Here is a 115,343-nt window from a genome sequence, read left to right as displayed (position 1 = left end):
GGCGTTGGTCTCCGTGTTGCGCTCGTAGCCGACGCAGAGCCGGGGGGCCAGCGCGAGAGTGTTGTTGCCGTCGTCCCACTGCTCGCGTTCCGCGGTGACCGGATCCAGTCCGGTGTCGATGACCCGGAGCAGGTCGAGGTCCATCGCGTCGGCGGCGGCCCGCAGGAACGGCGCCGGCCCGTCCACCCGGGGGTCCTCGCCGTCCCCGCCGGCGATCACCGTGTACGCGGACAGCGTGCTCGCGATGTTGGGGTACATCAGGACGGCGTCCACGTCGACCATCGTGCACACGGTGTCCAGGTGCATGGTGGCGCGCTTCTGGGCGATCGGCACCACCAGGATGGTGTGGGCCAGGCCGGCGGCGAAGACCTGCCGACCGAGGCGTTCCGCGCCGGCCGGGGTCGTCCGCTCGCCCACCCCGACCGCCAGCACCCCGGGCGCGAGCAGCAGCACGTCCCCGCCCTCCAGGTGCTCCAGGCTGGGGCGGTAGACGAACTCGGTGCCGGCGAACCGGGGGTGGTGGCGGTAGATGGCGTCGGTCAGTGTGGTCTCCCGGCGGCGGGCCGGCATGGCCAGGCTGGTGACACCGACCCGGTCGCCGATCCACAGCGACGAGTCGCGGGTGAAGAGCAGGTTGGGCAACGGGTCGATGACGAAGTCGTGTCGGTCCATCAGCGTGTAGACCAGCCCACCCGGTCGCTCGGAGCTGATCCGCAACTCCTCGTGGGCCAGCCCGGCGGTGAGCACGTCGGCGAGCGCGGCCGGGTCCAGGTAGGAGAGGTGGTCGGCGACACGGGCGCGCAGCGTGTCGCCGAGCCGCCGGGAGCGCAGCACCTGCTCGGTGAGTTCGGCCCGGGCGTCCGCGACGGCCAGCGTCTCGGCCAGCAGGGTGGCCAGGTAGAGCACCTCGACGCCGCGCTCGCGCAGGGCGGCGGCGAACGCGTCGTGCTCCTCCTGGGCGCGCCCCACCCAGGGGATCGCGTCGAACAGGAGCGAGTCGTTGTTGCGCGGGGTGAGCCGGGCCAGTTCGGGGCCGGGCCGGTGCAGCAGTACGGTGCCGAGCCGCCCGACTTCACTGTCGACGTAGTGGGTCACTCCCGCAGCGTAGGGCAGGGTTTAGCGGCATCCGAGAAAAGAACTGTGGATGAATATGGCATTCATCCACAGTCATTCCGGCGCTCCGGCTTGCAGAACACCGGTAGTGGCAACGTAGGGTAGTGAGGACATAACTTCGAGGGACCTTTTGCCGGAGGTCGCGATGACTGTCTTTCCCGCACGACGAGCCGTACCGTCCGCTCGGGCACTGCCGCCCGTCGCGGTGCCACACCCCCGCGTCGAGGCGCCGGGGGTTCTCGAACCGGTCCGTCCGACACCGCTCGAGTGGGCCCGCCGCCGTCGGGCCGAGCGGGGTGCACGCCGCCTGGAGGCGGCCGGGGCACGGGCGTTGGGCCAACTCGACCACCTCGGGCCTGCCTGGCACGTGATCGAGTGGCCGCGCACCGACGTGACGGACGTCCTCGACCGCGGTCAGGACGAACGAGCCGGGTTCCTCGCCATCGGGCCGAGTGGCCTGTTTGCCGTGACCATCGCCGACCACGGCCGAGCCAGGGTGCTCGTCGCCGGCGACGTGGTGCAGATCAACGGCAAGCGGCCTCCGTACGTGGCCGAGTCCCGCCGGGACGCCAAGCGGGCCAGCAAGGCGCTCTCCGAGGCGGTGGGGCTGCCCGTTCCGGTGACGCCGGTGCTGACCTTCGTCGGCTCGGGCGTGATCAGCGTCTACGGCCTTCCGAAGGACTGTCTGATGGCCACCCACCGGGAACTGGACCGGCTGCTCGTCGCCGGCGGCAGCCGGATCAGCCCGGCCACAGCCGAGAAGCTTTCCCGGGTCGCACAGCACCCGGGCACCTGGCTGAACGGCACGTACCGTCCAACCGCCGACTACCGGTGGTACGACGAGGGCCGAACGGCCGCTGACAAGCCGGCCCACCGCCGGTAACGTCACCGGCGACGCCACGCGGCTCCGGTCCCCCCGTTCACCTCACCGGTCTCCGCGCCGTCACCGGTCGCCTCGGTTCACGCTGCGCGCCCCGGTGACCCGGTGCGCTCGGTGATTCCGTCGGCGACCCGCTAGCGTGGACAGTCGATCGGTGCACATAGGAGGCGCGGTGGCCCACGTCGAACTTTCGCTCTCGGAAGCGTTCGTGCCGGCGGCGCGGGCCTCGACAGAGCCGGAGTCCGACAACGTCGGCCAATGGTCGTCGACAGTCTCCCGGGCGGACGAGCCGTGCCTGCTGATCGACGCCGACACCCGGGTGGTGGCGATCTCCACGGCCGGTTGCGAGCTGCTCTGTCTCGGTGAGCCGGCCGGGCTGATCGGGCGACCGTTGCTCGATGGCGGGCTGCGCCTGCTCGACTTCACCGCCAACCGGGGCGAGCTGACCGAAGCCGAGATCGACAAGATTCCGCCCCTGCTGGCGCTCTCCTCCGGCCGGCTCGCCCGTGGGCTACTCAGGGTGCAGGCCGCCTCGGCGAACAGCTCCGACGCGACAGTAGACGCGATCTCCACCCCGGTGCTCACCGACGGCACCGTGGCCGGCTCACTCACCTTCTTCTCCGAGGTCTGACCTGCGGCGCAGTGTGTCCCTCGCCGCACGCGGCGTTGCCCGGGCGGGTCCACACGAAGGCCGTAGGGTGCCCTCATGCTCGATATCGCCCTGCTGCCGGGGGAATACGCTGTGTGCCGGCTCGCCCCCGGCACCACCCTGCCGTACGCGCTGTCAAGCGGGCTGCGCGACGCGGACGTGGTGACGGTGAGCTGGACCTCCGACGGGATCTCCGTGATCTGCCCGACCGAGCGGGCGCCGGCACAGGCCGTGGTGGAGACGACCTGGCGTTGCCTACGGGTCACCGCCCCGGTGGCCCTGGCCGGCACCGGCAGCCTTGCCGCGCTGGTCGACCCGCTCGCCGAGGCACGGGTCAGCGCCGTCACCTTCTCCACGTTCGACACCGACTATCTGCTGGTGCCGACCGTCCGTTTGATCGAGGGCACGGCCGCGCTCCAGCGCGCCGGGCACCGCGTCACCGGCTGACCTTCACCCGACCCGCCGCTCGCCCTACGATGGGCTCGGCCACCCCGGCCGCGACGAATTCTCCGATGTCCCGAGGATCGGCCCGTGCCGTTCACCCCACCCCCGCCCGCGTCCCCCTCACCGCGGTCGACGATCCACCCCCCACCGGCGGCTGCTGGCCGGGCAGCCGATCGCGTTCCGGCGCGGAGCCTCGCCCGAGTCCTGCCGATGGCGCTCGCCGTCGCGGCGCTGGCCGGCTGCGGCGCCCCACCCGGGCTGGGGGAGCCGACCAGCGTGCCCACCCACACCGCAGCCCCGACACCGTCCGGACCGAGCACCGCACCGGCCACCCCGCCCACCACCGCGCCGTCTCCCGGTACGGTCACGCCCACCCCGGACGCCGGGTTGGTCGCGACGGCCTGCCGCAACGGGCCGACCGGCCAGCGGGTGCTGCAACTGTTGCGCGGCCGGGCCGGAGTGCTGCCGGCGAACGTCCGGGTCCAGGTCCGCACCGGGCCGCTCTGCGCCGCTGACTGGCAGTTCACGGTGCTGACGGTGACCGGGCACGAGGAACTCCAGGTGATCACCCGGGGCGAGCCCGGTTCCCCGGTGCTGGTCACCGCCGGCACGGACGTCTGCACCATCGAGGTACGCGCCACCAGCCCGGCCGGGATTCGCGCCCTCGCCTGTGACGCCGGCCCGGCCAACGGGCCGGGTGCGTAGGCTGATCGGCATGCCGGGAACACCGCCGACACGTTTCGTCTTCCTCGGGCCGGAGGGCACCTTCGCCGAGCAGGCCCTGCGTTCCATACCCGCCGCCGAGCGCGGCACCCGTACGCCCGCCCGCAGCGTCGGAGAGGCGCTGGACAGCGTCCGCGCCGGCGACGCCGACGCCGCGCTGGTGCCACTGGAGAACTCGATCGGCGGCGCGGTGGGCGTCACGCTGGACGAGATGGCCGAGGGCGAGCCGCTGGTGATCACCCGGGAGGTGATCCTGCCGGTGGAGTTCGTGCTCGCCGCGCGGCCCGACACCCCGCTGACCTCGATCCGCACCGTGGCGGCCCATCCACAGGCGTCCACCCAGTGCCGGGGCTGGTTGCGCAACCACCTGCCCGACGCCGTGGTGGTCGACGTGCTCTCCAACGGCGCGGCCGCCGCCGGCGCCGGCACGGGTGAGTACGACGCGGCGATCTGCGCACCGATCGGAGCCTCCCGGCACCGACTCACCACACTCGCCGACAAGATCGCCGACCACCCCGACGCGGTGACCCGGTTCGCGCTGGTGTCCCGCCCCGGGCCGCCACCGCCGCCGACCGGTGACGACCTCACCTCGCTCGCGGTCTACATCGCCCACGACCGGGTCGGCGCGCTGCTGTCCGTGCTGATGGAGTTGGCCGTCCGTGGGGTCAACCTGACCCGGATCGAATCCCGGCCGACCGGCGAGGCGTTGGGCCGCTACGTCTTCTTCCTGGACTGCACCGGCCACGTGGCCGACGTACGCCTGGGCGAGGCTTTGCAGGGGCTCCGCAGGGTCTGTGCCGACGTCCGCTTCCTGGGGTCCTACCCCCGGCACCGGTGGGCCGAGGCGGGCGAACGCCCGGTGCCCGCGCCAGCGGGGCTCTCCGACGTCGACTACGCCGACGCGGTGGCCTGGCTGACCCGCCTGCGTACCGGTGAGTTGACCTGACCGGCGCGGAGCGCCCCCAAGAGAACGGGAGCGCCCGCGCCGCTGCGGTCAGCCCGACAGGTCCGGTGCGGCCAGCGCCACTCCCGGTCAGCTCAGCAGACCGCCGAGCAGACCGCCCTCCTGCTGCTGCTGGCCACTGCCCATGATCGGCGGCTCCTCGGACGGCTGCACCACGACGAAGCCCTGACCGGCGAAGCTCATGGTGAACGACTCGCCGGTGCGACGCCCGAGCAGAGTGCCGAGGCCGAGCTGTTCGGCCCGGTGGTAGCCGGTCTGGAGGTTGGCCGACCAGCAGACCGCAGCCTGGGGGTCGACGTACGTCGGGGCGTCCACGTTCAGCACGACCGGGGTGCCCCTGGTGGTGATGGCGATCCGCCCGTAGCCGGTGAACACACAGTTGAAGAGGCCGGACGAGGACGCCATCCCGGCGCCGCCGACCATCCTGATGTCGTACTGGAGGGTGGAGTCGAAGGCGAGCACGCTGCTGCCGTTGATGGAGAGGGAGTCGCCCGGCTCCAGGTCGATGATGTGCACGTCCTTGGCCAGCTCGGCGAGGAAGACGTCACCCTGCCCGGTGACCTTCATCAGCGGGACGCCCTCGCCGGTGAGCTTCTGCTTGAGGAACTTGCCGAGCCCGCCGGAACCCAACGCCTGGAACTGCACATTGCCCTGGTAGGCGACCATCGACCCGACCCGGGCCATCGCCTCGCCGTTGAGCTCGATCTTCAACATCTTGGAGTTCTGCAACCGCATGCCGGGCTGCGCGGACTCCTTCTCCAGATTCTCCGCGGAGAACAGCTCGCTGCGCATGAAAGGGCCTCCTGAATAGGGTCGCGTTCGCTGCACCGACGGTAGGCGACCTCGGCAAGCACCGGCCATCGGACGGGCGGCGCGGCGCGGGCGGATCGAACAGCGGGGGCGGGCGTCGAGCGGCGGGGCTCAGCCCCAGCCGAGCGCGTGCAACCGCGCGTCGTCGATGCCGAAGTGGTGGGCGATCTCGTGCACCACTGTCACCGCCACCTCGTCGATGACGTCCTCGTCGTTGTCGCAGATCCGCAGGATCGGACGGCGGTAGATGAAGATCCGGTCGGGCAGCACGCCGGAGTAGTCCCAGCCGCGCTCGGTGAGCGCATGCCCCTCGTAGAGGCCGAGCAGGTCGACCTCTCCCGGTGGCGGGTCGTCCTCGACCAGGATCACCACGTTGTTCATCAGGCCGAGTAGTTCTTCGGGCACCTCGTCGAGGGCTTCGCCGACCAACTCCTCGAAGCGCTCACGGCTCATCTCCACCGGCACCTCGCCCATTGTGCCCGACGCGGGGGCACGCGGCCCGGTCCTGCCGGACGACAGTGGCCGTCATCCGCACATGCACGGAAGAAGCGACCACCCTGGATCGGGCGGAGGCTCCTTCCGTGGACGTACGGTGTGGGCCGGTTGGCTCAGGCAGCCAGGTGGGCGTTGAGGGTGATCTCGGCACCCGGCGAGAGCAGGCGAGAGATCGGGCAGTTGGCCTTGGCGGCCTCGGCGAGCTTCTGGAACTCCGCGTCGTCGATCCCCGGGACCTGGCCGACAGTCTCCAGGTCGATCCGGGTGACCGTCATGCCGGCGTCGGTCTTGTCCAGGTGCACCTTGGCGGTGGTCTCGACCGAGGTGGCCGTCGAGCCCGCGTCGGCAAGCGCCTTGGAGAACGCCATCGAGAAGCAGCCGGCGTGCGCGGCGGCGATCAGCTCCTCGGGGTTGGTGCCCTCACCCTCCTCGAAGCGCGACTTGAAGGAGTAGTTGCCGGACAGGCCGCCCTTACCGGTGCGGATGGTGCCCGCGCCCTCGGTGAGATTGCCCTGCCATTGTGCTGAAGCGGTACGGATAGGCATGGGGCAAACGCTAGCGGAAAGGCGACCGCCGAGCGACAGACCGGCGCGCTCGCCAGCCCTGCGATCCCTGTCACCACCAGCTTGCTGTGCCATGATGCGACCCAGGTCCGTGACAGGGCGGAAGGGTGGCCGATGTCCGAGGAGCTTCCGATCCCGCGGCAGGGCGACCGATCCGAGGCCCCGGCGGTGATCGAGTGGGGTGCCGACGAGCCGGCCCCGCGACGCCGCTTCGCCTGGTCCCTGGCCGACTTCACGCAGGATCCTCGTCTGCCCCTGCTGCTCGCCGGTCTGGGCGCGGTGGCCGCGATCGCCTCGCTCGTCGGTGAGTGGCTGGTGATGAACCTGCCGAACGGCGGGCCCGAGGGGAACACGACGATCAAGGTGCCCGCCGGGGTGTCCGAGGTCGGTGGCTTCGGGGTCGGCTACCTGGTCGGGCTTCTTACCCTCGTCTGCACCGTGGCGCTGACGTTGCGCGGCACGGCAGCCGTGCGGGCGAACGCCCGGCTGGCCGGTCTCACACTGGCCGGTGCCCTGCTGGCGCTGCTGGTGGCTGCCACGGCCAGCCTCGACAACCCCGGTCAGCGAAACTTCTTCTACTCGCCCCAGGACGGCTTCCAGGTCGAGTACGGCCGTGGGCTGGTGATGGCGTTCGTGGCCTGCGTGCTGTTCGCGGCCGCCCTGCGGCTGACCCCCGCCGCACCCCCCGGCGCGTTCGGGCCGCCGGACGACGACCGCCCCGCCGACCCGCCAGCACCGCGCCCCCGGCGCCGCCGCCGTGACCCCGACCCGATCGAGGACGGCCTCCCCGCCCCAGCCGACCTGACAGTCACCCCCGCCGCCCCCTTCGCCCGCCCCGACCCCCAGCCCTAACCCCCACCCCACCCCGCACCCCGCACCCCCCACCCCCCACCCCGCGCCGATCTTGCGTTTGCTGTCCCGGCATAGGGCCCATAAGCACGCGAGACGGCAACCGAAAGTGCAAGATCGCGCGGTGAGGTGGGGGCGGCGCTGCGGGACACCTCACGGGCGCTGGGGGTTGGCGTCCGATTCGCCTGGAAGCCATGGTTGGGGCCCGTTTCGCGAGGTACGGTTGCTGCCCGCCGTCACTCCGGGACTCGGTTTCGCTGATCCTGGCGGTGCGACGGCGGTGGGCGAAGGAGGAACAATGACCCGCCCGGGACTGCCCAAGTTGATCGCGACCGACCTCGACGGGACGCTGGTCCGCAGCGATGACACCGTCTCCGCGTACACCCATGGGGTGCTCGACCGGGTGCGCGCCGCCGGAATTCCGGTGGTCGGCGCAACCGGACGCGGCCCTCGGTTGACCGAGTTGACCCGCAACGACATCCGTGCCGCCGACTTCCTCGTGATGGCCGGCGGCGGACGGGTGGTCGACCAGAGCGACCCGAGCGGCCCGGTGGTGCTCCGCGACGAGCGGCTGCCCGCCGAGGTTCTGGCCCGGCTCCTCGCCGACCTGGAGACGGAGGTCGGCCCGCTGACCGTGATGGTCGAGGCGTCCGACGAGCACGACGCCCCGCTGTGGGGCGACTACCACGAGAGCTGGCCCTACCAGGACCGCTTCGAGGCGCGCACTCGCGACGAGTGCCTCGCCTGCGACGTGATCAAGGCGTTCGCCCGGACCGCCGACCATCACGTGGACGAGCTGCTGGCGGTGGCCCGCCGGATCGTCTCGCCGCAGGTCGCCACGCTCACCCAGGCCGGGCTCGGCTTCATCGAGATCTCCCCGCCCGGCGTGGACAAGGCGACCGGGCTGACCGTGGTGGCGCAGACGCTCGGGGTCGACCCGGCCGATGTGCTGGTCTTCGGTGACATGCCCAACGACCTGCCGATGTTCGAGTGGGCCGGTTGGTCCCGGGTGGCAGTGGCCAACGCACACCCCGCGCTGCGCGCCGCCGCCCATGAGGTGACCTTGCGCAACGACGACGACGGGGTGGCGGTGTATCTGGACCGGCTACTGTCCCGGTAATGGGAGACACACCCCGCCTCATCGCCACCGACATCGACGGCACGCTGATCCGCGACGACCACACCGTCAGCCCACGTACCGCCGACCTGCTCGCGCGGATCTCCGCGCGAGGCACGCCGGTCGTCCTGGTCACCGGCCGTCCGGTCCGCTGGCTCAAGATGGTGTACGACCAGCTCGCCCGACCGCTGCCGGCGGTCTGCGCGAACGGCGCCGTGGTCTACGACCCGTTCGAGGACGAGGTGGTGCGGGCTGACCCGCTCGCCCCGCACCACCTGGCCGAGGTGGCCCGGAGGCTACGGGCCGAAGTGCCCGGGATCAGCTTCGCCGTGGAGATCCTGGACAGCCGGGAAATGCGGCACGAGGCGCACTACCCGCTGCGGTGGGATGCCGACGCCAACGGCATTCGGCCGATCGAGACGCCGGAGGAGTTGCTCTCGGTGCCGGCGGTGAAGCTCCTCGCCCGAGCCGGCGAGCAGGACCCGGATGCCTTCGCCGAGCTGATCGCCACGGCGGTGGCGGGGTTGGCCGAGGCCACGCACTCGTCGTCCTCCGGGCTGGTGGAGATCTCGGCGGCCGGGGTGACCAAGGCGGCGGGACTGGCCTGGTACTGCGACCAGCTCGGGGTGGCCGCGGCGGACGTGCTGGCCTTCGGCGACATGCCCAACGACGTGCCGATGCTGACCTGGGCCGGGCGTGGTGTGGCGGTGGCCAACGCGCACCGCGCCGTCCTGGCGGTCGCCGACGACGTGACGACGGCGAACACCGAGGACGGCGTGGCGGCGTACCTGGAGAAGATCTTCGGGGTGGACTGAGGTCAGAGGTACTGACCGGTGTTGTGACCCTCGCCGCCGCCCGGCTGGCCGATGCCCGGCATCCCGGGGACTACCCCACCGGGGCCGCTGGGCAGCGCCTGCCGGCCGCCGCGCATCTGCTCCAGCTGCACCCGGGCGGCCATCTGCTGGGCCACCAGGGCCGCCTGGATGCCGTGGAACAGGCCCTCCAGCCAGCCGACGAGCTGGGCGTGCGCGATCCGCAGCTCGCCCTCGCTGGGGGCCTTGTCCTCGGCGAAGGGCAGCGAGATGCGCTCCAGCTCGTCGCGCAGCTCGGGGGCGAGGCCCTCCTTGAGCTCGACGATCGACCGCTCGTGGATCTCCCGCATCCGGTTGCGGCTGGCGTCGTCGAGAGGTGCGGCCTTCACCTCCTCCAGCAACTGCTTGATCATGCTGCCGATCCGCATCACCTTGGCCGGCTGTTCGACCAGGCGGGTCGGGTCCTCGCCCTGGCCCTCGTCGGTCTGCATCGTGCCGATCGGCCGGCCGTCCGGGCCAACCACCACCACGGTGCCGGAGTGGCCGGAGTCGTCGGGGCCGGGCTCGTCGTTCTGTCCAGCGGAGCGCGCTTCGGTCATGGGGTCCATCTTTACCCAGCGGGCGCGAACCATGCCGGCCGGGACCGACTACCGGGGCCGAACCACCCGGGCGGGGCGCGCTACCGTCGCGCCATGCCTGTCGACCCGCGCGCCGTGTTGACCCGGCCCGCACCCGAGCCCGACCGGACAGTGGCGTACGGGGACCACCCGGACCAGGTGGCCGATCTGCGCCTCCCGGCGGGAGCCGGGCCGGCCCGGCAGCTGGTCGTCGTCCTGCACGGCGGCTTCTGGCGGGCCGAGTACGACCGACGGCACACCGGCCCGTTGGCCGCGGCCCTGGCCGCTGACGGCTACCCGGTGGCGCAGCTGGAATACCGCCGTACCGGGCAGCCCGGGGGTGGCTGGCCGGGCACCCTGACCGACGTGCTGACCGGGGTGGCCGAGCTGCCGGTGCTGGCGGCCGAGGCGCTGCCCGGCCGGGTGAGCCTGGCCCCGCCGATCCTGGTCGGGCACTCCGCCGGCGGCCACCTGGCGCTGTACGTGGCGGCCACCGCTCCGGCAACGGTGGGCGGGGTGCTCGCCCTGGCCCCGGTGGCCGATCTGGGCGAGGCGTACCGGCGGGATCTGGACTCGGGCGCGGTCGCCGCGCTGCTCGGCGGCGGCCCGGCGCAGTTCCCGGACCGGTACGCGAGCGCGGATCCACGGATGTTGGTACCGATACGAACACGGACAGTAGTTGTCCATGGCTCGGACGATCGCCAGGTTCCGGTCGAGATGAGCCGGGATTTCGTCGCGGAGGCGCGTGTCACTGGTTCCGATATTTCCCTTGTTGAACTGCCTGGATGCGAGCATTTCGGGCTGATCGACCCGGAGGCCGTCGCCTGGCCTCAGGTCCTCGCCGTGTTGCGGTCCCTGCACGATGATCACTAGCCATTGACGCAGCGTCGCGGACCAGGTAGAACGCCGGTGGGGCGGTGTTCGGCCCTGTACGCATCCTTGGAAGGAACTCGGTGTCGCAGATGAATCGCAGGCGGGCGCTCCAACTGTTGGCCGCGCTCGGTACCACCGGGTTCGTCGCCGCGTGTGGCTCAGACGGTGACGCCGATCCGAGCGCCAACCGGGGCCCGATCAAGATCGGTTTGATCACGCCGCAGGCTGGTGGTTTCAAGAGCATCGGCGACGACATCACCAATGGCTTCCAGCTCTTCCTCGACCTGCACGACCAGCGGCTGGGCGGCCACCCCGTGGAGCTGCTGACCGCCGACGAGGGCGACACCGCGAAGACGGGCAAGGCTGCCGTCGAGGGCCTGCTCAAGCAGGGCGTGCTGGCACTCACCGGCGTGGTCAACTCGGCGGTGATGGTCGGCATCCGGGACACAGTGGAGCAGGCCCGGGTCCCGCTGATCGGCTCCAACGCCTCACCGAGCAGCCTGCAGAGCGTCTTCTACATCTGGCGGACCTCGTACGTGCTCGACGAGGCTGGCAAGGCGCTGGGCCGCTACCTGCGCGACCAACTGCCGGCGAACGGCCGCATCGCGATCATCATGCCGGAGAACGTCGGCAGCCCCGACGTGGTCCGCGGCTTCCGGCAGGAGTTCGGCGCGACCGACCCGCGGATCGGCGACCCGGTGACCTACACCAACGCCACCTCCAACCCCGGCAAGACGACGTACGCCTCCGACATCACCAAGGCGCTGGCCAAGAAGCCCACAGCGGTCTTCTGCTTCTTCGCCGGAGCGGCAGCTGTGGAGTTCATCAAGCAGCTGCGCGAGAGGTTCGCCGGGCCGATCTACGCACCCGGCTTCCTCACCGAGGGCACCGTGCTGGAGAACCTGAAGGACAACGCGCTGGGCATCCAGACCGCGCTGAACTACTCGGCCGACCTGAACAACACGTCGAACCGGGTCTTCGCCTCGGCGTACCGCAAGAAGTACCAGGTCACCCCCACCACGTACGCGATGGCGTCGTACGACGCGGCGCAGGTGCTCGACCAGGCCATCCAGCTGACCGGTGGGAAGCCCACGCCGCAGCAGGTCAACCTGGCCCTGGGCAAGATCGGCCAGATCGACAGCCCGCGCGGCATCTGGCAGTTCAACCAGCCGCGTACCCCGCAGCAGAAGTGGTACCTGCGCGAGGTGCAGCGCGACGGTCAGGTCATGTCGAACGTGCTGATCAACGAGCTGGCCACGCTGGGCTGAACGCCCACCCGGAGCACGATTCGGGGCCGGTCTCCCAGTGGGAGACCGGCCCCGAGACGTTCGCGGGTCAGTGCCGCAGCTCGGCGATGCAGCACTTCACGCTGCCGCCGCCCTTCTTCAGCTCGGCCAACTCGACCGGGACCGGGGTGTACCCGGCCGCCTTGAGCTTGCCGGCCAGCCGGGTGGCCTCGCTGTTGAGCACCACGTTCGCGCCGTCGCTGACCAGGTTGAGCCCGAAGGCCATCGCGTCCTCGTCGTCGGCGATCACCGCGTCCGGGAAGAGCTGGGTGAGCACCCGCTGGCTGGCCGCGGAGAACGCGCCCGGGAAGTAGACGACGTTCGCGTCGTCGATGGCCGCGAGCGCAACGTCCAGGTGGTAGAAACGGGGGTCGATCAGGCGCAGCGACACCACCGGACGACCCAGCGCCTCCTGCGCCTCCGCGTGGGCGGGAATCTCGGTACGGAAGCCGTGCCCGGCCAGGATGAGCCCGCCGTGCGCCTCCGGCACGTACGCGAAGTCGCCTTCACCCTCGTTTGTCTCGCTGGGTGCGATGAACCGCCAGCCCTGCGCCTCGTAGAAGGCGTGGTGGGCGGCGGCCTCGGCGGCCCGCTGTTCGTGCTTGAACCGGGCGCCGTAGACGCTGCCGTCCACCACGAAGCCGCCGTTGGCGGCGTAGACCATGTCGGGCAGGCCCTGCTCGGCGGTGAGCAGGTGCACGTCGTGGCCGAGGCCGACAAGCGTCTCGCGCAGCCGGTCCCACTGCTTGACGGCCAGGTCCCGGTCGACCGGGGTGGTCACGTCCATCCACGGGTTGATCGCGTACTCGACCGCGAAGTATTCCGGCGAGCACATGAGATATGTCCGCTTTCGCGGGAAACGCTGCTGGTTCACGGTCACCAAGAGTAGGTACCGTGGAACTTTGAAAACAGCCACAAGCTTTGCTTCCCAGAGGCGGAACGTTGCAGATAGACGCGGTAGACCAGCGGATCATTGCGTTACTCGTCGCGGACGCCCGTGCGTCGTACGCCGACATCGGTGCCCGGGTGTCACTCTCCGCCCCAGCGGTCAAACGTCGCGTCGACCGACTACGCGCCACCGGCGTGATCAGGGGATTCACGGCCGTCGTTGATCCGGCCGCCGTCGGCTGGACCACGGAGGCCTTCGTCGAGCTGTTCTGCGCCGGGCGGACCACCCCGGCGCAGATCGGCGTGGCCGCCCGCCGACACCCCGAGGTGGTCGGCGCGTACACCGTCTCCGGGGAGGCGGACGCACTCGTGCACCTGCGCGCCGCCGACATCGCCCACCTGGAGGCGGCACTGGAGCGGCTGCGTGCCGAGTCCTTCGTGACCTCCACCCGCAGCACCATCGTGCTCTCCCGGCTGGTCGAATCGCCCGGCGTCGGCCCGTCCGCCGGCGCCTCTTGACCTCAACCCAGGTTGAGGAGATGGACTGGCCCCGAGTGGGCGAGGCAGCCCATCGGGGCCGAGGGGGCTGTCATGCGGGCGATCTGGTTACGTGAGTTCGGCGGGCCCGAGGTGCTGGTGCCCGGCCCCGCGCCCGACCCGGTTCCCGGTCCCGGCCAGGTGCTGATCGACGTCGCGCACGCGAACATCACCTTCATCGAGACGCAACTGCGCGCCGGTCACCCCGGCCCGTTCCGCCTCACCCCACCGCTGATCCCCGGCAACGGCGTCGGCGGAGTGATCACGGCTGTCGGGTCGGACGTCGACCCGACGCTGGCCGGGCAACGGGTGGTCACCGCCACCGGAGGTTCCGGCGGTTACGCCGAACGCGCGGCAGTGGACGCCTCGGCGACGATCGCGGTACCGGCCGGGTTGGCTCTGGACGAGGCGGTGGCACTCCTGGCCGACGGGCGGACCGCCACCATGCTGATCGAGGCGGTCGGTGTCCGCCCGGGTGACCGGGTGCTGGTGGAGGCCGCGGCCGGCGGCGTCGGCAGCCTGTTGGTGCAGCTCGCGGTCCGGGCCGGGGCCCGGGTGATCGGCGCGGCCGGTGGGCGACGCAAGGTGGACCTGCTACCCGGCCTGGGCGCCGAGCTGGCCGTCGACTACCTGCTGCCGGAGTGGGCCGAGCAGGTCCGCGCTGCGGTGGGCGCTGTCGACGTGGTGTTCGACGGGGTCGGTGGTTCGGTGGCCCGGGCCGCCTTCGACCTGCTCCCCCCGGGCGGCCGGATGGTCAGCTTCGGGCTGGCGAGCGGCGAGTGGTCCCCGGTTTCGGCGGAGGCGGCCACGGCACGGCAGGTCATCCTGGTCCGCCCGGACGTGCCACCGGCCCGGCTGCGGGCGTACACCGAACAGGCCCTGGCGGACGCGGCGGCCGGCCAGCTACGACCGCTCATCGGCCAGCGTTTCCCACTGGAACGCGCCGCCGACGCGCACGCCGCCATCGAGGCGCGCGCGACGGTCGGCAAGACCCTGCTGGACGTGGCCTGATCGGGATCAGAGGTACATGCCGGTGCGGTGCTCCGACTCGTCGCGCCGGACCGGCTTGTCACCCTCACCGAAGAACCGCTTGCCGCCGAACTCGCCGTGCAGACGGTCGTCCAATTCGTCGGCGAGACCGGTCATCACCTGCACGGCCAGCATCAGATGGGTCGCCTGGAAGTTGCGGCCGAACACCGGGATGGACGCCCACACCGTGTCGTCGGCGCAGTAGAGGCGGCCGATCGGCATCCGGTTCGTCAGTTCGGAGAGCTTGACGTAGAGCCGCTCGGTCGGTTCCACCTCGGTGAGCACCGGGGAGAAGACGTCCACCAGGGGCGGATTGTCCCGCACCCGCACGAAGACCATCGCCGAGCCGGCGCGGATGGTGATGTCGCCGTCCGAGTCGATCTGCAACCGGTCGGTGTCCGACTTCAACATGGTGGAGACCACGGTGCGGACCCGGTCGGCCAGGTCGAGCACGTCGTCCCGCTCGACCTGCGCGGCGGCCGCCTCGGCCAGCGCCTCCTCCAGGTCCGCCTCGACGTCGGCGTCCGGACCGAACTCGCTACGGGCGGTGCCCAGCGCGTCCACGGCCAACGGCTCGCCCTCGGCGTCGTGCACCAGATAGACGAGGAACGCCGGGTGCGGAGCACCGTAGACGTCCCGCAGCGTGCGGGAGAGCAGCGTGGCGACCTGCGTCGACTCGGCCGTCGTGGCGTTCAGCCCGAAGGAACCGCCGGAGCCGGCGACCACCCCGGGCGGGGACCAACCGAGCGCGACCATGTCCGCCACCGCGCCCCGGTCCAGTCGGTAGCCCGCCGGCAGAGCGGCGTTGCCGACCGCGCGGGCGGACAACACCCGGTCCGCGTCCACGTCGACGCTTATCGAATAGACGGCGTCCCCGGTGCCGGAGGCGGTGGGGTCCAGGGTCACGTCGAGGTGCGCGCCGACGGGAAGTTCCCGCAGCCGTACGGCGAGCGCGCGGGCGAACTCCCGCCACGCCTCGGTCACCTTCGCCCGCAGGTCGGTGGTGCTGGGCTCGTCGAGCAGGATCGATTCCGCCGGCTCAGTCGAAGCACCGGGCAGCTCACCGTGCGGCGCCGAGGGGTGGTCAGCCGTCATGATCGCCTCCGTCCGTCACGATCACCCTACCCACGCCGCCTGTTGGCCGAATCAGCCCGGACCGGGATCGGACAGCGGCGGTCAGGAAGCCGTCGGGTCCGCGGGGTCGGCGCCCAGCTCGACCGGCCAGGCGCCCGCCAGCGCGCTGAGCCGGGCCGCGGCGTCCGCCGGGTCCGCGCCCCGGCCAACCGCCAACCCAAAGAGGTACGTGGTGACCGGCGCACCCGGACGCAACACCTGGTGGGCGACGTCCCGGGCCAGGTCCAGCACCGCCGGCACCGGCACCGCGGCCGGGTCCAGATCCAGCTCGGCGCACACCGCCGTGACCCAGTCGTCCATCACCGTCATCGCGCCCACTCCTCCGCCCGGCGTACGTCCTCGTCAGTGTCGCAGTCGAACCACGGCGGCGGGCCCTCGCCGGACCAGGCCACCTCCCGCACGACGAGACCGGCCAGCAACGCCCGGACCGGCGCTCCGGACAGGCTGCCGCCCCGCTCGACCGTCAACCGGTGCACCGCCGCCCGCAGCGCGGCGACCCGCCAGACACCGCAGAGCGACTGCCGCCGCCCGTCCCCGTCCACGAAGCACGCCCCGTCCGGCCCTCGCTCGCCGTCGAGGCCACTGCGGGCCGGTCGCGCCGGAGCGAGACCGCCACCCGGCGGTTCGGTGTCCGGGCTCTTCCGGTCGAGGTGCTTCAGCAGTTCACCGATCGCGGCGCGGGTGAGCAGCGGCAGGTCGGCGGCGAGCAGCGCGACCACACTGACGTCGGGATCCAGCAGCGCCAGGCCGGCCGCCGCCGCCGCGACCGGACCTCCGCCGGGCGGGTCCTCCCGGACGACCCGCACACCCGCCGGCACGGCGTCGGCCGCACCGACCAGCACCCGCGGCGTCGCGTCGCTGACGGCGGCCAGCACCCGGTCACGCATCGGCCGGCCACCAACCGGAAGCGCGGGCTTGTCGAGCCCGCCCATCCGTCGGGCGGCCCCACCCGCGAGCACCACGGCGGCGTACGTCCCCACCCGGCCACCGTAGCCGTGCCGGCGCTCGGTCGCGCGCGCTCAGGCCCGATCAAGACTCTCACCCCGGCCCCTCCGACCCTGCTGGTCCACCCCCTCGCCCCGGTGCCGCCCCTCGCCCCGGTGATCATGGAGTTATCGGTCGACACGCCGACGACACGCGCGGACAACTTCATGATCAACACGTGGAGGTGGGGGTGGGTATGGGGGTGGGGTGCCGGCGGGGGGTGGAGGATGGCGGGATGGGACGGGCAACTGATCGACGGGGCGTACTCCGGATCGACCTGGACGCGGCGACCGCCGGGCGCGGGTCGGTCCGCCGACCGGACACGCTGGCCGTGGAGGAGCCGCTGGAGATCCGGGTCGGCGCGGCCGGCCCCGGCCGACGCCAACCGCTCGCCGTCACCATGCGTACTCCCGGCGACGATCTGGACCTGGCCATCGGGTTCCTGCTGACGGAGGGGCTGATCCGGTCGACCGACGACGTGTTGACCGCGCAACTCTGCGCCGGCGCGGAGACGCCGAACACGTACAACGTGGTGGACGTGGTGCTCGCGCCCGGCGTACCGGAACCGACCACCGACCCGTCCCGGAACTTCTACACGACCAGCTCCTGCGGGGTCTGCGGCAAGGCCAGCATCGACGCGGTACGCACCCGGTCGCTCTTCCCGGTCGCGGCGGATCCGCTCAGCGTGCCGGCCACGCTGCTCGCCGAGCTGCCCGACCGGTTACGCGCCGCCCAGCGCGGCTTCGATCGGACCGGCGGGCTGCACGCGGCGGGGCTGTTCACCCCCGACGGTGAGCTGGTGGTGCTCCGGGAGGACGTGGGCCGGCACAACGCCGTGGACAAGGTGATCGGCTGGGCCGTGCGGGAACGCCGACTGCCGCTCGCCGGGCACCTGCTGCTGGTCTCCGGGCGGGCCAGCTTCGAACTGACCCAGAAGGCGTGGATGGCGGGGTTGCCGCTGCTGGCCGCGGTGTCCGCCCCGAGCACCCTCGCCGCCGAACTGGCCGACGAGGCGGGCATGACACTCGTCGGCTTCCTGCGCGGACGGACCATGAACGTCTACACCGGGCCGCACCGGATCACAGTGGAGCAGCCAGCCTGACCCGAGCGGCCCGTCAGCGACCGATCCGGTCGATCAGGTCGAACAGGGCCAGCCGTGCGGCGGCATCACGGGCGATCAGGAAACCGGCGATGCCGAGGATCCAGCCCAACGCGCTGCCCGCCTTCGTGACGATCCAGGTGTTCAGGCGGGCCAGCACCGGCTCGACCAGTCGCGGGCGGGCCACCCTGGCACCCAGCAACAACACCGCCGGCAGCACCATGACCAGGCAGTACCCGGTGAGCAGCGCCACCACGCTCGCCGCTCCCACCCCCGAGGTGGCCAACAGACCCACCGCACCGAGGTACGGAAGCATGGTCGCCACCTCGGCGAGCGCCGCGAGCAGCGCCAGCCCGACCAACCAGCGGGCGGAGGAATCTCCGGCGGTGGCCCGGTCCCGCCAGCGCAACACACCACCGGTACGGGGACGCCGCTTGCCGTCGTAGCGGAAGCTGAACGCCAGCATTCCCACGCCCAGGACGAGTTGTGCCCAGAGGACGCCCCGGTTGTCCAGGGCGCCGCCCAGCGCGTCGCCCAGCCTGCTGCCTCCCCAGACCAGCAGCAGCCCGACCCCGAGGTAGAACACCGCGATGGTGGCGAGGTAGCCCAGGATCCGCCGGACGTTGACCGGCCCGGGGGCGAGCAGCAACCAGACCGGAATGAAGAGGGTGCCGATGCTGGTGCTGTCGATCAACGCCAGCCCGGCCAGCGACAGCAGCAACTCGGGGGTCATGTCGTACCAACGCGGAGAACGGTCACGAGATCATTCTCCGGCGGCGGTGAGCCTGCCGCGTCGGCCGTGGACAGGAGCAACGCGTACATCCTTCGACGGAGGGCGTGCAGGCCCGCATCGCCGACGCCGTCGCGAACCGTCGAAGGCCGCCGAGGTCCTGGGCCGCGACGAGGGCGACCTCTGGCCCGACCTGTTCAAGCGGCGGGGTGTTTCGGTATCGGGGACACCCCGACTTCCAGGAAGCCGAGTCGATCCTCGATCTACCGAGAAGCCGCCGGCTATGCGGCTACGATCTCGACGGCACCGCGGGAGATCTTTACGTCGAACTCCATGCCGGTGCCCTTGGAGAGCTTGACGAGGGTCGCGATCGACGGCGGCTGGTCGCCCGACTCCAGTCGCGCGATGACTGACTGGGTCATCCCCACCTTGCGAGCGAGCGCGGCCTGGGTCAGCTGGTTCTCGGTGCGGTATCCCACGATACGGAGCGCGACCTCACGCGCGAATGCTGTCCGATTCCACTCTGCGCGGAACACCGGGTCCTGACGGCTGACATCGCCGATGACCTGCTGCGAGGTCTTGGGTTCGGAACGTTTCATCACTCCGCCTCCACGTCCTTGATCCTTCGCTCTGCGGCTGCGACGGCCCGGGCGAAGTTCCGCTGACTGACGCTGGCTTCTGGGCCGAGGCTCTCCAGCTTTTCGACGGCGTGTCCGATTGCCGCCTGCTCGATCGCGGGTATGGCTCGCAGTTCGGGCACGGCCTCTGGGTGGAAGAGGACTGACCAGAGCCGACTATAGCGAAATTGCGATACGGCTGCTGCGGAGTCTCCCGCATCTGGCTCGTCAGCGGCGGCCACGTCGGCTCCGTTTGCGGGGCCGGATGACACCAGGCATGCCGACCGACGGCCAGCCGTCCAACTCGGCAGGGGGCACGCCCCGCCGGAGCAGGTCGTCCAGCAGCAGGGCGAGCGAGTAGTCAGGGTGCAGGCTCAGCGTGCGTTCGAGCGCGACCGCCGCCAACGCGCCCTGTCCGGCGCGCCAGGCGGCGAACGCCAGCAGCGCACCCGGCGCGGCGGCCACCTCCGGCTCGGCTCGGCGCAGCACGTCGGTCCAGAGGGCGATGTCCCGGTCCCGGCCGTCGGTGCGTTCCCACGCGTGATCGCGGACCGGCAGGTGGGTCATCAGCAGGCTCAACCAGGCCGCCTCGTCGTCGTCGAGCCGCTCACCACGCCGCTGCCGGCGCTGGGCCTCGCGGACCGCCGCCACCCCGGCGGCGCGCAGTGCCCGCGCCCCGAGCAGGTCGCTCTCGGGTGCCTGCTCGATCAGCTCGGTCAGTCTCAGCTCGGCGCGGGCGGTGGCCGTACGGGCCGCCTCCCGGGCCGGGCCGTCCACCGGTGCCACCTGCGCCACCAGGGCGGCCCGGTCGGGGAGTGCGACCTGACCGGCGAAGATCGCCGAGGCGGTCACCCGGTTGACGGTCGGGTCGTAGCGGCGCCCCTCGGGCGGGCAGCAGTCGGGCTCGGTGCAGAGGTAGGACCACCAGCGGCCGTCGGTCACCCGCAGCGCGTCGAGCACGTGCAGCCCGAAGTCGTTCAACGCGTCGCGCACCGCGTCCACGGCCGGGGTGACCCGCTCCGGTTGCCCGTAACCCACAACCGTGGCGGCCTCGGCGCCCTGCCGGCGGATCACACCAGCCAGGTGCACGGCCAGCCCGCCCAGCTCGGTCGGCTCGGGCAGGTCCGCGCGGGCGGCGAAGACGATCTGTCGGCCGACCAGCGCCACGGCGACCACGCTGTCGGTGGGATGAAAGCCGAGCAGGTACGGCACAGCGGCGATCAGGTCGGCGGGTGAGCGGACGGCGAGCTGAGGGCGTTCGGTCGAGGTCATGTCGGAAGCCTGCGGCGGGCGTACCAGGCCCTGCCACCCCTGTGGACGACACGCGGCTTATCCACAGTTACTGAACGTGTTTTCCCTGCTCGCGCCACACCTGCGGGTGCGGAAAGAGCGCCGATGTCGTCGGGCGACACCTGGCTGTCGTAAGGAGCGGTTACCGTGCGCTGATGGACCTGGCGTACCTGCGCGCGCATCCGGCACACCTACCGACCTTCCGGACCCATCAGCGGCTCCGGGAGACGCCGGTCGCCGGTGGAAACATCTGCGCGGCCGCCCGGCTCACCCTCGACGACGGCCACTCCGTCTTCGCCAAGTCCTGGCCTGAAGACGCCGACCGACCGCCGCCGGAGGGCTTCTTCGCCGCCGAGGCCGCCGGCCTGCGCTGGCTGCGGGAGGCGGGCGCGGTCGGCGTACCCGAGGTGATCGTGGTGTTGCCGGAGCTGCTGGCGCTCGACTGGGTGGAGCCCGGCGAACCGACGCCGGAGGCCGCGGAGCGCTTCGGCCGGGAGTTGGCCGAGCTGCACCGGGCGGGCGCAACCGCCTTCGGTGCCACCTGGCCCGGGTTCATCGGCTCGCTCCCACAGGACAACACCCCCACCGGCGGGCGCTGGTCGACCTGGTTCGCCGAGCGACGCCTCGCCCCCTACCTGCGACGCTCGATCGACGGTGGCGCGCTGACCAGCGCCGATGCCGCTCTGGTCGAGCAGGTGATCGGCCGCCTCGACGGGCTCGGCGGCGACGAGCCGCCCGCGCGCATCCACGGCGACCTGTGGCCGGGCAACGTGCTGTGGGGGGCCGACGACCGGGCCTGGCTCGTCGACCCGGCAGCGCACGGTGGGCACCGGGAGACGGATCTCGCCCAGCTCGCCCTCTTCGGCGGCATCCCCCACCTGGATCGGGTGCTGGCTGCCTACCAGGAGAGTTGGCCGCTACCGGACGGCTGGCGTGAGCGCGTGCCGTTGCACCAGCTGCACCTCCTGCTAGTGCACACCGCACTCTTCGGCGTCAGCTTCCGAGATGTGGTCGTCCAGACCGCCCGTGGCGTCCTGAGCCGCGCCGAGCGCGCTACGGTCGACAGGTGAGCGTCGCCCCGGGGACCGACGCCGTCCTCGTCGACCGGTACGGCCGTGTCGCCCGGGACCTGCGGGTGTCCCTCACCGACAAGTGCAACCTGCGCTGCACCTACTGCATGCCGGCGGAAGGTCTCCCCTGGCTGGCCGGCCCCGAGTTGCTGACCGACGAGGAGATCGTCCGGCTGGTCCGGGTGGCTGTCGAGCTGCTCGGCGTGACCGAGGTGCGGTTCACCGGCGGTGAGCCGCTGATCCGACCCGGGCTGGTCGAGATCGTGACGGCGGTCGCCGCCCTCGAACCCCGCCCACGGGTCTCGCTGACCACCAACGGCATCGGCCTGGACCGGCTGGCCCCGGCGTTGCGGGCCGCCGGCCTGGACAGGGTGAACGTCTCACTGGACACCCTGGACCCGGACCGGTTCACCAAGCTCACCCGCCGCCCCCGTCTCGACGCGGTGCTGGCCGGGCTCGCCGGGGCGGCGGCCGCCGGGCTCAGCCCTGTGAAGATCAACTCGGTGTTGATGCGTGGTGTCAACGAGGACGAGGCGCCGGCGCTGCTCCGCTTCGCCCTCGACCACGACTACCAGCTACGGATCATCGAGCAGATGCCGTTGGACGCCCAGCACGGCTGGGCCCGCGACACCATGGTCACCGCCGAGGAGATCCTGGCGTCGTTGCGTACAGTCTTCGATCTGAGCCCCGACCCGGCCGAGCGCGGCGCGGCACCGGCGGAGACCTGGCTGGTCGACGGAGGCCCCGCCCGGGTCGGTGTGATCGCCAGCGTCACCCGCCCCTTCTGCGGGGACTGCGACCGCACCCGGTTGACTGCCGACGGTCAGGTCCGCGCCTGCCTCTTCGCCACGGAAGAGTCGGATCTGCGCGCCGCGCTGCGCACCGGCGCGGACGACGGCGAGTTGGCCCGGCGCTGGCGTGCCGCGATGTGGGGCAAGCGCGCCGGGCACGGCATCGACGACCCCACCTTCCTCCAGCCGACCCGCCCGATGTCCGCGATCGGAGGCTGAGCGTGGAGGGGCCACAGCTGACCATCCGCTACTTCGCCGGCGCCCGCGCCGCCGCCGGTCGCGCCGAGGAGGCCATCCCCGCCGGGCGGTCACTCGACGACCTCACGTCCGAGCTGACCCGGCGCCACGGCGACCGGCTCGCCGGGGTGCTGCGGGTGGCGAGTTTCCTCGTGAACGGCGTCACCTGTCATGATCGTCAGGCACCCCTACCGGCCGGGGCCACGATCGATGTCCTGCCCCCGTTCGCGGGCGGCTGAGGGAGGCGCACGCAATGATGGCGGTTCTGGGGTTCGTGGCTGTCCTGGCGCTGGTCACCGGTCTCATCCACCTCTACCTGTGGAAGCGGCTCGTTCGGGACACCACCACGCCGGGCCGTTGGCGACGGGTCGGTGGGATCGCCGCCCTGGTGCTGGCCCTGCTCGTGCCGGTCACCCTCGCCGGAACGCAGGCCGGGCTCTACTGGCTCGCCTGGCCGGGCTACCTGTGGCTCGCGCTGATGTTCTACCTGCTGGTCGTACTGGTCGTGCTGGAAGTCCCGATGCTGGTCGCCCGGCTGGTGCTGCGTCGCCGGGTGGTCGCCGCGGAGCCCACCACCGCCGCGCCCGAGCCGGTGCTGGTCGGTGCCGCCGGCCCGACCGAGCCGCCGGCCGCCGGCGCCGTAGCGGCACCGGACCACGACCCGTCCCGTCGGTTGCTGCTGGCCCGTGGGGCGGCCATCTTCGCCGGCCTCACCGCCACCGGCGTCACCGGGTACGGCATCCGCACGGCGCTGGGCCCACCTCACCTCGACCGGGTGCGGATTCCGCTGGCCAAACTCCCCCGCAGCATGGACGGTCTGCGCATCGCCACCGTCTCCGACATCCACCTCGGCCCGCTGCGCGGGCGGGCACACACCGAGCGGATCGTCGCCGCGATCAACCGGCTCGACGCGGACATCGTCGCGATCGTCGGTGACCTGGTCGACGGCTCCGTGGCCGAACTCGGCTCGGCCGCCGCGCCGCTGCGCGACCTTCGCTCCCGCTACGGCAGCTTCTTCGTCACCGGCAACCACGAGTACTACTCCGGCGTGGAGGAGTGGGTCCAGGAGGTCGACCGGCTCGGTCTGCGGGTGCTGCAGAACCGGCGGCAGGAGATCCAGGCCCGGGGCGGTGTGCTCGACCTGGCCGGCGTGAACGACCTCACCGGGGCGGGCACCGGCCTCGCCGCCGGGCCGGATTTCGCCGCCGCCCTCGGTGACCGCGACCCGAGTCGACCCGTGGTCCTGCTCGCGCACCAGCCGTTGGCGGCCAAGGAGGCAGCCCGCTACGGCGTCGACCTGCAACTGTCCGGGCACACCCACGGTGGGCAGATGGTGCCGTTCAACCTGGCCGTCAGGCTGGAGCAGCCGGTGGTCAGCGGGCTCGGCGAGGTCGACGGCACCAAGGTCTACGTGACCAACGGCGCCGGTTTCTGGGGGCCTCCGGTCCGGGTCGGGGCGGAGCCGCAGATCAGTCTGGTCGAGCTGCGCTCGGCATAGCGGAGGTCACGTACGCGCGTGGCGGCGGGTGGCCGGCGCGACGGGCGTGACAGGATGCGGCGTGCCCCCGTTCAGCGCCGTACCCCCCGGTGGCCTACCGCCATTCGTCGCGGACCTGCACATCCACTCGAAGTACTCGCGCGCGTGCAGCCGTGACCTCACCCTGCCGAACCTCGCGTGGTGGGCCCGGCGTAAGGGCATCGGCCTGCTCGGCACCGGCGACTTCACCCACCCCGCCTGGTACGACCACCTGCGGGAGACGCTGCGCCCGGCCGAACCGGGGCTCTACCGGCTCGACCCGGAGGCGGAACGGGACCTCGCCCGACGGCTGCCACCCCGACTCGCGCCGAACGCGGAGGCGGACCCGGTCCGTTTCATGCTGAGCGTGGAGATCTCCACCATCTACAAGCGGGACGACCGGACCCGCAAGGTGCATCACCTGATCTACCTGCCGGATCTGGACGCGGTGGCCCGGTTCAACACCGCGCTGGGCCGGATCGGCAACCTCGGCTCCGACGGCCGGCCGATCCTCGGACTGGACTCCCGCGACCTGCTGGAGATCACCCTGGAGGCCAGCCCGGACGGATATCTGGTGCCGGCACACATCTGGACTCCCTGGTTCTCCGCGCTGGGTTCGAAGTCCGGCTTCGACGCGATCGCGGACTGCTACGCCGACCTGGCCGAGCACATCTTCGCCGTGGAGACCGGGCTCTCCTCCGACCCCGCCATGAACTGGCGGGTCGGCAGCCTGGACGGTTACCAACTGGTGTCCAACTCGGACGCGCACTCGCCGCCGGCTCTGGGCCGGGAGGCGACAGTGCTGACCGCCGAACGGGACTACTTCGCCGTTCGGGAGGCGCTGCGTACGGGTGACGGCCTGGCCGGCACCATCGAGTTCTTCCCGGAGGAGGGCAAGTACCACGCGGACGGGCACCGGCTGTGTGGGGTCAACTGGTCTCCGGAGCGCACCCGGGCCGCCGGCGGGCGCTGCCCCGAGTGCGGCAAGCCACTCACCGTGGGCGTCCTCAGCCGGATCGAGGAGCTGGCCGACCGCCCGGACGGGCACCGGCCGGCGCACGCCCGGGACGTCACCCACCTGGTGCCGCTGGCCGAGATCCTCGGCGAGATCAACAAGGTGGGCGCCCGGTCGAAGAAGGTCGAGGGGCGGCTCAACGAGCTGCTGGCCGCACTCGGCCCCGAGCTGGAGATCCTGACCGCGACGCCGCTGACCGAGATCGCGCAGGCCGGTGGTGAGCTGCTCGCGGAGGGCATCGGACGGCTGCGGCGCGGCGACGTCCGCCGGGTGCCCGGTTACGACGGCGAGTACGGCGTGATCACGCTCTTCGACAGGGCCGAGTTGGGCGCGCAGGAGACGCTGTTCGACGTACCGGTGCCGGCGCAGCGGCGACCCGCGGAGCCGGCTCCCCGGGTTCCGGCCAAGCGCCCGGCGGCGGCCAAGGCGGAGCCGAAGCGGAAGCCGGTCCCGGCGCCCGCGCGGCCGATCGCGTCGCCGCCGTCTCCGCACGAGCCGTTCGAGCCGATGCTCTCCGGCATGGAGGAGGTCGGCACCGGCCTGCTGGACCGACTGGACGCCATGCAGCGGGTGGCCGCCTCCGCACCCGGCGGTCCGCTGCTCATCGTGGCCGGTCCGGGCACCGGCAAGACCAGGACGCTCACCCACCGGATCGCGTACCTCTGCGCGGAGCTGAACGTCTTCCCCGAGCACTGCCTCGCGATCACGTTCACCCGCCGGGCCGCCGAGGAGCTGCGGCACCGGCTCGACGGCCTGCTCGGCCCGGTCGCCGAGGACGTCACGGTGGGTACGTTCCACGCTCTGGGTTTGACCATCCTGCGGGAGAACGCCGGCGCGGCGGGTCTCCCGGCCGACTTCCGGATCGCCGACGACGCCGAGCGGGCGGCGGCCCGCACCGAGGCCGGCGACGACAGTGCCGCGTACGTGTCGCTGCTGCGCAAGCAGGACCTGGTCGACCTGGACGAACTGGTGACCCTGCCGGTGGAGCTGCTGCGGGCCGACCGGAAGTTGGTCGAACGGTACCGGGACCGCTGGCGGTGGATCTTCGTCGACGAGTACCAGGACGTCGACGAGGTGCAGTACGAGCTGCTGCGGCTGCTCAGCCCCGCCGACGGCAACCTCTGTGCCATCGGCGACCCGGACCAGGCCATCTACTCGTTCCGGGGTGCCGACGTCGGCTACTTCCTGCGCTTCTCCGAGGACTTCACCGACGCCCGACTGGTCCGGCTCAACCGCAACTACCGGTCGTCGGCCCCGATCCTGGCCGCCGCCGTGCAGGCCATCGCGCCGTCCTCGCTGGTCCGGGGCCGGCGACTGGACCCGGCCCGGCTCGACCCGGAGGCCCCGCTGGTAGGGCGCTACCCGGCGGCGTCAGTGGCCGAGGAGGCCGACTTCGTGGTGCGTACCGTCGACGACCTGGTCGGCGGGTTGTCGCACCGTTCACTGGACTCGGGCCGCATCGACGGCCGGTCCACCTCGCTGTCGTTCTCCGACATCGCCGTGCTGTACCGCACCGACGCGCAGGCCGCCCCGATCGTGGATGCCCTGACCAGGGCGAACATCCCCGTGCAGAAGCGTTCCCACGACCGGCTGCGGGATCGGCCCGGGGTGGCGGCCATCGCCCGCGAGCTACGGCACGCCGACGGTCTGGCCGGCTCGCTTGCCGCCCGGGTGCGGCTGGCCGGTCAGGTGGTCGCGGAACGGTTCGCCGTGCCCACCCTGGACGGCGCCAGCAGCGCGGTCCGTCCCGAGGACGTCCGCTCGGCAGTGGACCTGCTGACCCCGCTGGCCCGACGCTGCGGTGACGACCTGGAGGCCTTCCTGTCGCAGTTGGCCACCGGCGCGGAGGTGGACGCGCTCGACCCGCGCGCCGAGGCGGTCACGCTGCTCACCCTGCACGCCGCGAAGGGCCTGGAGTTCCCGGTGGTCTTCCTGGTCGGTGTCGAGGACGGGCTGTTGCCGTTGCGCTGGCCGGGCTCGACGCCCGACGAGGACGCCGTCGCCGAGGAGCGCCGGCTCTTCTTCGTCGGCCTGACCCGGGCTCAGGACCGGCTGTACGTCAGTCACGCCGCCCGCCGCACCCGGCACGGCGCCGAGCGCGACTGCGCCCCGTCACCGTTCCTCAACACCATCGACCCCGGCCTCTTCGAACGCTTCGGCGAAGCCGAACCCCGCCGCCCCAAGGACCGCCAACTCCGCCTGATCTAACCGCCGGTCCCCTCATGCTCCGTCGATCTTGCACTTTCGGTCGCCGCTGTGCGAGGGATGCACCTTATGTCGGCGCAGAAACGGCAAGATCGACGAAGTTGGGGGCGGGGGCGCGTCAGGTGAGGAGGGGGGCGAGCCAGGCGCCCACCAGCAGGGCCGGGCCGAGGGGCAGCAGGGTGTTCCGGTGCACCTTTCGGGCGGCGAGCAGGCCGAGCACCAGACCGCCGTGCAGCACGTGCGGCAGGAGCAACCCGGTCAGCAGGGCTTCCCACCCCAACCAGCCGAGCGGCAGGCCGAGGACGGCGGCGAGTTTCACGTCCCCGAAACCCAGCCGTGAGCCGGGCAGCAGGGCCAGCAGCACGTGCGCCGCGCCCGCGACCGTCGCGCCTCCCAGCGCGCCGAGCAGCCGGCCGGGAGTGCCGGCCAGCAGCGCCGCGGTGGTCAGCCCTCCGAGGGCCAGCAGCCCGGCGACGAGGACCAACGGGTCGGGCAGCCGCAGACAGGCCAGGTCGACCCGCGCCAGCACCAGACCGACCGCCGCGACCGCGAGGATGACCGGCAGCGCCGGGTCGTCACCCACGGCGACGGCAAGGCCGACAAAGACGCTGGCCGCCACCATCGGGTCGACCCAGGGCCGCCGGACCGGACGCGGCGGTGGAAACGCCAATGGCCGCGGGTCCGCGGTGGCGAAGCGCCGCGACACCAGGGGTACGACGAGGCCGACCAGCGCGCCGAGCAGCGCGATCGACACCAGCGCGGCGGCCGACATGGGCCGGACGTTACTGGCGGTCGCGCACCGGCGTGTCCCCCGATCGTGAGCCCGTGCCCGCCCGACGCGGCCGTTCGGTGGTCACCACCAGGGCGACCCCGCCGACGATGACAGCACCGCCGAGCAGCACCTGCGGGGTGATCGGCTCGGCCACCAGCAGCGCGCCGAGCGCCACCGCGACCGCCGGGTTCACGTAGGCGTACGTCGACACCAGCGAGATCGGCGCGTTGTGCAGCAGCCAGACGTACGCGGTGAAGGCCACCAGCGAGCCGGCCACCATGAGGTAACCCAGCGCCAACCAGGACCGGGTGCTCACCGCCGCCGGGTGGAAGTCGGCCAGTTCGCCCCGACCGGCGGCGACTGCCACCAGCACCAGCGCGCCGGCCATCATCTCGTACACCGTGGCCACGAACGGGTCGGCGGGCATCCGGATCCGTCCGGACAGGAACGACCCGACCGACCAGGAGGTGGCCGCCGCCACCACTGTCAACGCCCCGACCAGCGGTACCGCTGCCGAACCACCGCCCGGCAGCACCAGCAGGATGAGGCCGACGAAGCCCACTGTGACCCCGGCGAACGTCCAGATCGGCGGCCGATCCCCGGTGGCCGAGCGCAACAGAACCACCAGCAACGGCACCGTGGCCACCAGCAGCGCGGCGATCCCGGACGGCACCGCCACTCCCGGCGGCCCCGATTCGGCGAGCACCACCAGGCCGTTGCCGGCGGCGAGCAGAAGCACCCCGACCAGCGCGGCCGAGCCGAGTTGCCGTCGGTCCACCCGCAGCGCGCCGGGGCCTCGACGCAGTCGCAGCACCACCGCCAGGACCAGGCCGGCCACGGCGAACCGGAGCGCGGCCGACAGCAGCGGAGGCATCGTCTCCACGGTGATCCGGATGGCCAGATAGGTCGACCCCCAGAGCACGTAGACCACGATCAACGCTGTCCAGATCACTGTCGGCGTGCTGCTGGCACGACGGCCGGCGAGGGCCGTGGCGCTCGGTGGAGGTGAGCTCATCAGTGGACCACGCTACGGTGACCCCGGAGCCCGCGTCGCGCTTTGGTGGCCGGCCTCTCACCACTCGTGCAGGAGGGCGGCATGACGAACTACGGACAACCGGGGAGCGGCCACCCAGGGCCGTGGCGTGGGCAAAGACCCGACGAGACGCCCGGTCGACCGGCGCAACAGCCCTACCCGCCCGCAGCGGAGCCCTACCCGCCCGCCGGCCCGTCGTACCCGCCCGCACCGCAGGGACGACCTGGGCCGTACGGGGGCCCACCCAACCCGCCCTACGGTGCGGCGCCCGGCGCGCCCTACGGCGGCGGGACCGATACGCCCTACGGCCACGAGCCCCGCACGCCCTACGGCGGCTCGTACCAGCCGGCCCCGCCGACCCCGACGTACGGCGGGCAGCCGTACCGGCCCGACGACCCGTACGGCGAGGATCCGGCGCCGAGCCGGCGCGGGCGGGGGCCGCTGATCGCGGTACTGGCCGTCGTACTGCTGGTGGTCGCCGTCGCCGGGGCGTTCTGGTTCCGCCGTGGGCAGAGCGACCCGGCGCCGGCAGCCGCGCCGAGCAACTCGGCCGTCGCCGGTGAGCCCAGCGCGGACGCGGTCGAGCCCGCCCCGAGCGCCGCCGCCCCGGAGTCGTCGGCCGATCCCCGCTTCGCGAAGGTCGGTCAGTGCGTCCGCAACGACGGCACCGCCGGCGGCAAGCCGAAGCTGCTGATCAGCGGCTGCACCGCCAAGTCGTACGAGGTGCTGAGCCGGATCGACGGCCCGACCAGCGGCGAGCGGGACGCCGAGGCCAAGTGCGGCAAGGTCGAGGGCTACACCAACTGGTATTTCTTCGACAGTGAGCTGGACACTCTCGACTTCGTCCTCTGCCTCAAGCAACGCTGAGACCACCCACCCCCGGGGATGACATGACGACCTACGGACCTGCGGGTTCCGACCAGCCGGACGATCCGTACCAGCGCCCGCCCAACGAGCCGGACAGCTCACCACCGGTCGACCCGACAGTGCCCCAGTGGAGCACCCCGCCGGCCGCTGACGACCCTACCCGCCAGCAGTGGGGTCCCCCGCCGACCGGCGCGGAGCCACCGACGGCACCCATGTGGGCGCCGCCGCCCACCAGTCCGGAGCCGCCGACCACGCCGATGTGGGCGCCGCCGACCACCTCGGACCCGGGTTACCCGCCGCCGGGGCCGTTCCCACCGGCCGGGCCGTACCCACCGGCGGGCCCGATGCCCGGTCAGCCGGCCGGGCCGATGCCGGGTCAGCCACCCGCGCCGTGGGGGCAGCAGCCTCCCGGCGGCTACGGGATGCCGCCCGTCGCGCCGGCGAAGAAGACCGGCCGCAACGTCGCTCTCATCATCACCGTGGTGGTGCTGCTCGTGCTCTGTCCGTGTCTCGGCCTGGCCGGATGGGCGGTCTGGAAGGTGGCCGACGCTGGCAGCGACGCGGCGCGTACCCCGTCGACGAGTGCCCCGGGCGTTCCACCCGCGCTGCCCACCGACGCCCCGACGTCGGCCGCCCCGACTCCGGGCGAGGAGTTCGCCAGGGGTGACTGCGTGGTGAACGACGGCAGTGAGAGCGACGCGGACCTTCGCAAGGTGCCCTGCGGCCCGAACACCTATCAGGTGCTGCTGCGAATTCCGGCGACCACGGACGGCGACCGATGCGAGACGCTCGCACCACAGGCGACCGCGAACTACGTGCACGACAACTCGGTCGACCTGTTCGACTACGTGCTCTGCCTGAAGAAGCGCTAGCCCGATCTGGCCGATCGCTGGTCCGATTGCCAAAACTAGGGCTGTCTAGCGTCCACGCTAGACAGCCCTAGTTAGTGGTCGACGGGTCTCGACACGCCGGTAGCCGCATCTATCCATGTCTAGCCTCGCAGCTAGATGGCCCGATAATCTGCGATGCGTGGATCCGGTCCGCAACCCGTACGCGCCGGGCGCCGGTCAGCGTCCGCCCGAACTTGCCGGGCGGGGGCGGGAGCTGGACGTCTTCGACATCGTGCTCGAACGCATCGCCCGGGGTCGTCCCGAGCGCAGCCTGATGCTCACCGGGCTGCGTGGCGTCGGCAAGACGGTCCTGCTCAACACGCTCCGGTCGCAGGCGATCAACCGACTCTGGGGCAGCGGCAAGATCGAGGCTCGACCCGACCAGTCGTTGCGCAGACCGGTCGCCGCCGCACTGCACATGGCGGTCCGGGAGCTCGCCCCCCGCCACCGCGCACCGGACCGGATCGACGCGTTCCTCGGCGTCCTCAAGGCGTTCGCCCAACGATCCAACCCGACCGGCCGGGCCGGTGCCGCCACCAAGCTGCGCGACCGGTGGCAGCCCGGCATCGACGTGCCGGCCGCCAGCGGCCGAGCCGACTCCGGCGACATCGAGATCGACCTGGTCGAGCTGTTCAGTGACGCCGCCGCCGTGGCCAGTGACGTCGGCACCGGCATCGCCATCTTCATCGACGAGATGCAGGATCTCGGCCCGGAGGACGTGTCGGCGCTCTGCGCCGCCTGCCACGAGCTGTCCCAGCTCGGCGCGCCGCTGATCGTCGTCGGCGCCGGCCTTCCGCACCTGCCGGCCGTGCTCAGCGCCGCCAAGTCGTACTCCGAACGGTTGTTCCGCTATCAACGCATCGACCGGCTCGACCGGATCGCCGCCGACCGGGCGCTCTGCGCGCCCGCCGAGCGCGAGGAGGTCGAGTACGAGCCGAAGGCACTCGACCTGCTCTACGAGAAGTCCGGCGGCTATCCCTACTTCGTCCAGGCGTACGGCAAGGCCACCTGGGACCACGCCCCACGCTCGCCGATCACCGCCGCCGATGTGCGGGTCGCCGCGCCCGAGGCGGAGGCCGAGCTGGCGGTCGGGTTCTTCGGTTCCCGGTTCGAACGGGCCACTCCCGCCGAACGCGAGTACATGCGGGCGATGGCCATGATGTCCGCGGTCGAGGGCGAGCCCGGCGCGGTGGTCCGCGACGACATGGACGCCGCGGTGCCCACCGCGGAGATCGCCCGTGCCCTCGGCCGCAAGCCGGCCAGTCTGTCCCCGGCCCGGGACGCGCTGATCAAGAAGGGGCTGATCTACTCCGGTGAGCGGGGCACCGTCGCCTTCACCGTCCCGCACTTCGGCCGGTACCTGCGGACACAGCCGGCCTGACCCCCGCCGATCGCGTCGACCCGGTCAGACCTTCGACCAGGGCGCCGGAAAGAGCACCTCACCGCGAGGCGGGGGGCCCTCCTCGCTGGTGGACGGCGGCAGCACCAGCGCCTGCCAGGGTTCACCGAGGCCGGCCCACGGGCCGGTCAGGCCCAGTTCACTCGCCGGGCCGAACCCGAACCGGCGGTAGAAGACCGGGGCACCGAGGACGACGACGAGCCGCTCGCCCAGCTCGGTGGAGGCGTCCAGGGCGGCCTGCACGACCGCCGTGCCGTGCCCGACACGCTGTCGGTGCGGCGCGACCGCCACCGGGCCGAGGGCCAGGACGGGCACGTCCGAGCCTCGCTCCGGCCGCAGCCGCACCCGGGTGAGCAGCGCGTAGCCGACCACCTCACCGCCGTACTCGGCGACCATGGCCAACTCCGGCAACCAGGCGGTGGTGTCGCGTAGCTCGTCGACGAGGCTGACCTCGGGTGGCGTCGCCACGTCCGGGCGGGCGAAGGCGGCGGCCAGTACGCGGCGGACCGGGCCGGCGTCGGCCGGGTCCTCGGGGCGTAGCCGCAGCGTGGTCACCCGCGCGACGTTACCCGCCAGCGCCCGTCCATCCGTGACGGTCGCTCGATTCGGCGTGGCGTACGTGTACGAACACCAATCCGATCCTGCGGTTGACGGGGTAGCAAACGTCGCGACGGGGTATGACTGATCCATGACGCCCGTACGCTCCCTCGCCCGCGCCATGCTGAGCGGCATCTTCGTGGTCAGCGGGTATCGCAACTTACGCGACCCCGGTCGGCTCGCGGTGGCCGCCAAACCGGTGACCGACAAGGTCGCACCCGTGCTCAAGAAGGCACACCCGAGCTTCCCCACCGAGACCGAGACGTTGATCCGGCTCAACGCGGCCGTGCAGGTCAGCGCCGGTCTGATGCTGGCCACCGGCCGGTTCAGTCGACCCGCGGCGCTGGTTCTGGCCGGCACGCTGGTGCCAGTGACCATCGCCGGGCATCCCTTCTGGAACAACGACGACCCGATCGCCAAGAACAACAATCAGATTCACGTCCTGAAGAATCTCGGGCTCCTCGGCGGTCTGCTGCTCGCCGCGGCGGACACCGGCGGCAAGCCGGGTCTGCGGTGGCGGACGGGCCACCGCATCGGCCACTCTCGACGTTCCATGCAACGCGCCGTCCGAACGGCCCGCCGCGAGGCCCGAATCGCCGTCCGCTCCGCGTCCACCGCACGTCGACTCCCCGGCTGACCTGCGTCGATCCGTCTGCGTCCCACCCCCACCCCTCGCTAAGGCCACGAATTACCTGAACCACCCGGTAGGCGTTAACGCGGTGGAAATGTCAAAAACATGTGTGGGATCGGACACGGTCGCATAACGCGGGAGGCACTGACGTGAGGCGCCGTTCTAGGCTCCGTGCAGGACCTGGACGGGTAGGACGACCTTGGTACGGGGGTGGCCACGCCATGCCGACGGATGTCGGTAGACGGGCGGACCGCCTCGCCCCAATCCAACGTGTGTCACGCGGCATCGACCGTGTGACGCGCGGGATCGATCGCAGAAACGTCGTACGGGGCGCCATAGTGGCCGCCGTCGCCTATGCCGCATGGCTTGCCATCGGCACCTTCGGGCGGCCGTACAACTTCTTCGACATGAAGATCTACCACGGTGCCGTGGTGTGGTGGGCGAGCGGTCACGAGCTCTACGAGTTCATCGCGCCCGAAACCACACTCGGGTTCACCTATCCGCCCTTCGCCGGGCTGGTCATGCTGCCGATGGCGCAGCTGCCGATCGGCGCGGCCGGCCTGGTCAACGCCGCCGCCAGCATCGCCGCCCTGGCGCTGGTGCTGGCCGGGCTGCTCCGACCCATCGTGGATCGACTCGGGTGGCCACTGTGGTTCACGGTGGCCCTGGCGGTGCCGCTCGCGGTCGCCATCGAGCCAGCTCGGGAGACCCTCGGCTACGGCCAGGTCAACATCCTGCTGTTCGCCCTGATCATGGCTGACCTGATCGGCCTTCGCTGGCGGTCCCGCCGGGGCACCCACTACGCCGCCACCGACGGCCCGCTGCTGCGCTTCATCTACGGCGGGGCCTGGGCGGGGGCCGGTATCGGCCTCGCCACAGCGGTCAAGCTCACCCCGGCGCTGTTCATCGCCTACCTGCTGATCACCCGTCAGTGGCGGGTGGCGGCCACCGCCATCGGCACCACGATCGGCGTGACGGTGGGAACCTTCGCAATCGTCGGTGACGAGTCGCGGACCTACTTCGGCAGCGTGCTGTGGCAGACCGAACGGGTCGGCGCGGCGGACATGACGCCCAACCAGTCCCTCGCCGGCCTGCTCGCCCGGCTGTACGACTCGATCGAGACCCCGGGGCTGCTGTGGCTCGCCTTCTCGGTGCTGGTCCTGGCGCTGGGCCTGTCCCGGGCGGCCAGTTCCCGCGCCGACGGTGACGAGCTGACCGCCTTCACGTTGGTCGGTCTCACCGCGAACGTGATCAGCCCGATCTCCTGGACCCACCACCTGGTCTGGGTGATCCCGGCGATCATCGTGCTGGCCGACGCCGCCGTGCGTCGCCGCGAGGCGAGCCGGGGGATGCCGCAGCGCACCGGCCAGGGGCCGGCCTTCGGCGGTCTACCCGGGGTCAACGGGCTCCGCCCGCCGATCTGGTACCCGACGCTGACCGGGCTCCGCCACGGCTTCGCCGCGATCGGGCTCTACCTGCTCTTCCTGATCTCTCCGATCTGGCCGTACGAACACCAACTGCCGGAGATGTCGCACTACCAGGACGGCCTGTTCGGGGCACTGATGGAAAACTCGCTCGCCCTCGCGCTGATCGTCCTGGTCGCCGCGCTGCCCTGGCGTCCAGGCGCGGAGCCGGCGTTCTACGGCGACCGGCTCGCCCGGGCCGTGGTGGTCAACGGCCGCCGCTGAGCGGTCAGGGGCAGTTGACCCATTCGTCGGTGCCGTCGGTGAAGACCTGCCGCTTCCAGATCGGCAGTCGCGCCTTGACCTCGTCGACCAGTCGGGCGCAGGCCGCGAAGGCCGCCGCCCGGTGCGCGGTGCTCACCGCAGCGACGAGCGCCACGTCACCGATGACCAGGGGGCCGACCCGGTGCGATACCGCCACCGCGTAGACGTCGGGCTCCGCGGCGATCTCGGCGGCCACCTCGCGCAGCACCTGTGCGGCGCTGGGGTGGCCCTCGTACTCCAGGCTGGTGACCTGGCGACCGTGGTCGTGGTCGCGGACGACGCCCTGGAAGGACACCACGGCGCCGGCCCGGCGGTCGGCGACCGCCGCCTCGTGCGTGGCGAGGTCGAGCGGCTGGTCGGTGACCTCGCCGAAGGTGATCGCTGGTGCGGTCACGACGCACGCTCCCCGGGAAACAACGGCAGTGGCACGATCGGAACCCGGTCGCCCGGCTCGCCGCTGGTGCCGGATCGGATGACCGCGAACCCGTCCGCGCCGGCCAGGCCCCGCAGCATCGCCGAGCCGACGTGACGGACCGGGAACGCGACGCCGGCGGACCGGTCCAGTCGGACCAACGCCAGGTGGGTGTGGTCACCGCGACCGGGCACCGCCTCGGCCAACGTGACCTGGGGCAGCACCGGCATCGACCGGCCCTGGAGGCCGGCGAGCAGCGGGGCGACGAGCGACACCAGCGCGACGATGGCGGACTGCGGGTTGCCCGGCAGCCCGGCCACGAACCGGGCTCGCCCGTCGGGGCCGGTCAGCCGGGCCAGCAGCATGGGGAAGCCCGGGCGGACCGCCACCGTGTTGACCACGTAGTCGGCGCCGAGCGCCTCCAGGGTCGGGTGCAGGTGGTCGACCGGGCCGTTCATCGTGCCGCCGGTGGTGCAGACCAGATCGGCGTGGCCCAGCGCCGAGCGTAGGGCCGCCACGTGCGCGGGCAGCGTGTCGGCCACCGGGCCGACCACGTCGGACGGGCGGACCTGGCAGCCGTAGCGCCGCAGCCAGGCCGGGACCGCGGGGCCCAGCGCGTCGCGGATGCGACCGGCCGCGGGCGGGCCCGCCGTCAGCAACTCGTCGCCGAAGACCAGCAGCGCGGCGCGCGGCGCCCGTCGGACCCGCAGCGTGTCGTGCCCGCAGGCGGCGGCCAGGCCGATCACCGCCGGGTCGACCGGCGTGCCGGCGGGCAACAGCTCCTCATCGGCGTACGCCTCCTCGCCGGGGTTCCGCCACTCGGGTGTCTCCCGGGGAACACCGGTGACCAGGCCGTCAGCGCTCGTCGACTCTTCCACCCGCAGCACGGCGGTGGCGCCCTCGGGCACCATCGCACCGGTCGCGATCTCGACGGTGGTGTCGTCCTCGGTGAGCGGCGCGGGGGTGCTGCCGGCCAGGACCCGGCCGACGACGCGCCACGGCCCGCTGCCGCGCACCGCCCAGCCATCCACGCTGGAGGTCGGGAACGCCGGCAGGTCGGTGCGGGTGGTCAACGGCTCGGCCAGGGTCGACCCGTCGGTGTCGACAAGTGGTCGGGCGGCGGCGGGCAGCGCGGCGGCCAGACCGACCGCGTAGACCCGCGAGCGGGCTTCTTCCCACCCGGCTGGTGGGGGTGCGGTGACCCGATCCGCTGTGGGTGCGGTTTCCGTGCTCACCGACCGAGCCTATCGGCACGGACCGACACCCGCCCGGGCCTGGCGCGCACCGGCCAGTGGTCGCCACCGCGGAGCGGTCAGTGGTCCCCGCCGCGGAGCTGGTCGACGGTGTGGCCGAGGATCGGCCCGAGAACGGCCAGGCCATCCCGGGCACCGCCGGTCGAGCCGGGCAGATTGACCACCAGCATCCGACCGGCGACCCCGGCCAGGCCCCGGGACAGCACCGACGTCGGCACGCGATCACGACTGTGCGCGCGGATAGCCTCCGCAATGCCGGGGATCTCGTAATCCAGCAGGCCCCGGGTCACGTCCGGGGTCTGATCCGTCGGGGTCACTCCGGTGCCACCGCTGGTCAGCACCACCTCGACACCGTCGGCGCGGGCGGCCCGCAAAGCGTCGCCGACCGGCTCACCGTCGGGCACCACCACCGGGTCGTCGACCTGACAGCCCAGCTCCCGCAGGCCGGCGACGAGCAGCGGCCCGCTGGTGTCGGCGTAGACACCGGCCGCGGCCCGATTGGAAGCGACGATCACCCGAGCCCGGATCACTGCCGGTCCTCCGGCCGAACCCACTCGCCGGTCTTGCCGCCCTCCTTGCGCAGCACCCGGACCGCCTCCACCGAGGCCGCCGGGTCGACCGCCTTGACCATGTCGACCAGGGCGAGACCCGCGACAGCAACCGCCGTCAGTGCCTCCATCTCCACCCCCGTCCGGTCCGCCGTGCGGGCAGTGGCCGTGATCTCCACGGTGTCGGCGGTCAACCGCAGGTCGACGGTGACGCCGTGCAGGGCGATCGGGTGACAGAGCGGAATCAGGTCAGGAGTGCGCTTGGCCCCCATGATCCCGGCCAGCCGCCCGACGGCCAACGCGTCACCCTTGGGTAGCCCGTCGCGATGCAGCAGGTCGATGACCTCGGGCGTGGTCCGCAGACGGCCGGCCGCGACGGCCAACCGACCCGTCACCGCCTTGGCGGAGACGTCGACCATGCGGGCCGCGCCGGCGCGATCGACGTGGCTGAGCTGCGCGGGTTCGGTCACGGTCGTGAGCCTATCGGTGCGGTACGACGGCGGTCGGAAGGAGCGGCGTCGCGCTGGCGACCGCACCGGGTGCTGACGGCGCAACTGCCCCGACGCCGCTCCTCCCTCACCAGCCCACCACCAAGGTCGCTGGGGGGACCCAGCAGCGGGCGCGTGTCGACGACCCGGTTCTGCCCAGGGGCAGAACCTCCCCCGTTCGTCGATACGGCCGGTAGGTTACCGGGCGTGCCGATAAGAAATCGATAAGCGCCGTTCAGGCTGGTCAGCGCTCTGCGACCACCGTCGCGCCAGTCAACTCGGCGAGGCGACGTTCGGCCTCGAAGCGCTCCGGCACGCCCATCCGTCGGAAGATCGCCAACGCCCGCTCCCAGTGCCGTCGAGCCTCGGCCGGGTCGATGCGGGCGAAGTGTTCGGCGAGCCCTGCCAACGCTCGACCCTGCTCGTGGGGGTGCGCGATCCGAGTGGCCAACCGCAACGCCTCCTGGTGCACCTCGAACGCCTCGCCACCTCGCCCCTGCGCCAGCAGGGTGCGCCCGAGTTCGTTGAGCGCAGCCGCCTCGACGTGTCGCTCCCCCGAACCGATCGACAGCTTCCGGGCCAACTCGTGCTCCTGCTGGGCCTCCACCAGACGACCCAGACCGCGATAGGCGATCCCGAGGTCGTTGCGCACCTCGGCCTCGGCGTACCGGTGGCCAGTGCGATCGCGCAGGGCCAAGGAGGCCAGGAGAATTCGGATCGCCTGCGGAAGATCACCCATCCGGAGGCGTACGGCGCCGATGTGGCTGAGAGCGTTGAGGGTGTGGAACTCGTCGGAGTTCGTTCGGGCCCACGCCAGGTGCAGGCGGTGGATCCGCAGCGCCTCCTCGTAACGGCCCAGGGCCGTCAGTGCGATGCCGAGATTCGGCAGCACCATCGGCACCCTGACGTTGCCGTACCCCTTGTAGTCACGCAGGCACTCCAGACCGACCGTCACCGCTTCGGCCAGATTGCCGCTCCACCAGTAGACGGCGGCGAGATTGGCGCGGTATCGAGCCGCGTTCAGCGCGTCCCGCGACTCTCCGGCAAGGGCGACAGCGCGGGTCAGATGGTGCAGCGCTGCCCGGTTGTCGCCGGTCCGAACGTATCCGGAAGCGAGGTAGTTGTTCATCAATGCCATTGCGCCGACGTCCCCGGATGCCTCCGCTGCGGTCAGCGCGTGCCGGTGGGTCGTGATGATGTCCTCGAAGTACCCGCGGATGTAACACAATCGCCAGAGAGCGCGGGCCAGTCGCCAGGAGTGCTCGTGGAAGCCCTCATCAAGTGCTGACCTCACCATCGTCACCAGGTCCGTCCGCTCCGTCTCCAACCAGTCGGCGGTGGGCTCCCCGATCGCGTCGATCAACTCGGGTCGCGCGAACGGAAGATGTGTGACGCGAGATCCCAGGTCGTTGAACTCCAGCGTCTTGGCGACCCTCAGTGCCATCTCCAGGGTGAAATCGAACAGGTTTTCCAGCCCGGCCTTTCGGTCGCTCGCGGAGTCGGTGCGCGAACACAGTTCGATGGAGTACTGCCGCATGAGGTCGTGCAGTCGATATCGCGTCGAGTCCAGATCCTCCACCAGGTTCCTGTCGACGAGGTCGTCGAGCGCCGCGCGAGCTTCCGCGATCGTCAGACCGGTCAGCGCTGCTACTGCCGGTGTGCTGAAGCGGCTACCGGGATACAGGCCCAGGAATCGGAAGACACGCTTGGTCGAACTCGGAAGAGGCTCGTAGGAAGCGGCGAAGGCCCCGGTGACGGTGCTCTCTTCCTGGGCCAGATGGTGCAGCACCGGAACCTCGCCGGCCATCTGCCCGGCAAGGTCCGCCAACCGCCAGCCGCGCCGATGCGCCAGCCTGGCACCCGCCAGCCGGATCGCCAGTGGGAGGTACCCGCACCGGCGCACCACTTCGGCGGCCGCATCCGATTCGGCTTCGATCCTGTCCCGACCGACACTCAGGCTGAGGAGTTCCAAGCTCTCCCGGGGGTTGAGGAGCGGGAGCGTCTGCGAGGGCCCGACATCCGGGTGGGTCAGACGCCGCCGTGAGGTCACCAGCACGACGGTGGTCGGCTCGACCGGCAGCAGGGGCATGATCTGCTCGCTGCTCGCCGCGTTGTCGAGCACTATCACTGATCGCCGACGTGCCAGTTCCTGCCGCCACAACTCCACCCTGTCGTCGAACTCCACCGGCACACGGCCAGCCGGAACGCCCATCTGTCGTAGCAGCGAGGCCAGAGCACTCGCCGGCTCCACCCGGTTCTTCTCGCCGTGCCCGCACAAGTCGATAAACAGCGCGGCGTCCGGGTATCGATCGGACAGCCGGCGGGCCAGATGCACGGCGAGGGTCGTCTTGCCGCTACCCGCCATGCCGTCGATGATGTGCACGGCTGGCACCCGCTCTTCGATCCGCCTGGTCTCCGCCAGCAGTCGCGACACCACGTCCTCCCTGCCGACGAAGTCGGTGACCGCTCGGGGGAGGTGATCCACCAGGTCGGGCTGAGGCGCTCTTGCGGAGACCGGGACATCGACTGTGGAAGTTGGGTTCGAAACACGACGGGCGCTCTGGCCAGCCGGACGGGATGCGGCGCGGTTCGCCGGCGGCCGGGATGGCACCGCCGAAACGATCGTGCGGTGGAGAGCCTGGAGGTCGGAACCCGGGAGGACGCCGAGTTCGGCCATCAGCTTCGCCCGAACCTCGTCGTACGTGACGAGCGCACCCGCGTGGTCGCCGCGCTCGTGCAGCGCCCGCGCGAGGAGAACGTACGCCGGTTCCCGGAGGGGATGACGGGCGATGACCTCCCGCAACAGGGGGATCGCCTGGTCGCCCCGTCCCGCCCTGAGCTGCGCGTCGGCAAGGAGTTCCACGGCCAGCAGGCGTCCCTCCTCGGCGGCCATCACGCGCGCGCCGAGCACAGGCCCGAGCGTTATGCCGGCGAGCATCGCACCCCGCCAGCGCGCCACGGCGGACCCCAACCGTTCCAGAGCGCGGTCGACGTGGCCGGCTATCAGGGCTTCGCGACCCGCTACGCACTCCATCTCGAAGCGAAACACGTCAATAGCTTCCGGCCCAAGGGTGAGCCGGTAGCCGCTCTGCTGTCTAACGAGGACGCCCCGACCAGACTGGAAAGCCTCGAAGGTTCGGCGCAGATTGGCGGCGTAGGTCCGTACGTTCGCCACTGCGGAGCGCGGCGGACCGTCCGGCCACAGCTCGTCGACCAGGTCGTTGAGGGTCACCAGTTGCCCGGGTTGGACCGCGAGCATCGCGAGGACAGCCTGCTGTTTGGGCGTACCCAGGTGCAGCTTGCGAGCAAGCAGTTGCACCGAGAGGCCGCCCAGAAGTTGAATCTCCACCCGTCCCCCTGCTTCAGCGGGGTATTCAGCCGATCACGGAACGAAGCTTACGGGCACCTGATGTAACGCCCGATGCCATCAAGCCGCCGATGTGAACGCTCCCGCGGCCATCCGCTGTGACGGCGCCGACGAGTGCAATGCGAACATTGCAAGAACCATCTGCCGCCTCAGCGTTCGCGACTCCAACCGCAGCATCGAAAGAAGGAGCGAAAGCGAGTTTCGGCACCGCCCCCTCGGCCCCGACGCCGGGAACGGCCCCGGGGAGTGCCACCATCATCAATGTTCATCTGCGAACGGTTGCGCCCACAGTCGACGAAGGGGACTCCTGGCTGAAGTTGAGGAGCGGTTGACCGAATCGGCGGATGAGTTGCGGCACCGCAGCACCCACACTGAGGGCGCGGTCTAATCAGTCGGCACGGCTCGCGACATTCCGCAACGGACCGGATGCAACAGGCGAGCATCCCAGCGCTCTCCGCACCGGAACGCAAACAGAATGTCACTTATGCGGACAGGATTAACTAATGTTGAGGATAACGACATTTATCATCCCTAACTAGGGCCAAACCCATTTAAGCTCCATTCGTAGAGAGTCGGCGCCAACGAAGCCCGACATCCACACGAAGGAGAGGGTGGGTGAAATGCGCGGAAACGAGTGGGGCTGACATCGGTGCAGGACTTCTGCATCGCTCGGCGATATGGTTGCGAGAACGACAGGCGAGGTAATCCAGGAGTTGCGTGGCCTCTTCACAACGACGCGATGACGGGACCGATCGACGGCTACGGCTGATCGTCGGTCTCCTCGTCGTTGCTGCCACGATCGTTGCGCTCGCCTCCCTGAGACTGACCTTCCCCGCGGCCGATGCTCCGACACCCGACGGAGCAACCCTGGTAACGCTCACCGCCATGATCGCGTTGGGTGCGTTCGTCAAGACGCGCGTACGTGTCCGGTCCACGGTGCACCTGATCAGTTGGAGCGAGGCGGCGATCGTCATCGCGGCCGCCATTGCCCCCATTCCATGGGTGGTGCTCTGCACCTGCATCGGGATCACCATCGCCTCGGCCCGTCTACCACCGATCAAGCTGGCCTTCGGCGTTGGCAAGAACATCCTCGTCGCGGCCGGGGCAGGCATCGCCTTCGCACTGCTCGGTTGGACCTGGCCTGCCATGCAGGCCCCGCAGCTGGTGGGGATCCTGTCGGTCGGGTACCTCCTCGCTGCCTTCCTCGACGAGGTGCTGGCGATCCCCGTTATCGCGCTCGCCTCCGGCACCAAGATCTCGACCCAGTTCCGCAGCAACCTGGATCTTCGCCTGGCCGGCTACGCGGTCCGGTTCGTGGTGGCGGCCCTGACCCTGCTTACCCTCCAGATGGACCCCCGGCTCCTGCTCGCCGTCCCACCCCTGGTCCTGAGCCTGCACCTCGCCTACTCCGCGCGCATCAGAGGCCGCACCGAGCAGCAGGCGTGGCAGCGGCTGGCCCGCACCACCGACGCGCTCAACGTGGTCGACCTGGACAACGTCCTCACCACAGCCGTCACCCAGGCCGCCGAGTTGTTCTCCGCCGACGAGGTCGAGATCGAGCTGCGCGACGGCGGCCGCACCGTACGCGGCGGCACCGGCGGTATCACCTTCGACGGCCCGACCGGCACGCCCACCGACGTGGACGGCACTATCGTCCCCGCGCCGCTGGAAGGCCACGACCGGACGGTCGACGTCGGCATGCTTCGACTGCGCTTCCGCGGCCCGGTGCAGCTCTCCGAGCGGGAGCAGTACACCCTGCGCACCTTCGCCTCCGCGCTCTGCACCGCCGTCCGCAACGCCCAGGCGTACGCCGAACTGGCCCGGGTCGCCGACGAGCACGCGTACGCGGCCTCGCACGACGCGCTGACCGGCCTGGCCAACCGCCGGCACCTCCTCGACGAGGGCACCGAACAGTTGAGCACCCGCCATGCCGACGGGGTGACCGCGCTGGTGCTGATCGACCTCAACCATTTCAAGGAAGTCAACGACACGCTCGGGCATGCCGCCGGCGACCAGGTGCTGGTGCAGGTGGCCGACCGGTTGCGGGGTGCGGCCCAGCCGAGCGACCTGGTGGCCCGCCTCGGCGGCGACGAGTTCGCCGTACTCATGCGCGGTCTGCCGGCCCCGGCGGTCGCCGCGCACCGGGCCGAGACGCTGCTCGCCACCCTGCACGAGCCGTTCGAGTTGGACGGCATGCGAATCAGTGTCGAAGCCAGCGGCGGGATCTCCGGCGCCCCGTCCAACGGCGGCATGGCCGAGTTGCTGCGCCGCGCCGACGTGGCCATGTACCAGGCGAAGCGGGCCGGGCAGCGGATCGCCACGTACGCCCCGACCCGCGACACCGCCGACCTCGGTCGCCTCACCCTGGGCGGTGACCTGCCGCGCGCGGTCGCCGACCACGAGTTCGTCGTCAACTTCCAACCGATCGTCGACCTCGGCACCGGTGAGGTGACCAGCGCTGAGGCGCTGGCCCGCTGGCACCACCCCACCCACGGCCTGATCGACCCGCTGCGGTTCCTGGAGGCGGTGGAACGGTCCGGCCTGCTACCGGCCTTCGCCGAAGCGATCCTCGACCAGGCGCTGATCGCGGCGGTGAGTTGGCGCGACGCCGGCTTCGACGTACCGGTCGCTGTCAACGTGTCCCCGCGCAGCCTGCTCGACGCGCGGTTCCCCGGCTCGGTGCTGGCCCGCCTCAGAGCCCACGACCTACCACCCGACCGGCTGGTCCTGGAGTTGACCGAGACGCTGACCCTCAGCCAACTCGACGTGGTCGACCGGGTGCTCAGCCGGCTACGCGACGAGGGAGTCCGGTTGGCGTTGGACGACTTCGGCACCGGCTACTCCTCCCTCTCGCTGCTCTCCCGTATCCCGGTTCACGAGCTGAAGATCGACCGGAGCTTCGTGACGACGATGGAGAGTTCGGCCGAGGCCGCCGCCGTCATCCGCTCCACCCTCGACCTGGGCCGCAGCCTGGACCTGGACGTGGTGGCCGAGGGCGTGGAGAGCGAGCCGCAGCGGCGTGCCCTCTGGGAGTTGGGCTGCGTCGCCGGCCAGGGCCATCTGTTCGCCCGGCCGATGCCGTCCGGCACCCTGCTCGCGGCGATGCAGCGCGGCTCGGGCGGCCGACCGGGCGCCCTCGCCGCGCCGCTGCACGACACCGGGGCGGTGATCCGGTTGAGCCAGAACCGCCGCCAGGCCGGCCGCTCCAGGCCCGACCGCCTGCCACACCTGCCCGCCTGAGCAGGCATCGCCCCGCTGCCCAGGCAGCCCGGTCTGCCAGACTGTCGCGCGTGATCGTCGACGACCCGACCGCCCACCGCAGTCGCTGGCACTGGCGCACGCTCGACAACGCCGCCGGCGGACTCGCCCTCGACCTGGGCCTCTACGCGGTGTCGGCAACCTTCGCCGCGATCACCGCGGTCACGTCCACCCTGCTGCCGCACCGCGCCTGGGGAGCGGTCGCCACCGTCGGCTACCTGCTGGCAACGCTGACGGTGATCGCCCAACTTCTGCTGCGTCGACGCTCTCCAACCTCCCGGCTGACCGGTCTGCCAGCCCGCTGGGCGGTCACCGGTCTCGCCTGGGCCACCACCACACTGCTGCCGCTGGCTTGGCAGAGCATCGACCGGGCCGGTGGGCGCACCGACCGGGCCCAGGAGGAGGTGCTGGTCGTGGAGCAGGCCGGCAGCCGCCTCCTGGAACACGGCACGCCGTACCTCGGACCCGACGCCATCGCCGCCCTGCCACCGGGCGAGCAACTGATGGGCTACACCCCGTACCAGCCCGGCATGGCGATGTTCGGCCTGCCCAGGGCGCTGCTCGACACCTGGTGGACCGACTCCCGGGTCTGGTTCGCGGTGGGCACCGCCCTGGCGCTCGCCCTGGCCGTGGCCGCCCTGCGCGGAGCACCGGCCACCACGGGCGAGGCCACCGCCGGCCAGGCCACCACCGCCGCGACCCACCGACGGGACGCCGCCCTGCTGCGCGGCGTGCAGGCCGCCACCGTACTGCCGATCTGTGCCCTCACCCTCGCCACCGGCGGCGACGACCTACCCGTACTCGCGCTCTGCCTGCTTGCCCTCGCGTTCGCCGCCGCCGACCGACCCGGCCGGGCCGGCCTCGCGGTCGGACTCGCCGGCGCGCTGAAGCTGTTCGCCTGGCCGGTAGCCCTGGTCCTGATCGTCTGGGGCCTGACCCGACGCGCCGGCACCCGAGTCGCCGTCGGCGCGATCGGACTGCCCATCGCCGCACTACTGCCGGCGCTGCTGGTGGACCGCGACGCGCTCACCGAGAACGTGCTGCGCTTCCCCCTCGGCCACGGGCTGGTCACCAGCCCAGCACAGTCCCCGTTCCCCGGCTACCTGATCGCCAGCGCGCTACCCGCCGGCCGGCTGATCGCCGCCGGGCTGCTGGTCGCCGCCGGAGTGGCCATCGCCGTCCGGCTCGCCCGCCGCCCGCCCCGCACCGCCGTCGCCACCGCGCTCATCTGCGGGTACGGGCTGCTCGCCGCCATCGCCCTGATGCCCTCGACCCGCTTCGGCTACCTGCTGTACCCGCTGGCCCTGCTGACCTGGGCTCCCGCCCTACGCCGACCAAGCGACACACCGACCGCCGCGATTGCCGATGAGCGATCCGGTCGGACCACTTCGGCGTAACTTCCGAGCGAAACGGCGCGCCAGGGCGTAGACCTGAAGGCATGACCACGTACCTCGACCGGGCCGACGCCGGCCGGGTGCTCTCCGAACGGCTCACCGCACTCATCGGCGAACCGGACGTCGTCGTCCTGGGCCTCGTCCGTGGCGGCGTGCCGGTCGCCCGGGTCGTCGCCGAACGCCTCGGCGCACCACTGGACGTGCTGGTCGTCCGCAAGCTCGGCATGCCGTGGGCCCGGGAGGTCGCCTTCGGCGCACTCGGGCCGGGTGGTGTGCAGGTGCTCAACGACGCGGTGGCCAGCCGACTCAGCAGCGACGACATCGCCGAGGTGCGCCGCCGGGAGCAGGCCGAACTGGAGCGCCGGGAACGGCTCTACCGGGGCGACCGCCCACAGTTGGACCTCACCGGGCGGACGGCCGTGATCGTCGACGACGGCCTCGCCACCGGCGCAACCGCCCGCGTCGCCGTCGAAGTCGTCCGCCAACTCGGGGCACACCGCGTCGTCGTCGCGGTCCCGGTCGGCGCGCAGGAGGCGTACGAACTGCTCGCCGCCGAGGCCGACCAGATCATCTGCGCGCAACGCCCGGCGGATTTCGGCGCGGTCAGCGTCTACTACGACGATTTCCACGAGGTGTCCGACGAAGAAGTCACCGAGGCGCTCACAGCAACTGCATAGAAATACCGGGTACCGTCGGGCGATGAGTAGCCTCACCTGTCCCAAGTGTCACGGAGAAATGCGCCAGTACGAGCGCAGCGGCGTCGTCATCGACCAGTGCGGGGAGTGCCGAGGCATCTTCCTGGACCGCGGCGAGCTGGAGAAGCTGTTCGAGGCGGAGGCCAACTGGAGCCGCCAACAGGCCGGCGGCGCGCCAGGGCAGCCCGCGCAGCAGCCGGCCGGCTACCCGCCCCCGCCGCCCCCGGCGCACCAGCCCGGTTACGGCGCCGTCCCGCCGCCCCCGCCCGCCCACGGCTACCCGCCGCAGCCGGCGTACGGCCACCAGCAGCAACAGCACCACGGCTACCACGGCCACTACCGGCAGAAGAAGCGCAAGGGCTTCCTCGACGACATGTTCGGCTGAGCCGGAGCCGACGTTCCGCCCGGGTCGATCCACGCGTCGGCCCGGGCACACCACCCGGGCCATTGATCGTTGGCGGGGGCGATGCTTCATGCGAGGCTGAATCGCATGACCGCGATCCGACCGGACGAGGCGCTGACCCAGGCGTACGACGGGATCACCGCGGTGGTCGGTCGCCTGGACGATGCCGGCCTGCAACGAGCCACCCGCTGCCGGGGCTGGGTCATCGCCGACCTGCTCCTGCACGTGCTCGGCGACGCCCAGCGGGCACTCGTCACCCTGGCCAGCCCTGTCGACGGCCCCGCCGACGTCGACGACGTGAGCTACTGGCGTGACTTCCCCGGCGATGATGAGAACGCCACCCGACAAGCCTGGTGGGTCCGCCGATCGGCCGCCGCCTTCGACCGCCCGACCGGCATCGTCGCGCTCTGGCGGGACACCGCGCCGGCGGCGGTCCGCGCCGCCACGTCAGCCGACCCCGAGGGGTACGTGACCACCCAGGGACACGTGCTGCGCGTACCCGATTTCCTCGCCACCCTGACCACCGAGGCCGCCGTCCACCACCTCGACCTGACGCTGGAACTGCCCGACGCGCCGCCGCCCGGCCCACTGGCGGTACGCGTCGCCGTAGCGACCATGGACGGCCTGCTCAGTGACGACACCGTTCGACCCGGCGCGTGGGACGACCACGACTTCCTGCTGAAGGCCACCGGGCGCGTTCCGCTGACCGACCGGGATCGACTGGAACTGGGTGAGTCGGCGGGCTGGTTCCCACTGCTCGGCTGACCGACGACGGGTCGCCGCGCCGGTCAGCCGATGGCCATGTCGACGAAGCGGGACAGGTGCAGCTGGGCCGCGACGGTCACGGTGTCGGTGGGTCCATTTCGATGTTTGGCAACAATAAAATCCGCCTCCCCGGCTCGCGGCGACTCCTTGTCGTAGTAGTCGTCGCGGTGCAGAAGGATGACAACGTCAGCATCTTGCTCAATTGAGCCAGACTCACGCAAGTCGGACAATTGGGGTCGCTTGTCGGTGCGCTGCTCGGGGCCACGGTTCAGCTGACTGACCGCGATCACCGGGCACTCGACCTCCTTGGCCAACAGCTTGAGGCCACGGGACAGGTCGGCGACCTCCTGCTGGCGACTCTCGGTGCGCTTCGGTGAGGTCATCAGCTGGAGATAGTCGACCACGATCATCTTGAGGTCGTGCCGCTGCTTGAGCCGCCGAGCCTTGGCCCGGATCTCCATCAGGTTCATGCTCGGCGTGTCGTCGACGAAGAGCGGCGCCTCGCTGATCTCACCCATGCACCGGGCCAGCTTGGTCCAGTCGTCGTCGGAGAGCTGACCGCTGCGCAGCACGTGCAGCGGCACCCGCGCCTCAGCGGAGAGCAGCCGCATGACGATCTCGACCTTGCTCATTTCCAGCGAGAAGATGGCAGCCGCCTGGTTGGCGCGAATAGCAGCATTTCGGGCAAAGTCCATACTCGCGGTCGATTTGCCCAAACCCGGCCTTCCGGCCACGATGATCAACTGTCCGGCGTGCAGGCCGTTGAGCAGTCGGTCCAGGTCGCTGAAGCCGGTCGGAACGCCGGTCATCATGCCGCCGGTCGCGCCCACCGCCTCGATCTCGTCCAGCGTCGGCTGCAACATGTCGGCCAGGATCGCGAAGTCCTCGCTGACCCGCCGTTCGGTGACGTCGTAGACCGCCTGCTGGGCGAGGTCGACGACGTCGTCCACGTCGCGGCTGCCCCCGCTGGCGGTGCCGTAGCCCAGTTGCACGATCTTCGTGCCGGCCTCGACCAGTCGGCGTAGCACCGCCCGCTCGCTGACGATGCGGGCGTAGTACGCCGCGTTGGCGGCGGTGGGCACGCTGGCGATGAGTGTGTGCAGGTACGGCGCGCCACCGATGCGTACCAGATCCCCGGAGTCGGCGAGCGCCGCCGCGACAGTGATGGAGTCGGCCGGCTCACCCCGGCCGTAGATGTCGAGGATGATGTCGAAGATGGTGGCGTGCACCGGCCGGTAGAAGTCGTTGGTCTTGAGGATCTCGACGACGTCGGCGATGGCGTCCTTGGAGAGCAGCATGCCGCCGAGGACGCACTGCTCGGCCGCGACGTCCTGGGGCGGGGTCTTGTCGAACTGGCCATCCCGCTGTGCGGGTGACTGGCCTCCGCCCGAGCGTGGCTCTGCCCGCATGTCGTCGGTTACCGACACGGGTCCCCCCTCCACTGCGCCGGATCCAACCCCAGCTCTACCGCTGGGGTATGACACTTCTCCTCCGACCGGGCCGGTCGATCGGGGGCCATCGCCGGCGGTCGAGGGCCAACCATACGGACCCCGAGGTCAGAGACTCAACAACGCCGGTGGACGAGCCTCGGGACAACCTGTGGATCCCGGTGGACAGCATGTGCGCAGCGTGTGCACAGCCTGTGGATAACCATTGGGGAATTCTCGGCCATAAGTCTTTGACCTGGGAGAACATGCTCCCCAGCCTGTGGAGGAGAATATTTCGGTCGGGCCTGTGACACGATCGTCCCGTACTATCTCCAGCGAACGGCTACACCTGGACAGCGGATTCCGCTTTCGGTTCAGAAGGGTCACACTCCGGCCGTGAATTACCGGGACTGGGGACGCGGCGATGGCAGCCCGCGCGAGCGCCAGCCAACCGCCTCGTGGGGTGAGCGCGCGGCGTCTGTTCCGGTTGATCCGTACGACGAGGACGGGCGCTACCGCACCTCCAGCCGGCGGCGCGCGTTGGACCGCGGCCAGGACGAGCCTGTCGACGCCTACCTGCCCCGGTGGGCGCTGGAGTCAGGGGTCCGGCACGCGGACGGCGGTGGTCGCCACGCGGCACCGGACGACGATGAGGACGAGCCCGAGCGGCCGATCTCCGGGGCAGGCCGACGGTCCGCCGAGTCGTCGAGTGGTCGGCGGCGGGGCAGCGAGCCGCGTCGACGGGAGCAGGCAGCGATCGGCCCGGCGCCAGACTCGGACCACACCCGGGAGTGGACGCTCGACCGGCCGCAGGACCAGGGGTACGCCGGCCGCCGACGGGCCGACGCCGGGGAGGACGAGCCGGTCTCTGGCACCGTCTCGGACCGGCGTCCCCGCCGCGCGCCCGCCGGCCGTCCACAGGTGATCTGGTCGGGCGGTGAGCCGGAGTCCACCCCGAGCGAGCAGGTGCCGGACCAGGAGCCGAGCCGTCCGAGCCGGCGTAGCCGCCGTGCGGCGGAGGAGTCCTGGTCCCGTCCGGCGGCCGACCCGTGGGCCCGTGGATCGGACCGGGCGGCGGAGCCCGAACCGTCGTACCCGCCTGCGGTGGACCCGTGGGACGCCTCGGGCGTGCACGCGTGGCCGCCGGTGGCCGGCGCGGACGGCGGGGACCTGAGCGGGCAGTGGTCGGCGGTGGAGAGCGTCGGTGGCTGGGAACGGTCGGACCGCACCGGCCAGTGGGAGCGGTCCGCGATCGAGGACGAACAGTGGGACCGTACGCTGGCGCCGCGCTCCGATCGCTCGGTGGCGGCCGAGGGGTGGCCGAGCCGGGAAGACGGGTTCTGGTCCGGCACCAGGTTGGCCGATGACGACCCGCGTTGGATGGATCCGACGACGTCGGCGCCCCGGTCTCCAGTGGTGGGATACACCGCCCCACGGCCGCGCAGCGCGCCCGCGCAACGTACGGGTGCGGCGCGTCCGGGTACGCCCCGGCGTCGGGCGGACCGGCCGGCGGTGGGAACGGCGTCGGTGCGTCGGCGGGTCGAGTCGGCGGCCACTGGCGCCTGGGCGCGGCGTCTGGAGGACGACCTGCTGGACCCGGATCCGGGTGGGTCCGTCCGGCCTCTGCTGTACACGGCGGCCTGTTACCTGGTGCCGGCGATGCTGATCTTCGTTTGGCTGTTGACGTTGGACAGCCAGGCGCCGGCTGGTTGTGTGACCGACATCAGCGGGGGCGGGTGTGAGTCCGCCCGGTCCCGGGCACTGGAGTCACTGCTGGCCGGTTCGCCGCGCTTCGGTCTGGCGCTGGTGAGCAGCTTGGTGGTGGCGGCGCTGCTGCGGCGGGTGGGTACGACGTGGCGCTCGGCGACCATCGCGGTTGCCGCCGCGGTGGTGGGCGGCGGCCTCTCCACGGTGCTGATCAGCGCGGTGACGGGCCAGCCCATCGGGTGACCCGTCGGCGGGCCGGGGCCGGCTCGGACGGGCGTCGGGTCGGGGCGGCTGGGCGGGAAGGCAGGTCGGGGCCCGCTGGGCGGCGGGGCATGCCGGCGGCGACCATCTTGGCCGGGGGCATTGTCGGGTCGGACGACGTACGCACGAGGGCCCGCACCGATCGCTCGGTGCGGGCCCTCGTGGTGGTGTTGCGGACGTCAGCCCTGAACGACGTTCAGGTTGAACGACGCGGTCACCTCAGGGTGCAGCTTGATCTTCACCGGGTAGGCGCCGATCGACTTGATGTGACCGGGCACCTCCAGCCGGCGACGATCGAGGACCGGGCCGCTGGCGGCCTTGACGGCGTCGACGATCTCGGCCGGGGTGACCGAGCCGAAGAGCCGTCCACCGTCGCCGGCGCGGACCTTCAGGTTGACCTTGAGACCCTCGAGCTGAGCCTTGACCTCGTTGGCGTGGTCGAGGTCGCGGATCTCGCGGGCCCCACGGGCCCGCTTGATGACCGTGACCTGCTTTTCCGCGCCCTTGGTCCAGACGATCGCGAAGCCCTGCGGCAGCAGGTAGTTACGGCCGTAGCCGTTCTTGACCTCGACGATGTCGCCCGGGGCACCGAGGCCGGACACTTCCTGAGTCAGGATGATCTTCATATCGGTGCCTCCTCTCAGCGGGTGGTGGCCGTGTATGGCAGGAGCGCCATCTCACGGGCGTTCTTGACCGCACGGGCGATCTGCCGCTGCTGCTGCGAGGTCACGCCGGTCACCCGACGAGCGCGGATCTTGCCGCGATCGGAGATGAACTTGCGCAGCAGCGCGGTGTCCTTGTAATCGATGTAGGCGATCCCGTCCTTGTCGAGCGGGTTCACCTTCTTCTTGGGCTTGCGCAGTGCCGCAGCCTTGGCCGTTGCACGTGCTCCTGGTTTGCGATCGCGAGCGCTAGGCGCCATTAGAACGGTGGCTCCTCGTCAAAATTGGCGCCCGAACCGGCACGCGCGGGAGAAGGAGCAGCCGAAGCCCAGGGGTCGTCGAAGTTGCCTCCGCCGCCACCCTGGTTGCCACCGCCACCGCCACCGCCGCCACCGAAGCCGCCGCCGCCACCGCCGGAGCGGGACATCTTCTGCACCTTCGCCGTGGCGTAGCGCAGCGACGGGCCGATCTCGTCGACCTCAAGCTCGATGACAGTGCGCTTCTCACCCTCGCGGGTCTCGTACGACCGCTGACGCAGCCGGCCCGACACGATCACCCGAGCGCCACGCTGCAGCGACTCGGCGACGTGCTCGGCGGCCTGCCGCCACACGGTGCATGCGAGGAACAGCGGCTCGCCGTCCTTCCATTCGTTCGACGCCTTGTCCATGAAACGGGGCGTCGAAGCGACTCGGAACTTGGCGACCGCAGCCCCGGAGGGGGTGAACCGCAACTCGGGGTCATCGGTCAGATTGCCGATGACCGTGATGGTGGTGTCTCCTGCCATGACCATCTCCTCGCGCACTCAGCGTCTCGTCGTACAGGCTCGCAGAGCCGTACGACAGAGTCGCGGAGGCTGATCCGGACGAACCGGGGTTGGATGCTCTAGCGCATTTCCGGTCGGATGACCTTGGTGCGCAGCACGGACTCGTTGAGCCGGAGCTGACGGTCCAGCTCGGCCACCGCAGCAGGCGTGGCCTGCAGGTCGATGACGGCGTAGATACCTTCGGCCTTTTTGTTGATCTCGTACGCGAGGCGCCGACGGCCCCACACGTCGGTCTTCTCAACCGAGCCACCCGCGGTCCGAATCACGTTCAGGTACGTGTCGAGCGACGGTGCGACGGTGCGCTCCTCGAGGCTGGAGTCGAGGATGACCATTAGTTCGTAGTGACGCAAGACGTGCTCACCTCCTGTGGGCTAAGCGGCCACGGTCCTTCCGTGGCAGGAGGTCTTGTGTCGCTGCCCGCACGCGCCGAGGGAACCCGGCCGGACGCGGACAACCTGACCAGGATACCCGGTCCCAACGATCATGCCCGGGGTGGTCGGCTCCGGACCCGGACGAGCCGACGAGGGCCCACCGTCCAACCGTCAATCGGTCGGTGGTGGGCCCTCGTCTACGAGGCCGCGGGGCGTCCGGTCCGCATTCCTTGGGTGGGACCTGGGGAGGAACGACCACACCGATGAGGTTGGACCGAAGACGCCCCGCGGAGCTTTATCGTGTTGTTATCTGACGATACAACAGCACTCGTACCTTGTCGGGGGGAAAAGCACAATTTCCGAGATTCGTCGTCGCTCGGTACCCGTTGTGCGGTGGGGTCGCCCCCGCTGCGCCGGGCCGCGCCGCGGGGGTGACCTCGCTGTCCGCCGTCGACCGCCGGTCGCCGTGTGCGCAACGCTCGCGCCGCTGGCGGCACCGGGATGCTGATCGCCGGTTCAAACCCATCAACGATCGTCGGTCCCTGAGGTGACGCGACACCGCGCCGGCCGTCGCCGCGCCGGTCGGGGGCGCGACGTAGGCTCGCTCGCATGCGTATCGGAGCCCACGTCGACTCGACCGACCCGCTGGCGGAGGCGGCCGCCCGGTCCGCCGAGACCGTGCAGTTCTTCCTCGCCGACCCACAGGGTTGGAAGGCGCCCAAGCCTCGCGAAGATGCCGAGCGGCTGCGCGCCGCCGAGGTCGACCTCTACGTGCACGCGCCGTACGTCATCAACGTGGCCACGCTCAACAACCGCATCCGGATCCCGAGCCGCAAGCTGCTGCTCGGGCACGCCAACGCGGCCGCCGCCATCGGCGCCAAGGGCCTGATCGTTCACGGTGGGCACGTCAACGCCGGCGACGACCTGGCCGTCGGCTTCGACAACTGGCGCAAGACCTTCGCGTACGCGGCGGACTCCGGCGGCTTCGGCGTACCGGTCCTGATCGAGAACACCGCCGGCGGCGACAACTCCTGCGCCCGACGGCTGGACGCGCTCGCCCGACTCTGGGACGCCATCGGTGACTACGAGGTCGGCTTCTGCCTGGACACCTGCCACGCGTACGCGGGCGGCGAGGAGCTGCTCGGCCTGGTCGACCGGGTCAAGGCGATCACCGGGCGGATCGACCTGGTGCACGCCAACAACTCCAAGGGCGCGTTCAACTCCGGCCAGGACCGACACGACAACCTGGGCGGCGGGACGATCGACCCGGAGCTGGTGGTGGCGGTGATCCGGGCGGCCGGCGCGCCGGTGGTCGTCGAGACACCGGGCGGTGTGACCGGTCAGGCGGCCGACATCGACTTCCTGCGTGAGCAGCTCCGAGCGGAGAGCCTGGCGGCATGACGAGCGGACAGCCCGGGACCGGCAACGCCCGGCCCACCCCCACCGGCGCGACCGCCGAGAGTCAACCCGCCACCACAGCCGCGGCCGGCACCCCCACCCAGCAGAACGCCGCGGCCAAGCAGGATGCCGCCGAGGGCGGCACCGCGGCCAGCGACAGCACCGCCAAGGGCACCGACGCATCCAAGGACAGCGGCACGGCCAAGCACAGCGGCACGGTGGGTGGCGCGACCAAGGACAGCGGTGCGACCAAGGACGCGACCAAGGACAGCGGGGCAGCCAAGGACGACGACGCGGCCAAGGGCGCGAAGGTGGACGGCGCCGACGGCACGGACAAGGCCGGCAGCGAGGCGAAGCCGGACGACCCGGAGCGTTGGGAGGCGTTCGCCTCCGCGCCGGAGCCACGGCCCTCCATCTTCAGTCGGGCGGGCCGGGCGGTCGGGCGGTTCCTGATCCACGAGTGGACCCTGGCCGCCCTCGGCGCGTTGGCACTGGCCGTGTTGATGACCTGGCCGACGCTGCGCTATCCGCGCTACACCCTTCCGCAGGACTACTGGGATCCGAGCCTGCAAGCCTGGCAGATGGCCTGGTCCGGGCACATCCTGCTGGCCGAGCCGGCGCGGCTGTGGCAGTCCAACACGTTCTTCCCCGAGCTGTGGAGCTTCGCGTTCTCCGACACGCTGCTCGGGTACGCCCCGGCCGGGATGCTCGGCAGCGGTCCCGAGGACGCCGTGCTGCGCTACAACATCATGTTCGTGCTGGCGCACGCGCTCGCCACGCTCGGGGCGTACGCGCTGGCCCGACAGCTCGGGGCCGGCCGGATCGGTGCGGCCGTCGCGGGCGTGAGCTACACCTACGCGCCGTGGCTGCTGGCCCAGGCCGGGCACCTGCATGTGCTCTCCAACGGTGGCATTCCGCTGGCGTTGGCGATGTTGGCGCGCGGGCACGGGTGGTCCCTCCGACACGGCTACCGGCCGGAGCGCCGGCATGACGGGTGGGTCTACGCCGGTTGGCTGGTGGCGGCCTGGCAACTCAGCCTCGGCTTCGGCATCGGGCTGCCCTTCGCGTACTTCCTGGCCGGCGCGGTGCTGGTCGCTGCCGTCCTGTTCTTCGCGCGGCGGCTGCGCACCGGGCAGGCCGTTCCGTTCGGTCGCCGGTTGTTCGCCGCCGACGTGCTCGGCGGGCTGTTGTTCGCCGGTGTCGGTCTGCTGATGGCGTTCCCGTTCTTCAAGGTGACCGAGCTGCACCCGTACGCCGAGCGCACCATCGGTGACATCAGCCTCTTCTCGCCGCCGGCGTCGGGCTTCGTGACGGCGCCCGGGGAGTCGCGGATCTGGGGTGGGCTGCACGAGGGTGCCCGGGCAGCGCTGCCGTGGCACCCGGAGATGACCCTGCTGCCGGGCTTCGTGCTCTACGCGCTCGCCGCGGGCGGGTTGTTCTTCTCGGCGTGGCGGCTGCGGCACCGACTGCTGCTGCTCGCCGGGGTGCTGGTGACGATGGCCTTCGCCATGGGCACCCGTTTCTTCGACGGCACCTTCACCTACGTGCCCTTCTTCGAGCACCTGCCGGGCTGGAGCGGCCTGCGTACCCCCGGGCGGTTGATGCTCTGGACCACGTTGTTGCTCGGCCTGCTCGCGGCGGGCGCGGTCACCGCCCTCACCGACCGGGTCCGCGAGTTGACCGCGCAGCGGATTCCGTCGTGGCCGGGGCCGTGGCTGCGGATGGCCACCCTGCTGCCGTTGCTGCTGGTCACCGTCGAGGGCCTGAACACCACCCCACACCCGGTGGTGCCGACCCAACCGGCGGCGATGCGGTCGGCGGAGGGTCCGCTGCTGGTGCTGCCCAGCAATCAGAGCCTGGACCAGCACGTGATGCTCTGGTCGACCAGCGGGTTCCCGGACGTGGTCAACGGCGGTAGCGGCTTCACGCCGCGCCAGCTCGACGACGTCCGTCGGGTGAGCCAGTCGTTCCCGGACCAGACGAGCGTCGACTACCTGCGTACGCTCGGCGTCCGCACCGTGGTGCTGCTGCGCGGCCAGGTGGCCGGCACACCGTGGGAGATCAACATCGACGCGCCGGTCGAGTCGCTCGGCATCAGCCGGCAGGAGGTCGGCGACGCTGTCGTCTATCGCCTGTGAAGCTTTAGGGCGGGTTTTCGGGGGAGCCCACCCGGCTCCGGGCGGTCAGGCTTGATCCCTGCGCCGGGCGGCTCCCCCGAAAACCCTGACGTGGTGCCGGCCGCGGTCGGCCTTAGGGTCAGGTCGTGGGCACCGGTACGGGTGCTTGTTCGCTGGTCGTCGTGGTGCGGCGCCAGCGGTCTATCCAGGGGGCGTCCGGGGCGCCGTCGAGAACGCCGCCGTCCGGGTCGTCCGGGTAGGTGGCCCGCACCGCGTCCTGCTCGGGGTGCAGGATCTCCTTGACGACGAAGACGCAGAGCACCACCACAGTGGCCAGTCGCAGCGTCGAGGCCAGCACGAACACCCCCTCCGGGAAGACCGGACGGCTGGTTGCCGCGCCGAGCAGTTCCCCGTAGAAGGCCACGAAGTAGCAGACCTCGGCGATCTGCCAGGCCAGGAACGCGCCCCACTTCGGCCGGGCCAGCACCACCAGCGGGAGCAGCCAGAGCACGAACTGCTGCGACCAGACCTTGCTGAAGATGAGGAACGCCGCGACCACCAGGAAGGCGAGCTGACCCAGCCGCGGTCGGCGCGGCGCCCGCAGCGCCAGCACGGCGACGCCGAGGCAGGCCAGCCCGAACAGCGCGTACGAGACGGTGTTGAGGGTCGGGATGTTGGCGTTGAGCCACTCGAACGGGCCGAGGTTGGCGGGGTCGTTGCCGACCTTGCCGTCCAGGTAGCGCCCGATGTACCAGAGCGTGCCCCAGTCGATCGGTCGAGTGGTGTTCAATTCGAAGAACCGGTCCCAGTTCTCCGGGTACGCGCGGGCGGCCGGCAGGTTGACCAGCACCACTGCCGCGACAGCCGTCCCGATGGCGGTGAGCGCGGCACGAAGCCGGTCGGCCCGTAGCGCCAGGATGAGGATCGGCCCGAGCAGGAAGAGCGGCCAGAGCTTCGCCGCGCCGGCCAACCCGAGCAGCACTCCGGCCACCGCCGGTCGTTTTCGAGCCCAGGCCAGCAGGCCGAAGGCGGCCAGCCCGATGGCGAGCAGGTCCCAGTTGACGGTTGCGGTGAGCACCAACGCCGGGGCGAGTGCGAACATCGCCGCGTCCCAGGGTCGTCGGCGGCGCAACGCCAGGATCACCGCCACCGTGGCCACCGCGAGCGCGCCCAGCACCAGCGCGTTGAGGTTGTAGAACCACTGGCCCTGGTTGATGCTCGGGTCGCCGTCACCGATGGCGTGCACCGGCAGGCCCAACGCCCCCATGAAGTAGCCGGTCAGCACCGGGTACTCGACCGGGTGGTCGCGGTAGGGCACCTTGCCCTCGTTGAGCCCTTCGGCGTAGTAGAGGGCGAGGACGTCGGTGTAGCAGAACCGGGTGTACTGGACGTTGTTCTGCCAGGCGCCGTCCTGGCAGGGCGATTTCTGCACCCAGTGCAACGCGAGCGTGAGGCACGCCAACGCCAGCACGATCCGCACTGCGGTCCAGAAGCGACGCTCCTGACCGGCCGGCCGGTTCAGCGCTGTCGCGTGGTCGCCCAGCGGCCCGCCGATGACGCTGGAGATGCCGCGGACGAACCCGTCGGAGCGGGACGGGTGATCGGTGGTTCCGGCGTCGTCGATGCCGGGCGTCGACTGGGTGCTCATGGAGAGGCATCCTGCCGTACGACAGGGGTGCCCGTCCCGTCCCGGCGCGGAGTTCCGGGTACGAAAACGCCGCCCCCGGCCGGGACAGGTCGTCCGGCCGGCGGCGGCGTCGGGTGCTGGTGCGGGTCAGTCCCGGTTGGGTGGCAGGCCGGGCAACAGCCCTCCGCCGCCACCGGTTCCTCCGCCGCCGGGATTACCGCCTGGGTTACCTCCTGGGTTACCGCCGGGAGTGCCCCCAGGGTTACCGCCAGGGTTGTTACCCCCGGGGTTGCAGAAGATGTCGATCAGCGGGTTACAGGGGGTGCCCTGGCCGGGCTGACCCCCGGGGTTGGTCGGCGGTGGCGGTGGCTCCTTGCCGTTGCCCTTCGTGACGTCACCCTCGCCGGTGACGCTGGGCAGGGGGATCTCCTCCTGGCCCTTGAGGGCGGCGTTCATGTACTTCTCCCAGATCGGGCCAGGGAGCGTCGAACCGCCGATGTCCTTACCGCTGGCGAGCTTGATCTGCGGCTTCCTCGGATCCCGGCTGCCCACCCAGACCGCTGTGGCGTTCTGCGGGGTGTAGCCGACCGTCCAGGCGTGGGAGTTGTCCTTGTTGTCGTACTCCCAGGTGCCGGTCTTGGCGGCGGCCTGGCGGCCGTTCTCCAGGGAGATGTTGTTGGGGCGGGGGATCTGCTTCAGGACGCCGGTGACCTCGTCGGTGATCTTCTTGGGGATCCGCTGCTCCGGCTTGATGCGCTCGCTGCCAACGACCTTCCACTTGCCGGTGTCCTTGTCCTGCTGCTCCACCTTGACGACGAAGTGCGCCTTGATGTACTTGCCGTCGTTGGCGAACGTGGCCATGGCGTTGGCGTGATCGAACACGGTGATCGGGTACTTGCCGAAACCGGTGTAGTTGTCGAACGGTTTCGGCCCCTTCTTCGACAGGTCGAAGGCCTGCGGCGGGTCGACGCCCCACATGGTGGTCACGCCGGCCTTCCTGGCCATGTCGACGACCTTGTCGGCGCCGATCGTGTCGGCGACCCAATAGAAGGGAACGTTGTACGACTGGACCGTCGACTCTTCGAGCGTGCAGTACTTGCCGCACTTGAGGTTGGTGCGGTTGGCGTTACCGATCGTGTCCCTGGAGCCCTCGGGCTTGTACGGCGTGGGGTCCCAGTGCGACTTGACGGAGATGCCGGCCTCGATCGCGGCGGCCAGGGTGTACACCTTCATCGACGAGCCCGGCTGGTGCCCACCGGTCAGGTCGCCGTTCTTGTCGATGTTCTTGCCGGCGTAGTCGAAGTCGGCACCGCTGTCACCGCCGTAGTAGGCGAGCACGCGGCCTTTCTTCGGGTCGATCGAGACCACCGCCGCCATCAGGTTCTTCGGCTGGTCGTTGAGCTCGGAGCCCTTCTTCGACTGCATCGCGGTGTTCTCCGCGGCGGCCTGGAGCTTCGGGTCGATGGTGGTGGTGATCCGGTAGCCGCCATCCCGCAGCGCGTCGACGCAACTGGTCTTGCCCTCCGCACCGCTGTCGGAGCAGAGACCCATCTCGTCCATCTCTTGGCGGACGTAGTTGATGACGTTGCCGCGCGGGCTGTCGACACCGAAGCCCACGCCATCCTTCTTCGGCGGCAGCGCCTTCGGGTACTCGGTGGGCGCCGGGGGGTGGTTGGGGGAGTCCAGCCAGCCCTCCTTCTTCATGCCGCCGATCACGTAGTCCCACCGCGACCTGGCATCGGTCGGGTTGACCGCCGGGTCGAACCCCTTGTGGGTTTCGCTCGCCACCGGTTGCTTGATCACTGCGGCCAGCACTGCTCCCTCGCCGGGAGTGAGCTTGCTTGCCGGCTTGCCGAAGTAGGTCTGTGCCGCCGCCTCGATGCCGTACGCGCCGCGACCGAAGTAGATGACGTTCAGGTAGTGCTGCATGATCGTCGGCTTGTCGTACTTGTCGTTCAGCTTGGAGGCGAGGATCGCCTCCTTCACCTTCCGGCCGTACGTGTCGTCCTTGAGGTTCTCGAACGCGTTGCGGGCGTACTGCTGGGTGATCGTCGAGGCGCCCTGCTTGTCGCCGTTGGAGACGTTGTTCCATGCGGCCCGGACGATGCCCTTGTAGTCGACGCCGGAGTGCCGGTAGAAATTCCGGTCCTCCGCCGCGGCGACCGCGTCCTGCACGTGCTGCGGGATCTGCTGGATGGTCACGAAGGTGCGGTTCTCGCTGCCCAGCTTGGCGAGCTGCGTCTTGCCGTCCTTGGCGTACACGGTGGTGGACAGCGGCAGCGGCATCTCGTTCGGCATGACCACGTTTGTCGAGTAGTAGGTGAACCCGACCACGCCGATGCCGGCGAGCATGATGAAGACGGCGAACCCGGCGATCAGCAGGTTCATCCGCTTGCGCTTCTTGGCCCGGGCCGCGCCCGAGTCACCCGGACCACGGCCGCCCCGACCGGGACCGCCCGGACCGCCCGGCCCACCGGGACCGCCCGGTCCACCGGAGACCGGTGAGACGCTCGCCCGGGCGACCGCCGCACGACCACCGACCGCTGCGGAACCGACGCTGGCCCGACCCGCCGAGGCAGTGCCGACCGAGGCCGCACCGACGGCGGCAGCGCCGACAGTGGCCCGACCCGCCGGAGCGCCCGGCGCCGGGGAGACGGGCACCGAGGCCCGACCGGCGCCAGCGCGGCCAGCGGCCACACCAGGTGCCGGTGACACCGGCACCGAGGCTCGACCGGCCCGGCCGGTCGCTGCCGAACCCACCGAGGCGGACCCGGCGGCCGCGCCGCCACGCGGCGGCACCGAGGCGGACCCGCCGACCGTGGCGCGACCACCGGCGGCCCGCGGCGTCACCGAGGCCCGGCCCGGGGTCGCCGCGCCGCCCTCCGAGGCTGACCAGCCGCCCCCGCCGGAGTCACCGCCGGGTCGGCGGTACGCGTCGTCCGCGCCCGGTCCGGGGTCACCGTCTGGACCCGAGTACTGGGTCCGTCCGCGCGCAGAACTGGGATCGCCGTACGAGTTCATTCCTCACACCCTGCCGGTCGCGGTGGGGCGCGACTGCGCCGCCACCGGGTTGCCGTGAGTTGCTTCACCCGGGGCGCCGGCATGGGGGTGCCGGCCGACCGGGGTCATTGCCGTATCAATCGGGCCAATCGGGCCAACAAGCGGTCGGCCGTCCCGGGATTCGTCGGCCCCGGGGCCGGTCCAACCAGCTGAGATCACCGTTGCGCCTCTCGCCTCCGCCGCCCGGCGCCTCCGGCGCCCGCCGCGTCCTGCTCGCTGATGCCGTCGCTGTCGCCGGTCAGACCGTCCCGGCCGAGCAGGTACTGCTCGACCAGATGGTTCCAGTCGCAACCGAGGCACACCTCCACCACGAAGACCTGGAACTCACGCAGCGTCATCGCCAGCACGGGCAACTCGGTCAGTGTCCGAGCCTGGCCGGCGGACTGCTTGAGTTCGTCACCGTAAATGTAGTGGACCAGGGTCAGGTTTTCGCTGCGGCAGATCGGGCAGCGCCGGTCGGTCGGCTCGCCGTGGAACCGAGCGGCGTTCTTCAGGTACGGCGACGCGTCGCAGACGTCGTACGTGCCGACTCGTCCGGCCAGGAGCTCACGCAGCACTGCTCGCTTCTGAAGCGAGTAGTCGACGACCTGGCGCTGCGTACGCATGCGGAGAAGGGTACGCGGTCCGGCCCGACCAGGCGACCACGCTCACAATCCGTGACGACAGGGTCTCGGAACGGGGGTTTGCCCTGGCCCGCACGACCCGCTAACGTGCGATGTATCGGTCCGATACATCGCGGCGGTTACCACTTCACGCCGGAGGGTAAAGAGAGGGTGGCCAGTGCTTGAGTTCGCCATCCTCGGCCTCCTGCAGGAGTCTCCGATGCACGGCTATGAGCTGCGCAAGGAACTGACCGCCAAACTCGGCGCGATCCGGGCGGCGATCAGCTACGGCTCGCTCTATCCCACGCTACGCAGGCTGCAGGCGGCGGGATGGATCACCGAGGCTGCTGAGACACCCGCCACTGCCGAGGAGGTTCCCGCGCTGACCAGCCGACGAGGTCGGGTGGTCTACAAAATCACCGCGGAAGGCAAGGAACGCTTCGCCCAGCTGATCGCACAGGCCGGGCCCGAGACGTACGACGACACGGGCTTCGGGGTGCACTTCGCGTTCTTCGCCCGGACCGACCAGGCGACCCGACTACGCATTCTGGAGGGTCGCCGCCGCAAGATCGAGGAACGTCGCGAAGGGCTTCGTGACGTGCTTGGCCGGGCGGCCGAGCGCCTCGACGCTTACACGCTGGAACTGCAGCGCCACGGCCTTGATGCCTGTGAGCGCGAGGTCCGCTGGCTGGAGGAGCTCATCGCCAACGAGCGCTCCGGCCGAGCCCCGACGGTCCCGAACATCGGGACAGCCGGCGGCCGACGAGAAGACAACAGCCCGCCTCCGCCTGGAGAGACCAGGAATGAGCGGCCGTGACAGAAAAGAAGGAGGCAGACGCTATGGGCTCCGTCCGCGTCGCCATCGTCGGTGTGGGTAACTGCGCCTCGTCCCTGGTTCAGGGCGTCGAGTACTACCGGAACGCCAACCCGAACGACCGCGTCCCGGGTCTCATGCACGTCGCCTTCGGCGACTACCACGTCAACGCCGTGGAGTTCGTCGCGGCATTCGACGTGGACGCCAAGAAGGTGGGCATGGACCTCGCGGAGGCGATCGTCGCCAGCGAGAACAACACCATCAAGCTCTGCGACGTGCCGCCGACCGGCGTCAGCGTGCAGCGCGGTCCGACCTTCGACGGTCTGGGCCAGTACTACCGCGAGATCGTCGAGGAGTCGGACGCCACTCCGGTCGACGTGACGCAGGCGCTGCGCGACGCGCAGGTCGACGTCGTCGTCTGCTACCTGCCGGTCGGCTCCGAGCAGGCCGCCAAGTTCTACGCCCAGGCCGCGATCGACGCCGGCTGCGCGTTCGTCAACGCCCTGCCGGTCTTCATCGCCTCCGACCCCGAGTGGGCCAAGAAGTTCGAGGACGCGGGCCTGCCGATCGTCGGCGACGACATCAAGAGCCAGGTCGGTGCCACCATCGTGCACCGCGCCCTCGCGAAGCTCTTCGAGGACCGCGGCGTCGAGCTGCTGCGCACGTACCAGCTCAACTTCGGCGGCAACATGGACTTCATGAACATGCTGGAGCGCAAGCGGCTGGTCTCGAAGAAGATCTCGAAGACCCAGTCGGTCACCTCGCAGATCCCGCACGAGATGAGCAAGAGCGACGTGCACATCGGCCCGTCGGACCACGTGCCGTGGCTGGACGACCGCAAGTGGGCGTACATCCGCCTCGAGGGCCGTTCGTTCGGTGACACCCCCCTCAACGCCGAGCTCAAGCTCGAGGTGTGGGACTCGCCGAACTCGGCCGGCGTCATCATCGACGCGGTCCGGGCCGCGAAGATCGCCCTGGACCGGAAGATCGGCGGCCCGATCCTGTCGGCCTCGTCGTACTTCATGAAGTCCCCGCCGGTGCAGTACGCCGACCACGACGCCCACCAGGCCGTCGAGGAGTTCATCGCCGGTGAGGTCACGCGCTGATGCGCTGAATCATCAAGCACGCGGAAGGGCCGGGTCCGTGCGGACCCGGCCCTTCGCCGCGTTCAGCTCGACATCTCCAGGTACGGCGACAGCCGCAACGTCAACTCGTCAGTCTCGGGACCAGGCGTGTCGCAGCGCGACCCCGGCCTCCAACTCCAGCAGCTTGACCTTGCGGGGCAGGCCCCCACCGAAGCCGACCAGCTTGCCGCCCGCGCCGACGATCCGGTGACACGGCACGATCACCGGGACCGGGTTGCGGTTGCAGGCCACGCCCACCGCCCGTGCCGCTCCGGGATCGCCGACCAGCCGCGCCACCTCGCCATACGTCAGCGTCTCCCCGTACGGGATCCGGGTCATCTCCCGCCACACGGCGCGCTCGAAGTCGGAGCCACGCGGGACCGACACCGAAACGGTGAACGTGGTCAGCTCACCGGCGAAGTACGCCCGCAACTCGTCGACGGCCTGCCTGGACAGCGCGTCGTCGGGCTCGTTGGTGGCCGCCTCGAGCCGGCCGAAATGCGCGCCGCAGACGCTCGTGCCGTCGGTGGCCACGGAGAACTCACCGATGGGCGAGTCGAGCACGGTCCAGCGCATCCACCCATTCTCCCTCTCTGTTGCGGACTCGTTCGCCGGCCGGCTACCAGCGTTCTGCCGGACCGTTCGGCGTTGCGCGGCGTCGATACCGTCAAGGTCGTGGCAACGGGGACGCTCATCTTTCTGATCATCGGCGGGGCGGGCGTCGGTGTGCTCGCGCTCGCGCTGCTCGGCACCGAGTTGCTCCAGTTCGGGCACGCCGACGTTGACGGGCCGATCTCGGTCGAGACGGTCGCCGGCTTCGCCGGGGCGTTCGGGTTCGGCGCGGCCATCGTCAACGAGCTGCTCGGTGCGCGTACACCTGGCATGGTCGTCGGGGCGGTGGCCGGCGGCGTGCTCGCGGCCGTGCCCACCGGCTGGTTGGCGTCCCGGCTGAGTCGGGCGGCGCGGAACATGCGCACCGACCCCACCCCCACCCGCGACGACCTGGTCGGCGCGCTCGGCCTGGTCGTCACCCCGGTGCCGGCCAACGGGTACGGCGAGGTCCGCATTCGCCTCGCCGGCCAACCGGTCAAGCTCAGCGCCCGAGCGGACCAGCCGATCCCGATCGGCGCCCAGGTCTTCGTCGTGCAGGCGCTCAGCGAAACCAGCGTGCACGTAGAGACCTACTGACCTCCCCCTCATAGACGGGACTCCTCACATGGCCCTACTCATCGCCATCGGTGGCGCGGTCCTCCTCGCGCTCATCCTGGTGCTCTTCGTGCTCTCCCGGATCAAGGTGGCCGGCCCGAACGAGGCGTTCATCGTCACCGGTCGCAAGGGCCGCACCACCCAGACCGCCGACGGCGGGCGGTCCACCGACAACTCCGGGCAGAAGGTCGTGCTGGGCGCCTCGGTCTTCGTGCTGCCGGTGGTGCAGAAGCTCCAGTCGCTCGACCTGTCCAGCCGGCGGATCGACGTCGGCATCCGGGGCGCCGTCAGCAAGCAGGGCATCCGCGCCGACCTGCACGGCGTGGCGATCGTCAAGGTCGGCGGCACCGAGGACGCGATCCGGGCCGCCGCACAACGGTTCCTGCACCAGCAGGACGAGATCGACAACTTCACGCGGGAGGTGCTGGCCGGCGCGCTGCGCTCGATCGTCGGCCGGCTCACCGTCGAGGAGGTCATCCGGGACCGGGCGGCGTTCGCCAGCGCGGTCGCCGAGGAGGCCGAGCACTCGATGACCAACCAGGGTCTGGTGTTGGACACCTTCCAGCTCCAGGACATCCTCGCCGAAGGCTCCTACCTTCAGGACCTGGGCCGACCCGAGGCCGCCCGGGTACTCAAGGACGCGGCGATCGCCGAGGCCCGGGCCCGGCAGCAGGCCGAGCAGGAGCGGCTGCTCGCCGAGGAGGCCATCGCCGAGGCGAACCGCAACCTGGCCCTCAAGCAGGCCGGCATCCAGGCCGAGATCGACGCCGCGAAGGCGAAGTCCGCGGCGGCCGGACCGCTCGCCCAGGCCGAGCGGGACCAGGCGATCCTCTCCGAACAGCAGAAGGTGGCCGAGCGCAACGCCGAACTCAAGCAGCGCCAACTCGACACCGAGGTTCGCAAGCCGGCCGACGCGGCCCGGTACAAGGTGGAGCAGGAGGCCGAGGCGTCCCGAGCAGCGGCGGTGCTGCACGCCGACGCGCAGCGTCAGTCCGTCATCGCCGCCGCGCAGGCTTCCGCCGAGCAGGCCCGCCTCACCGGTGAGGGTGAGCGGGCCCGGCGGGCCGCGCTCGCCGAGGCCAACGCCATCGAGGGCGCCAAGGAGGGTGAGGCCGAGCAGCGGCGACGCTCCGCCATCGCCGAGGCCGTGGAGCGGGAAGGCCAGGCCGAGGCCGCGGCCATCCTCGCCAAGGGTGAGGCCGAGGCCGACGCGATGGCGCGCAAGGCCGAGGCGTTCGCCGCGTACGGAGAGGCAGCCGTGCTGGACCTGCTGGTCAAGGTGCTGCCGCAGGTCGTCGAGGCGGCCAGTGCGCCGATCGGGGCGATCGACAAGATGACCGTCATCTCCACCGACGGCGCGTCGTCGCTCACCAAGTCGGTGGCCGGCAACGTGGCCCAGGGCCTCCAGCTCGGCAGCGACCTCACCGGGATCGACCTGCCCGGCCTGCTGGCGCGGCTCGGTGCCGGACGGGCCGACGCCACCGCGCCGGCCACCGGGGTCGACACGGTGGACGGCAGGACCGTCTCGCGCTGAGCCCGAGGGGCCCGCCGACCGTCAGGCTCTGGCCTGCCCCGGATGACCCACGAACGGCCGGCGCCCGCCGGCACCACCTCCCGAGGGAGGGGTGCCGGCGGGCGCCGGTGGTAATTCCGTGGCTGGTTCAGGCGAGGTTCATGACGAACCGCTCGCCCGCCGAGAGGCCGAAGTCCGGACTCCAGAAGTCGAAGTCCTTGTTCGGGATCAGCTGGCTGGTGCCGGCGCTGCCGGCGCTGACCGCCTGCCCGTCGACGTTCGCGTAGATCCAGCCCGACCCGTCCGTGGTCCCGACACCCCGGTGCCAGAAGGTGAAGGCCTCCCAGGCATCGATCCTCGGGGCTGAGGCGAGCATCGGCTTCGATCCGGCACCGGTCGCCGAGACCCACTTGCCGTTGGCCAACGAACGCAGGCCGAAGTAGCCGTAGTAGTCCAGATCGAACAGCTCGAACTTCTCCCAGGTGCTGACCGACGCGACCAACGGGATCAACGGCTTGCTCCCGGCACCGTCAGCGGAGACGTACTTGCCGCTGGCGGCCGATTTGAAGCTGACGATCAGGTTCGTCTCGAGGTCGAACTTCTCCCAGGTGCTGGCGTTCGTCGCGCTGGCAATCAGCGGGCCACCGTTGCTGGGCGCACTGACGTACTTGTTGTTGACAGTGGCCCGCAGGCTCACCGTGCCGTCAATGTGGTGAACCAACTGGAACCTCTCCCAGGTGCTCACCGACGCGGCTGCGGCGATCAGTGGCTTGCTGCCGGCACCGTTGGCGCTGACGTACTTGCCGTTGACGTTCGCCCGCAGTGCGACCAAGCCGTTGCCGGCGTCGACGATGTCGAGCTTCTCCCAGCCGCCCAGCACCGGGCCGACGGCGGCCAGAGGCTTGCTGCCCGCACCGTCAGCCGAGACGAAATAGCCGTTGGAACGTGCCAGCAGGCCGTGCGAGGTACGCGCGGGAGAGAGGGCCGACGCGACGTTGAGCAGACGGTCCACCCCGCCCTGCGGGTTCAGCACTGCGCCAGCGAGCCCTCGGGTCACGATCGTGTTGCGCACCTGCGCCGGGGACCACGTCGGGTTCGACTGAAGCAGCAGCGCAGCGGCTCCGGCCACGTGCGGCGCCGCCATCGAGGTCCCGCTGAAGGCCACCGACCCGTCGGTGGTTCCGCTTGCCGCCGAGACGATGTCCACGCCCGGCGCCCAGACGTCGACACACGGGCCGTAGTTCGAATCGAAGTATTCGGTCGAGGCCCGACGGTCGATCCTGTCGGTGGCTCCGACGGTGATCGCCGCCGACACCCCGGCCGGGCTGTACGCGCAGGCATCGTCCGCTTCGTTGCCGGCGGCCACCGCGTAGGTGAGACCGGTGGCGATGGAGTTGCTGACCGCTGTGGAGATCGCCGAGTCCTCCGGCCCGCCGAGGCTCATGTTGACCACGGCAGGCTTCTGCGCGTTGGCGGTCACCCAGTCGATCCCGGACAGGACCTGCTCGGTGGTGCCAAAACCCTCGCAGTCGAGGACCCGGACGGCGACCAGGTTGGCGTTCTTGGCCACGCCGTACTTCGTGCCGCCGACGGTGCCCGCCACGTGCGTGCCGTGACCGTTGCAGTCCTGCGCCACATTGTCCTGGTCGACCGCGTCGTAGCCGTTCGAGGCACGGCCACCGAAGTCGCTGTGGCTGATGTCGATGCCGGTGTCCACGATGTACGCCTTCACCCCGGCACCGGTGTTGGGGTAGGTGTAGCTGCCGTTCAGCTTGGGCGAAACCTGATCGATCCGGTCCAGGCCCCAGGAGGGGGGCGCGCTCTGCGTTCCGCTCTTCTGGAAGCGGATCACCGGCTGCACGGATGCGACATCCGGGTCGGCGGCCAGCCGGCCGGCCTGCTTCGCGGTCATGGCGGCGGAGTAGCCGTTGACGGCGCTGCTGTACAGCCGACGGACACTGCCGCCGTTCTCCTTGGCCAGAGCCGAAGCGGCGGCCTTGATTTTGGCCGGGGTGGTCTTCTTGTCCTTGAGGACCACGATGTAGCGATCCGGTACGACCTCGGCGGGCTTGGCCTTGGCCAACCGGCCGTCCTGCTGGGGGGCCGTCAACTTGCTTGCGGGCTTCGGTGCCAGCGGAGCGGACGGTTCGGCCATGGCGGCCCCACCGGTCGCGGCGCTGACGATGATGGTTGCGGAAGCGAGAGCAAGGCTCGCCACCGCCGAGCGGCGTATCACGCCACGGCGTTTCACTAGGTGATCTCCCCGTTTGGTCGTCGCCCGTCCAATCCGGAGGGCCGGACGGGCGGTGGGGTCGGCGGCGGTGTCGATGCACCGGTAGCCGACGGACGCCCAGCCATCATGGACGACGATGAAAGCGCTACACCTCAGCCATTCGGTCGATCCGCTCGCGTTTCGTCGTCGACCGGACAGCTGTGCATCGCTGTCGGCCACCTGACGGGCTCCCGCCACCTCACGGCAGATCGCGCTACCCGACCAGCATCGAGGTTGAGCGCGTCAGCCGAGGATGCCCTCGGCGCGGGCCCAGCGCAGCAGCTCCGCCTCGGCGGCGTCGCGGTCCAGCGGGCCATGCTCGAGGCGTTGATCCTTGAGGTGCTTCCAGGCCCGCCCAACCACCGGCCCCGGCGGTACGCCGAGCAGTTCCATGATCGCGTTGCCGTCCAGGTCGGGTCGAACCCGCGCCAGGTCTTCCTCGGCCGCGATCCGGGCGATCCGGTCCTCCAGCGCGTCGTAGTCGGCCGCGAGCTGGGCGGCCTTGCGCCGGTTGCGGGTCGTGCAGTCGGAGCGGGTCAACTTGTGCAGGCGGGGCAGCAGGTCACCGGCGTCGGCGACGTAGCGGCGCACCGCCGAGTCGGTCCACTCGCCCCGCCCGTACCCGTAGAAGCGCAGGTGCAGCGCGACCAGCGCGGTCACCTGCGCGGTGACGTCCTTCGGGTAGCGCATCGCCTTCATGCGGGCCTTGGTCAGCCGGGCACCGACCACCTCGTGGTGGTGGAAGCTGACCCGACCGTCGGAACCGACCGCCTTCGTCGCCGGCTTGCCCACGTCGTGCAGGAGGGCGGCCATCCGCAGGATGAAGTCGCAGCCCTCCTCCTCGTAGGAGACCGCGTTCTCGACGACCGTCAACGTGTGCTCGTAGACGTCCTTGTGCTGGGCGTGCTCGTCGATCTCCAGCTTCAGCCCGGTCAGCTCCGGCAGGAACCGCTCGGCCAGCCCGGTGTCGACCAGCAGCCGCAGCCCGGTGATCGGGTCGGCGCCGCAGAGCAGCTTGGTGAACTCGTCGCGGATCCGCTCGGCGGTGATCCGGTCCAGGTCGGCGGCCATCTCGGTCATCGCCAGGTGCACGTCCGGGTGGACGGCGAAACGCAGCTGGGCGGCGAACCGGGCGGCACGCAGCATCCGCAGCGGGTCGTCGCCGAACGACTCACCAGGCGTACTCGGGGTACGGATCACCTTGGCCGACAGATCGTCCAGTCCACCGTGCGGGTCGGTGAACCGGTGGTCCGGCAGGCTGACCGCCATCGCGTTGATCGTGAAGTCGCGCCGCTTCAGGTCCTCGTCGAGGCTGGTGCCGTACACCACCACGGGGTTGCGGCTGACCTGGTCGTACGACTCCGCGCGGAAGGTGGTGATCTCCAGTCGGAGGCCGTCGCGCTGAGCGCCGATGGTGCCGAACTCCCGACCGGTCTCCCAGATCGACTCGGCCCAGCCCTTGATGATCCGCAGAGTCTCGTCGGGGTGCGCGTCGGTGCAGAAGTCGAGGTCATCCCCAAGTCGACCGAGCAGGGCATCCCGCACCGAACCGCCCACCAGATGCAACTCGTGACCGGCGCGGACGAAGCGGCGGCCCAACTCGTCGGCGACCGGGGACACCCGGAGCAGTTCGGCGACGGCGTTGCGCTGCGCGGCGGTGAGTTCGCGGCGGTCGGCGGCGTGAGGAGCGGAGGCTTCGGACATGGGATCACCAGCCTATCGGGCCGGGGTGTGATCCGATCCGCCGGGCGCGGGTAACGGGTGGGGGTTGACTATGGTCTGTGGCGTGCGGGTCGGTGTCCGACTCGACGTACCCCTGGGAGGCTGGAGATGAGCGGCGGGCTCTACCGCAGCGCCAACGCCGCGAACGATGGCGGCGCTGGCGCCCGTCCCGGGGACGGCGCCACCTTCATCTCCGCCGAGCCGCTGAACCAGCCGGCCATGGAGTCGACCGCGCCGCCGCAGGAGCAGGTGGGCGAGGCGAGCGCGGCGACCAACAGCGCGGTGATGGCGATCGGCAGCCTGGTCAGCCGGGGCACCGGCTTCCTGCGCACGTTGGCGCTGACCGCCGCGCTGGGTGGGGCGCTGGTGGGTGACGCGTACACCACCGCGCAGATCCTGCCCGGAATGGTCTACGAGTTCCTGCTCGGCGGCATCCTCACCAGCGTGTTGATCCCGGTGCTTGTCCGTCGGCGCAGGGTCGACACCGATGGCGGCCAGGCGTACGCCCAGCGGCTGCTGACCCTCGCGGTGCTGACCCTGGCGGGGGCGGCCCTGCTGGCCGTGCTGTCGGCCGGACTCCTGACCAAGCTCTACGCTGGCGAGAACACCGGCGAAGACTTCCGGGGCCTGGTCAAGGCACTGTCGTACCTGATGTTGCCGATGATCTTCTTCACCGGTCTCAGTGCGCTGATCAGCGCGGTGCTCAACACCCGGGGGCACTTCGCCGCGCCGATGTGGGCGCCGATCCTCAACAACATCGTGGTGATCGCCACCGCGGGCCTGTACATCGCGATCTTCGGCGCGAAGATCGTCAAGCCGGAGGACATGACCACCGGCCGGATTTTGCTGATCGGTGGCGGCACCCTGCTCGGCGTCGCGATCCAGGCCGCCGGCCTTTTGCCAGCGTTGCGCAAGGTCGGCTTCCGGTGGAAGTTCCGGTTCGACTTCCGCACCCTCGGGCTACGGGAGCTGGGGCGTCTCGGCGGCTGGATGTTCTGCTACGTAGCGGTGAGCCAGGTCGGCCTGATCGTGATGTTCAACCTGCTGAACCGGGCAGGCAAGGAGAACGCTGCCGGCCCGCTGATCTACAACAACGTGTTCCTGCTGCTGATGATGGCGCACGGCATCATCGCCGTATCGATCATCACTGCACTGATGCCCCGGATGAGCGCGGCCGCCGCCGACGGCCGGTACTCCGACGTCGCCGCCGACCTTTCCCGGGGCACGCGCACCGTCTCGGCGGTACTCGCCCCGATCGCGGTCTGCTACGCGGTACTGGCGACTCCGCTGGCCGTGACGCTGTTCCGCTACGGCGCGTTCACCGACGAGAACGCGGCGGACACCTCGCTGGTGCTGCTCGTGGCGGCGCTGGCGCTGGTGCCGTTCGCGATCAGCCAGCTCTTCACCTTCGCCTTCTACGCCCTGCCGGACACCCGCACCCCGGCGCTGATCAACATCCCGGTGGTCGCCCTGCGGATCGGCGTGCAGGTGGTGCTCTACGTCGCCTTCGCCGCCCACTTCGCTGCGGCCGGGATGATGATCGGCAACGCCGTGTCCTACCTGGCTGCCGCCTTCGCCTCGGCGTGGCTGCTGCGGCCCCGCGTAGGCCGGATCGGGATGGGTGCCATCCTGCGGACGCTCGGTCGAGTGGCGGTCGCCGCGTTGGGGGCCGCCCTGGTCGGCCTCCTCGTCGTGAGTCTTCTGCCTGGCGGCGACAGGCCAAGTTGGATGCAGGCTGTCGTGCAGCTCGTGATCGGCGGCGTGGTGATCGGCGGGACCTACCTGGGTCTGGCCATGCTGCTGCGGATCGGGGAGATCACCGAGGTGGTCGGGATGGTTCGCCGACGGCTCGGTCGCTGAACGTCCGCATTCGATTACAACAAGTTGACAGTCATACGGACTGTGACGACGGATCACCAGGCTGGGGATGCGCCTGTGGATAACTCCGCGATTCGCCGGTCAACCGCCGCTTCGGCCTGTGGATAACCAACCGTACGGCTGAGGGTGGCGACCCGATCGGTGGGAACGTACGAGGTAGCGCAAGCGGCACGCCAGCCCAGCCCCGGCGTCGGTCACTTGCGGCGAAGCCGTAGATTAGCTAGTACATGTGCCAGCAACGTGGCTGACAACGGTCGTAACCGGACGACCTCTTCGACAGCCGGAACCCCGCCAGGTACGGCGGGAAGATGACATGTCGGAGAGACGGGCAACCCGGGTAAGGTCGCTCTCGACGGGTACGGCAGGGGCCGACGCTGGGCGTCGACACCGGTCGGCCGGTTCCTTCAACGGCAGAGCGGGAAGCCACATGCCCAGCAGTTCGGGTTCATCGATCGACACGATCACCGAGGGAGGACGGGTGACCCAGGTCGGCGAGGGTCAGGAGGCGGACGAAAGCGCTCCTCCGGTCATGACCTTCGGTGCTCCCACGGCCGGTGAAGTCCTCGCCGAGCGGTACGAACTGGTTGAGCACATCAACAACGACAGTGCGGGTCGGCTGGTCTGGCGCGGGGTCGATGTCATCCTGCGCCGTCCCGTTGCCGTGGTGCTGCGTTACCCGGGTGGCGACTCCGCCACCGAAATGCTTCAGGCCGCCGTCGCGGCCAGCCGGGTCATCCACCCCAACCTGGTCGGCGTCTACGACGCGATCGACGAGGCCGACCGGGCGTACGTGGTGCGCGAGTGGGTCGACGGGCAGTCCCTGCGGGACCTGGCGACCGACGGCCCCCTGGACCCGGCTCGGGCCACCGCGATCGGCAACGCCGTCGCGAGCGCGCTCGCCGCGGTGCACGCCACCGGCATGGTGCACGGCAACGTCCACCCCGGCACCGTCATGATCAGTGATGAGGGCCGGGTGGTCCTGGCCGACGCCCGCACCGACGGCGCCGACAGCCAGGAGAACGACATCCGGGCGGTCGGCGGGGTCCTCTACTTTGCGCTGACCGGCTCGTGGCCGCACACCGAGGCACCACTGCACGGCGCCACCGCCGGCCACGGCCGCGCCGCGATCCCGGACGCTGTTCGGGACGCCGGGGGTGCCATCGCGGCACCGCGCCAGGTTCGGGCGGGCGTTCCGGCGTACCTGGACGACCTGACCATGGATCTGCTCGACGCCGAGATCGCGCCGCCGTCCTCCGACGTGCTCGCCGCCGAGTTGGCGCGACTGGACGTGCCGGCCGAGGACGAGCACTACCTCGACAACAGCGGGCCACTGCGGTTCGCCGCCGAGACCGGGGAAGAGCCGTCGCCGCTGGCCGCGGCCGGGGGTCGCAAGGTCGCCGTCGGCATCGCTGGCCTGCTGGCCGTCGCCCTGGTCGGTCTGCTGATCGGGATCATCGCCCTGGGCGGCGACGACAAGGACCCGCAGTCCAACCCGGTCGCCGCGCCGACCTCCAGTGCCCCGGCCGGCGACGCCACCCCGGCCGCCGCGACGGCCCGCAAGCTGACAGTGAAGGACGTCCGGATCATCGACCCGGACAGCAAGGACCGCAGTGAGGTCGACGGCGCCGAGAAGGTCATCGACGGTGACGATGACAAGGGCTGGGAGACCGAGACCTACCGCGACCGGCCCAACTTCGGCAACCTGAAGAAGGGCATGGGCGTCTGGATCGACCTCGGCCAGCCGCACACCGTCAAGTCCGTGCAGGCAGTGCTGTCGGCCACCAACGCGTCCGCCCAGCTGTTCGCCGGCACTACCAACCCGCCGTCCAGCTCCAACGGTGACAAGCAGTTGGTCGCGAGCTACAAGACCGCCATCGGCCAGCCGTTCGAGGACCACGACGGCACCACCATGACGTTCAACGGCTTCGACGCCGACCAGAAATACCAGTACCTGCTGTTCTGGATCACCGAGTTGGCTCCGGCCGAGGGTGGGTTCAAGCTGGGGGTGCAGGAGATTACGGTCCAGGGGTCGTGAGCCGGGCCCCACGATCCGGGCACCGCACGCACTGGACGCGGTGATGGACGAGCGCGCCGCCGCGAGAGACCTGGAGCTGCTGCGCGCGCACGTCGCGGGAGACCGGGACGCCTTCACCGAACTGTTCCACCGGCACCGGGACCGGTTGTGGGCGGTGGCCCTGCGGACGCTCGGCGACCGCGAGGAGGCAGCCGACGCACTCCAGGACGCCCTGCTGTCGGCGCATCGGGCGGCGGCCCGCTTCCGCGGCGACTCCGCTGTCACCACCTGGCTGCACCGGATCGTGGTCAACGCCTGCCTGGACCGGATCCGACGCCGGCAGGCGCACCCCACGGTGCCGCTGCCGGACGGCAACCGGGCCGACGACGGCACCGGCGGGCTCGAGCCGGCGGCACCGGCAGTGGACCACGACACAGTGCTGGTGGTCCGTGAGGCGCTCGCCGCGCTGCCCCTTGAGCAACGCGCCGCGCTGGTGCTGGTCGACGTACAGGGCTATCCGGTCGCCGAGGTCGCCCGCATCCTCGGTGTCGCCGAGGGCACTGTGAAGAGCCGGTGCGCCCGGGGTCGGGCGCGGCTGGCCGTGCTGCTCGGGCATCTTCGCCCCGCCACCGTCGCGACGCCTTCGGCCCGACCGGACCCCACCGCCCCGATCACGGGCGTGCCCGGCGTCACGCCGGGGAACCACGGCCCGGTGGAGGGCGTCGGATCGGGGTCAGGTCGATACCGGCGGGACGCCAACCAGGAGGACACGTGACGACCGAGGGGTTCCGGGAGGTCGACATCGACCTCCTCGCTGACTACCTCGGCGGGGCGTTGGACGGCACCCCGCAGCAGGACGAGGTCGCCCGACTGGTCTCGGCGGACCCGTCCTGGGCCGAGGCGTACGCGCTGCTGGCCCCCGCCGTGACCGAGGTCCGGACGGACCTCACCCGCTGGGCCGAGCCGTCCCCGGAGATGCCGTCGGCGATCACCGACCGCCTCCTGGCCGCGTTGGCCTCGGCGGAGCCGACGACCGACACCTCGACCGAGGAGGCACCCGCCGGCGCGCCCAGCGTCGATCGGGACGGCGACGCGGCGACCCCGTTGGTCGTACCGGCGCAGGGCGGGGCCGGTCGCCGGCCTCCCGCCCCCACGTCCGGCGGGTCGGGGCGCTGGGCGTCCACCGGCCCGGGCCGTCGCCGGCGCGGCTGGGCCCGCCGTGGCGCACCCGTGGCCGCCGCCGCGATCGCCGTCATCGCCGTCGCGCTGGGCCTCAACCAGCTCTCGATGCGGGCGTCGAACGACTCCGGTGACACCACCGCCATGAACCGGCCGGCCAGCGCGCCGGAGGGCGTCGCGGGGCCCGGGACGGCACGCACCACCGGGCCGGCACTGCGCAGCGGTACGAACTACACCCCGCAGACCCTCGGCAACGCCTACGGCACCGACGCCCCAGGCAAACCGGCTGCCAGTCGGGCGACCGGCAACAGCCCGGGCGAGCAGCCGGAGGTGGATGCCGAGGGCGAGCGCCGTCCCTCGCCCGACGGGTCGGACCAGCTGGCCCGGCTTACCGACGACGCCGCGCTGACCGGCTGTCTGGCCAGCGTCGCGACGGAGCACGGATCGGCCCCACTGGTGGTCGAGGTGATCGACTACGCGCGGTTCCAGGGCGATCAGGCGCTGGTCATCCACTTCACCGACGCGACCGGCGCCCGGTGGGCCTGGGTGAGTGGCCCGGAGTGCGGAGTGCCTGGGTCCGGCTCGGACAGCCGGTATTCGGCGCGGGTAGGGTGAATCCACGGTCAATGGCACGATGACCCCCCACGTGACCTGACCCACCGGATGCCCGGCTCGGGAATCCCCGGTTCGTACGATGACGTTCTGGAAGTCAGCTGCCGGCCCCACCCAGGCGTCGGCAACTCGGATCAGCATCGGTGCTCGCGCCGACGCCGAACACACACAACTCGGGAGACGGCAGTGGACGAGGTCCGCAACCTGATCATCATCGGCTCCGGGCCGGCCGGCTACACAGCGGCGGTCTACGCCGCACGTGCCAACCTGAAGCCGCTGATCATTGAGGGCGTGCAGTCCGGTGGCGCGCTGATGACCACGACCGAGGTGGAAAACTTTCCCGGCTTCGCCGACGGCATCCTCGGCCCCGAGCTGATGGACAACATGCGCAAGCAGGCCGAGCGGTTCGGCGCCGAGTTCCTCACCGACGACGTGACCCGCGTCGAGCTGGTGGACACCGGCGACGCCGGCTCCGGCGCGGTGAGCACCGTCTGGGTTGGCGAGACCGCCTACCGGGCGCGATCCATCATCCTCTCCACCGGTTCGGCCTGGCGTCCGCTGGGCGTGCCCGGTGAGCAGGAGTTCCTGGGCCACGGCGTCTCCGCGTGTGCCACCTGTGACGGCTTCTTCTTCCGCAACCAGCAGATCGTGGTCGTCGGCGGCGGCGACTCCGCGATGGAGGAGGCCACCTTCCTCACCCGCTTCGCGGAGTCGGTGACCATCATCCACCGCCGCGACTCGTTCCGGGCCAGCAAGATCATGGCCGACCGGGCGCTGAGCAACGAGAAAATCAAGGTCGAGTGGAACAGCACCGTCGAGGAGATCCTCGGCGAGGACGGCAAGGTCACCGGGGTACGCGTCCGCAACGTGCACACCGGCGAGACCAAGGTGATGGACGTGACAGGCGTCTTCGTCGCCATCGGTCACGACCCTCGCAGCGAGCTGTTCCAGGGCCAGGTCGAGCTGGACGACGAGGGCTACGTGAAGGTCCACGCCCCGAGCACCCGCACCAACGTGCCCGGTGTCTTCGCCGCCGGCGACGTGGTCGACCACACCTACCGTCAGGCGATCACCGCGGCCGGCACCGGTTGTGCCGCCGCGCTCGACGCCGAGCGGTTCATCGCGACGCTCAGCTGAAACAAGGAACACATCCCGGAGGAGGGGCATAGTGGGAACAACCAAGGCGGTCACCGACAAGAGCTTCGTCGCTGACGTGCTGCAGGCCGACAAGCCGGTGCTGGTGGACTTCTGGGCGGAGTGGTGCGGGCCCTGCCGCAAGGTGTCGCCGCTGCTCGAGGAGATCGCCCGGGAGATGGGTGACCAGGTCACCATCGTCAAGCTCAACATCGACGAGAACCCGGAGACCGCGCGGGCCTACCGGGTGATGTCGGTGCCGACGCTCACCGTCTTCAAGAACGGCCAGCCGGTGCAGTCGATCGCCGGTGCCAAGCCGAAGGGCGAGCTGGTCCGGCTCATCGAGTCGGCCCTCTGACCAGCAGAAACATCAACCGAACCCCGTACCCGCTCGCCGGGTGCGGGGTTCGGTGTCTTCGTCGGCGTATTTCTCGGCCCCAGCCTCCTCGCCGCCCCGGAACGCATAGCCTCAAGCCTGGGCCGCCCGGCCAGCCAGCGTCGTGCAGAGGGGGTCGTGCGTGCGTCCGATCCGACCCGGTGACCGGGGACCCGCGGTCACGGAGATCCGTACCATCCTGACCGGCCTCGAACTGCTGGCCGCCGCCGGCCCGCAAACCGACGAGTTCGACCTCGACACCGAGCGGGCCGTGCGCGCGTTCCAGCAGTCGCGCGGGCTCAGTGTGGACGGCCGGGTCGGCGCGGAGACCTGGCGAGCCCTGGATGCCGCCCGTTGGCGGCTCGGCGCCCGCACGCTCTACCACGCGGTCCCCGAGCCCCTCACCGGCGAGGACGTCCGGTCGCTACAGGAGCGACTGCTGGAGATGGGGTACGACGTGGGCCGCGCGGACGCCATCTACGGTGTCCGGACGTCGAGGGCGGTGGCCCAGTTCCAGCGTGAGGTCGGGCTCACCCCGGACGGCTCCTGCGGCCCACACACAATGAACGCGCTCCGCCGGATCGGCCGCAAGGTGGTCGGTGGCCGCCCGCAGTGGCTCCGCGAATCCGACGCGATCCGGCAGTCCGGGCCGGCGTTGGTCGGCAAGACGGTCGTCATCGACCCGGGGCACGGCGGCACCGACCCCGGAATGGTGGTGCCGGACGGCTCGCTGCGCTGGACCGAGGCGGACCTGGTGCACGACCTGGCCAGCCGACTGGAGGGGCGACTCGCCGCCTCCGGGGTGCGGGTGCAGCTCACCCGGGGCCCGTCGCCAGACAGTTGCCTGCCGGACACCGACCGGGCCCTGCTCGCCAACTCGCTCGGCGCCGACGTGTTCATCTCGCTGCACCTAGACGGCCACGCCAACCCGGACGCGGAGGGCGTCGCGACCTACCACTACGGCACCGACAACGGGGTGACCTCGGCGACCGGTGAACGCCTGGCCGGTCTGGTGCAGCGGGAGATCGTCGCTCGCACCGGGCTGCGGGACTGCCGTACCCACGCCAAGACGTGGGAGTTGCTGCGACTGACGCGGATGCCCGCCGTCCGGGTCGAGGTCGGCTACCTCACCTCGCCGACGGACCGCGCCCACCTTGTCGACCCCCGGTTCCGGGACCGGGTGGTGGAGGCGATCGTGGCCGCGGTGCAGCGGATGTACTACCCCATCGAACGAGACGTCCCGACCGGATCGCTCGACGTCAGCGAACTGCGTGCCGTGGTGACCGCCGGCACTGTGCTGGACTGATTCGACGCCGGGCGTCAGCCGTTGGTGGAGCGGGTGGCCGGGGCCGGACGGACCGGCCGGAGCAGGGTCTCCGGGCTCATCGACCCGAGCAGCTTCTCCAGCGCGTACTCGACGTCGGACTTCCAACTCAGCGCCGTACGCAGCTCAAGACGCAACCGAGGGAAGCGCGGATGCGGACGTACGGTCTTGAAGCCCACGGAGAGGAAGAAGTCGACCGGGGCCACGCAACCGCCGGCGGGGTCGTCCGCGTCGCCGAACTTGGCGTCGCCGAACGCCTCGATCGCCTTGATCCCACGCTTGGTCAGGTCCCGGGCGACACCCTGCACGAGCATCCGGCCCAACCCGCCGCCGGAGAACGCGGCTACCACGTTGGCGGTCATCAACAGTGCCGCGTCCGCGGAGACCGGTGAGGTCGGGAACGCCATCGAACGGGGCACGTAGGCGGGCGGGGCGTACATCACGAAGCCGGCCGGCATGCCGTCGACGTACGCGAGTTTGCCGCAGGAGCCCCACTCCAGCAGCGTCTGGGAGACCCATGCCTCTTTCTCCAGGCCCGGATCGCCAGCGGCACAGGCCCGGTCCGCGGAGACCGGATCGAGCTCCCAGTAGACGCACTGCCGGCACGGGCGCGGGAGGTCTTCCAACGTGTCGAGGGTCAGGCTGACCAGACGTCGCGACATATGGCGCATCCCCACAATAGGCTCGGTGGTGAGACCGGCATGGAACGACAGCGCCGCCTTCCTGCCCCCGACGAGCGATCGTACGCCGCCGATCGGAGATGCGGGAGGGGACTCGCGAATGCCCAGCGCAACGGGGGACGCCGAGGACGGTCCGCCATGTGGTCGATCTGCTGCGGCACGGCGGCAGCACCACTCCGGCGGACTAGGATCGACAATCGGTGTGTCCGCCGCCATGGTCAGCGGTGTGCGGGGTACCCGGGGCGGGAGCCACTCGAGCAGCGATCGAGGTGAGGTCATGACCGGCACGACACTCGACGACTACACCGACCGGTACGCCCGGCGGGTACGCGGGATGACCGCCTCCGAGATCCGAGCACTGTTCGCGGTGGCCAGTCGTCCGGAGGTCGTCTCGCTCGCCGGTGGCGCACCGTACATCGCCGCCCTTCCGCTGGACGCGGTCGGCGAGATGCTCGGCCGGCTCGGCTCCGAGCACGGCGTGACCACCCTTCAGTACGGCATTGGTCAGGGCACCCTCGAGCTGCGCGAACGGATCTGCGAGGTGATGTCGCTCTCCGGGATCGACGCCGCCTGCGGTGCTTCCCCCGAGGACGTCGTGGTCACCGTGGGCGGGCAACAGGCACTGGACCTGGTGGCCCGGCTCTTCCTCGACCCGGGCGACGTGGTGCTCGCCGAGGGGCCGACGTACGTCGGTGCGCTCGGCGTGTTTCAGGCGGCCCAGGCGCAGGTCGTCCACGTACCGATGGATGCGGACGGGCTGATCCCGGAGGCGCTGGAGGCGGCCATCGCCGACCTGGCCCGCGCGGGCCAGCGGGTCAAGTTCCTCTACACGATCCCCACCTACCAGAACCCGACCGGCGTGACGCTCAGCGAGGAGCGCCGGGAACGAGTGCTCGACATCTGCGAGCGCGCCGGCCTGCTCGTCGTCGAGGACGACCCGTACGGCCAACTGGGGTTCGAGGGTGAGGCCCCGGCTCCTCTGCGGGCCCGCCGCCGCGACGGCGTCTTCTACCTCAGCACCTTCTCCAAGACCTTCGCCCCCGGGCTGCGGGTCGGCTGGATCCTGGCGCCGCACGCGGTCCGCGACAAACTGGTCATCGCCAACGAGGCGCAGATCCTCTGCCCCAGCGGTTTCGCCCAGGCCGCAGTGGCCACCTACCTGAGCACGATGCCCTGGCGGCAGCAGCTCAAGGTCTATCGCGAGGTCTACCGGGAACGCCGCGACGCCCTGCTCGACGCGATGGCCGACCTGATGCCCGAGGGCACCAGCTGGACCACCCCGGCCGGCGGTCTCTTCGTGTGGGCCAGCCTGCCCGACGGGCTCGACTCGAAGGCCATGATGCCGCGAGCGGTCGCCGCCCGGGTCGCCTACGTTCCCGGCACCGGCTTCTACGCCGACGGCACCGGCACCGACGCCATGCGGCTCAACTTCAGCTTCCCGCCGCCGGAACGGATCCGCGAGGGCGTCCGCCGGCTGGCCGGTGTGATGGAGCAGGAGATCGCCATGCGCCGGGTCTTCGGTGCCGTGGGTGGTGCCGCCGGCCGACGCGGCCGGGCCGGCTCCGACGTGCCCGGGCCCGACTTGGCATGATGCCGGCATGGCTACGACCGCCGAGCACCTCCTCGTGACCGACTCCGCCGCCTCGGCCGACCTGCGCGTCGTGGTGCTCGCCGGTGGGCTCTCCTACGAACGGGACGTGTCGCTGCGCTCCGGTCGTCGGGTGCTCGACGCGCTGCGCGCCGTCGGGGTGGAGGCCGAGCTGCGCGACGCGGACGTGGCGCTGCTGCCGTCGCTCGCGGCCGACCCGCCGGACGCGGTGGTGATCGCACTGCACGGCGCGACCGGCGAGGACGGCTCACTGCGCGGGGTGCTGGATCTGTGCGACGTCCCGTACGTCGGCTGCGACGCTCGGGCCTCCCGGGTCGCCTGGGACAAGCCCTCGGCCAAAGCGGTGCTCCGCGAGGCCGGCATCCCCACCCCCGACTGGGTGGCGCTCCCGCACGATCGTTTCTCCGAGCTCGGCGCGGTCGCCGTCCTGGACCGGATCGTCGACCGTCTGGGCGTACCCCTGATGGTGAAGCCGGCGCAGGGCGGGTCCGGGCTGGGCGGGGCTGTGGTCCGGGACGCCGCCGCGCTGCCCGCCGCGATGGTCGGCTGCTTCGCGTACTACTCCACGGCGCTCGTGGAGCGGTACGTGCCGGGGATGGATGTGGCGGTCTCCGTCGTCGACCTCGGCGACGGCCCGCAGGCGCTGCCGCCGGTGGAGATCGTGCCGCGCAACGGCGTGTACGACTACGCCGCCCGTTACACAGCAGGGCGGACCACCTGGCACGCCCCCGCCCGGCTGGACCCGGAGGTGGCTGCCACGGTCGCTGACGTGGCCCTCGCCGCGCACACCGCGCTCGGTCTACGGGATCTCTCCCGCGTCGACGTGATCGTGGACGCAGCCGGCCAGCCGCACGTGCTGGAGGTCAACGTCTCGCCAGGGATGACGGAGACGTCACTGCTCCCGCTCGCCGTGCAGGCGGCCGGGCTGGACTTCGGCCGACTCCTCGGCACCCTGGTCGCCCGAGCAGCCGCCCGCCTCACCAGGCACTGACCTACCCGCCAACCCGTTCGACCGAGCGGACCACCCGCCGGACGACCATGAGGTTGGCCGGTCGGGGTCAACCTCACGGTCGGTTCCAGATCAGTGGGTCGCGCGTATGTCGGGTGTGTCGCTGCCGTTGGTGCGCGCGACCGCGCCCGGAGTGCCGGCGCGCTTCTCGGGGGCGGTCCTGCTGATTGCCTCTCCGGAGGCGTCCCCGGTGGCCGGGTCGTACGCGGCTGGGTTGGCGGAATCAGCCTCGTCGGCGCTTCCGCTCGCCGGGCCGACGTGGGGCCCGCCGGTGGGCTTCTCCGCCGAGCCGACGACGTGAGGTCTGTCGGTGGCCGTCGTGGCTGCGCTGCCGGATGCTGCGCTGCCCGATGCTGCGGCGGTGGAGTCCCGGGTGCCGGCGGCCGGGGTGCCGGGCAGATTGGTGTTGGATGCCGTCCGAGCGGGTTCAGCCGCCGGACCGCTGACCGTGGCCGACCGGGCGGGTTCAGCCGGGCGGTCGGTGACGGTGGTCGCCGTCGAGCCGGCATCGGCGTCCGGGTCCCCGGCCGGTTCGGCCCGGGGTCCGCCGTCGGCGTCGCTCGGATCAGGAGTGGAGTCCGACGCCGGTTCCGGGATCTCCTCTGCCGCCTCGATGACCGAGACCACCTCCGTCCCGGCTGCTGCCGCTGAAGCGGCCTCCGCTGCGGCAGCGGCATCCGCGGCAGCGGACTGGGCAAGCAGACTGGACGGCGCCTGCCACTGGATGCGGGGCGGCTCGGCGAGCGGGCGGCCACCGAACTCGGCGAGCCAGGCCGCGACGAGCGCCAGATTTTCCCGCCACTGTGCCTCGGAGATCGGCGGCAGGATCGAGTCCCACAGGGACAGGAACGTGCCCCGCAGTTGAAGGCGGCCGTACGGACGGGCGAGGAACCACATGTGCAGATGGGCGGAGCCGTCGCCCCAGCGATTGACGTGCACCCGTGCCACGCCGTCGAGCGACCGGATGGCCCGCTCCAGACGTACGGTCATCACCCCCAGCTCGGCGGCCAGAAGGTTCGGCAGGTCGCCGAGGTCGAGGTGGGTGCGCGATTCCAGGATGAGCACCATGGGCAACCCGGTGGGCCGGTCCATGGCGCGGACCCGCCACCGCTCGCCCACCCAGATGTAGGCGTCGTCGGGTGCGTTGCAGGCGGTGCATTCCCGGAGACCCTCGCCCTTCCGGGGCGGTTCGACCGGGACCGGATCATCGAGTTGCTTCACGTGGAGGTCACCCTCGAAGGGAAATGACGGCCACTGGGTGAAGTCCGGGACTGAGGGAGGGTTGTCGTGCACGACGCTGACCCTAACCGAGTCTGGCACCGCTGTCCCTACCTGTTCGAGCGGTCCCGGGCCACCGGATCGGCACCCGCCGTCGGCCGGGTGCGCGTGGTCGCGCAGGCATCGAGAGGCGATATCCACAGGCTGCCGAGATCCTGAACACAGGCCGTCATCCACAGGCTCGCACCCGCTCCCACGCGCTGTTTCACGTGAAACGGGGGGTGCCTGTGGACAACCGGTGTGGATAACTTTTTGGCCAGTCGGTCGTTGTCCGCGAACCGCCAAATCGGCGGGTTCGACGGCCCACTGGAGACGAGATCGGACGGGCCGGCTCCGATCGGCGCCACATGCCACCGCCGGCGCGGTGCTCAGCCGCCGACGACCGCCCGCTGGCTCGTTGGTACGCGTCGGCGGTGACGGCTTGGCCCGTGTTCTCGGACCGCGTCAGCAGACCTCGGCCCGCCCGGCCCGGATGCCCGGATGCCGACGGACGGCGAGGTCGATCCGCAGCACCGACGCCGGGGGGTCCGAGACGGGGAGGCGACTTCGCTTGACCGTCGACGACAGGGTTCTGGTGCCAGCGAGTCGCTGTCGCGGTTTCACGTGAAACCGTGACGCCGCGCAGCGAAGGGCGATCCTGCGGTCCGGGGCCAGGCTTGCGCTGTCTTCCGCTCGAACACCAAGTTCTTGCGGTCCAGCGGCCAGCGGTTCCGGCGGCCTGGTGGTCCGGCGGCCTGGTGGTCCGGTGGTCCGGCGGTCCGGCGGTCCGGCGGTCTGGTGGCTCGGCGGACTCCCGCCAAGTTCGCTGCGAGGCTGCTCCCGCAGATTGACCGCAGTCGGGAGCCTCGGCCGAGGTGCGATGACAACGGAGATGTCGTTTCGCGCCACTGAGCGGCTCGCTGGCGCTTTGATCGGCGCATGGGGTGGTTCGGGTTGACTGGACCATCCCGAAGCCTCCTGCGACGCGCGTAGAGGATCCATCAGCGCCCGCACTCACCCCAGCGGCCGCCGCCAAGTCGCCCGCCACCGTGCCCGGCCGCTCGCCGCTGCATCCGCTCCGCCACTATCCGCCCGCGACGCCAGGCTCGTCGCCCACCGCCCCGCCCATCGCCCGCCACGCAAGGCGGGAGCCGGAACCCGGAACCCGCGAGCCGCGAGCCGCGAGCCGCGAGCCGCGAGCCGCGAGCGGATTGTGCTTTCGAACGTTCGGGGCAGCGCGACCGACCGACCACATCCGCCGACCACATCCGCCGACTTCTCCTGCGGCCAGAGCGGCGACCCCGGGTTGACTGGGGCAAGCCAAGGATGACGCCGGTCCACGGGTCATGCCGATCTCGGAATCAGGTCCGCCGTCTGTTTCACGTGAAACCGCGACGACCCCGGGATGCAGAACGGCCGCGCCCCCGTTCGGGTAGCGCGGCCGTAGGCGACGGGCGGGGTCAGTCCTCCCCGCCCTCCTCCTGTTGCACACCGATGATCCCGACGATCCGCTCAAGGTCGTCCACCGTGGCGAACTCGATCGTGATCTTGCCCTTGCTCCGGCCGATGTCCACCTTCACGCGGGTGTCGAACCGGTCGGACAGCCGATCGGCGAGATCGGTCAGGGCCGGCGCGTGCGCCTTGGGCCGCCGCTTTGCGGCCTGACCCTTCGCCGGCCCGTCGTTGAGGGCCAAGGCCACGATCTCCTCGGTCGCCCGAACCGACAGTCCCTCGGCCACGATCCGCAGGGCCAGCTGTTCCTGAGCCTCCGCCTCGTCGAGGCTCAGCAGGGCTCGGGCGTGCCCCGCCGACAGGATGCCGGCGGCTACCCGGCGCTGCACCTGGGCGGGCAGGTTCAGCAGTCGGATGGTGTTGGAGATCTGCGGGCGACTCCGGCCGATCCGGCGGGCCAACTCCTCGTGGGTGGCCCCGAACTCCTCCAGCAGTTGCTGGTAGGCGGCGGCCTCTTCCAGTGGGTTCAGGTTCGCCCGGTGAATGTTCTCGAGCAGGGCGTCGCGGAGCATCGCGTCGTCACGGGTGTCCCGGACGATCGCCGGGATGCTCTCCCGCCCCACCGCCTGGGCGGCCCGCCAGCGCCGCTCGCCCATTACCAGTTCGTACTTCTCGTCGTCGAGCTGCCGAACGACGATGGGCTGGAGGAAGCCGACCTCCTGGATCGAGGTCTTCAGCTCCTCCAGCGCCTCCTCATCGAAGACCTGGCGGGGCTGCTTCGGGTTGGGCATGATCGCGTCGACCGGGATCTCGGCGAATCGAGCACCGGGCACCGGGCTCAGCACGGGTTCCGGCTCGCGGACCGGCGCTCCGGCCGGCACCGCAGCGACGGCGACGGCGCCGGCGTCGTCCAGGTGCTCGCTCTCCGGATCTGCCGTCGCGGTGCCAGCGGCAGCCGGCGCCGGCCCGGTCGGGATCAGCGCCCCCAGGCCCCTACCCAGACCGCCCCGAGGACGGTTCTTCATGCCACGCCTCCCAGCGACTCGTCCGCACTACGCATTCCGGCCCACCGGCTCCTTGACGCCGCGCTCGGCGATCTCCTGGGCGGCCTCGAAGTAACTCGTGGCGCCCCGCGAACCGGGATCGTAGGTCATCACCGACTGGCCGTAGCTCGGTGCCTCGGAGACCCGGACGTTGCGGGGGATGACCGCCTGGAGAACCTTGTCGCCGAAGTGGTTCCGGACGTCCTGCTCGACGGCGTCGGCCAACCGGGTGCGACGGTCGTACATGGTCAGCAGGATGGTGGAGACATCGAGCTTCGGATTGAGGTGCTGGCGTACCAGGTTGATGTTGTTGATCAGCTGGTTGAGCCCTTCCAGCGCGTAGTACTCGCACTGGATCGGGATCAGCACCTCCTGCGCGGCAACCAGAGCGTTGACCGTGAGCAGGCCGAGCGAGGGCGGGCAGTCGATGAAGACGTAGTCGAACTCGCCCGGGTAGGCGGCGATCGCCCGATCCAGGCGCGACTCCCGGGCCACCACCGACACGAGCTCGATCTCCGCACCGGCCAGGTCGATGGTCGCGGGAACGCACCAGAGGTTGGGGATGCCCTCGACCGCCTGCGCCACCTCGGCCAGCGGCATGCTGTTGATCAGGCAGTCGTACACGTCGGGGATTCCGGTGTGGTGTGGGACGTTGAGCCCGGTCGAGGCGTTGCCCTGCGGGTCGAGGTCGACCACGAGCACCCGGTTGCCGTGCAGGGCGAGCGCCACCGCAAGGTTGACGGTGGTGGTGGTCTTACCCACCCCACCCTTCTGGTTGGCGACGCACATGACCCGGGTCCGGTCCGGCCGAGGCATGGTCACCTCGCCACTGGGATTCAGGATCTGCACGGCGCGCATCGCCTCCATAGCCAACGGTGGGTCATCCTCTTCGCGCGTCGGGGTTTCACGTGAAACGTACGTGGGATCGGCCGCCATGGCGGCCAACGACTCGGTCGAAGCGACAGGTGCGTCGGCGACCACCGGCGCGGCGTCCCGAACGGCCGCCGCAGTGGGTTGGTGTGGGACGGCCGGCTCGAAGCGAACCGCCGCGGCGGTGTTACGGCGACCTGAGGTCGACCGCACCTCGGCGGCGTTGATCGGTCGACTCGACGCCTCCGGCGTCCGACGACCACTCGCCGGCTCCGGAATGGCCGAGCCCTCCGGCCGCCCGGCACCCGACGACGGGTCGAGCGCTGCCGGCGGATCGCCGTCGTTAGGTCGGGTCGATGGCCCGGTCTCGCCGGGCGACCAGCTCGGGTAGTCGGTTTCACGTGAAACGGGATCGCTGGTCGACCCGGTCACGCGTGGATCGTCGTACCTGCCGTCGTCATGCACCTGTCATCCCTGCCCGCTTCGGATGGTCGGTCCGCGCCCCGGTCAACTTGGCCGCATCCTCGCCCGCAACCCGGAGCGTACGGCCCGCGGGAGCGGTCGGAAACCCGCGACGTCCGTCACCCGCTCCACACTATCGACGCGCGGTCAGCCTACGGCGGACGGGCGCGGCCGGTCCACGTCGGGTTCTCATCCCCTCGTCCATCCGTACCGGTACAACGAGGCAACCCACCGGCCGGAAGCCCGATGGCGCGAAGTGTCAACCTCGGCGGGAGCGTCCACCCCGGGCGCGTTTCTTGGTCGCCGGGCGGGCCGGGCCGATCATCCGCTCGCGCACGATCTCCACGACCGTGGTGGGCGGGTCGACCACCCCGACGCCGCACAGCTGCACGGCCGGCTCCCCGCCGCCGAGCCGCGCCACCACCTCGGCGTGCTCCTCGATCTCGGCGGCGGCGGACGAGCCCTTGAGCGCCAGCAGCCGACCGCCGCGAACCGCCAGGGGAAGGCTCCAGCCCGCGAGCCGATCCAGGGGGGCGACCGCGCGCGCGGTCACCACGTCTCCGCTGATCGGCTCCCGGCCACTCGACCCGCTGGCAGCCTCGTCGGCCCGGCCGCGGAACACCCGCACCGACTTGGCCAGACCGAGTCGCTCGACGACCTCGATCAGGAACGACGTCCGCCGGGCCAGCGGCTCGATCAGGGTGACAGTGAGGTCGGGGCGGGCGATGGCCAGGACGAGACCGGGCAGACCGGCGCCGGAGCCGACGTCGAGCACCGTCGCGCCGGACGGGATCCGCTCGGCGACCGCGGCGCAGTTGAGCAGGTGTCGATCCCAGATCCGGGGTGCCTCCCGGGGGCCGATCAGGCCGCGGACCACCCCGTCGGTGGCCAGCAGTTCGGCGTACGCGGCGGCCAGGTCGAGGCGGTCACCGAAGAGGGTCAGCGCGGCCGGAGCCAGCTCGGGCGGCAACGCCGCGTCGGCCGGTGACGGGGAGGTGTCCCGCCCGGTCGATTCGGCATCGGCGTCGACGGTGGCGGGGCGGACAGCGGACGGCCCGGGCGGCGTGCCGCCCGGGCCGGACACGGCGTCGGCCGTGATGTCGTCGTGGGTCACCCGGTCAGTCCGCCGGCCGTACGACGATGCGCCGGTTCGGCTCCACACCCTCGGACTCGCTCGCCACGCCGGACATGGCGTTCACGACGTCGTGCACGCACTTGCGCTCGAACGCGGACATCGCGTCCAGGCGGACCGGCTCGCCGTACTCCTTGACCTTCTCGACGGCGTTCTTGGCGACCGCGGCGAGTTCCTTACGGCGGTTCGCCCGGTAGCCACCGACGTCGAGCAGCAGACGGCTCGGCGTACCGGTCTGCCGGAAGACGGCAAGGCGGGTCAGCTCCTGGAGGGCCTCCAGGGTGGCCCCGCGCTGGCCGACCAGATTCTGCAGCCGCTCGCCGACCACCTCGACCATCGGACGGCCGGCGGCGACCAGCTCGTCGATGTCGCCGTCGTAGTCGAGGATGTCGAGCAGTCCTTCGACGTAGTCGGCGGCGATCTCGCTCTGCCGGAACAGGTCGCCCTCGCCCACAGCCTTCTTCACCCGGGTGCCAGCGGCGGTGTCGGTGTCGTCGTCCGCCTCGGTGTCATCGGCTTCGGTGTCGTCGCCGTCCACCGCGAGCGTGGCGGTCTCCTCCTCGTCCAGGGACTGCTCGGCGCGGGGGATGCTGGTCTCGGTCACGGTCTCATCTCCGTACTCGCTCGGCCGGACCGTCGGGTCCGACTGGTTTCCCGGGGCCGGCTGGAGGTTGCCGGTGCCCACAGGCACGTCTGTACGGGCAGTGTCGCCCGTGGCCGCGCGGTGCGCGGTCGGTTCCGCCCGGCGCCGGCCGTACGGCGGCTGCGCGGTGCGGAACGGGCCGCCGCCGGATCACCGGCGGCGGCCCTCGTAGGTCAGCCCTGCCGCTTGGCGGGGCGGCTCTTCTTCGGGTTGTTTGCGGGCTTGGCGCCCGGCTTCGGCCCGGCCACCTTGGGCGCGGTCGCCTTGACCGGTGCCGGCGGGGCCGTCTTGCCACGACCGAACAGGCCACCGGACTTGGCAGGCTGCACCGGGTTACGGCTGGCGGCGGGCGTGACGGCCTTCTTGGCGGTCACCGGCGGCGGGAACTTCCGCAGCACCCACTGCTGCTGGCCGAGGGTGAAGAGGTTGTTGGTGACCCAGTAGATGATGACGCCGATCGGGAAGATCGCGCCGGAGATCAGCAGCGACGCGGGGATGCCGTAGAGCATCAGTCGCTGGATCATCCGCTGCTGCGGGTCCTCGGCCCAGCCGGTCTTGAGGATCATCTGACGGCTGGTCAGGTAGGTGGTGGCGATCATGACCAGGACCAGGACACCAGCAATGATCTTTACGGTGCTGCCGTTGGCGCCGAGGCTGGCCAGCTCGTCGGCAGTGGAGCCGAACTTGCCGGCGATCGGGGCGGTGAAGAGCTTCGCCTGCGAGGCGCTCTGGAACTGGTCGGCGGTCCAGCCGTAGAGGGTCTTGCTCTGCTTGTCCGGGTCGAGCCGGCGCAGCACGTGGAAGAGGCCCAGGAAGACCGGGATCTGAAGGAACATCGGAAGGCAACCCATAAGCGGGTTGGCCTTCTCCTTCTTGTAGAGCTCCATCATTTCTTTCTGGAGCGTCTCCCGGTCACCCTTGTGCTTCTCCTGAAGCTCCTTGACCTTGGGCTGGAGCGCCTGCATCGCCCGCTGCGACTTGATCTGCTTGACGAAGACCGGGAACAGGATGACCCGGACGGTGACCACCAGGAAGATGATGGCCAGGATCCAGGCGAAGTTGGTGCCGATCACCGCGCCGACGGGCACCCCGATGGCGTCCCAGGCAGAGTGCCAGGTCAGCAGGATCCACGAAATCGCGTAGTAGATCCAGTCGAGACTCAGACTCAATTCGGGGCTCCAGTCACATCAGCACGACGGCGGCCGCCCGGCTCCGGCACCGGGTCATATCCACCAGGGTGAAAGGGGTGGCAGCGCAACAACCGCCGGGCCGCCAGCACGGCTCCCCGGAGCGCGCCATGCCGAACGACCGCCTCCTGGGCGTACGCACTGCACGACGGGTAGAACCGACAGCGAGCCGGCAGTGCCGGACTTATCCACCGACGGTACGCGATGATGGGCGCGATCAGCACCTTGGCACCGGTTGTCGACGGCCGTGGGCTGCTCTGCTCGGTGCCGCTCATCGGGACCGCCGTTCGCGCGGCGACCTGGCGACCGCGATGGCGGCGTCCAGGTCGGTGGCGAGTCGAGGGTACGACGCCTGCGCCGCGGCGGGGAGCGCCCGGACGACCAGGGTGCTGCCGTCGGGCAGGTCGGTCAACCGTTCCCGGACCAGCGCCCGCAGTCGGCGCCGGACCCGGTTACGGGTCACCGCGTTGCCGACCGCCTTGGACACGACGAAGCCGGCACGGGACGGCACGGACGACTGCTCCGCACTGTTGTCCCGTACCGGCTCCGGCGAGGTCGGTGTGCTGGGGTCGACGGTTGCCGGCACGGTCAGGTGGACCACGACGGCGCCACGTCCGGCGCGTCGGCCACCGCGAACCGCTGCGGCGAAGTCAGTGCTGCGCCGCAGTCGCTGTGCGGCGGCCAGCACGACTGCCCACGTCCCCTGGACCGGCCCGGTCGGCTCAGGCCGACAGGGTGGTGCGACCCTTGGCGCGACGGCTCGACAGGATGGCACGGCCGGCACGGGTGCGCATGCGCAGCCGGAAGCCGTGGGTCTTCGCGCGCCGGCGGTTGTTCGGCTGGTAGGTGCGCTTGCTCACGTCAGGCTCTCCGTTTTCGTACGCGCCCCGCGCGACGGGATCGCCGGGGTCGTGTGGTGGTCCAGGCCACCTCGACGGTGGCCCACGATCGGTGCTGTCCGGCGGAGCGGGGACTTCGGTGTTGCGGGGATGCGACCGCGGACAGCAAGCACCCATCACCCTAGCAGAGGGCGAGAAAGCAGCCGTTCCAGCCTACGCAGGGGGGCAATGACCGTCAAACACCCCGAGCAGGGGACAACGGGACGCGCCCGAGGCCGAAGGGCGGTTTTCGCTGATGCCGACAAGGGCGCCGCCGCGTCGCCGGTTGATGGCGCAGGGACAACGCTGTTACCGTGCCCGATTGCGGTGAGCGTCGGAAGCTCCGGTCGTCGCGCAGGCAAGACCGGACATGGCAGTGAATCGTTCGGCACGGTGAACCCGCTTCAGCGCCCGTTCAGGCGGGGGCAGGTCCCACCCGCGTCCGGCGGCGGCCACAATCGGTCGATACACAGGCTGTGGATAACTTGTGGATGACCACCGGTCGACCGTCCGGGTGGGTGTTGTTCCACCCGCGAACGCGGCGGGCCCGGGACGGCCGGCTGGCAGACAGCGGCGGCCGGGAGCAGAAGCGAGGGGGTGGCACGACGGTGGCCGGTACGACCGACCTTGCCGCAGTGTGGTTAGCGGCGACCGACGAGCTCGCCGACGAGATCATCTCCGCCCAGCAGCGTGCCTATCTCCGACTGACCCGGCTGCGAGCGATCGTCGAGGACACCGCACTGCTCTCCGTTCCGGACGCGTTCACCCGTGACGTGATCGAGTCACGACTGCGCCCGGCGATCACCGAGGCGCTCACCCGCCGGCTGGGCCGACCGATTCAGGTCGCGGTCACCGTTCGGGTGGCCGAGGACGCCAGCGGCCGACCGGCCGGCACCGTCTACCGCAGCGCCCCGGAGACCGGGCAGCTCGACATCGACGGCCCCGGTATGGCGCCGTTCGACGACGACCAGGGCGGTCGACCGTCTGCCGACGCGATGATCCCTGAGCAGTCGCCCGATCCGGGTCCGCCGTCAGCGCCGGCGGGTCCGCCGCCAGCGCCGTCCGTGGAGGGGCATCGCGCGGGGTTGATTCCGGCCAGCAGGGACGGGCAGGAGGCGTTGTTCAGCGCTGCCTTCGCGGAGCCCCTGCGTCCCTCCCGACCGGGTCCGGACCGGCGTGGCTACGACGAGCAGGCTGCCCGCCTGGACCCGTCCGGCCCCGACACCCGGCCCTACGAGCCCCGCTACCGGGACGACTCGGCGTCGCCACGCGACCAGCACGTGATCCGTTCGCTGCCTCGGGACAGCGGTACGGACAGCGGCCCGGGTCGCAGCGCGGTGGACCATCGGGCCGGTGGCCGCGACGACCGTCGGTTGCCAGGTGCCGACACCGGCGGAAACCGGCTCAACCCGAAGTACATGTTTGAGACGTTCGTCATCGGCTCGTCCAACCGCTTCGCCCACGCGGCGAGTGTGGCGGTGGCGGAGTCGCCGGCCAAGGCGTACAACCCGCTCTTCATCTATGGGCACTCCGGGTTGGGCAAGACGCACCTGTTGCACGCCATCGGGCACTACGCCACGACACTCGGCAACGCCCGCTCGGTCCGGTACGTCTCGACCGAGGAATTCACGAACGACTTCATCAACTCGCTCCGGGACGACAAGACCAGCGCGTTCCAGCGGCGCTACCGCGACGTCGACATCCTGTTGATCGACGACATCCAGTTCCTGGAGAACCGCGAGCGCACCCAGGAGGAGTTCTTCCACACCTTCAACACGCTGCACAACGCCAACAAGCAGATCGTGATCACGTCCGACCGGTCGCCGCGTCAGCTCGCGACCCTCGAGGACCGGATGCGAACCCGGTTCGAGTGGGGGCTGCTGGCCGACATCCAGCCGCCGGATCTGGAGACCCGGATCGCGATCCTGCAGAAGAAGGCGGCGCAGGAGCGGATGTACGCCCCGCCGGACGTGTTGGAGTTCATCGCCTCCCGGGTGTCGAACTCGATCCGGGAGCTGGAGGGCGCGCTGATCCGGGTGACCGCGTTCGCCAGCCTGACCCGGTCGACCGTCGAGCTGTCGCTGGCCGAGGAGGTGCTTCGGGACTTCATGCCCGACGGCGCCGGTCCGGAGATCAACGCTGACCAGATCATGGCCTCGACCGCTGACTACTTCGGGGTGAGCCTGGAGGACCTGCGTGGCCAGTCCAGGTCCCGGGTGCTGGTCAACGCCCGCCAGGTGGCCATGTACCTGTGTCGGGAGTTGACCGAGCTGTCGCTGCCCCGGATCGGGCAGGCGTTCGGTGGCCGGGATCACACCACTGTGATGCACGCCGACCGCAAGATTCGTCAGCAGATGGCGGAACGCCGCTCGCTGTACAACCAGATCGCCGAGCTGACCAACCGGATCAAACAGAACAGCTGAGGCGTACGACGGCCCTCGCGGCGGCGCACAGCCGCAGGACACGCCCGACCGGATCTCCGGTCGGGCGTTCTTTTTGGTCCGTGAGCTGGACTCTCGACATGGTGGAGACCACAGCATTGAGGCCGTGACCGCCTCGATCCCCGCTCGTTGTCCACAGCTCGTTATCCACCGTCGGTGGATAACTACGGTCCGTCCTCCGCCAGTTACCCACAGGCTGTGGAGAAACCCTGTGTACGAAGCTGTGGACGCCTGGGGACGACCGTCAGGTTATCCACCGATCATCATCAACCTGTGTACGAGCTGTTGAAGGTTCTGGGGATGACGGCAATGGTGATCTTCCCCGCGATCCACAGGCTTGGGGAGAAAGTCGGTGGATTACCGGTGGACAACCGGTGGACAACGGTGGACAACCGGCCGTCGTCGCCGGGCTGTGGACACACGGGCCGGTTGTACCCCCGGTTCTCCACAGCTAAATCACCGGTGGATAACCTGCCTGACCTGCGCAGACCTCGGTTTTCCACAGTTTGCACAGGTGCGATGAAGACGATGAGTTATCTCTTCTAAGAGAACAAAAACCAATCATCACCGTTGGGCTTTCTGTGGATCGGGCCGAACGCTGTCGGATCAGCCGGTCAGCATCGACACGATCCATGGGGTCGGGCGCACAGCCGATGTCCCCGCGCCCTAAGGTGCGATGGGTACCCGCACGGTCGGGCGGGACGGTAGGCAGCGGTCGGCATGAGAGAGTTGTCGCTGACGTCGACGCGGAGGCATTGATGAAGTTCCGAGTGGAGCGCGACGCGCTCGCCGAGGCTGTGGCGTGGACCGCGAAGAGCCTGCCCAACCGGCCATCCGTACCGGTGCTCGCCGGGGTGATGCTCCGCGTCACCGACGGCAACCTGCGGGTCTCCGGGTTTGACTACGAGGTCTCCAGCCAGGTGACCGTCGAGGTGCAGGGCGACGCCGACGGCGCCGCGCTCGTCTCCGGCCGCCTGCTCGCCGAGATCACCAAGGCGTTGCCGGCCAAGCCGGTCGACATCGCCGCGGTCGGCGCGCATCTCGAGTTGGTCTGTGGCAGCGCCCGGTTCACGCTGCCCACCATGCCGGTGGAGGACTACCCCGCGCTGCCGGAGATGCCGCAGAGCGCCGGCACTGTCGATGCCGCAGCGTTCGCCACCGCGGTGGCCCAGGTGGCCATCGCCGCCGGTCGCGACGAGACGCTGCCGATGATGACCGGTGTCCGCGTCGAGCTGTCTGGCGACACCCTGTCGATGCTCGCCACCGACCGTTACCGGTTGGCGCTGCGCGAGATCCAGTGGCGGCCGGACGACCCCGAGGTGAGCATCAACGCCCTGGTGCCCGCCCGCACCCTGAACGACACCGCCAAGGCCCTCGGCCCGCTGGGCGGCGAGGTCACCCTCGCCCTTGCCCAGGGCGCTGCGGGCGAGGGCATGGTCGGCCTCGCCGGCGGCACCCGACGTACCACCAGCCGGCTGCTCGACGGCGCCAACTACCCGCCGGTGCGGTCGCTCTTCCCGGCCACGCACAACGCCGCGGCCCGGGTGCCGGTCAGCACGCTGATCGAGGTGGTCAAGCGGGTCGCGCTGGTCGCCGAACGGACCACCCCGGTGCTGCTCAGCTTCAGCGCCGACGGCCTGGTGGTTGAGGCCGGCGGTTCCGAGGAGGCGCGGGCCAGCGAGGCGATGGAGGCCACCTTCACCGGTGAACCGCTGACCATCGGCTTCAACCCGCAGTACCTCATCGACGGTCTGGCAAACCTGGGCGCTCAGACGGCCGTGCTCTCGTTCGTCGACGCCTTCAAGCCCGCGGTGATCTCTCCCGCCGGCGAGGATGGCGAGGTCATTCCGGGGTACCGGTACCTCATCATGCCGATCCGCGTCTCGCGCTGATCGCGCCCAGCAACACCCAGATCCACGGAGGTAGAAACACATGCAGCTCGGCCTGGTAGGACTCGGCCGTATGGGCGGCAACATGCGGGAGCGGTTGCGTTCGGCCGGGCACGAGGTGGTCGGCTTCGACCACAACGCGCAGATCAGCGACGTCACGACCATCGCCGGCCTGGCAGAGAAGCTTGAGTCGCCGCGCGCGGTCTGGGTCATGGTGCCCGCCGGTGTCACCGACGCCACGATCGACGAGCTCGCCGAGGTGCTCGGCGAGGGCGACATCATCATCGACGGCGGCAACTCACGCTTCAGCGACGACGCCCCCCGCGCGGAGCGGCTCAACCAGCGGGGCATCGGCTACATGGACGTCGGGGTCTCCGGTGGCGTCTGGGGCCGGCAGAACGGCTACGGGCTGATGGTCGGCGGCGCCCAGGAGCACGTGGACCGCCTGATGCCGATCTTCAACGCGCTCAAGCCGGAGGGTGAGTTCGGCTTCGTGCACGCCGGCCCCGTCGGTGCCGGGCACTACTCGAAGATGGTGCACAACGGCATCGAGTACGGCCTGATGCACGCCTACGCCGAGGGCTACGAGCTGATGGCCGCCTCGGAGCTGGTGACCAACGTGCCGGGCGTCATCAAGTCCTGGCGGGAGGGCACCGTCGTCCGTTCCTGGCTGCTCGACCTGCTCGACCGGGCGCTCGACGAGGACCCGGAGCTTGCCGACCTGAGCGGCTACACGGAGGACACCGGCGAAGGCCGGTGGACGGTCGACGAGGCGGTCCGGCTGGCGGTGCCGCTGAACGTCATCACCGCTTCGCTGTTCGCCCGGTTCGCCTCGCGGCAGGACGACTCGCCCGCCATGAAGGCCGTCTCCGCGCTGCGTCAGCAGTTCGGTGGCCACGCCGTCCACAAGCGCTGAGCGGTATCCACAACCTGTGTACGTTCACCGGCTGGAACTGGTCGACTTCCGCTCGTACGAGCGGGTCGCCGTCGACCTCCAGCCGGGAGCGAACGTCCTGATCGGCGCCAACGGCGTCGGCAAGACCAACCTCGTCGAGGCGCTGGGCTACGTGGCGACCCTGGACTCGCACCGGGTCGCCACCGACGCGCCTCTGGTCCGGATGGGCGCCACGTCCGCGGTGATCCGCTGCGCGGTGGTGCACGACGGCCGCGAGCTCCTGGTCGAGCTGGAGATCGTGCCCGGCAAGGCCAACCGGGCCCGACTGGGCCGCTCACCGGCGCGGCGGGCCCGGGACGTGCTCGGGGCGCTCCGGCTGGTGCTCTTCGCCCCGGAAGATCTTGAGCTGGTCCGGGGTGATCCGGCCGAGCGCCGCCGCTACCTGGACGACCTGCTGGTCAACCGACAGCCCCGGTTCGCGGGCGTGCGGGCCGACTACGAGCGGGTCGTCAAGCAGCGCAACGCCCTGCTGCGCACCGCGTACCTGGCCCGCAAGACCGGTGGTTCCAGGGGCGGCGACCTCGGCACCCTCGCGGTCTGGGACACCCACCTGGCCCAGCACGGTGCGGAGCTGCTCGCCGGCCGCCTGGAGCTGGTGGCCGCGCTCACCCCGCACGTGGCGAAGGCGTACGACGCGGTGGCGGCCGGTCGGGGTGCGGCGAGCATCACCTACCGGCCGTCGATCGAGCTGGCCGAGCCGACCACCGACCGGGCCGCGCTGGCCGAGGCGTTGACGGCGGCCCTGGCCGCGTCCCGCTCCGCCGAGATCGAGCGGGGCACCACCCTGGTCGGCCCGCACCGCGACGAGTTGGCGCTGAGCCTCGGCCCACTGCCAGCCAAGGGGTACGCCAGCCACGGCGAGTCCTGGTCGTTCGCCCTCGCGTTGCGGTTGGCCGGGTACGACCTGTTGCGCTCCGACGGCATCGAGCCGGTGCTGGTGCTCGACGACGTCTTCGCGGAGTTGGACACCGGCCGCCGGGAGCGGTTGGCGGAGCTGGTCGGCGGGGCGAGTCAGCTGCTGGTCACCTGCGCCGTGGACGAGGACGTGCCGGCCGCCCTGCGCGGCACCCGCTACCAGGTCGGCGAAGGGACGGTACGCCGTGTCGGATAAGCCAGGCACCGATCGGCCAGCGGCTGGCGACACCCCGGCTGCGCGTACCCCGAAGGCGGCGGAGGGATCGGCGGGCGGTGAGTCGGCGGCGGCCGCCAGCGGGCCGGAGCTGGCCCGGGCGGTGCTCGACGCGGCGCTGTCCCGACGGCAGGCGGCGGCCCGCGCCCGGCGTACCCCCGGCGGCGGCGGCGACGCTGCCGGCGGTTCGGGGCGGCGGTTGCGCGGTTACTCCGGCCCCGGCCCCGACCCGCGCGATCCGCAGCCGCTCAGCGCCGTGCTGAACCGGCTGGTGAAGGCGCGCGGCTGGCAGCAGCCGGCGGCCGAGGCCACCGTGTTCGGCGCCTGGGAGCGGGTCGTCGGCGCGGAGGTCGCGCAGAACAGTCGCCCGGTGAAGTTGGAGAACGGCGAGCTGACAGTGGAGGCGCGCTCGACCGCCTGGGCCACCCAGCTGCGGCTGCTCGCCGGCTCGCTGCTCAAGCAGATCGCCAGCGAGGTCGGGCACAACGTGGTGCGCAAGCTGCACATTCACGGCCCGGCCGCGCCCTCCTGGGGGAAGGGCCCGCGCCGGGTACGCGGCCGGGGTCCGCGCGACACGTACGGCTGAGCCGACGTTCAGCCGCGTCGGTCGGCCTCGCGGGCTGCCCGCTTGCGTTCCCGCTGCTCCCGGGTGAAGCGTTTGCGCTCGGCCAGGTCACGTTTCCACGCCTCGCGGGCCTCGGCCGAGCCGCCCTGCACCGCGCCCTGCACACCCTCGGCCGGGCCGGCGAGGTGCCGGAAGGCCCAACGCATCAATCGGCCGCCCTCGCCAGGGGCCCTGGTGACCGCGCCGTCCTCGCTCATCTGCCGCCCTCTTCCCCGCGTCGCCTCGCCGGTTCTCGCCCGTCGCACGAGCAGACCTTTGGGGCACCAATGGTTGGTGTACCAATGATCGGTACGATAGTCACCGTGCGGAGAGAGGGCAACCGATGAGCGAACGACCGGACGGCGTCGACCCGCTGGCCCTGGAGCAGCAGGTCTGCTTCGCCCTCTCGGTCGCCGCCCGCAGCGTGGTGGCCGTGTACCGGCCGCTGCTGGAGCCGATGGGGCTGACCCACCCGCAGTACCTGGTGATGTTGGCGCTCTGGCAGCACGCGCCGTTGTCCGGTCGCGACCTCAGTCGCCTGCTCCAGCTCGACCCGGGCACGCTGTCACCCCTGCTGAAGCGGCTGGAGGCGGCCGGCTACCTGCGCCGGGAACGCGACCCGAACGACGAGCGCAGCCTCGCCGTCACCCTCACCGCCAGCGGTGCAGCGCTGCGGAGTCAGGCCGAGCAGATCCCGGCCGCGATCGTGCAGCGGCTCGGGCTGCCCGTCGAGGACCTGCAACACCTGCACGCGGTGCTCACGCAGCTGATCTCGGCCGCCAACCGACCGGCCGCCGCGGAGACTGACGCGGCGGCTCAGGCGTCGGCGTAGACGGCGAACCCGCGCTCGGCGCAGCGCCGGTAGAACGCGGCCAGCACGCCCAGCTCGGCGCAGGTGAAGTTCCACTGCGGCGGGTCACCGCGCTCGTCACGCAGCGCGTCGAGCCGGCTCTCCAGCCAGCGCAGCTGCTGCTCGGCCAACCGACCGTCGCCGAGCAGGGAGCGCAGCACGATGCTCACCGACTCGAAGGTGACCGCCTCGCCGGTCGCGCGGTGCGCGGCCACGAACCGCTCGATGCCGCTCGCGATCCAGGAGCAGCCGTCCGGGTCGATCACCGGGTCCTCGTCCTCGGCGGCGGCGTCTGTGGCGTACAACACACCTTCGAGGCCGAGAAGCAGATCCACCAACTCGGTGTACGCGGTTGCCCGGATGGTGCCGGTCTTCGCGATCAGCTCGGCCAACGCCGCGGTCGGCGCGGAGATGCGCGGCAGGTCGACGATCTCGCCGAAGTCGACGAACTCGGCCGGCGCGACCGGATCGTAGAAGCGGCCGGTCCGCGGCCAGTGCACCGCGACGTTGTCCAGCCCCATCTGTCACCTCTTAAAGAGCACGTGTCGGGTCGATCGGGTCGATCGTCCCGGTTCCAACCGGTAAAGATCAAGGCTGGTTCCGGGGCGCCGCAAACGTACGGCACTGACGCTTCGGCCGCGACCCCCGACCCGCCCGACAGCGGGTCAACCCGTTCCGGGGCGGCGCGTGCGATGAGGGCCTGGCGTGTGGGGGGAGTCGTGGGCGGCGGGGTTCTGCCGGCTATGGACTTCTCAGCCGCCTCGCTGAGGGTGCCGAGTGGTGGTTCTGTCCCCCACGCACAGTAGGATTGACAGCGAGACGAAGACCCGGTGCGGGAGTGGGACGGGGCCGGTGGCCCCAGATTCATTCTCCACGTCGGGTCGAGCCGATCGCGATCCGCGGGCAACCGCGGCGACCGGCGCGTTCGACCCGCTGTCCGGAGTTCTCCGGCGCCGGTCCGCGCGCCGACGTCGCGTCCTGTCCGCCGAACCCGCGCCCGACGCGCCCTACCGGCGCGGCTGACGCGAGAAAGTGGCCGAGGGTGGCAGCGCAGGACAAGCAGGAGTACGGCGCAGAGTCGATCACCGTTCTCGAGGGGCTGGAGGCGGTTCGCAAGCGGCCCGGTATGTACATCGGGTCCACCGGCGAGCGCGGTCTGCACCACCTCGTCTGGGAGGTCGTCGACAACGCTGTCGACGAGGCGCTGGCAGGATACTGCGACACCATCGACGTGGTGCTGCTCGCCGACGGCGGCGTCCGGGTCACCGACAACGGCCGTGGTTTCCCCGTCGACCTTCACCCGAAGCTCAAGAAGCCCGGTGTCGAGGTCGCGTTGACCATCCTGCACGCGGGCGGCAAGTTCGACGGCAAGGCGTACGCGGTCTCCGGCGGTCTGCACGGCGTCGGTGTCTCCGTCGTGAACGCGCTCTCCACCAAGATGTTCGTCGAGATCCACAAGTCCGGCAACGTGTGGCGGCAGCACTACACCAACTCCAAGCCGAGCCCGCTGGAGAAGGGCGAGGCCACCGACCGCACCGGCTCGGCGGTCTCCTTCTGGCCCGACCCCGACGTCTTCGAGACCGTCGACTTCGACTTCCAGACCATCTACCGACGCCTGCAGGAGATGGCCTTCCTCAACCGCGCCCTGCGCATCCACCTGCTCGACGAGCGGGTGGCCGAGGAGGAGGACGGCCGGCAGCGCGAGGTCACCTTCTACTACGAGGGCGGCATCGCGGACTTCGTCCGGCACCTCAACGCCTCGAAGAGCCCGATCCACAAGACAGTGGTCGAGTTCGAGGCCGAAGAGGAGGGCATGTCACTCGAGATCGCCATGCAGTGGAACGAGTCGTACGGCGAGTCGGTCTACACCTTCGCCAACACGATCAACACCCACGAGGGCGGCACCCACGAGGAGGGCTTCCGGTCCGCGCTGACCAGCGTGGTCAACCGGTACGGCACCGACAAGAAGCTCCTCAAGGGCGACGAGAAGCTCTCCGGCGAGGACATCCGCGAAGGGCTCGCGGCGATCATCTCGGTCAAGCTGGCCAACCCGCAGTTCGAGGGTCAGACCAAGACCAAGCTGGGCAACACCCCGGTGAAGAGCTTCGTGCAGCGGGTCTGCAACGACCGGCTGGTCGACTGGTTCGACCGCAACCCGGCCGAGGCCAAGATGATCATCACGAAGGCGTCCCAGGCGGCACGCGCCCGGATCGCCGCCCAGCAGGCGCGCAAGCTGGCCCGGCGCAAGTCGCTGCTGGAGTCCGGCTCGATGCCGGGCAAGCTGGCCGACTGCCAGTCGACCGACCCCCGCGAGTCCGAGGTGTTCATCGTCGAGGGTGACTCGGCCGGCGGCTCGGCCAAGCAGGGTCGCGACCCACGGACCCAGGCGATCCTGCCGATCCGCGGCAAGATCCTCAACGTGGAGAAGGCCCGGATCGACCGGGTGCTGAAGAACAACGAGGTCCAGGCGCTGATCACCGCGCTGGGCACCGGCATCCACGACGACTTCGACATGGAGAAGCTGCGGTACCACAAGGTGGTGCTGATGGCCGACGCGGACGTCGACGGCCAGCACATCCAGACGCTGCTGCTCACCCTGCTGTTCCGCTTCATGCGTCCGCTGGTCGAGATGGGGCACGTCTACCTGGCCGCCCCGCCCCTCTACAAGATCAAGTGGAACAAGAAGGGCGACGACGCCCAGTACGCGTACTCCGACCGCGAGCGGGACGGTCTGATCGTGCTGCGCCAGCAGAAGAAGCCGAACGCCAAGCCGGACGACATTCAGCGCTTCAAGGGCCTCGGCGAGATGAACTACCCCGAGCTGTGGGAAACCACCATGAACCCGGCGACGCGTACGCTGCGTCAGGTCACTCTCGACGACGCGGCGACCGCCGACGAGTTGTTCAGTGTGCTGATGGGTGAGGACGTCGAGGCGCGCCGGTCGTTCATTCAGCGCAACGCCAAGGACGTGCGGTTCCTGGACATCTGACGGACTGCTGTGGATCGGCCGGGCACTGCCCGGCCGATCCGGCGGTCCACAGAGTTATCCACAGCTTGGCCGGTATCCACAGCCGTTATCCACAGCACGAAAACGACTCTGAGTCTGATAAGGGTATACAGTGACCGATTCTCCCGAGTCCACACCGAACGAGCCCGAGGTTCCCGCCGAGGCCATCGCCGCGGTGGTCGCGCACGACCGGATCGAACCGGTCGGGCTCGAGGTGGAGATGCAGCGCTCCTACCTCGACTACGCGATGAGCGTCATCGTCGGTCGCGCGCTGCCGGACGTCCGGGACGGCCTCAAGCCGGTCCACCGCAAGATCCTCTACGCGATGTTCGACTCCGGCTACCGTCCGGACCGCGGCTACGTGAAGTGCTCCCGTGTCGTCGGTGACGTGATGGGTCAGTTCCACCCGCACGGCGACTCGGCGATCTACGACGCGCTGGTCCGGATGGCGCAGTCCTGGTCGCTGCGCTACCCGCTGGTCGACGGCAACGGCAACTTCGGCTCGCCGGGTAACGACCCGGCCGCCGCCATGCGATACACCGAGTGCAAGCTCGACCCCCTCGCCATGGAGATGCTGCGGGACATCGACGAGGACACCGTCGACCTGCAGGACAACTACGACGGCCGGGCCAAGGAGCCCACCATCCTGCCGTCGCGGATCCCCAACCTCCTGGTGAACGGCTCCGAGGGCATCGCGGTCGGCATGGCCACCAAGATCCCGCCACACAACCTGCGGGAGATCGGCGCGGCGGTGCAGTGGTGCCTGGAGCACCCGGAGGAGGACGAGGAGACCACCCTCGAAGCCCTGCTCGGCATCGTCAAGGGCCCGGACTTCCCGACCCACGGCCTGATCGTCGGCACCACAGCGATCCAGGACGCGTACCGCACCGGTCGCGGCTCGATCCGGATGCGCGCCGTGGTGGAGGTCGAGGAGGACAAGCGGGGCCGCCCCTGCCTGGTCGTCAGCGAGCTGCCCTACCAGGTCAACCCGGACAACCTCGCCGAGCGGATCGCCGAGCTGATCAAGGAGGGCAAGCTCGCCGGCATCGCCGACATCCGCGACGAGTCCTCCGGTCGTACCGGCATGCGGATCGTCCTGGTGCTCAAGCGCGACGCGGTCGCGAAGGTCGTGCTGAACAACCTCTACAAGCACACCCAGCTTCAGGAGACCTTCGGCGCCAACATGCTGGCCCTGGTCGACGGGGTGCCGCGCACGCTCAACCTGGCCCAGTTCCTCCGCTACTACGTCGAGCACCAGATCGACGTGATCCGCCGGCGGACCGCGTTCCGGCTGCGCAAGGCCGAGGAGCGGGCACACATCCTGCGCGGCCTGGGCAAGGCGCTGGACGCGCTGGACGAGGTGATCGCCCTGATTCGGCGCTCTCCGACAGTGGACGACGCCCGGCAGGGCCTGATCCGGCTGCTGGAGATCGACGAGATCCAGGCGACAGCGATCCTGGACATGCAGCTGCGCCGGCTCGCCGCCCTGGAGCGGCAGCGGATCATCGACGACCTGGCGAAGCTCGAGATCGAGATCGCCGACCTCAAGGACATCCTCGCCAAGCCCGAGCGGCAGCGGAAGATCGTCTCGGACGAGCTGGGCGAGATCGTCACCAAGTGGGGCGACGACCGCCGGACGCAGATCATCCCGTTCGACGGCGAGGTCTCGATGGAGGACCTCATCGCCCGCGAGGACGTGGTCGTCACGATCACCCGCACCGGGTACGCCAAGCGGACCAAGGTCGATCTGTACCGCTCGCAGCGGCGCGGCGGTAAGGGCGTCAGTGGCGCCACGCTGCGGCAGGACGACATCGTCAGCCACTTCTTCGTCTGCTCGACCCACGACTGGATCTTGTTCCTCACGAACAAGGGCCGCGTCTACCGGGCCAAGGCGTACGAGTTGCCGGAGGCCAGTAGGGTAGCCAAGGGCCAACACGTGGCCAATCTGCTCGCCTTCCTACCCGACGAGCAGATCGCGCAGATCATTGAGATCCCGAACTACCAGGTAGCCCCCTATCTGGTACTGGCCACGAAGAACGGCCTGGTGAAGAAGACGCGGCTCGAGGAGTTCGACTCCAACCGTTCCGGCGGCATCATCGCGATCAACCTGCGCGATGAGGACGAGCTGGTCGGTGCTGCGCTGGTTGCGCCGGAGAACGATCTGCTGCTGGTCTCGAAGAAGGCACAGGCGATCCGGTTCAACGCCTCGGACGAGGCGTTGCGGCCGATGGGCCGGGCCACCTCGGGCGTCATCGGCATGCGCTTCACGGACGACGACGTCCTGCTCGCCATGGAAGTCGTGCGGGAAGGTTTGGACGTTCTGGTGGCCACGAACGGGGGATACGCGAAGCGGACCCCGATCGAGGAATACCCGGTGCAGGGCCGGGGAGGTAAGGGCGTGTTGACTGCAAAGATCACCGAACGGCGCGGTGGTCTGGTTGGCGCGGTGGTGATCGATCCGGACGACGAGCTGTTCGCGATCACCAGCAACGGTGGTGTCATTCGGACTCCGGTGAAGCCTGTACGGCGTACGCGTGACCGGAACACAATGGGGGTCAAGCTGATGGACCTCCCGGACGGCGTGACTATCGTGGCGATTGCTCGCAATGCCGACGAGCCTGACGAACAGGACTAGTTGAATGACGGAGACACAGGCGAAGTCGGGGAACTCGGGGACCTCGGCCAAACCGGTCGACGAGGAGGCCGCCAAGGGCGGCACACCAGCGACCGGCCGCGCGGCCGTGGGCCGGGCGACGGTCCCCGCCGACGCGCCTGCCCCGAAGTTCACCAGGGCTCCAGGTATGACACCCCCGCCGGAGCAGCCGGGCGAAGGTGGCGAGTCCGGCGACAAAACCGAGGCGCCCAGCGCCGAGGCGCCGACGTCGGCCGCCGCCAATCCTCCGGCTCCGGCAGCGGCGCCCTCGGCACGTCCGGCCACCACCCAGCCGATCGGTCTCCGGCCCGGTCAGGCCGCGTCAACCGGTTCCACCGGCACCCAGCCGCGGATCACACCCGGGATGACCCAGCCCCAGTCGGACGCGACGCGTACGGCCGCCGCTGCCGGCCGCCCGGCCAGCGGTGGTGGCCTGCCACCGGGGATCGGCAACGCGTCCGCCGTCGGTGCGGCCCGCGTCGGTGACGCGGTGCGTGCGGCGCGTACGTCGGTCAGCTCGGCCGCCTCCCGCGGACCGCGTCGGGCCCGGCTGAACCTCAAGCGGATCGACCCGTGGTCCGTGATGAAGTTCGCATTCGCGGTGTCGGTGGTGCTCTTCATCGTCGTGGTGGTCGCCACCTCGGTGCTCTATCTGGCGCTGGACGCGATGGGTGTGTTCCAGAGCGTCAACGAGAGCCTGAGTGATCTGGTCAACGCCGGCGGTGGGCAGAGCACCAGCGGCTTCCAGATCACCGCCAAGGGCGTGATTCTCAGCTCGGCGCTGATCGGCCTGGTCAACGTGGTGCTGTTCACCGCGCTGGCCACCCTTGGCGCGTTCGTCTACAACGTCTGCGCCGACCTGGTCGGCGGGATCGAGCTGACCCTCGCCGAGCGGGACTGAGTGACCGGGACGCCGGGGCACCGCGGAAAGCGGTCGCTCCGGCGTCCCGTACTCGGGTAGGTTTTGCAGGCGGCGACGAGCCTGGCTCGCAAGCTCGGACCCCGATTTGGGGCCGGCGGAGCGGATGGGTTAATCTTGCTCGTCGCAACGCGGGGCTATAGCTCAGTCGGTTAGAGCGCAGAGCTGATAACTCTGAGGTCGATGGTTCGATTCCATCTAGCCCCACCGCATGTCGTCCGACGGTAGTCGAGCGCGAGGGGTCGCCCCATGTTCAAGAAGCTGCTGATTCTGGCTGGCGTCGTCGGTGTGGCCGCCGTCGTGTTCAACAAGATCAAGGCGTCGAACGACGAGCGTGCCCTGTGGCACGAGGCGACCACCGCGCCCGACCTGCGCTGACGCTCTCGCAACGCGCGGCAATCGCCGCGCAATTCGCGGGGCCCTAGCTCAACTGGCAGAGCACTGCCTTTGCAAGGCAGGGGTTAGGGGTTCGAGTCCCCTGGGCTCCACCAGCACTTTCCCCGGTTGATCTCGGTCCCGAGTACAGCCAAGCCGGTCACGCCGTCCCCTCCTGGCCGATAATCCGGTCAATGGCCGGGGCCGCCCGACGAGCCCCGCGCCGGCAGAACGTGGCCGTAGGTGTCGGCCGTCATCCGGATCGTGGAGTGCCCGAGCAGCTCCATCACCGTCCGCAGCTCCTCGCCCTGGTCGAGCAGGAGACCAGGTCCAGATCCGACCACACCTCGCCGGCCGCGAGCCGTTCCTTGGCCTGGTCCACGATGTGCGGACTCACGGCGGAGATGGGCTTTGAGGCAGAGGAGCGGTGTGTGCCAGACGAGGTGTTCCCCAGCGATCTTTCCGGCCACTTCTGGGCAACGGTGGAACGCCGGCCGGAACTCGATCGATGGCGCTTCGAGATCCTCGACTATCAGAACAACGTCCTGCTCAGCGGCTTGGCCTGTAGCGAGCGGCAGGCCGCAGCGATTGTCATCGCGTGGGACCAGGTGATCACAACGTCGCCCGACGAAGAGGACCCCAGCATGGATTGGGTCGATGACTCGGAATGACGGGGAGATCACCGCCCAGGGGCGCGCAGTCCCTAAAGCATCGCGATCTGGCCGGGCAGTTCGGGCGGACCGGACAGCACTGCGCGGAGCTTGTTGATCTGCGGGAACTCACTCGCTCCCGCCTCGCCCCATAGGCTCCGCCACTCCGAGTCGTCGCCGAGGACCCGGTCAAGTGCTCCGACCGCCAACTGTGGCAGGTCGTCGTCCAAGTCGAGGGATTCACCAGCAAGCAGGAAATCCGGCGCGTACGGCGAGGTTATCGGGTCTCCTCCGGGCATCGGAGACGCCACGATGGCCGCTGCGGCGATGGCCGAGGCGGCGTCGTCATGGTCGAGGTACCCGGTGTTGAATGCTGCCGTTGTCAGAGCAGCACGAACCATTGCCGGCCGGGCAGGCGGATCGGCATCGTGGAGGTCACCGCACCAGTCGGCGGCGCTGTCGTTGTCGAACGGGCCGTCATCCCAGGTGCCCATGTGCTCCTCCTTCACGTTCCCGGTGAGCGGATCATGAAGCCAAGCGGGGACGGACGCAAGGCGCGAGAGCGCTTGGTTGTACAGCCATCGATACAGCCAAGCTGGCCGACGGACGTGGGTCACGAGCGGCGGCAGCCGTTCGGGCACCCTCGCCTCCAGTTGCTTCGATGCAGATCAGTGACGCCAGACGACCTGAAGTCGGCCGCGAAGCGGATGGCCGAGTAGGGGGTCGGTGCGCTGCCGATCTGCGGCGACGACAACCGGCTCAAGGGCATGCTGACCGACCGCGACATCGTGGTGAAGGTGCTGGCCGAGGGTCGCGACCCGGCCACCGTGACGGCCGGTGAGCTGGCCCAGGGCGAGGCGGTGACCATCGGCGCGGACGACGACGCGGCCGAGATCCATCGCACCATGGGCCAGCACAAGTTCCCTCCCGGAGCGCCCGGTCGGCGACCTCATCGAGGCCATCTCCGAGCGCAGCTGACCTTCGCGCCTGTCAATGATCGCCGCCGCCGGTTCGCCGGCAGGCGGCGATTCGCGTACTCCGGCGATCCGTGCCGGCAGGTCGGGGTGGGGCGAGGTATTCGGTGCGAGCGTTGTGACTCTGGGGTATGAATATGACTCTGAGGTATACCGCTCTTTGTCATCTGGCCGCCGGGGCCGCCGGAGCCGACACCGCCGTCAGGCGGTAGGAGTGAGCGGGACGGTCTCGCCACGGGCGATGGTGCGTACCTGCTTCGCCCAGCCACGGCGGCGGGCCTCGTCGACGAAGTGCGCCAGCGGTGAGCGGAACACCGGGTAGTCGTCGTAGTGGATCGGCACGGTCAGCTGTGGACGGACCAGCTCCACCAGGTCCGCGCCCTGGCGGGCGTCCATGGTGAGCAGGATCCCGGCGACCTTCGTGCCGCCGAGGTGGATCAGCATCGCGTCGATGTCCGGATAGCGTTCGGGGATCGCGGTGAGTAGCGGCCGGTTGAGGGTGTCGCCGGTGACGTAGAGCCGGAACTCCCGCCGCCCGGAGCGTTCCACGTCAATCATCGTGCCCATCACGTCGGGCATCAGCAGGTCCAGTGCGCCCGGGCCGTGCTGGCCGGGCATCGAGGTCAGCCGCACTGTCGTACCGTCGCGGTGCAGCTCCCGGGACGACCACGTCGGCAGACCCTGGGCGGCCCGGAAGCCCCAGCGGCGCAGCTTGCGTTCCGCCGCGGGGGTGGTGACGATGGGCAGCTCGCGGGCCAGTTCCCGACGGGCCACCCGATCGAAGTGGTCGCCGTGCAGGTGGGAGAGGACCACCGCGTCCAGCTCCGGGAGCTGGGCGATCCGCAGCGCCGGGTCCGTGCGTCGGCGCGACCACAACCCCTTGCCCAGGTACGCCCGTTGACCCCGGTGCAGGAAGTTCGGGTCGGTCAACAGGGTGAAGCCGCCGATCCGCAGCACCGTCGTCGCGGTACCGATGAACGTGACCTGGGGTTGCTTCACCATCGCGCCCACCTCCTGCGGCTCCGGTACCCCGATGAGCCGTCGGCATGCGGCTCAGCCCTTGACGCCGCTGACGGGCCGACCAGTGCACGCGTGCGGGTCAGGTGTCGGAGCGCGCGATCCGGACGGCGACGCCGTCGAGGGATCAACTCCAGCCCGAGTGCCAAGTCCGCGTCAGCTGGCGGAACCACCGTCCGCCGCTGACTCGGCACCGGATTCGGTCCGGTTGGGGCGGGTTTCCGGGAGGCGTTCAACCAGCTTGGTGAGCGCGCCGTTGGCGAAGGTCGCGCCGAGCGCCGACCCGGCCCCGATGGTCCAGCCCACCGGCCCGAGCGGGGTGCAGCCGAAGAACTGGCTCACCCCCGGGGTCTGCACCACCACGACCAGGACGCCCAGTGACGCCGCCGTGGAGGCCAGCACGGCCGGACTGGTGCCGCCGGCCAGGATGGTCTGCCCGAGTTGGGTGCCGACCAGGGCGACCAGGGCGACAGTGCCGGCCCGCTGACGGCGTCCGGTGTAGCGGGCCAACGTCCAGCCCGCTGTCGCGCCCAGCGTGGTGGCTGCCGCCCGCAGCCCGATCTCCCTGGTGAGGCTCTCGCCGAGCGCCGTGTCCGGGCCCTCCCGGAGCAGCGCGTCGGTGCGGTCCGATGCGGGCGGCCGGACCGCGATGGCCAGCGCCGGCGCCAGGTCGGTGAGCAGGTTGACCAGCAGAAGTTGTCGCCCGGTGAGCGCGGAGCGGCCGGTCGCCGCTGCGGTGAGCACACTGAACGCGATCTCACCGAGGTTGCCACCGACCAGGATGCTGAGCGCGTGCCGCACCGACGACCACATCGCCCGCCCTTCGATCAGGGTGGCGATGATGGTTTCCAGCCGGTCGTCGGTGACCACCAGGTCGGCTGCGGCGCGGGCGGCCGGGGTGCCCCGTTGACCGAGGGCGATGCCGACGTCGGCCAGCCGGATCGCCGGGGCGTCGTTGGCCCCGTCGCCGGTCATCGCCACGGTCCGCCCGCACTTCTGCAACGCCTGGATGATCCGCACCTTGTGCGCAGGGGTGCAGCGGGCCACCACGTCGGTGTTGGCCAACCGCTCGGCGAGCGCGTCGTCGTCCAACTGGTCGAGTTCAGCGGCGGTGACCACCCGCTGTTCGTCGTGTTCACTGATGGTGGCGGCGATCGCCTCTGCGGTGGCCGGGTGATCACCAGTGATCATGATGGTGTGCACGCCGGCCTGCCGGATCCGGCGTACCGCCGGGGCTGCGCTCTCCCGGACACCGTCCGCGAGGGCCAGGAAACCCACGAAGGTCAGCCCTCGAACGTCGGAGTCGGTCACCTTCGGGTCGTTCACCGGGCACTCCGCGACGGCGAGGATCCGGTTTCCCGCACCGGCCCGGTCGGCGAGCATCCGCTCCAGCTCCGCGCGGCCGGCGTCGTCCAGCGGCTCCTGTCGACCGTCCATCCGTCGGGACGAACAGCGCGGCAGCACCGTCTCCGGAGCACCCTTGACGCTCAACAACAGGTGACCGTCGGTCTGTCCGATGCTCGCGTGGTAGCCGCGGGACGGCTCGAACGGCAGCCCTCCGGCGGCCCGCCACCCGGCGGCGCCGGTCTGCTCCACCACCCCGGCCTCCCCGGCGCCCCGACGGACCGCCCGGTCGGTCTGCAACGCCAACTCCTCCGGGTTCTTCGCGGCGGGGGTGGCCCGCAGCGCCGCGGCCAGCGTCATCCGGAGCCGGTCGTCCAACCGGTCCAGCGGGGCGTACCGGTCGCCGACGCTGTCGCCGACCCCGGCCAGCAGCAGCTTGCCCTCGGTGAGGGTGCCGGTCTTGTCGAAGCAGAGCACGTCCACCCGGCCCAGCGCCTCGATGGTGCGCGGGTTGCGGACCAACGCGCCGTGCTCGGCCAGCCGCCGGGCCGCGGCCAGCTGCGCCGCGCTGACCAGGAACGGCAGCCCCTCCGGCACCGACGCCACGGCGAGGTTCGCGGCGGTCGCCGCCGTTTCGGCCAGGGGTACGCCTCGGAGCAGGCCCGCGCCGGCCACCGCCACCGCGGAACCGGCCGCCAACGGGATGGCGGCGCTGGTCAACGCGCCGAGCCGAGCCTCCACCCCACTGGCCGGCGGGTCCTGCTTGACCAGGGCGAGGCTGCGCCCGGCCTCGGTGTCGTTGCCGGTCGCCACCACCACTGCGGTGCCGTGCCCGGCGGCGACTGTGGTGCCCTCGTAGAGCATCGAGTGTCGGTCGGCGATGGCGGCGGCGACCACCGGTCGGTTGGACTTGGCGACCGGCAGCGACTCACCGGTCAGCGACGACTCGTCGGCCTCCAGGCCCACCGACTCGAGCACCCGGCAGTCGGCGGGCACCGAGTCGCCCGGTTCGAGGGCGATGACATCCCCGAGGACCAGGTCTTCGGCGGCGAGAACCTGCTCGGCACCGTCCCGGCGGACCCGTGCGGTCACCGCCGACCGTGACAGCAGCTCCGCCAGCGACCTTTCCGTGTTGCGCTCGTGCACCGCCCCGATCAGGGCGGACCCACCGACCACGCTGCCCACCAACGCGGCGTCGACAAGTGAGCCGAACGACGCGGAAAGCACCGCCCCGGCGGCCAGCACCGGCGTGAGCGGGTTGGACAACTCGTCCACGAAGGCACGCAGCAGGCCACCACGTCCGGGTCCGGCGCCGCCGTTGTCACCGGAACCGTGGCGTCGGCGTTGCGCCTCGGCGCTGGCCAGGCCGTCCGGGGTGGAACGCAGGTGGTCGAGCACGGTACCGACCGGCATCAGGTGCCAGGCGGTTGCCACGGGCACCGGGGTGTCGGACTGGTCGTGCAACCGGCGGGCCTGCCAGACCCCGTTGGCGAAGGCCAGCCCGGCCGCGCCGTTGACCGCGACGAGCGCCCGGTGCGGCAGCTGGGTCGGTGGGGCGGTGAACGCGCCCAACGCCCCGAGACCGGTGCCGGCCATGGCCAGGCGGATGTTCTGCTGGGCCGTGCGCCGGGCCACCCCGGTCGCCTCGATCACCAGCGCCACCACCCGCAGGTCGGCACCGACCAGCAGGTGCGCGCCCCACGGCGGCAGTTCCTCCGGCGCGGCGAACCCGAGACCGCAGTCGGACGCGCCGAGTGCCTTCCGGTCCGCGGAGACCAGCATCACCACGGCGCCGTCGCGCTGCAACGCGCGTACCGACTCGGCCAACTGGTCCCCGCCGGGGAGCATCGCGTCGGCGAAGCCGTACCGCTGCTCGTCGCCGCCGGCGACGAGCAGCCGCAGGCCGGCATGTCGGGCGGCGGAGGGCAGGCCGTCGACGCCGGGCGCGGGTTCCGGCTCGACCCGCAACAGGGCGGCGAGCCGGTCGCCGTGGGAGAGGCCGAGGAGTTGGCCGCCAGCGGAGCGCAGCCGGGCCGCGTCCGGGATGGCGTCCGGGTCGTTCGCGGGCATCCGGTCCAGCGGCCCGAGCCGCCAGCCGTCCGCCGTCCGGGAGGCGGACGGGTCGTCCGGGTCGAACAACGCGAAGGCCCGCTCCGCCACCTGGTCGACGTCCGCGTCGGACGCCGGCGCCAGATCGGCCAGGACGCCCCGGTCCGAGCCGAGCACGGCGGCGTCGAGCACGAGCGTGTCGATCCGGTCCAGTTCGCGCAGCACACTCCGGTCCATCGCGATCACACCACGCCGGGCCAGCATCCGGCCGAGCTGAGCCGCGTACCCCTCGCGGCCGCTGCCCGGCGCCTTCGGCAGCGCGGACAGGCCCAGCGCGGTGGCCCGCTTCGGCCCGGCGAACGGCACCGCCGCCGCGCCGGCGGCCGCACCGGCGGCGAGCATGCGGTTGATGTACCGCTCGACCGGGCCGTCCGGCTTCGGCCGCGGACGTTCGATCACCGGCCAGCGGGCGGTGGCTCGTTCGGCGTCGCCGGTCAGCCGTGGTTCGGCCTTTTCCCAGGCGGAGAGTTGGGCCCGATCCTCACCCCACTGCACGACCCGTTGGGCACCGTCCAGGACGATGCCCGTCCAGCGGCCGGTCAAGCCCTGCACCACCGCCTCGGCCAGCGGAAACAGGATGTCGGCGCGCGGGTCGGAGCGCAGCCGTCTGCCGATGAACTCGTGCAGTTTCGGTTGAAGATCCACAGCGGAGAGCAGGCCGGCCACCTCGCCGGGCAGCGGCGCGAACGGCAGGATCCGGGTGGCTGCCGAGATGGTCAGGCCCAGTGCGTCCGAGGCGAGCGCGCCGAGGGTGCGCGGTGTGCGCGGCCCCTCCTCCGGTGGGTGCGGCGGTGGGATCTCCGGGTCCGGTTCGTGGTCGCAGGTCCGCTCGACTCGGTCGATGGTGGCGATCAGGTCGCGCAACGTCGGTTCGGGGGTCTGGACGGCGATCACCACCCGGCCGGAGGGTGCGTTGACCCGGGCCCAGGCCACCCCGGGCATCCGTTCCAGCGCGCCCTCCACCTGACGGGCCAGCCGGTTGCCACCGTCCTGGCAGACACCGTGCACCTCGATGTGGTGCCGGCCCGGCCGGGACCAGACCCGACGCCGCGTCAGCCCGGCCGTCCGGGCCAGCCGGACCGCGGCCGAGCTGACCGACCGGGACGCCTCGCCGACCAGATGCGGCACGCCGAAGGACGGCAGGATGCGGCCGGCAGCGCGACCCGCCGCCGTCATCGAGGCGTACGGCTGGACGGGCGCCGGCCCGGCTCCCTGTTGCCGCTCGTCCTGACCTTGGCCATGTCGTCCTCCCACCGCACTCACGTCCGGCGGCCTGGCTTCCCGACCTGCCATCCGTTATGCCCCTTGAGTGGCGGAATTTTCCGCCGTCGCTGGCGCATGGACGGGATGGGCTGTGGAACCCGACGACCATCACCGGACATGGGGAGGCCGGCATGAGCACACTGACGCGACATCTCAACGGTTCACGGGAGAACGTCTCGATGTACAACCGGCGGGTGCAACTGCCGATGGTGGGTGAGGTGGCGGTGCCGCCACCGGACAAGGTCGCCTACTACGCCGGGCTCGGAGTGCTCGCCGCGCTACAGGTCATCGAGTGGCCGATCGCTGTGGTGATCACCGCTGGTCACCTGCTGGCAGACCAGCATTTTTCCGGGCTGGTGCGCGGTGTCGGGGAGGCGCTGCAGGACGCCTGACGAGAGCCGGGTCACCGGACGGTTGACATGAATCAGGGTTGAAGTCGCATGCTCGGCCGATGCCGAGCACAGCCGTCACCACCACACCCGCCGCACCGGGACTCTTCGCACCGCGGCTGCGCGCGATGACGGTGGGCAGCGTCGCGCTGATCTCACTCCTCGCGTTCGAGGCGTTGGCGGTCGGTACGGCGATGCCGACCGTCGCGCGCAGCCTGGACGGGTTGGCGCTCTACGGGATCGCGTTCGGTGGTCCGTTCGCCACCGGTGTGCTGGCCATGGTGGTCTCCGGCATCTGGTGCGACGCGCGGGGTCCCAGGGGGCCGATGTGGCACGGCGTCGCCTGGTTCGTGGTCGGGTTGCTGATCGCCGGGACCGCCCCCGTGATGAGCGCGCTGGTCGTCGGGCGGGTCGTGCAGGGTTTCGGCTCCGGGCTGCTCTCGGTGGCGCTCTACGTGATCGTCGGGCAGGCGTACCCGCAGGAGCTGCACCGGCGGATCTTCGCGGCGTTCGCGGCGGCGTGGGTCGTACCGTCGCTTGTCGGGCCGGCGGTTGCCGGCCTGATCGTGCAGTACCTGGGCTGGCGGTGGGTCTTCCTGGCGGTGCCGGCGGTGGCGGTGCCGGCGGTGCTGCTGATCCACCCCGGCCTGCGGTCGCTGGCCCGGGGTGCGGCGACGAGCCCGCCGGCAGGTGCGGCCGCGCGGATCGGTTGGGCGTGCGGGGCCGCGGTGAGTGCCGCACTGCTGCACATCGGGGGACAGCAGCGCGGCGCCACCGCAGTGGTGCTGGTCGGGTTCGCCGTGGTCGGCCTGCTGGTCTGTGCCCCGCGCCTGCTGCCGGCCGGTTTCCTCCGGGCCGCGCGCGGGTTGCCCACCGTGGTGGGGTTGCGTGGTCTGGCGTCGGCGGCCTTCGTCGGCGCCGAGGTGGTCATCCCGCTGATGCTCTCCCGGGAACGGGGTCTCTCGCCGACCGCTGCCGGGTTGGTCCTCACTGTCGGCGCGCTGGCCTGGTCGGCGGGCTCCTGGTTGCAGGGCCGGATTCCGGTGCCGGTGTCGCGGGCCAGCCTGCCGCGTGCCGGGTTGATCTGCATCACGGTCGGCACCGCCACGGTCGCGCTGGCCGTCCGGCCCGAGCTGCCGGTGGCTGTCGCCGTGCTCGGTTGGGCGGTCGCCGGTCTGGGCATGGGGCTGCTCTATCCGTCGTTGTCGGTGCTCACCCTGGAGTTGTCCGCACCGGGTGAGCAGGGCCGCAACAGCTCGTCACTGCAACTGAGCGACTCTCTCTTCGCGGCGACAGTGCTCGCGCTGACCGGGGCCGTGTTGGCGGCGGGAAGTGCGCCGGGCCCGGCCAGCTACACGACGACGCTCGTGGTGACCGCTGGGCTGGCGCTGCTCGGGGCGCTGCTGGCCGGCCGGGTCGCGGTGGGCGGGGGTGTACGACCGGCCGGGTGATCCGCGGATTCCGCCGCGTCCCGCCCGCTCGTGCCGGAAGGAT

At 70.8% G+C, this 115,343-nt stretch carries 103 protein-coding genes, 2 tRNA genes and 3 pseudogenes (1 of these 108 running past the window's edge); 60 read left to right on the top strand and 48 right to left on the bottom strand.

The features are described from left to right. Positions 1-1,095 carry the 5' portion of an arginine deiminase gene (locus tag ABZ794_RS10540; protein ID WP_091396783.1) on the bottom strand. The gene continues 123 nt to the left of window position 1, outside the view, so 1,095 of the gene's 1,218 nt are visible here — the first part of the coding sequence; its start codon is at positions 1,093-1,095; its stop codon lies beyond the left edge, outside the window. Between the two features lie 163 nt (positions 1,096-1,258). On the opposite strand from ABZ794_RS10540, the gene ABZ794_RS10535 reads away from it, so the two are divergent. From ABZ794_RS10535 to pheA, 5 genes are all read left to right on the top strand, one after another. Further along, positions 1,259-1,996 (top strand): hypothetical protein, encoded by a 738-nt coding sequence (locus ABZ794_RS10535; protein WP_112583868.1) that lies wholly within the window; start codon positions 1,259-1,261, stop codon positions 1,994-1,996. A gap of 169 nt (positions 1,997-2,165) precedes the next feature. Continuing rightward, complete coding sequence (locus ABZ794_RS10530) at positions 2,166-2,624, top strand: hypothetical protein (protein ID WP_112583869.1); 459 nt, start codon at positions 2,166-2,168, stop codon at positions 2,622-2,624. Positions 2,625-2,699: 75 nt separating this feature from the next. Continuing rightward, positions 2,700-3,089, top strand: a complete 390-nt coding sequence (locus ABZ794_RS10525) for an ACT domain-containing protein (protein WP_238687952.1) — start codon at positions 2,700-2,702, stop codon at positions 3,087-3,089. A gap of 207 nt (positions 3,090-3,296) precedes the next feature. Next, positions 3,297-3,791 (top strand): hypothetical protein, encoded by a 495-nt coding sequence (locus ABZ794_RS10520; RefSeq protein WP_210782749.1) that lies wholly within the window; start codon positions 3,297-3,299, stop codon positions 3,789-3,791. Between the two features lie 10 nt (positions 3,792-3,801). Then, complete coding sequence (gene pheA, locus ABZ794_RS10515) at positions 3,802-4,755, top strand: prephenate dehydratase (RefSeq protein ID WP_210782751.1); 954 nt, start codon at positions 3,802-3,804, stop codon at positions 4,753-4,755. 87 nt (positions 4,756-4,842) lie between these two features. Here the strand turns inward: pheA and ABZ794_RS10510 are convergent, their stop codons facing one another. The 3 genes from ABZ794_RS10510 to ABZ794_RS10500 all read right to left on the bottom strand — a co-directional run bounded on the left by ABZ794_RS10510 (position 4,843) and on the right by ABZ794_RS10500 (position 6,623). Further along, a complete protein-coding gene (locus tag ABZ794_RS10510) occupies positions 4,843-5,565 on the bottom strand; it encodes an AIM24 family protein (RefSeq protein ID WP_210782753.1) in 723 nt (240 codons plus the stop codon). A 129-nt stretch (positions 5,566-5,694) separates the two neighbouring features. Further along, positions 5,695-6,042 (bottom strand): metallopeptidase family protein, encoded by a 348-nt coding sequence (locus tag ABZ794_RS10505; protein ID WP_196924705.1) that lies wholly within the window; start codon positions 6,040-6,042, stop codon positions 5,695-5,697. 149 nt (positions 6,043-6,191) lie between these two features. Then, positions 6,192-6,623: an OsmC family protein gene (locus tag ABZ794_RS10500; RefSeq protein ID WP_357515198.1), complete on the bottom strand. Its 432-nt coding sequence runs from the start codon at positions 6,621-6,623 to the stop codon at positions 6,192-6,194. A 132-nt stretch (positions 6,624-6,755) separates the two neighbouring features. Between ABZ794_RS10500 and ABZ794_RS10495 the strand changes: the two genes are divergently transcribed. From ABZ794_RS10495 to ABZ794_RS10485, 3 genes are all read left to right on the top strand, one after another. Beyond that, positions 6,756-7,493, top strand: a complete 738-nt coding sequence (locus tag ABZ794_RS10495; RefSeq protein ID WP_357515196.1) for a hypothetical protein — start codon at positions 6,756-6,758, stop codon at positions 7,491-7,493. 295 nt (positions 7,494-7,788) lie between these two features. Continuing rightward, positions 7,789-8,610: an HAD family hydrolase gene (locus ABZ794_RS10490; RefSeq protein ID WP_357515193.1), complete on the top strand. Its 822-nt coding sequence runs from the start codon at positions 7,789-7,791 to the stop codon at positions 8,608-8,610. Further along, positions 8,610-9,422 carry an HAD family hydrolase gene (locus ABZ794_RS10485; RefSeq protein WP_210787440.1) on the top strand — a complete coding sequence of 271 codons (813 nt, stop codon included), beginning with the start codon at positions 8,610-8,612 and terminating at the stop codon, positions 9,420-9,422. Before ABZ794_RS10490 ends, ABZ794_RS10485 begins: the two co-directional genes overlap by 1 nt. 2 nt (positions 9,423-9,424) lie before the next feature. On the opposite strand, the gene ABZ794_RS10480 is transcribed toward ABZ794_RS10485, so the two are convergent. Then, the gene (locus ABZ794_RS10480) at positions 9,425-10,027 is read right to left on the bottom strand and encodes a bacterial proteasome activator family protein (RefSeq protein ID WP_091396749.1); all 603 of its coding nucleotides are present in this window, start codon (positions 10,025-10,027) and stop codon (positions 9,425-9,427) included. Positions 10,028-10,111: 84 nt separating this feature from the next. Between ABZ794_RS10480 and ABZ794_RS10475 the strand changes: the two genes are divergently transcribed. Both ABZ794_RS10475 and ABZ794_RS10470 read left to right on the top strand, forming a co-directional pair. Then, the gene (locus ABZ794_RS10475) at positions 10,112-10,909 is read left to right on the top strand and encodes an alpha/beta fold hydrolase (protein ID WP_210787439.1); all 798 of its coding nucleotides are present in this window, start codon (positions 10,112-10,114) and stop codon (positions 10,907-10,909) included. A gap of 80 nt (positions 10,910-10,989) precedes the next feature. Then, complete coding sequence (locus ABZ794_RS10470; protein ID WP_210787438.1) at positions 10,990-12,177, top strand: ABC transporter substrate-binding protein; 1,188 nt, start codon at positions 10,990-10,992, stop codon at positions 12,175-12,177. A gap of 67 nt (positions 12,178-12,244) precedes the next feature. Here ABZ794_RS10470 and ddaH read toward each other — a convergent pair whose 3' ends face one another. After that, complete coding sequence (gene ddaH / locus ABZ794_RS10465) at positions 12,245-13,078, bottom strand: dimethylargininase (protein ID WP_357515189.1); 834 nt, start codon at positions 13,076-13,078, stop codon at positions 12,245-12,247. 59 nt (positions 13,079-13,137) lie between these two features. Between ddaH and ABZ794_RS10460 the strand changes: the two genes are divergently transcribed. Continuing rightward, positions 13,138-13,602 carry an Lrp/AsnC family transcriptional regulator gene (locus ABZ794_RS10460; protein ID WP_210787437.1) on the top strand — a complete coding sequence of 155 codons (465 nt, stop codon included), beginning with the start codon at positions 13,138-13,140 and terminating at the stop codon, positions 13,600-13,602. A 72-nt stretch (positions 13,603-13,674) separates the two neighbouring features. Next, positions 13,675-14,631, top strand: coding sequence for a zinc-binding dehydrogenase (locus ABZ794_RS10455; RefSeq protein ID WP_210787436.1), 957 nt, complete (start codon positions 13,675-13,677; stop codon positions 14,629-14,631). A 6-nt stretch (positions 14,632-14,637) separates the two neighbouring features. On the opposite strand, the gene ABZ794_RS10450 is transcribed toward ABZ794_RS10455, so the two are convergent. The 3 genes from ABZ794_RS10450 to ABZ794_RS10440 form a co-directional block, all read right to left on the bottom strand. Next, positions 14,638-15,744, bottom strand: a complete 1,107-nt coding sequence (locus tag ABZ794_RS10450; protein WP_210787435.1) for a hypothetical protein — start codon at positions 15,742-15,744, stop codon at positions 14,638-14,640. Between the two features lie 81 nt (positions 15,745-15,825). Beyond that, a complete protein-coding gene (locus tag ABZ794_RS10445; protein ID WP_357515184.1) occupies positions 15,826-16,092 on the bottom strand; it encodes a DUF6457 domain-containing protein in 267 nt (88 codons plus the stop codon). Next, positions 16,089-16,763 carry an NTP transferase domain-containing protein gene (locus tag ABZ794_RS10440; RefSeq protein WP_357515181.1) on the bottom strand — a complete coding sequence of 225 codons (675 nt, stop codon included), beginning with the start codon at positions 16,761-16,763 and terminating at the stop codon, positions 16,089-16,091. Before ABZ794_RS10440 ends, ABZ794_RS10445 begins: the two co-directional genes overlap by 4 nt. A 239-nt stretch (positions 16,764-17,002) precedes the next feature. Between ABZ794_RS10440 and fdhD the strand changes: the two genes are divergently transcribed. Further along, positions 17,003-17,869 carry a formate dehydrogenase accessory sulfurtransferase FdhD gene (fdhD, locus tag ABZ794_RS10435; RefSeq protein WP_238687945.1) on the top strand — a complete coding sequence of 289 codons (867 nt, stop codon included), beginning with the start codon at positions 17,003-17,005 and terminating at the stop codon, positions 17,867-17,869. A 13-nt stretch (positions 17,870-17,882) separates the two neighbouring features. Here fdhD and ABZ794_RS10430 read toward each other — a convergent pair whose 3' ends face one another. The 4 genes from ABZ794_RS10430 to ABZ794_RS10415 all read right to left on the bottom strand — a co-directional run bounded on the left by ABZ794_RS10430 (position 17,883) and on the right by ABZ794_RS10415 (position 20,485). After that, positions 17,883-18,599, bottom strand: coding sequence for a GAP family protein (locus tag ABZ794_RS10430; protein ID WP_357515176.1), 717 nt, complete (start codon positions 18,597-18,599; stop codon positions 17,883-17,885). Positions 18,600-18,877: 278 nt separating this feature from the next. Further along, on the bottom strand, positions 18,878-19,195 hold the full coding sequence (locus ABZ794_RS10425) for a helix-turn-helix transcriptional regulator (protein ID WP_357515172.1): 318 nt from the start codon (positions 19,193-19,195) through the stop codon (positions 18,878-18,880). After that, entirely contained in the window at positions 19,195-19,455 is a 261-nt protein-coding gene (locus ABZ794_RS10420; protein ID WP_238687943.1) for a hypothetical protein, read from the bottom strand. Before ABZ794_RS10420 ends, ABZ794_RS10425 begins: the two co-directional genes overlap by 1 nt. Beyond that, positions 19,442-20,485: a DUF4192 domain-containing protein gene (locus ABZ794_RS10415; RefSeq protein WP_210787234.1), complete on the bottom strand. Its 1,044-nt coding sequence runs from the start codon at positions 20,483-20,485 to the stop codon at positions 19,442-19,444. Before ABZ794_RS10415 ends, ABZ794_RS10420 begins: the two co-directional genes overlap by 14 nt. A 173-nt stretch (positions 20,486-20,658) precedes the next feature. Between ABZ794_RS10415 and ABZ794_RS10410 the strand changes: the two genes are divergently transcribed. The 5 genes from ABZ794_RS10410 (at position 20,659) to ABZ794_RS10390 (ending at position 27,340) form a co-directional block, all read left to right on the top strand. Further along, positions 20,659-21,573 carry a fructosamine kinase family protein gene (locus ABZ794_RS10410; RefSeq protein ID WP_357515165.1) on the top strand — a complete coding sequence of 305 codons (915 nt, stop codon included), beginning with the start codon at positions 20,659-20,661 and terminating at the stop codon, positions 21,571-21,573. Then, positions 21,570-22,583 (top strand): GTP 3',8-cyclase MoaA, encoded by a 1,014-nt coding sequence (gene moaA / locus ABZ794_RS10405; protein ID WP_238687941.1) that lies wholly within the window; start codon positions 21,570-21,572, stop codon positions 22,581-22,583. The genes ABZ794_RS10410 and moaA overlap by 4 nt, the downstream gene beginning before the upstream one ends. Positions 22,584-22,585: 2 nt before the next feature. Beyond that, positions 22,586-22,840, top strand: coding sequence for a MoaD/ThiS family protein (locus ABZ794_RS10400; protein ID WP_210787240.1), 255 nt, complete (start codon positions 22,586-22,588; stop codon positions 22,838-22,840). A gap of 14 nt (positions 22,841-22,854) precedes the next feature. Then, positions 22,855-24,099, top strand: a complete 1,245-nt coding sequence (locus tag ABZ794_RS10395; RefSeq protein WP_357515160.1) for a metallophosphoesterase — start codon at positions 22,855-22,857, stop codon at positions 24,097-24,099. Positions 24,100-24,160: 61 nt separating this feature from the next. After that, positions 24,161-27,340: a UvrD-helicase domain-containing protein gene (locus ABZ794_RS10390; protein WP_357515156.1), complete on the top strand. Its 3,180-nt coding sequence runs from the start codon at positions 24,161-24,163 to the stop codon at positions 27,338-27,340. 115 nt (positions 27,341-27,455) lie between these two features. On the opposite strand, the gene ABZ794_RS10385 is transcribed toward ABZ794_RS10390, so the two are convergent. Further along, positions 27,456-28,109: a prepilin peptidase gene (locus ABZ794_RS10385; protein WP_357515153.1), complete on the bottom strand. Its 654-nt coding sequence runs from the start codon at positions 28,107-28,109 to the stop codon at positions 27,456-27,458. Between the two features lie 10 nt (positions 28,110-28,119). Continuing rightward, positions 28,120-29,124 (bottom strand): EamA family transporter, encoded by a 1,005-nt coding sequence (locus ABZ794_RS10380; protein ID WP_357515149.1) that lies wholly within the window; start codon positions 29,122-29,124, stop codon positions 28,120-28,122. Between the two features lie 417 nt (positions 29,125-29,541). Between ABZ794_RS10380 and ABZ794_RS10375 the strand changes: the two are divergent. From ABZ794_RS10375 to ABZ794_RS10365, 3 genes and pseudogenes are all read left to right on the top strand, one after another. Next, positions 29,542-30,009, top strand: a pseudogene (locus ABZ794_RS10375) (hypothetical protein); the annotation flags it as partial. 422 nt (positions 30,010-30,431) lie between these two features. Continuing rightward, positions 30,432-30,881: a hypothetical protein gene (locus ABZ794_RS10370; RefSeq protein ID WP_210782186.1), complete on the top strand. Its 450-nt coding sequence runs from the start codon at positions 30,432-30,434 to the stop codon at positions 30,879-30,881. 157 nt (positions 30,882-31,038) lie between these two features. Next, on the top strand, positions 31,039-32,280 hold the full coding sequence (locus ABZ794_RS10365; RefSeq protein ID WP_210782030.1) for an ATP-binding protein: 1,242 nt from the start codon (positions 31,039-31,041) through the stop codon (positions 32,278-32,280). Between the two features lie 24 nt (positions 32,281-32,304). On the opposite strand, the gene ABZ794_RS10360 is transcribed toward ABZ794_RS10365, so the two are convergent. Further along, on the bottom strand, positions 32,305-32,853 hold the full coding sequence (locus tag ABZ794_RS10360) for an N-acetyltransferase (RefSeq protein ID WP_091396674.1): 549 nt from the start codon (positions 32,851-32,853) through the stop codon (positions 32,305-32,307). 133 nt (positions 32,854-32,986) lie between these two features. Here ABZ794_RS10360 and ABZ794_RS10355 point away from each other — a divergent pair, with 133 nt between their 5' ends. Both ABZ794_RS10355 and ABZ794_RS10350 read left to right on the top strand, forming a co-directional pair. Next, positions 32,987-33,532, top strand: coding sequence for a DoxX family protein (locus ABZ794_RS10355; protein WP_112583895.1), 546 nt, complete (start codon positions 32,987-32,989; stop codon positions 33,530-33,532). A 215-nt stretch (positions 33,533-33,747) separates the two neighbouring features. Beyond that, entirely contained in the window at positions 33,748-35,214 is a 1,467-nt protein-coding gene (locus ABZ794_RS10350; protein ID WP_210782034.1) for a glycosyltransferase 87 family protein, read from the top strand. A gap of 4 nt (positions 35,215-35,218) precedes the next feature. Here the strand turns inward: ABZ794_RS10350 and ABZ794_RS10345 are convergent, their stop codons facing one another. From ABZ794_RS10345 to ABZ794_RS10320, 6 genes and pseudogenes are all read right to left on the bottom strand, one after another. Continuing rightward, entirely contained in the window at positions 35,219-35,647 is a 429-nt protein-coding gene (locus ABZ794_RS10345) for a molybdenum cofactor biosynthesis protein MoaE (RefSeq protein ID WP_210782036.1), read from the bottom strand. Beyond that, entirely contained in the window at positions 35,644-36,900 is a 1,257-nt protein-coding gene (locus ABZ794_RS10340) for a molybdopterin molybdotransferase MoeA (protein WP_357515140.1), read from the bottom strand. The genes ABZ794_RS10345 and ABZ794_RS10340 overlap by 4 nt, the downstream gene beginning before the upstream one ends. Before the next feature lie 77 nt (positions 36,901-36,977). Continuing rightward, on the bottom strand, positions 36,978-37,448 hold the full coding sequence (locus ABZ794_RS10335) for a MogA/MoaB family molybdenum cofactor biosynthesis protein (RefSeq protein ID WP_210782040.1): 471 nt from the start codon (positions 37,446-37,448) through the stop codon (positions 36,978-36,980). After that, positions 37,445-37,936, bottom strand: coding sequence for a cyclic pyranopterin monophosphate synthase MoaC (moaC, locus tag ABZ794_RS10330; RefSeq protein ID WP_210782042.1), 492 nt, complete (start codon positions 37,934-37,936; stop codon positions 37,445-37,447). The genes ABZ794_RS10335 and moaC overlap by 4 nt, the downstream gene beginning before the upstream one ends. A 262-nt stretch (positions 37,937-38,198) precedes the next feature. Next, positions 38,199-40,439: a tetratricopeptide repeat protein gene (locus tag ABZ794_RS10325; RefSeq protein WP_357515306.1), complete on the bottom strand. Its 2,241-nt coding sequence runs from the start codon at positions 40,437-40,439 to the stop codon at positions 38,199-38,201. Positions 40,440-40,634: 195 nt separating this feature from the next. After that, positions 40,635-41,213, bottom strand: a pseudogene (locus ABZ794_RS10320) (AfsR/SARP family transcriptional regulator); the annotation flags it as partial. A gap of 825 nt (positions 41,214-42,038) precedes the next feature. Here ABZ794_RS10320 and ABZ794_RS10315 point away from each other — a divergent pair. The 5 genes from ABZ794_RS10315 to ABZ794_RS10295 all read left to right on the top strand — a co-directional run bounded on the left by ABZ794_RS10315 (position 42,039) and on the right by ABZ794_RS10295 (position 47,836). After that, entirely contained in the window at positions 42,039-44,561 is a 2,523-nt protein-coding gene (locus ABZ794_RS10315) for a bifunctional diguanylate cyclase/phosphodiesterase (RefSeq protein WP_357515136.1), read from the top strand. Positions 44,562-44,611: 50 nt separating this feature from the next. After that, positions 44,612-45,976, top strand: coding sequence for a glycosyltransferase family 87 protein (locus ABZ794_RS10310; protein ID WP_357515133.1), 1,365 nt, complete (start codon positions 44,612-44,614; stop codon positions 45,974-45,976). A gap of 41 nt (positions 45,977-46,017) precedes the next feature. Continuing rightward, the gene (locus ABZ794_RS10305) at positions 46,018-46,650 is read left to right on the top strand and encodes a phosphoribosyltransferase (protein ID WP_210782050.1); all 633 of its coding nucleotides are present in this window, start codon (positions 46,018-46,020) and stop codon (positions 46,648-46,650) included. 22 nt (positions 46,651-46,672) lie between these two features. Continuing rightward, on the top strand, positions 46,673-47,053 hold the full coding sequence (locus ABZ794_RS10300; protein WP_357515129.1) for a zf-TFIIB domain-containing protein: 381 nt from the start codon (positions 46,673-46,675) through the stop codon (positions 47,051-47,053). 105 nt (positions 47,054-47,158) lie between these two features. Then, the gene (locus tag ABZ794_RS10295) at positions 47,159-47,836 is read left to right on the top strand and encodes a maleylpyruvate isomerase N-terminal domain-containing protein (protein ID WP_357515127.1); all 678 of its coding nucleotides are present in this window, start codon (positions 47,159-47,161) and stop codon (positions 47,834-47,836) included. Positions 47,837-47,859: 23 nt separating this feature from the next. Here ABZ794_RS10295 and dnaB read toward each other — a convergent pair whose 3' ends face one another. Beyond that, on the bottom strand, positions 47,860-49,263 hold the full coding sequence (dnaB, locus tag ABZ794_RS10290; protein ID WP_210782054.1) for a replicative DNA helicase: 1,404 nt from the start codon (positions 49,261-49,263) through the stop codon (positions 47,860-47,862). Between the two features lie 396 nt (positions 49,264-49,659). Here dnaB and ABZ794_RS10285 point away from each other — a divergent pair, with 396 nt between their 5' ends. Continuing rightward, entirely contained in the window at positions 49,660-51,213 is a 1,554-nt protein-coding gene (locus tag ABZ794_RS10285; protein ID WP_357515125.1) for a hypothetical protein, read from the top strand. 197 nt (positions 51,214-51,410) lie between these two features. Here the strand turns inward: ABZ794_RS10285 and rplI are convergent, their stop codons facing one another. The 4 genes from rplI to rpsF all read right to left on the bottom strand — a co-directional run bounded on the left by rplI (position 51,411) and on the right by rpsF (position 53,066). Beyond that, on the bottom strand, positions 51,411-51,857 hold the full coding sequence (gene rplI / locus ABZ794_RS10280; protein WP_030487689.1) for a 50S ribosomal protein L9: 447 nt from the start codon (positions 51,855-51,857) through the stop codon (positions 51,411-51,413). 14 nt (positions 51,858-51,871) lie between these two features. Continuing rightward, the gene (gene rpsR / locus ABZ794_RS10275) at positions 51,872-52,153 is read right to left on the bottom strand and encodes a 30S ribosomal protein S18 (protein WP_051723758.1); all 282 of its coding nucleotides are present in this window, start codon (positions 52,151-52,153) and stop codon (positions 51,872-51,874) included. After that, positions 52,153-52,695 carry a single-stranded DNA-binding protein gene (locus ABZ794_RS10270; RefSeq protein WP_238687929.1) on the bottom strand — a complete coding sequence of 181 codons (543 nt, stop codon included), beginning with the start codon at positions 52,693-52,695 and terminating at the stop codon, positions 52,153-52,155. Before ABZ794_RS10270 ends, rpsR begins: the two co-directional genes overlap by 1 nt. Positions 52,696-52,775: 80 nt before the next feature. Further along, positions 52,776-53,066: a 30S ribosomal protein S6 gene (gene rpsF, locus ABZ794_RS10265; protein WP_036391391.1), complete on the bottom strand. Its 291-nt coding sequence runs from the start codon at positions 53,064-53,066 to the stop codon at positions 52,776-52,778. Between the two features lie 630 nt (positions 53,067-53,696). Here rpsF and ABZ794_RS10260 point away from each other — a divergent pair. Both ABZ794_RS10260 and ABZ794_RS10255 read left to right on the top strand, forming a co-directional pair. Further along, positions 53,697-54,488, top strand: coding sequence for a deoxyribonuclease IV (locus ABZ794_RS10260; RefSeq protein WP_357515124.1), 792 nt, complete (start codon positions 53,697-53,699; stop codon positions 54,486-54,488). Then, positions 54,485-56,623 carry a hypothetical protein gene (locus ABZ794_RS10255; protein ID WP_357515122.1) on the top strand — a complete coding sequence of 713 codons (2,139 nt, stop codon included), beginning with the start codon at positions 54,485-54,487 and terminating at the stop codon, positions 56,621-56,623. The genes ABZ794_RS10260 and ABZ794_RS10255 overlap by 4 nt, the downstream gene beginning before the upstream one ends. Positions 56,624-56,741: 118 nt before the next feature. On the opposite strand, the gene ABZ794_RS10250 is transcribed toward ABZ794_RS10255, so the two are convergent. The 3 genes from ABZ794_RS10250 to ABZ794_RS10240 form a co-directional block, all read right to left on the bottom strand. Next, the gene (locus tag ABZ794_RS10250) at positions 56,742-58,250 is read right to left on the bottom strand and encodes a glycosyltransferase 87 family protein (RefSeq protein ID WP_210782064.1); all 1,509 of its coding nucleotides are present in this window, start codon (positions 58,248-58,250) and stop codon (positions 56,742-56,744) included. A gap of 126 nt (positions 58,251-58,376) precedes the next feature. Then, positions 58,377-61,250 (bottom strand): transglycosylase domain-containing protein, encoded by a 2,874-nt coding sequence (locus ABZ794_RS10245; RefSeq protein WP_357515119.1) that lies wholly within the window; start codon positions 61,248-61,250, stop codon positions 58,377-58,379. Positions 61,251-61,444: 194 nt separating this feature from the next. Further along, positions 61,445-61,894: a DUF5318 domain-containing protein gene (locus ABZ794_RS10240; protein ID WP_091396619.1), complete on the bottom strand. Its 450-nt coding sequence runs from the start codon at positions 61,892-61,894 to the stop codon at positions 61,445-61,447. 175 nt (positions 61,895-62,069) lie between these two features. Here ABZ794_RS10240 and ABZ794_RS10235 point away from each other — a divergent pair, with 175 nt between their 5' ends. Together ABZ794_RS10235 and ABZ794_RS10230 are read left to right on the top strand one after the other, a co-directional pair. Then, a complete protein-coding gene (locus ABZ794_RS10235; RefSeq protein WP_030331823.1) occupies positions 62,070-62,708 on the top strand; it encodes a PadR family transcriptional regulator in 639 nt (212 codons plus the stop codon). Positions 62,709-62,731: 23 nt separating this feature from the next. Then, positions 62,732-63,811, top strand: coding sequence for an inositol-3-phosphate synthase (locus ABZ794_RS10230; protein ID WP_124819940.1), 1,080 nt, complete (start codon positions 62,732-62,734; stop codon positions 63,809-63,811). Between the two features lie 108 nt (positions 63,812-63,919). Here the strand turns inward: ABZ794_RS10230 and ABZ794_RS10225 are convergent, their stop codons facing one another. Next, positions 63,920-64,405: a methylated-DNA--[protein]-cysteine S-methyltransferase gene (locus ABZ794_RS10225; RefSeq protein ID WP_210782068.1), complete on the bottom strand. Its 486-nt coding sequence runs from the start codon at positions 64,403-64,405 to the stop codon at positions 63,920-63,922. 72 nt (positions 64,406-64,477) lie between these two features. On the opposite strand from ABZ794_RS10225, the gene ABZ794_RS10220 reads away from it, so the two are divergent. Together ABZ794_RS10220 and ABZ794_RS10215 are read left to right on the top strand one after the other, a co-directional pair. Continuing rightward, positions 64,478-65,017, top strand: a complete 540-nt coding sequence (locus ABZ794_RS10220) for a hypothetical protein (protein ID WP_210782070.1) — start codon at positions 64,478-64,480, stop codon at positions 65,015-65,017. A gap of 28 nt (positions 65,018-65,045) precedes the next feature. After that, the gene (locus ABZ794_RS10215; protein WP_357515116.1) at positions 65,046-66,569 is read left to right on the top strand and encodes an SPFH domain-containing protein; all 1,524 of its coding nucleotides are present in this window, start codon (positions 65,046-65,048) and stop codon (positions 66,567-66,569) included. 127 nt (positions 66,570-66,696) lie between these two features. Here ABZ794_RS10215 and ABZ794_RS10210 read toward each other — a convergent pair whose 3' ends face one another. Both ABZ794_RS10210 and ABZ794_RS10205 read right to left on the bottom strand, forming a co-directional pair. Further along, the gene (locus ABZ794_RS10210) at positions 66,697-68,799 is read right to left on the bottom strand and encodes a S8 family serine peptidase (protein WP_357515114.1); all 2,103 of its coding nucleotides are present in this window, start codon (positions 68,797-68,799) and stop codon (positions 66,697-66,699) included. A 264-nt stretch (positions 68,800-69,063) separates the two neighbouring features. Next, positions 69,064-70,524, bottom strand: a complete 1,461-nt coding sequence (locus tag ABZ794_RS10205) for a CCA tRNA nucleotidyltransferase (RefSeq protein ID WP_357515112.1) — start codon at positions 70,522-70,524, stop codon at positions 69,064-69,066. 126 nt (positions 70,525-70,650) lie between these two features. Here ABZ794_RS10205 and murJ point away from each other — a divergent pair, with 126 nt between their 5' ends. The 7 genes from murJ (at position 70,651) to ABZ794_RS10170 (ending at position 79,041) form a co-directional block, all read left to right on the top strand. After that, positions 70,651-72,402 carry a murein biosynthesis integral membrane protein MurJ gene (gene murJ / locus ABZ794_RS10200; protein WP_238687924.1) on the top strand — a complete coding sequence of 584 codons (1,752 nt, stop codon included), beginning with the start codon at positions 70,651-70,653 and terminating at the stop codon, positions 72,400-72,402. A 445-nt stretch (positions 72,403-72,847) separates the two neighbouring features. After that, complete coding sequence (locus ABZ794_RS10195; protein ID WP_210782078.1) at positions 72,848-74,455, top strand: protein kinase family protein; 1,608 nt, start codon at positions 72,848-72,850, stop codon at positions 74,453-74,455. Positions 74,456-74,498: 43 nt separating this feature from the next. Beyond that, the gene (gene sigM / locus ABZ794_RS10190) at positions 74,499-75,209 is read left to right on the top strand and encodes an RNA polymerase sigma factor SigM (RefSeq protein WP_210782080.1); all 711 of its coding nucleotides are present in this window, start codon (positions 74,499-74,501) and stop codon (positions 75,207-75,209) included. Then, entirely contained in the window at positions 75,206-76,228 is a 1,023-nt protein-coding gene (locus ABZ794_RS10185) for a hypothetical protein (RefSeq protein ID WP_357515108.1), read from the top strand. The genes sigM and ABZ794_RS10185 overlap by 4 nt, the downstream gene beginning before the upstream one ends. 183 nt (positions 76,229-76,411) lie before the next feature. Beyond that, complete coding sequence (gene trxB / locus ABZ794_RS10180) at positions 76,412-77,362, top strand: thioredoxin-disulfide reductase (protein WP_091396582.1); 951 nt, start codon at positions 76,412-76,414, stop codon at positions 77,360-77,362. Between the two features lie 31 nt (positions 77,363-77,393). Then, the gene (trxA, locus tag ABZ794_RS10175; protein WP_030331849.1) at positions 77,394-77,717 is read left to right on the top strand and encodes a thioredoxin; all 324 of its coding nucleotides are present in this window, start codon (positions 77,394-77,396) and stop codon (positions 77,715-77,717) included. A gap of 160 nt (positions 77,718-77,877) precedes the next feature. Then, the gene (locus ABZ794_RS10170) at positions 77,878-79,041 is read left to right on the top strand and encodes an N-acetylmuramoyl-L-alanine amidase (RefSeq protein WP_210782083.1); all 1,164 of its coding nucleotides are present in this window, start codon (positions 77,878-77,880) and stop codon (positions 79,039-79,041) included. Between the two features lie 14 nt (positions 79,042-79,055). Here ABZ794_RS10170 and ABZ794_RS10165 read toward each other — a convergent pair whose 3' ends face one another. After that, entirely contained in the window at positions 79,056-79,721 is a 666-nt protein-coding gene (locus ABZ794_RS10165) for a GNAT family N-acetyltransferase (protein ID WP_091396576.1), read from the bottom strand. A gap of 295 nt (positions 79,722-80,016) precedes the next feature. Between ABZ794_RS10165 and ABZ794_RS10160 the strand changes: the two genes are divergently transcribed. Both ABZ794_RS10160 and ABZ794_RS10155 read left to right on the top strand, forming a co-directional pair. Then, positions 80,017-81,330 carry a PLP-dependent aminotransferase family protein gene (locus ABZ794_RS10160; RefSeq protein ID WP_210782085.1) on the top strand — a complete coding sequence of 438 codons (1,314 nt, stop codon included), beginning with the start codon at positions 80,017-80,019 and terminating at the stop codon, positions 81,328-81,330. Between the two features lie 7 nt (positions 81,331-81,337). Next, on the top strand, positions 81,338-82,339 hold the full coding sequence (locus ABZ794_RS10155; RefSeq protein WP_357515105.1) for a D-alanine--D-alanine ligase: 1,002 nt from the start codon (positions 81,338-81,340) through the stop codon (positions 82,337-82,339). Between the two features lie 90 nt (positions 82,340-82,429). Here the strand turns inward: ABZ794_RS10155 and ABZ794_RS10150 are convergent, their stop codons facing one another. The 9 genes from ABZ794_RS10150 to rpmH form a co-directional block, all read right to left on the bottom strand. After that, positions 82,430-83,650: a hypothetical protein gene (locus tag ABZ794_RS10150; protein WP_357515103.1), complete on the bottom strand. Its 1,221-nt coding sequence runs from the start codon at positions 83,648-83,650 to the stop codon at positions 82,430-82,432. Between the two features lie 1,424 nt (positions 83,651-85,074). Further along, positions 85,075-86,091, bottom strand: a complete 1,017-nt coding sequence (locus ABZ794_RS10145; RefSeq protein WP_357515101.1) for a ParB/RepB/Spo0J family partition protein — start codon at positions 86,089-86,091, stop codon at positions 85,075-85,077. Positions 86,092-86,118: 27 nt separating this feature from the next. Next, entirely contained in the window at positions 86,119-87,444 is a 1,326-nt protein-coding gene (locus tag ABZ794_RS10140; RefSeq protein ID WP_307850481.1) for an AAA family ATPase, read from the bottom strand. A gap of 256 nt (positions 87,445-87,700) precedes the next feature. After that, entirely contained in the window at positions 87,701-88,411 is a 711-nt protein-coding gene (gene rsmG, locus ABZ794_RS10135; RefSeq protein WP_357515304.1) for a 16S rRNA (guanine(527)-N(7))-methyltransferase RsmG, read from the bottom strand. Between the two features lie 148 nt (positions 88,412-88,559). After that, positions 88,560-89,177 (bottom strand): R3H domain-containing nucleic acid-binding protein, encoded by a 618-nt coding sequence (locus ABZ794_RS10130; RefSeq protein ID WP_210782093.1) that lies wholly within the window; start codon positions 89,175-89,177, stop codon positions 88,560-88,562. Positions 89,178-89,389: 212 nt separating this feature from the next. Beyond that, positions 89,390-90,379, bottom strand: coding sequence for a membrane protein insertase YidC (gene yidC, locus ABZ794_RS10125; protein WP_357515302.1), 990 nt, complete (start codon positions 90,377-90,379; stop codon positions 89,390-89,392). 2 nt (positions 90,380-90,381) lie between these two features. Further along, positions 90,382-90,678, bottom strand: a complete 297-nt coding sequence (gene yidD, locus ABZ794_RS10120; RefSeq protein ID WP_091396555.1) for a membrane protein insertion efficiency factor YidD — start codon at positions 90,676-90,678, stop codon at positions 90,382-90,384. Further along, positions 90,675-91,091, bottom strand: a complete 417-nt coding sequence (gene rnpA, locus ABZ794_RS10115; RefSeq protein WP_210782095.1) for a ribonuclease P protein component — start codon at positions 91,089-91,091, stop codon at positions 90,675-90,677. Before rnpA ends, yidD begins: the two co-directional genes overlap by 4 nt. 34 nt (positions 91,092-91,125) lie before the next feature. Further along, positions 91,126-91,263 (bottom strand): 50S ribosomal protein L34, encoded by a 138-nt coding sequence (rpmH, locus tag ABZ794_RS10110; RefSeq protein WP_007453904.1) that lies wholly within the window; start codon positions 91,261-91,263, stop codon positions 91,126-91,128. A gap of 626 nt (positions 91,264-91,889) precedes the next feature. Between rpmH and dnaA the strand changes: the two genes are divergently transcribed. The 5 genes from dnaA (at position 91,890) to ABZ794_RS10085 (ending at position 98,281) form a co-directional block, all read left to right on the top strand. Continuing rightward, a complete protein-coding gene (gene dnaA, locus ABZ794_RS10105; protein WP_357515300.1) occupies positions 91,890-93,704 on the top strand; it encodes a chromosomal replication initiator protein DnaA in 1,815 nt (604 codons plus the stop codon). A gap of 776 nt (positions 93,705-94,480) precedes the next feature. After that, complete coding sequence (gene dnaN, locus ABZ794_RS10100; RefSeq protein WP_210782097.1) at positions 94,481-95,614, top strand: DNA polymerase III subunit beta; 1,134 nt, start codon at positions 94,481-94,483, stop codon at positions 95,612-95,614. Between the two features lie 40 nt (positions 95,615-95,654). Then, positions 95,655-96,527, top strand: coding sequence for a phosphogluconate dehydrogenase (NAD(+)-dependent, decarboxylating) (gnd, locus tag ABZ794_RS10095; protein ID WP_091396544.1), 873 nt, complete (start codon positions 95,655-95,657; stop codon positions 96,525-96,527). Between the two features lie 16 nt (positions 96,528-96,543). Beyond that, entirely contained in the window at positions 96,544-97,677 is a 1,134-nt protein-coding gene (gene recF / locus ABZ794_RS10090) for a DNA replication/repair protein RecF (RefSeq protein WP_210782099.1), read from the top strand. Then, complete coding sequence (locus ABZ794_RS10085; RefSeq protein ID WP_210782101.1) at positions 97,667-98,281, top strand: DciA family protein; 615 nt, start codon at positions 97,667-97,669, stop codon at positions 98,279-98,281. Before recF ends, ABZ794_RS10085 begins: the two co-directional genes overlap by 11 nt. Before the next feature lie 8 nt (positions 98,282-98,289). On the opposite strand, the gene ABZ794_RS10080 is transcribed toward ABZ794_RS10085, so the two are convergent. Beyond that, positions 98,290-98,517, bottom strand: a complete 228-nt coding sequence (locus tag ABZ794_RS10080) for a hypothetical protein (RefSeq protein ID WP_210782103.1) — start codon at positions 98,515-98,517, stop codon at positions 98,290-98,292. Between the two features lie 125 nt (positions 98,518-98,642). On the opposite strand from ABZ794_RS10080, the gene ABZ794_RS10075 reads away from it, so the two are divergent. Beyond that, on the top strand, positions 98,643-99,131 hold the full coding sequence (locus ABZ794_RS10075) for a MarR family transcriptional regulator (protein ID WP_210782105.1): 489 nt from the start codon (positions 98,643-98,645) through the stop codon (positions 99,129-99,131). Here the strand turns inward: ABZ794_RS10075 and ABZ794_RS10070 are convergent. Beyond that, a complete protein-coding gene (locus ABZ794_RS10070; RefSeq protein WP_210782112.1) occupies positions 99,116-99,670 on the bottom strand; it encodes a hypothetical protein in 555 nt (184 codons plus the stop codon). The two genes, ABZ794_RS10075 and ABZ794_RS10070, sit on opposite strands and share 16 nt — an antisense overlap. Before the next feature lie 521 nt (positions 99,671-100,191). Here ABZ794_RS10070 and gyrB point away from each other — a divergent pair. The 7 genes from gyrB (at position 100,192) to ABZ794_RS10035 (ending at position 106,774) form a co-directional block, all read left to right on the top strand. Continuing rightward, positions 100,192-102,138 (top strand): DNA topoisomerase (ATP-hydrolyzing) subunit B, encoded by a 1,947-nt coding sequence (gene gyrB / locus ABZ794_RS10065; RefSeq protein WP_210782114.1) that lies wholly within the window; start codon positions 100,192-100,194, stop codon positions 102,136-102,138. 130 nt (positions 102,139-102,268) lie between these two features. Continuing rightward, positions 102,269-104,791: a DNA gyrase subunit A gene (gyrA, locus tag ABZ794_RS10060; protein ID WP_210782116.1), complete on the top strand. Its 2,523-nt coding sequence runs from the start codon at positions 102,269-102,271 to the stop codon at positions 104,789-104,791. Between the two features lie 4 nt (positions 104,792-104,795). Continuing rightward, positions 104,796-105,710 carry a DUF3566 domain-containing protein gene (locus ABZ794_RS10055; RefSeq protein WP_210782118.1) on the top strand — a complete coding sequence of 305 codons (915 nt, stop codon included), beginning with the start codon at positions 104,796-104,798 and terminating at the stop codon, positions 105,708-105,710. A gap of 151 nt (positions 105,711-105,861) precedes the next feature. Further along, positions 105,862-105,935, top strand: a tRNA-Ile gene (locus tag ABZ794_RS10050). A gap of 42 nt (positions 105,936-105,977) precedes the next feature. Next, positions 105,978-106,106: a DLW-39 family protein gene (locus ABZ794_RS10045; RefSeq protein ID WP_209444550.1), complete on the top strand. Its 129-nt coding sequence runs from the start codon at positions 105,978-105,980 to the stop codon at positions 106,104-106,106. A 37-nt stretch (positions 106,107-106,143) separates the two neighbouring features. After that, a tRNA-Ala gene (locus ABZ794_RS10040) sits at positions 106,144-106,219 on the top strand. A gap of 315 nt (positions 106,220-106,534) precedes the next feature. Next, positions 106,535-106,774, top strand: a complete 240-nt coding sequence (locus tag ABZ794_RS10035; RefSeq protein ID WP_238687916.1) for a hypothetical protein — start codon at positions 106,535-106,537, stop codon at positions 106,772-106,774. Between the two features lie 32 nt (positions 106,775-106,806). On the opposite strand, the gene ABZ794_RS10030 is transcribed toward ABZ794_RS10035, so the two are convergent. Beyond that, on the bottom strand, positions 106,807-107,394 hold the full coding sequence (locus tag ABZ794_RS10030; RefSeq protein ID WP_238687915.1) for a DUF4259 domain-containing protein: 588 nt from the start codon (positions 107,392-107,394) through the stop codon (positions 106,807-106,809). Positions 107,395-107,520: 126 nt separating this feature from the next. On the opposite strand from ABZ794_RS10030, the gene ABZ794_RS10025 reads away from it, so the two are divergent. Next, complete coding sequence (locus ABZ794_RS10025) at positions 107,521-107,862, top strand: hypothetical protein (protein WP_357515094.1); 342 nt, start codon at positions 107,521-107,523, stop codon at positions 107,860-107,862. A 66-nt stretch (positions 107,863-107,928) separates the two neighbouring features. Here ABZ794_RS10025 and ABZ794_RS10020 read toward each other — a convergent pair whose 3' ends face one another. Both ABZ794_RS10020 and ABZ794_RS10015 read right to left on the bottom strand, forming a co-directional pair. After that, a complete protein-coding gene (locus ABZ794_RS10020) occupies positions 107,929-108,729 on the bottom strand; it encodes an MBL fold metallo-hydrolase (RefSeq protein ID WP_357515092.1) in 801 nt (266 codons plus the stop codon). Positions 108,730-108,900: 171 nt separating this feature from the next. Continuing rightward, positions 108,901-113,373: an HAD-IC family P-type ATPase gene (locus ABZ794_RS10015; protein WP_357515298.1), complete on the bottom strand. Its 4,473-nt coding sequence runs from the start codon at positions 113,371-113,373 to the stop codon at positions 108,901-108,903. Between the two features lie 162 nt (positions 113,374-113,535). Between ABZ794_RS10015 and ABZ794_RS10010 the strand changes: the two are divergent. Beyond that, a pseudogene (locus ABZ794_RS10010) lies at positions 113,536-113,852 on the top strand (hypothetical protein). 59 nt (positions 113,853-113,911) lie between these two features. Further along, positions 113,912-115,300 carry an MFS transporter gene (locus tag ABZ794_RS10005; protein WP_238687913.1) on the top strand — a complete coding sequence of 463 codons (1,389 nt, stop codon included), beginning with the start codon at positions 113,912-113,914 and terminating at the stop codon, positions 115,298-115,300. Positions 115,301-115,343: the final 43 nt, after the last annotated feature.

It is taken from the genome of Micromonospora sp. NPDC047187 (assembly GCF_040643355.1).
Taxonomy (GTDB): domain Bacteria; phylum Actinomycetota; class Actinomycetes; order Mycobacteriales; family Micromonosporaceae; genus Micromonospora; species Micromonospora salmantinae.
This window is presented reverse-complemented; position numbering and strand designations above follow the sequence as displayed.

Bases quoted from the DNA above. Each gene is read 5' to 3' on its own strand.
- fdhD (WP_238687945.1), top strand. From the start codon at position 17,003: ATGGGACGGGCAACTGATCGACGGGGCGTACTCCGGATCGACCTGGAC.
- dnaN (WP_210782097.1), top strand. From the start codon at position 94,481: ATGAAGTTCCGAGTGGAGCGCGACGCGCTCGCCGAGGCTGTGGCGTGG.
- ABZ794_RS10300 (WP_357515129.1), top strand. From the start codon at position 46,673: ATGAGTAGCCTCACCTGTCCCAAGTGTCACGGAGAAATGCGCCAGTAC.
- ABZ794_RS10475 (WP_210787439.1), top strand. From the start codon at position 10,112: ATGCCTGTCGACCCGCGCGCCGTGTTGACCCGGCCCGCACCCGAGCCC.
- ABZ794_RS10225 (WP_210782068.1), bottom strand. From the start codon at position 64,405: ATGCGCTGGACCGTGCTCGACTCGCCCATCGGTGAGTTCTCCGTGGCC.
- ABZ794_RS10500 (WP_357515198.1), bottom strand. From the start codon at position 6,623: ATGCCTATCCGTACCGCTTCAGCACAATGGCAGGGCAATCTCACCGAG.
- ABZ794_RS10075 (WP_210782105.1), top strand. From the start codon at position 98,643: ATGAGCGAACGACCGGACGGCGTCGACCCGCTGGCCCTGGAGCAGCAG.
- ABZ794_RS10520 (WP_210782749.1), top strand. From the start codon at position 3,297: ATGGCGCTCGCCGTCGCGGCGCTGGCCGGCTGCGGCGCCCCACCCGGG.
- ABZ794_RS10025 (WP_357515094.1), top strand. From the start codon at position 107,521: ATGCTGACCGACCGCGACATCGTGGTGAAGGTGCTGGCCGAGGGTCGC.
- ABZ794_RS10415 (WP_210787234.1), bottom strand. From the start codon at position 20,485: ATGACCTCGACCGAACGCCCTCAGCTCGCCGTCCGCTCACCCGCCGAC.
- ABZ794_RS10240 (WP_091396619.1), bottom strand. From the start codon at position 61,894: ATGCGTACGCAGCGCCAGGTCGTCGACTACTCGCTTCAGAAGCGAGCA.
- ABZ794_RS10305 (WP_210782050.1), top strand. From the start codon at position 46,018: ATGACCACGTACCTCGACCGGGCCGACGCCGGCCGGGTGCTCTCCGAA.
- ABZ794_RS10410 (WP_357515165.1), top strand. From the start codon at position 20,659: ATGGACCTGGCGTACCTGCGCGCGCATCCGGCACACCTACCGACCTTC.
- ABZ794_RS10005 (WP_238687913.1), top strand. From the start codon at position 113,912: ATGCCGAGCACAGCCGTCACCACCACACCCGCCGCACCGGGACTCTTC.
- ABZ794_RS10070 (WP_210782112.1), bottom strand. From the start codon at position 99,670: ATGGGGCTGGACAACGTCGCGGTGCACTGGCCGCGGACCGGCCGCTTC.
- ABZ794_RS10155 (WP_357515105.1), top strand. From the start codon at position 81,338: ATGGCTACGACCGCCGAGCACCTCCTCGTGACCGACTCCGCCGCCTCG.
- ABZ794_RS10370 (WP_210782186.1), top strand. From the start codon at position 30,432: ATGCCGCCCGTCGCGCCGGCGAAGAAGACCGGCCGCAACGTCGCTCTC.
- ABZ794_RS10455 (WP_210787436.1), top strand. From the start codon at position 13,675: ATGCGGGCGATCTGGTTACGTGAGTTCGGCGGGCCCGAGGTGCTGGTG.
- ABZ794_RS10450 (WP_210787435.1), bottom strand. From the start codon at position 15,744: ATGACGGCTGACCACCCCTCGGCGCCGCACGGTGAGCTGCCCGGTGCT.
- ABZ794_RS10080 (WP_210782103.1), bottom strand. From the start codon at position 98,517: ATGAGCGAGGACGGCGCGGTCACCAGGGCCCCTGGCGAGGGCGGCCGA.
- sigM (WP_210782080.1), top strand. From the start codon at position 74,499: ATGGACGAGCGCGCCGCCGCGAGAGACCTGGAGCTGCTGCGCGCGCAC.
- ABZ794_RS10490 (WP_357515193.1), top strand. From the start codon at position 7,789: ATGACCCGCCCGGGACTGCCCAAGTTGATCGCGACCGACCTCGACGGG.
- yidD (WP_091396555.1), bottom strand. From the start codon at position 90,678: ATGAGCGGCACCGAGCAGAGCAGCCCACGGCCGTCGACAACCGGTGCC.
- ABZ794_RS10510 (WP_210782753.1), bottom strand. From the start codon at position 5,565: ATGCGCAGCGAGCTGTTCTCCGCGGAGAATCTGGAGAAGGAGTCCGCG.
- ABZ794_RS10525 (WP_238687952.1), top strand. From the start codon at position 2,700: ATGCTCGATATCGCCCTGCTGCCGGGGGAATACGCTGTGTGCCGGCTC.
- ABZ794_RS10230 (WP_124819940.1), top strand. From the start codon at position 62,732: ATGGGCTCCGTCCGCGTCGCCATCGTCGGTGTGGGTAACTGCGCCTCG.
- murJ (WP_238687924.1), top strand. From the start codon at position 70,651: ATGAGCGGCGGGCTCTACCGCAGCGCCAACGCCGCGAACGATGGCGGC.
- ABZ794_RS10355 (WP_112583895.1), top strand. From the start codon at position 32,987: ATGACGCCCGTACGCTCCCTCGCCCGCGCCATGCTGAGCGGCATCTTC.
- ABZ794_RS10385 (WP_357515153.1), bottom strand. From the start codon at position 28,109: ATGTCGGCCGCCGCGCTGGTGTCGATCGCGCTGCTCGGCGCGCTGGTC.
- gnd (WP_091396544.1), top strand. From the start codon at position 95,655: ATGCAGCTCGGCCTGGTAGGACTCGGCCGTATGGGCGGCAACATGCGG.
- ABZ794_RS10495 (WP_357515196.1), top strand. From the start codon at position 6,756: ATGTCCGAGGAGCTTCCGATCCCGCGGCAGGGCGACCGATCCGAGGCC.
- ABZ794_RS10205 (WP_357515112.1), bottom strand. From the start codon at position 70,524: ATGTCCGAAGCCTCCGCTCCTCACGCCGCCGACCGCCGCGAACTCACC.
- ABZ794_RS10425 (WP_357515172.1), bottom strand. From the start codon at position 19,195: ATGAAACGTTCCGAACCCAAGACCTCGCAGCAGGTCATCGGCGATGTC.
- ABZ794_RS10480 (WP_091396749.1), bottom strand. From the start codon at position 10,027: ATGGACCCCATGACCGAAGCGCGCTCCGCTGGACAGAACGACGAGCCC.
- ABZ794_RS10055 (WP_210782118.1), top strand. From the start codon at position 104,796: ATGACGGAGACACAGGCGAAGTCGGGGAACTCGGGGACCTCGGCCAAA.
- ABZ794_RS10255 (WP_357515122.1), top strand. From the start codon at position 54,485: ATGACGAGCGGACAGCCCGGGACCGGCAACGCCCGGCCCACCCCCACC.
- ABZ794_RS10245 (WP_357515119.1), bottom strand. From the start codon at position 61,250: ATGAACTCGTACGGCGATCCCAGTTCTGCGCGCGGACGGACCCAGTAC.
- ABZ794_RS10165 (WP_091396576.1), bottom strand. From the start codon at position 79,721: ATGTCGCGACGTCTGGTCAGCCTGACCCTCGACACGTTGGAAGACCTC.
- ABZ794_RS10015 (WP_357515298.1), bottom strand. From the start codon at position 113,373: ATGACGGCGGCGGGTCGCGCTGCCGGCCGCATCCTGCCGTCCTTCGGC.
- ABZ794_RS10295 (WP_357515127.1), top strand. From the start codon at position 47,159: ATGACCGCGATCCGACCGGACGAGGCGCTGACCCAGGCGTACGACGGG.
- ABZ794_RS10535 (WP_112583868.1), top strand. From the start codon at position 1,259: ATGACTGTCTTTCCCGCACGACGAGCCGTACCGTCCGCTCGGGCACTG.
- ABZ794_RS10045 (WP_209444550.1), top strand. From the start codon at position 105,978: ATGTTCAAGAAGCTGCTGATTCTGGCTGGCGTCGTCGGTGTGGCCGCC.
- ABZ794_RS10395 (WP_357515160.1), top strand. From the start codon at position 22,855: ATGATGGCGGTTCTGGGGTTCGTGGCTGTCCTGGCGCTGGTCACCGGT.
- ABZ794_RS10380 (WP_357515149.1), bottom strand. From the start codon at position 29,124: ATGAGCTCACCTCCACCGAGCGCCACGGCCCTCGCCGGCCGTCGTGCC.
- ABZ794_RS10445 (WP_357515184.1), bottom strand. From the start codon at position 16,092: ATGACGGTGATGGACGACTGGGTCACGGCGGTGTGCGCCGAGCTGGAT.
- ABZ794_RS10350 (WP_210782034.1), top strand. From the start codon at position 33,748: ATGCCGACGGATGTCGGTAGACGGGCGGACCGCCTCGCCCCAATCCAA.
- ABZ794_RS10160 (WP_210782085.1), top strand. From the start codon at position 80,017: ATGACCGGCACGACACTCGACGACTACACCGACCGGTACGCCCGGCGG.
- ABZ794_RS10485 (WP_210787440.1), top strand. From the start codon at position 8,610: ATGGGAGACACACCCCGCCTCATCGCCACCGACATCGACGGCACGCTG.
- ABZ794_RS10430 (WP_357515176.1), bottom strand. From the start codon at position 18,599: ATGACCCCCGAGTTGCTGCTGTCGCTGGCCGGGCTGGCGTTGATCGAC.
- ABZ794_RS10250 (WP_210782064.1), bottom strand. From the start codon at position 58,250: ATGAGCACCCAGTCGACGCCCGGCATCGACGACGCCGGAACCACCGAT.
- ABZ794_RS10145 (WP_357515101.1), bottom strand. From the start codon at position 86,091: ATGAAGAACCGTCCTCGGGGCGGTCTGGGTAGGGGCCTGGGGGCGCTG.
- ABZ794_RS10020 (WP_357515092.1), bottom strand. From the start codon at position 108,729: ATGGTGAAGCAACCCCAGGTCACGTTCATCGGTACCGCGACGACGGTG.
- pheA (WP_210782751.1), top strand. From the start codon at position 3,802: ATGCCGGGAACACCGCCGACACGTTTCGTCTTCCTCGGGCCGGAGGGC.
- ABZ794_RS10260 (WP_357515124.1), top strand. From the start codon at position 53,697: ATGCGTATCGGAGCCCACGTCGACTCGACCGACCCGCTGGCGGAGGCG.
- rpsR (WP_051723758.1), bottom strand. From the start codon at position 52,153: ATGGCGCCTAGCGCTCGCGATCGCAAACCAGGAGCACGTGCAACGGCC.
- rplI (WP_030487689.1), bottom strand. From the start codon at position 51,857: ATGAAGATCATCCTGACTCAGGAAGTGTCCGGCCTCGGTGCCCCGGGC.
- ABZ794_RS10215 (WP_357515116.1), top strand. From the start codon at position 65,046: ATGGCCCTACTCATCGCCATCGGTGGCGCGGTCCTCCTCGCGCTCATC.
- ABZ794_RS10195 (WP_210782078.1), top strand. From the start codon at position 72,848: ATGCCCAGCAGTTCGGGTTCATCGATCGACACGATCACCGAGGGAGGA.